98 protein-coding genes, 3 pseudogenes and 1 riboswitch (2 of these 102 running past the window's edge) are annotated in these 113,362 nt (G+C 64.4%); of the genes and pseudogenes, 61 read left to right on the top strand and 40 right to left on the bottom strand.

What is annotated here, in order from left to right; genetic code table 11:
* Both SA190iCDA_RS03895 and SA190iCDA_RS03900 read left to right on the top strand, forming a co-directional pair.
* On the top strand, positions 1-840 hold the 3' portion of the coding sequence (locus SA190iCDA_RS03895; protein ID WP_070885081.1) for an L-carnitine dehydrogenase. The gene continues 126 nt to the left of window position 1, outside the view; the window shows 840 of its 966 coding nt (coding positions 127-966); the start codon falls outside the window, past its left edge; the stop codon is at positions 838-840.
* Between the two features lie 2 nt (positions 841-842).
* Positions 843-1,313 (top strand): thioesterase family protein, encoded by a 471-nt coding sequence (locus SA190iCDA_RS03900; RefSeq protein WP_070885082.1) that lies wholly within the window; start codon positions 843-845, stop codon positions 1,311-1,313.
* A 259-nt stretch (positions 1,314-1,572) separates the two neighbouring features.
* On the opposite strand, the gene SA190iCDA_RS03905 is transcribed toward SA190iCDA_RS03900, so the two are convergent.
* Complete coding sequence (locus SA190iCDA_RS03905; RefSeq protein WP_070885083.1) at positions 1,573-5,571, bottom strand: hypothetical protein; 3,999 nt, start codon at positions 5,569-5,571, stop codon at positions 1,573-1,575.
* A 228-nt stretch (positions 5,572-5,799) separates the two neighbouring features.
* Positions 5,800-7,092, bottom strand: a complete 1,293-nt coding sequence (gene gbcA, locus SA190iCDA_RS03910) for a glycine-betaine demethylase subunit GbcA (RefSeq protein WP_070885084.1) — start codon at positions 7,090-7,092, stop codon at positions 5,800-5,802.
* A gap of 354 nt (positions 7,093-7,446) precedes the next feature.
* On the opposite strand from gbcA, the gene gbcB reads away from it, so the two are divergent.
* Complete coding sequence (gene gbcB, locus SA190iCDA_RS03915; protein ID WP_070885085.1) at positions 7,447-8,547, top strand: glycine-betaine demethylase subunit GbcB; 1,101 nt, start codon at positions 7,447-7,449, stop codon at positions 8,545-8,547.
* 1,206 nt (positions 8,548-9,753) lie between these two features.
* On the opposite strand, the gene SA190iCDA_RS03920 is transcribed toward gbcB, so the two are convergent.
* Complete coding sequence (locus SA190iCDA_RS03920; protein ID WP_070885086.1) at positions 9,754-10,791, bottom strand: threonine aldolase family protein; 1,038 nt, start codon at positions 10,789-10,791, stop codon at positions 9,754-9,756.
* 213 nt (positions 10,792-11,004) lie between these two features.
* Between SA190iCDA_RS03920 and SA190iCDA_RS03925 the strand changes: the two genes are divergently transcribed.
* The 12 genes from SA190iCDA_RS03925 (at position 11,005) to SA190iCDA_RS03980 (ending at position 23,213) form a co-directional block, all read left to right on the top strand.
* Positions 11,005-11,304, top strand: a complete 300-nt coding sequence (locus SA190iCDA_RS03925) for a hypothetical protein (protein WP_070885087.1) — start codon at positions 11,005-11,007, stop codon at positions 11,302-11,304.
* 101 nt (positions 11,305-11,405) lie between these two features.
* On the top strand, positions 11,406-12,134 hold the full coding sequence (locus SA190iCDA_RS03930) for a TraX family protein (protein WP_070885088.1): 729 nt from the start codon (positions 11,406-11,408) through the stop codon (positions 12,132-12,134).
* Positions 12,135-12,307: 173 nt separating this feature from the next.
* Positions 12,308-13,561: a serine hydroxymethyltransferase gene (glyA, locus tag SA190iCDA_RS03935; RefSeq protein ID WP_070885089.1), complete on the top strand. Its 1,254-nt coding sequence runs from the start codon at positions 12,308-12,310 to the stop codon at positions 13,559-13,561.
* A 128-nt stretch (positions 13,562-13,689) separates the two neighbouring features.
* Positions 13,690-14,940 carry a sarcosine oxidase subunit beta family protein gene (locus SA190iCDA_RS03940; protein WP_070885090.1) on the top strand — a complete coding sequence of 417 codons (1,251 nt, stop codon included), beginning with the start codon at positions 13,690-13,692 and terminating at the stop codon, positions 14,938-14,940.
* Between the two features lie 54 nt (positions 14,941-14,994).
* Entirely contained in the window at positions 14,995-15,321 is a 327-nt protein-coding gene (locus tag SA190iCDA_RS03945) for a sarcosine oxidase subunit delta (protein ID WP_070885091.1), read from the top strand.
* Complete coding sequence (locus tag SA190iCDA_RS03950) at positions 15,318-18,350, top strand: sarcosine oxidase subunit alpha (protein ID WP_070885092.1); 3,033 nt, start codon at positions 15,318-15,320, stop codon at positions 18,348-18,350. Before SA190iCDA_RS03945 ends, SA190iCDA_RS03950 begins: the two co-directional genes overlap by 4 nt.
* Before the next feature lie 72 nt (positions 18,351-18,422).
* Positions 18,423-19,052: a sarcosine oxidase subunit gamma gene (locus SA190iCDA_RS03955; protein WP_070885093.1), complete on the top strand. Its 630-nt coding sequence runs from the start codon at positions 18,423-18,425 to the stop codon at positions 19,050-19,052.
* A 237-nt stretch (positions 19,053-19,289) separates the two neighbouring features.
* Entirely contained in the window at positions 19,290-20,147 is an 858-nt protein-coding gene (gene purU, locus SA190iCDA_RS03960) for a formyltetrahydrofolate deformylase (RefSeq protein ID WP_070885094.1), read from the top strand.
* A 219-nt stretch (positions 20,148-20,366) separates the two neighbouring features.
* Complete coding sequence (gene fdhA / locus SA190iCDA_RS03965; RefSeq protein WP_070885095.1) at positions 20,367-21,566, top strand: formaldehyde dehydrogenase, glutathione-independent; 1,200 nt, start codon at positions 20,367-20,369, stop codon at positions 21,564-21,566.
* Positions 21,567-21,698: 132 nt separating this feature from the next.
* Positions 21,699-22,103 (top strand): DUF4878 domain-containing protein, encoded by a 405-nt coding sequence (locus SA190iCDA_RS03970; RefSeq protein WP_070885096.1) that lies wholly within the window; start codon positions 21,699-21,701, stop codon positions 22,101-22,103.
* Entirely contained in the window at positions 22,085-22,714 is a 630-nt protein-coding gene (locus tag SA190iCDA_RS03975) for a YiiX/YebB-like N1pC/P60 family cysteine hydrolase (RefSeq protein ID WP_236101002.1), read from the top strand. The genes SA190iCDA_RS03970 and SA190iCDA_RS03975 overlap by 19 nt, the downstream gene beginning before the upstream one ends.
* A 64-nt stretch (positions 22,715-22,778) precedes the next feature.
* On the top strand, positions 22,779-23,213 hold the full coding sequence (locus tag SA190iCDA_RS03980; protein ID WP_070885097.1) for a VOC family protein: 435 nt from the start codon (positions 22,779-22,781) through the stop codon (positions 23,211-23,213).
* 25 nt (positions 23,214-23,238) lie between these two features.
* Here SA190iCDA_RS03980 and SA190iCDA_RS03985 read toward each other — a convergent pair whose 3' ends face one another.
* The 10 genes from SA190iCDA_RS03985 to ubiE form a co-directional block, all read right to left on the bottom strand.
* On the bottom strand, positions 23,239-24,132 hold the full coding sequence (locus SA190iCDA_RS03985) for an acyltransferase (protein WP_070885098.1): 894 nt from the start codon (positions 24,130-24,132) through the stop codon (positions 23,239-23,241).
* A gap of 360 nt (positions 24,133-24,492) precedes the next feature.
* Positions 24,493-25,200, bottom strand: a complete 708-nt coding sequence (locus SA190iCDA_RS03990) for a 16S rRNA (uracil(1498)-N(3))-methyltransferase (RefSeq protein ID WP_070885099.1) — start codon at positions 25,198-25,200, stop codon at positions 24,493-24,495.
* Entirely contained in the window at positions 25,197-25,988 is a 792-nt protein-coding gene (gene tatC / locus SA190iCDA_RS03995) for a twin-arginine translocase subunit TatC (protein WP_070885100.1), read from the bottom strand. The genes SA190iCDA_RS03990 and tatC overlap by 4 nt, the downstream gene beginning before the upstream one ends.
* Complete coding sequence (gene tatB, locus SA190iCDA_RS04000) at positions 25,985-26,389, bottom strand: Sec-independent protein translocase protein TatB (RefSeq protein ID WP_070885101.1); 405 nt, start codon at positions 26,387-26,389, stop codon at positions 25,985-25,987. Before tatB ends, tatC begins: the two co-directional genes overlap by 4 nt.
* 8 nt (positions 26,390-26,397) lie before the next feature.
* Positions 26,398-26,664, bottom strand: a complete 267-nt coding sequence (locus SA190iCDA_RS04005; protein WP_070885102.1) for a twin-arginine translocase TatA/TatE family subunit — start codon at positions 26,662-26,664, stop codon at positions 26,398-26,400.
* A gap of 24 nt (positions 26,665-26,688) precedes the next feature.
* On the bottom strand, positions 26,689-27,030 hold the full coding sequence (locus SA190iCDA_RS04010) for a phosphoribosyl-ATP diphosphatase (protein ID WP_070885103.1): 342 nt from the start codon (positions 27,028-27,030) through the stop codon (positions 26,689-26,691).
* Complete coding sequence (gene hisI / locus SA190iCDA_RS04015; RefSeq protein WP_070885104.1) at positions 27,023-27,424, bottom strand: phosphoribosyl-AMP cyclohydrolase; 402 nt, start codon at positions 27,422-27,424, stop codon at positions 27,023-27,025. The genes SA190iCDA_RS04010 and hisI overlap by 8 nt, the downstream gene beginning before the upstream one ends.
* 52 nt (positions 27,425-27,476) lie before the next feature.
* Positions 27,477-29,084: a ubiquinone biosynthesis regulatory protein kinase UbiB gene (gene ubiB / locus SA190iCDA_RS04020; protein WP_070885105.1), complete on the bottom strand. Its 1,608-nt coding sequence runs from the start codon at positions 29,082-29,084 to the stop codon at positions 27,477-27,479.
* Positions 29,081-29,698 carry a ubiquinone biosynthesis accessory factor UbiJ gene (locus SA190iCDA_RS04025; protein ID WP_070885106.1) on the bottom strand — a complete coding sequence of 206 codons (618 nt, stop codon included), beginning with the start codon at positions 29,696-29,698 and terminating at the stop codon, positions 29,081-29,083. Before SA190iCDA_RS04025 ends, ubiB begins: the two co-directional genes overlap by 4 nt.
* Positions 29,698-30,468: a bifunctional demethylmenaquinone methyltransferase/2-methoxy-6-polyprenyl-1,4-benzoquinol methylase UbiE gene (ubiE, locus tag SA190iCDA_RS04030; RefSeq protein WP_070885107.1), complete on the bottom strand. Its 771-nt coding sequence runs from the start codon at positions 30,466-30,468 to the stop codon at positions 29,698-29,700. Before ubiE ends, SA190iCDA_RS04025 begins: the two co-directional genes overlap by 1 nt.
* 317 nt (positions 30,469-30,785) lie before the next feature.
* Here ubiE and SA190iCDA_RS04035 point away from each other — a divergent pair, with 317 nt between their 5' ends.
* Positions 30,786-31,064 (top strand): polyhydroxyalkanoic acid system family protein, encoded by a 279-nt coding sequence (locus SA190iCDA_RS04035; protein WP_070885108.1) that lies wholly within the window; start codon positions 30,786-30,788, stop codon positions 31,062-31,064.
* 17 nt (positions 31,065-31,081) lie between these two features.
* Here the strand turns inward: SA190iCDA_RS04035 and SA190iCDA_RS04040 are convergent, their stop codons facing one another.
* Complete coding sequence (locus SA190iCDA_RS04040) at positions 31,082-31,651, bottom strand: hypothetical protein (protein WP_070885109.1); 570 nt, start codon at positions 31,649-31,651, stop codon at positions 31,082-31,084.
* A gap of 123 nt (positions 31,652-31,774) precedes the next feature.
* Between SA190iCDA_RS04040 and SA190iCDA_RS04045 the strand changes: the two genes are divergently transcribed.
* The gene (locus SA190iCDA_RS04045) at positions 31,775-32,821 is read left to right on the top strand and encodes a hypothetical protein (protein ID WP_083329745.1); all 1,047 of its coding nucleotides are present in this window, start codon (positions 31,775-31,777) and stop codon (positions 32,819-32,821) included.
* Entirely contained in the window at positions 32,742-33,191 is a 450-nt protein-coding gene (locus SA190iCDA_RS04050; protein WP_139159457.1) for a hypothetical protein, read from the top strand. The genes SA190iCDA_RS04045 and SA190iCDA_RS04050 overlap by 80 nt, the downstream gene beginning before the upstream one ends.
* A 68-nt stretch (positions 33,192-33,259) precedes the next feature.
* On the opposite strand, the gene SA190iCDA_RS04055 is transcribed toward SA190iCDA_RS04050, so the two are convergent.
* From SA190iCDA_RS04055 to pqqF, 7 genes are all read right to left on the bottom strand, one after another.
* Positions 33,260-35,128, bottom strand: a complete 1,869-nt coding sequence (locus SA190iCDA_RS04055) for an alpha/beta hydrolase family protein (protein ID WP_070885111.1) — start codon at positions 35,126-35,128, stop codon at positions 33,260-33,262.
* Positions 35,094-36,242, bottom strand: coding sequence for a pyrroloquinoline quinone biosynthesis protein PqqE (gene pqqE, locus SA190iCDA_RS04060; protein ID WP_083329746.1), 1,149 nt, complete (start codon positions 36,240-36,242; stop codon positions 35,094-35,096). Before pqqE ends, SA190iCDA_RS04055 begins: the two co-directional genes overlap by 35 nt.
* Positions 36,214-36,489, bottom strand: a complete 276-nt coding sequence (pqqD, locus tag SA190iCDA_RS04065; protein WP_070885113.1) for a pyrroloquinoline quinone biosynthesis peptide chaperone PqqD — start codon at positions 36,487-36,489, stop codon at positions 36,214-36,216. The genes pqqE and pqqD overlap by 29 nt, the downstream gene beginning before the upstream one ends.
* On the bottom strand, positions 36,486-37,241 hold the full coding sequence (gene pqqC / locus SA190iCDA_RS04070; RefSeq protein ID WP_070885114.1) for a pyrroloquinoline-quinone synthase PqqC: 756 nt from the start codon (positions 37,239-37,241) through the stop codon (positions 36,486-36,488). Before pqqC ends, pqqD begins: the two co-directional genes overlap by 4 nt.
* 9 nt (positions 37,242-37,250) lie before the next feature.
* Positions 37,251-38,162 (bottom strand): pyrroloquinoline quinone biosynthesis protein PqqB, encoded by a 912-nt coding sequence (gene pqqB / locus SA190iCDA_RS04075; RefSeq protein ID WP_070885115.1) that lies wholly within the window; start codon positions 38,160-38,162, stop codon positions 37,251-37,253.
* A 64-nt stretch (positions 38,163-38,226) separates the two neighbouring features.
* Positions 38,227-38,298, bottom strand: coding sequence for a pyrroloquinoline quinone precursor peptide PqqA (gene pqqA, locus SA190iCDA_RS04080; RefSeq protein WP_003243383.1), 72 nt, complete (start codon positions 38,296-38,298; stop codon positions 38,227-38,229).
* Positions 38,299-38,487: 189 nt separating this feature from the next.
* The gene (pqqF, locus tag SA190iCDA_RS04085) at positions 38,488-40,815 is read right to left on the bottom strand and encodes a pyrroloquinoline quinone biosynthesis protein PqqF (RefSeq protein WP_070885116.1); all 2,328 of its coding nucleotides are present in this window, start codon (positions 40,813-40,815) and stop codon (positions 38,488-38,490) included.
* A 522-nt stretch (positions 40,816-41,337) separates the two neighbouring features.
* Between pqqF and SA190iCDA_RS04090 the strand changes: the two genes are divergently transcribed.
* The gene (locus SA190iCDA_RS04090; protein WP_070885117.1) at positions 41,338-42,051 is read left to right on the top strand and encodes a carbonic anhydrase family protein; all 714 of its coding nucleotides are present in this window, start codon (positions 41,338-41,340) and stop codon (positions 42,049-42,051) included.
* A gap of 198 nt (positions 42,052-42,249) precedes the next feature.
* Here the strand turns inward: SA190iCDA_RS04090 and SA190iCDA_RS04095 are convergent, their stop codons facing one another.
* The gene (locus SA190iCDA_RS04095) at positions 42,250-42,705 is read right to left on the bottom strand and encodes a TIGR02444 family protein (RefSeq protein ID WP_070885118.1); all 456 of its coding nucleotides are present in this window, start codon (positions 42,703-42,705) and stop codon (positions 42,250-42,252) included.
* Between the two features lie 49 nt (positions 42,706-42,754).
* On the opposite strand from SA190iCDA_RS04095, the gene SA190iCDA_RS04100 reads away from it, so the two are divergent.
* The 4 genes from SA190iCDA_RS04100 (at position 42,755) to SA190iCDA_RS04115 (ending at position 46,464) form a co-directional block, all read left to right on the top strand.
* Entirely contained in the window at positions 42,755-44,668 is a 1,914-nt protein-coding gene (locus SA190iCDA_RS04100) for an ATP-binding cassette domain-containing protein (RefSeq protein WP_070885119.1), read from the top strand.
* Positions 44,669-44,718: 50 nt separating this feature from the next.
* A complete protein-coding gene (locus SA190iCDA_RS04105; RefSeq protein ID WP_139159464.1) occupies positions 44,719-45,252 on the top strand; it encodes a mechanosensitive ion channel family protein in 534 nt (177 codons plus the stop codon).
* Positions 45,253-45,379: 127 nt separating this feature from the next.
* Positions 45,380-46,009: a homoserine/homoserine lactone efflux protein gene (gene rhtB / locus SA190iCDA_RS04110; protein ID WP_070885120.1), complete on the top strand. Its 630-nt coding sequence runs from the start codon at positions 45,380-45,382 to the stop codon at positions 46,007-46,009.
* A gap of 2 nt (positions 46,010-46,011) precedes the next feature.
* A complete protein-coding gene (locus SA190iCDA_RS04115; RefSeq protein ID WP_070885121.1) occupies positions 46,012-46,464 on the top strand; it encodes a YaiI/YqxD family protein in 453 nt (150 codons plus the stop codon).
* 443 nt (positions 46,465-46,907) lie between these two features.
* Here SA190iCDA_RS04115 and elbB read toward each other — a convergent pair whose 3' ends face one another.
* Complete coding sequence (gene elbB / locus SA190iCDA_RS04120; RefSeq protein ID WP_070885122.1) at positions 46,908-47,567, bottom strand: isoprenoid biosynthesis glyoxalase ElbB; 660 nt, start codon at positions 47,565-47,567, stop codon at positions 46,908-46,910.
* A gap of 149 nt (positions 47,568-47,716) precedes the next feature.
* Positions 47,717-48,268 carry a DedA family protein gene (locus SA190iCDA_RS04125; RefSeq protein ID WP_070885123.1) on the bottom strand — a complete coding sequence of 184 codons (552 nt, stop codon included), beginning with the start codon at positions 48,266-48,268 and terminating at the stop codon, positions 47,717-47,719.
* 259 nt (positions 48,269-48,527) lie between these two features.
* On the opposite strand from SA190iCDA_RS04125, the gene hemB reads away from it, so the two are divergent.
* On the top strand, positions 48,528-49,541 hold the full coding sequence (gene hemB / locus SA190iCDA_RS04130) for a porphobilinogen synthase (RefSeq protein WP_070885124.1): 1,014 nt from the start codon (positions 48,528-48,530) through the stop codon (positions 49,539-49,541).
* Positions 49,542-49,559: 18 nt separating this feature from the next.
* Positions 49,560-51,773, top strand: coding sequence for a polyphosphate kinase 1 (ppk1, locus tag SA190iCDA_RS04135; RefSeq protein ID WP_070885125.1), 2,214 nt, complete (start codon positions 49,560-49,562; stop codon positions 51,771-51,773).
* Positions 51,774-51,802: 29 nt separating this feature from the next.
* Here ppk1 and SA190iCDA_RS04140 read toward each other — a convergent pair whose 3' ends face one another.
* Complete coding sequence (locus SA190iCDA_RS04140) at positions 51,803-53,602, bottom strand: acyl-CoA dehydrogenase (protein ID WP_070885126.1); 1,800 nt, start codon at positions 53,600-53,602, stop codon at positions 51,803-51,805.
* 160 nt (positions 53,603-53,762) lie between these two features.
* Here SA190iCDA_RS04140 and SA190iCDA_RS04145 point away from each other — a divergent pair, with 160 nt between their 5' ends.
* Positions 53,763-54,608 (top strand): 23S rRNA (adenine(2030)-N(6))-methyltransferase RlmJ, encoded by an 846-nt coding sequence (locus SA190iCDA_RS04145; protein WP_070885127.1) that lies wholly within the window; start codon positions 53,763-53,765, stop codon positions 54,606-54,608.
* A gap of 53 nt (positions 54,609-54,661) precedes the next feature.
* Here SA190iCDA_RS04145 and SA190iCDA_RS04150 read toward each other — a convergent pair whose 3' ends face one another.
* From SA190iCDA_RS04150 to aceE, 7 genes and pseudogenes are all read right to left on the bottom strand, one after another.
* The gene (locus tag SA190iCDA_RS04150; protein ID WP_070885128.1) at positions 54,662-55,915 is read right to left on the bottom strand and encodes an HD-GYP domain-containing protein; all 1,254 of its coding nucleotides are present in this window, start codon (positions 55,913-55,915) and stop codon (positions 54,662-54,664) included.
* 68 nt (positions 55,916-55,983) lie between these two features.
* Positions 55,984-56,181 carry a putative motility protein gene (locus SA190iCDA_RS04155; protein ID WP_070885129.1) on the bottom strand — a complete coding sequence of 66 codons (198 nt, stop codon included), beginning with the start codon at positions 56,179-56,181 and terminating at the stop codon, positions 55,984-55,986.
* A gap of 16 nt (positions 56,182-56,197) precedes the next feature.
* Positions 56,198-56,851 carry a peptide-methionine (S)-S-oxide reductase MsrA gene (gene msrA / locus SA190iCDA_RS04160; protein WP_070885130.1) on the bottom strand — a complete coding sequence of 218 codons (654 nt, stop codon included), beginning with the start codon at positions 56,849-56,851 and terminating at the stop codon, positions 56,198-56,200.
* A 58-nt stretch (positions 56,852-56,909) separates the two neighbouring features.
* A complete protein-coding gene (locus SA190iCDA_RS04165; RefSeq protein WP_419203882.1) occupies positions 56,910-59,012 on the bottom strand; it encodes an EAL domain-containing protein in 2,103 nt (700 codons plus the stop codon).
* Positions 58,985-59,576: pseudogene (locus tag SA190iCDA_RS23305) on the bottom strand (diguanylate cyclase); the annotation flags it as partial. The gene SA190iCDA_RS04165 and the pseudogene SA190iCDA_RS23305, both read right to left, overlap by 28 nt.
* 311 nt (positions 59,577-59,887) lie before the next feature.
* Positions 59,888-61,852, bottom strand: a complete 1,965-nt coding sequence (aceF, locus tag SA190iCDA_RS04170) for a dihydrolipoyllysine-residue acetyltransferase (protein WP_070885132.1) — start codon at positions 61,850-61,852, stop codon at positions 59,888-59,890.
* A gap of 11 nt (positions 61,853-61,863) precedes the next feature.
* Entirely contained in the window at positions 61,864-64,512 is a 2,649-nt protein-coding gene (gene aceE, locus SA190iCDA_RS04175) for a pyruvate dehydrogenase (acetyl-transferring), homodimeric type (RefSeq protein WP_070885133.1), read from the bottom strand.
* A gap of 267 nt (positions 64,513-64,779) precedes the next feature.
* Here aceE and glnE point away from each other — a divergent pair, with 267 nt between their 5' ends.
* From glnE to SA190iCDA_RS04260, 17 genes and pseudogenes are all read left to right on the top strand, one after another.
* The gene (gene glnE / locus SA190iCDA_RS04180; protein ID WP_070885134.1) at positions 64,780-67,725 is read left to right on the top strand and encodes a bifunctional [glutamate--ammonia ligase]-adenylyl-L-tyrosine phosphorylase/[glutamate--ammonia-ligase] adenylyltransferase; all 2,946 of its coding nucleotides are present in this window, start codon (positions 64,780-64,782) and stop codon (positions 67,723-67,725) included.
* 43 nt (positions 67,726-67,768) lie between these two features.
* Positions 67,769-68,806 (top strand): lipopolysaccharide heptosyltransferase II, encoded by a 1,038-nt coding sequence (gene waaF, locus SA190iCDA_RS04185; protein WP_070885135.1) that lies wholly within the window; start codon positions 67,769-67,771, stop codon positions 68,804-68,806.
* A complete protein-coding gene (waaC, locus tag SA190iCDA_RS04190; RefSeq protein WP_070885136.1) occupies positions 68,807-69,808 on the top strand; it encodes a lipopolysaccharide heptosyltransferase I in 1,002 nt (333 codons plus the stop codon). It begins immediately after the preceding gene.
* A gap of 20 nt (positions 69,809-69,828) precedes the next feature.
* The gene (locus SA190iCDA_RS04195) at positions 69,829-70,950 is read left to right on the top strand and encodes a glycosyltransferase family 4 protein (RefSeq protein ID WP_070885137.1); all 1,122 of its coding nucleotides are present in this window, start codon (positions 69,829-69,831) and stop codon (positions 70,948-70,950) included.
* A gap of 139 nt (positions 70,951-71,089) precedes the next feature.
* Positions 71,090-71,917 (top strand): lipopolysaccharide core heptose(I) kinase RfaP, encoded by an 828-nt coding sequence (gene rfaP, locus SA190iCDA_RS04200; protein WP_070885138.1) that lies wholly within the window; start codon positions 71,090-71,092, stop codon positions 71,915-71,917.
* Positions 71,914-72,651 (top strand): lipopolysaccharide kinase InaA family protein, encoded by a 738-nt coding sequence (locus SA190iCDA_RS04205; protein WP_070885139.1) that lies wholly within the window; start codon positions 71,914-71,916, stop codon positions 72,649-72,651. Before rfaP ends, SA190iCDA_RS04205 begins: the two co-directional genes overlap by 4 nt.
* Complete coding sequence (locus SA190iCDA_RS04210; protein ID WP_070885140.1) at positions 72,648-73,397, top strand: lipopolysaccharide kinase InaA family protein; 750 nt, start codon at positions 72,648-72,650, stop codon at positions 73,395-73,397. The genes SA190iCDA_RS04205 and SA190iCDA_RS04210 overlap by 4 nt, the downstream gene beginning before the upstream one ends.
* Positions 73,394-74,824 (top strand): lipopolysaccharide kinase InaA family protein, encoded by a 1,431-nt coding sequence (locus SA190iCDA_RS04215; RefSeq protein ID WP_070885141.1) that lies wholly within the window; start codon positions 73,394-73,396, stop codon positions 74,822-74,824. Before SA190iCDA_RS04210 ends, SA190iCDA_RS04215 begins: the two co-directional genes overlap by 4 nt.
* A 77-nt stretch (positions 74,825-74,901) precedes the next feature.
* The gene (locus tag SA190iCDA_RS04220; protein ID WP_070885142.1) at positions 74,902-76,677 is read left to right on the top strand and encodes a carbamoyltransferase; all 1,776 of its coding nucleotides are present in this window, start codon (positions 74,902-74,904) and stop codon (positions 76,675-76,677) included.
* Between the two features lie 160 nt (positions 76,678-76,837).
* Positions 76,838-77,023, top strand: coding sequence for a hypothetical protein (locus tag SA190iCDA_RS04225; RefSeq protein ID WP_070885143.1), 186 nt, complete (start codon positions 76,838-76,840; stop codon positions 77,021-77,023).
* A 115-nt stretch (positions 77,024-77,138) separates the two neighbouring features.
* Positions 77,139-78,949 (top strand): annotated as a pseudogene (msbA, locus tag SA190iCDA_RS04230) (lipid A export permease/ATP-binding protein MsbA).
* A 106-nt stretch (positions 78,950-79,055) separates the two neighbouring features.
* Positions 79,056-80,108: a glycosyltransferase family 9 protein gene (locus SA190iCDA_RS04235; protein WP_070885145.1), complete on the top strand. Its 1,053-nt coding sequence runs from the start codon at positions 79,056-79,058 to the stop codon at positions 80,106-80,108.
* Positions 80,105-81,013, top strand: coding sequence for a glycosyltransferase family 2 protein (locus SA190iCDA_RS04240; protein WP_070885146.1), 909 nt, complete (start codon positions 80,105-80,107; stop codon positions 81,011-81,013). The genes SA190iCDA_RS04235 and SA190iCDA_RS04240 overlap by 4 nt, the downstream gene beginning before the upstream one ends.
* Positions 81,010-81,966 (top strand): glycosyltransferase, encoded by a 957-nt coding sequence (locus SA190iCDA_RS04245; protein ID WP_070885147.1) that lies wholly within the window; start codon positions 81,010-81,012, stop codon positions 81,964-81,966. Before SA190iCDA_RS04240 ends, SA190iCDA_RS04245 begins: the two co-directional genes overlap by 4 nt.
* 18 nt (positions 81,967-81,984) lie before the next feature.
* A complete protein-coding gene (locus SA190iCDA_RS04250; RefSeq protein WP_070885148.1) occupies positions 81,985-82,854 on the top strand; it encodes a glycosyltransferase in 870 nt (289 codons plus the stop codon).
* Positions 82,841-83,848 (top strand): glycosyltransferase family 2 protein, encoded by a 1,008-nt coding sequence (locus tag SA190iCDA_RS04255; protein WP_070885149.1) that lies wholly within the window; start codon positions 82,841-82,843, stop codon positions 83,846-83,848. Before SA190iCDA_RS04250 ends, SA190iCDA_RS04255 begins: the two co-directional genes overlap by 14 nt.
* 12 nt (positions 83,849-83,860) lie before the next feature.
* A complete protein-coding gene (locus SA190iCDA_RS04260) occupies positions 83,861-85,036 on the top strand; it encodes an O-antigen ligase family protein (protein WP_070885271.1) in 1,176 nt (391 codons plus the stop codon).
* A 5-nt stretch (positions 85,037-85,041) separates the two neighbouring features.
* Here the strand turns inward: SA190iCDA_RS04260 and SA190iCDA_RS04265 are convergent, their stop codons facing one another.
* Positions 85,042-85,662 carry a lipopolysaccharide kinase InaA family protein gene (locus SA190iCDA_RS04265; protein ID WP_070885150.1) on the bottom strand — a complete coding sequence of 207 codons (621 nt, stop codon included), beginning with the start codon at positions 85,660-85,662 and terminating at the stop codon, positions 85,042-85,044.
* Positions 85,663-85,797: 135 nt separating this feature from the next.
* Between SA190iCDA_RS04265 and SA190iCDA_RS04270 the strand changes: the two are divergent.
* The 4 genes and pseudogenes from SA190iCDA_RS04270 (at position 85,798) to hldE (ending at position 91,247) form a co-directional block, all read left to right on the top strand.
* Positions 85,798-87,421, top strand: a pseudogene (locus tag SA190iCDA_RS04270) (ATP-binding cassette domain-containing protein).
* Positions 87,421-88,317 carry a GNAT family N-acetyltransferase gene (locus SA190iCDA_RS04275; protein WP_070885151.1) on the top strand — a complete coding sequence of 299 codons (897 nt, stop codon included), beginning with the start codon at positions 87,421-87,423 and terminating at the stop codon, positions 88,315-88,317. The pseudogene SA190iCDA_RS04270 and the gene SA190iCDA_RS04275 overlap by 1 nt, the downstream one beginning before the upstream one ends.
* Before the next feature lie 4 nt (positions 88,318-88,321).
* Entirely contained in the window at positions 88,322-89,743 is a 1,422-nt protein-coding gene (locus tag SA190iCDA_RS04280) for a PIG-L deacetylase family protein (RefSeq protein WP_070885152.1), read from the top strand.
* Between the two features lie 82 nt (positions 89,744-89,825).
* Positions 89,826-91,247 (top strand): bifunctional D-glycero-beta-D-manno-heptose-7-phosphate kinase/D-glycero-beta-D-manno-heptose 1-phosphate adenylyltransferase HldE, encoded by a 1,422-nt coding sequence (hldE, locus tag SA190iCDA_RS04285; RefSeq protein ID WP_070885153.1) that lies wholly within the window; start codon positions 89,826-89,828, stop codon positions 91,245-91,247.
* Positions 91,248-91,304: 57 nt separating this feature from the next.
* Here the strand turns inward: hldE and SA190iCDA_RS04290 are convergent, their stop codons facing one another.
* The 4 genes from SA190iCDA_RS04290 to SA190iCDA_RS04305 all read right to left on the bottom strand — a co-directional run bounded on the left by SA190iCDA_RS04290 (position 91,305) and on the right by SA190iCDA_RS04305 (position 94,717).
* Entirely contained in the window at positions 91,305-92,270 is a 966-nt protein-coding gene (locus tag SA190iCDA_RS04290; RefSeq protein WP_070885154.1) for a metal ABC transporter ATPase, read from the bottom strand.
* 69 nt (positions 92,271-92,339) lie between these two features.
* On the bottom strand, positions 92,340-93,176 hold the full coding sequence (locus SA190iCDA_RS04295; RefSeq protein WP_170833929.1) for an aldo/keto reductase: 837 nt from the start codon (positions 93,174-93,176) through the stop codon (positions 92,340-92,342).
* Positions 93,173-94,345 (bottom strand): NAD(P)/FAD-dependent oxidoreductase, encoded by a 1,173-nt coding sequence (locus SA190iCDA_RS04300; protein ID WP_070885156.1) that lies wholly within the window; start codon positions 94,343-94,345, stop codon positions 93,173-93,175. The genes SA190iCDA_RS04295 and SA190iCDA_RS04300 overlap by 4 nt, the downstream gene beginning before the upstream one ends.
* 39 nt (positions 94,346-94,384) lie before the next feature.
* Positions 94,385-94,717 (bottom strand): DMT family transporter, encoded by a 333-nt coding sequence (locus SA190iCDA_RS04305; protein WP_013793240.1) that lies wholly within the window; start codon positions 94,715-94,717, stop codon positions 94,385-94,387.
* Between the two features lie 86 nt (positions 94,718-94,803).
* Here SA190iCDA_RS04305 and SA190iCDA_RS04310 point away from each other — a divergent pair, with 86 nt between their 5' ends.
* Both SA190iCDA_RS04310 and waaA read left to right on the top strand, forming a co-directional pair.
* Positions 94,804-95,691, top strand: a complete 888-nt coding sequence (locus tag SA190iCDA_RS04310) for a LysR family transcriptional regulator (RefSeq protein ID WP_070885157.1) — start codon at positions 94,804-94,806, stop codon at positions 95,689-95,691.
* A gap of 51 nt (positions 95,692-95,742) precedes the next feature.
* Positions 95,743-97,023 (top strand): lipid IV(A) 3-deoxy-D-manno-octulosonic acid transferase, encoded by a 1,281-nt coding sequence (waaA, locus tag SA190iCDA_RS04315; protein ID WP_070885158.1) that lies wholly within the window; start codon positions 95,743-95,745, stop codon positions 97,021-97,023.
* A gap of 148 nt (positions 97,024-97,171) precedes the next feature.
* On the opposite strand, the gene SA190iCDA_RS04320 is transcribed toward waaA, so the two are convergent.
* Positions 97,172-98,605, bottom strand: a complete 1,434-nt coding sequence (locus SA190iCDA_RS04320) for a TolC family outer membrane protein (RefSeq protein WP_070885159.1) — start codon at positions 98,603-98,605, stop codon at positions 97,172-97,174.
* Between the two features lie 129 nt (positions 98,606-98,734).
* Positions 98,735-98,841, top strand: a riboswitch (TPP riboswitch).
* A 309-nt stretch (positions 98,842-99,150) separates the two neighbouring features.
* Between SA190iCDA_RS04320 and thiC the strand changes: the two genes are divergently transcribed.
* Positions 99,151-101,037 (top strand): phosphomethylpyrimidine synthase ThiC, encoded by a 1,887-nt coding sequence (thiC, locus tag SA190iCDA_RS04325; protein WP_070885160.1) that lies wholly within the window; start codon positions 99,151-99,153, stop codon positions 101,035-101,037.
* 259 nt (positions 101,038-101,296) lie between these two features.
* Here the strand turns inward: thiC and SA190iCDA_RS04330 are convergent, their stop codons facing one another.
* On the bottom strand, positions 101,297-102,052 hold the full coding sequence (locus SA190iCDA_RS04330) for an RsiV family protein (protein WP_070885161.1): 756 nt from the start codon (positions 102,050-102,052) through the stop codon (positions 101,297-101,299).
* Between SA190iCDA_RS04330 and SA190iCDA_RS23135 the strand changes: the two genes are divergently transcribed.
* The 10 genes from SA190iCDA_RS23135 (at position 102,051) to SA190iCDA_RS04375 (ending at position 111,557) form a co-directional block, all read left to right on the top strand.
* On the top strand, positions 102,051-102,176 hold the full coding sequence (locus SA190iCDA_RS23135) for a hypothetical protein (RefSeq protein WP_268963872.1): 126 nt from the start codon (positions 102,051-102,053) through the stop codon (positions 102,174-102,176). The genes SA190iCDA_RS04330 and SA190iCDA_RS23135 overlap by 2 nt on opposite strands.
* Before the next feature lie 53 nt (positions 102,177-102,229).
* Positions 102,230-102,847, top strand: a complete 618-nt coding sequence (locus tag SA190iCDA_RS04335) for an NUDIX domain-containing protein (protein WP_070885162.1) — start codon at positions 102,230-102,232, stop codon at positions 102,845-102,847.
* Positions 102,838-103,290 (top strand): DUF1249 domain-containing protein, encoded by a 453-nt coding sequence (locus tag SA190iCDA_RS04340; protein WP_070885163.1) that lies wholly within the window; start codon positions 102,838-102,840, stop codon positions 103,288-103,290. Before SA190iCDA_RS04335 ends, SA190iCDA_RS04340 begins: the two co-directional genes overlap by 10 nt.
* A gap of 114 nt (positions 103,291-103,404) precedes the next feature.
* Entirely contained in the window at positions 103,405-104,223 is an 819-nt protein-coding gene (gene cpdA, locus SA190iCDA_RS04345; RefSeq protein ID WP_070885164.1) for a 3',5'-cyclic-AMP phosphodiesterase, read from the top strand.
* An 86-nt stretch (positions 104,224-104,309) separates the two neighbouring features.
* On the top strand, positions 104,310-104,891 hold the full coding sequence (locus SA190iCDA_RS04350) for a YqiA/YcfP family alpha/beta fold hydrolase (protein ID WP_070885165.1): 582 nt from the start codon (positions 104,310-104,312) through the stop codon (positions 104,889-104,891).
* A 45-nt stretch (positions 104,892-104,936) separates the two neighbouring features.
* Positions 104,937-106,835, top strand: coding sequence for a DNA topoisomerase IV subunit B (gene parE, locus SA190iCDA_RS04355; protein ID WP_070885166.1), 1,899 nt, complete (start codon positions 104,937-104,939; stop codon positions 106,833-106,835).
* Positions 106,835-107,818: an esterase-like activity of phytase family protein gene (locus SA190iCDA_RS04360; protein ID WP_070885167.1), complete on the top strand. Its 984-nt coding sequence runs from the start codon at positions 106,835-106,837 to the stop codon at positions 107,816-107,818. Before parE ends, SA190iCDA_RS04360 begins: the two co-directional genes overlap by 1 nt.
* Positions 107,815-108,339, top strand: a complete 525-nt coding sequence (locus SA190iCDA_RS04365; protein ID WP_070885168.1) for a retropepsin-like aspartic protease family protein — start codon at positions 107,815-107,817, stop codon at positions 108,337-108,339. Before SA190iCDA_RS04360 ends, SA190iCDA_RS04365 begins: the two co-directional genes overlap by 4 nt.
* 7 nt (positions 108,340-108,346) lie before the next feature.
* A complete protein-coding gene (gene parC / locus SA190iCDA_RS04370) occupies positions 108,347-110,596 on the top strand; it encodes a DNA topoisomerase IV subunit A (RefSeq protein WP_070885169.1) in 2,250 nt (749 codons plus the stop codon).
* A gap of 256 nt (positions 110,597-110,852) precedes the next feature.
* Positions 110,853-111,557: a PqiC family protein gene (locus SA190iCDA_RS04375; protein WP_170833926.1), complete on the top strand. Its 705-nt coding sequence runs from the start codon at positions 110,853-110,855 to the stop codon at positions 111,555-111,557.
* Between the two features lie 10 nt (positions 111,558-111,567).
* On the opposite strand, the gene SA190iCDA_RS04380 is transcribed toward SA190iCDA_RS04375, so the two are convergent.
* Positions 111,568-112,509, bottom strand: a complete 942-nt coding sequence (locus SA190iCDA_RS04380; RefSeq protein ID WP_070885171.1) for a LysR family transcriptional regulator — start codon at positions 112,507-112,509, stop codon at positions 111,568-111,570.
* Positions 112,510-112,653: 144 nt separating this feature from the next.
* Between SA190iCDA_RS04380 and SA190iCDA_RS04385 the strand changes: the two genes are divergently transcribed.
* Positions 112,654-113,362, top strand: partial view of an L-serine ammonia-lyase gene (locus SA190iCDA_RS04385; protein WP_070885172.1) — the 5' portion only. Its footprint extends 680 nt past the window's final position; the window shows 709 of its 1,389 coding nt (coding positions 1-709); its start codon is at positions 112,654-112,656; its stop codon lies beyond the right edge, outside the window.

The raw sequence follows: 113,362 nt of genomic DNA on the forward strand, positions 1-113,362 counted from the left end.
GAAGCGGCGCTGCGCACGCGCATCGCCAACGCCTGGCCGGCGCTGGAAAAGCAGGGGCTGGTGCCGGGTGCATCGATGGACCGCCTGCGCTTTTTCGCTGACCTCGACGCCTGCGTGGGCGATGCCGACTTTATCCAGGAGAGTGCGCCCGAGCGGCTCGACCTCAAGCTCGATCTGCACGGGCGGATCAGCGCGGCAGCGCGCCCCGAGGTGATCATCGGCTCCAGCACCTCGGGCCTGCTGCCCAGCGAGTTCTACGCCAACGCGCAGCACCCGCAGCGCTGCGTGGTGGGCCACCCGTTCAACCCGGTGTACCTGCTGCCGCTGGTCGAGGTAGTCGGCGGCGAACGCACGGCGCCCGAGGCGGTGCAGGCGGCCATAAGCATCTACAGCGCACTGGGCATGCGCCCGCTGCACGTGCGCAAGGAAGTGCCGGGCTTTATCGCCGATCGCCTGCTCGAAGCGCTGTGGCGCGAGGCGCTGCATCTGGTCAACGACGGCGTGGCCACCACCGGTGAGATCGACGACGCGATCCGCTTTGGTGCCGGGCTGCGCTGGTCGTTCATGGGCACCTTCATGACCTACACCCTGGCCGGTGGCGACGCCGGCATGCGCCACTTCATGGCCCAGTTCGGCCCGGCCTTGAAGCTGCCCTGGACCTACCTGCAGGCCCCCGAGCTGACCGAGCAACTGATCGACGATGTGGTTGCCGGTACGTCGGTGCAGCAAGGCACGCGTAGCCTCGCCGAACTGGAGCGCTACCGTGACGACTGCCTGCTGGCGGTACTTGGCGCCATCCGTGAAACCAAGGCCCGCCACGGCTTCACCTTCGAGGAATGAGCATGCTGCCCGTCACCTACCAGACCGCGGTGCAGGCCGACTGGGTCGACTACAACGGCCACCTTCGCGATGCCTATTACCTGCTGATCTGCAGCTTCGCCACCGACGGGCTGATGGACCGCATCGGCCTCGACGAGGCGGGCAGGGCACGCAGCGGGCACACGCTCTACACCCTGGAGTGCCACCTGAATTTCCTCGCCGAGGTGAAGCTCGGCGTCGAGGTTAAGGTGCGCACTCAACTGCTTGGCCATGATCGCAAGCGTCTGCATATCCAGCACCTGATCGAGCGCGATGACGATGGACAGATCGTGGCCGAAAGCGAGCAGATGCTGATGAATATCGACACGGCCAGCGGCCGCTCGGCACCGTTCGATGAGCAGGTCGCGCAGCAGGTGCAGCTACTGGCTGTGGCGCAGTTGCACGTACCGCGATCCGTCAATGTCGGGCGCGTCATCGGTTTGCCGGCGATCTAAGAGCCTGTTCACGATCTATCGGCCCCACGTCAGCGTTTTGACTGCAATGTGGCGGAAGCGGCCGCAAGCTGCAAGCCCCAAGCTACAAGCTACAAGTTAGAAGCAGTCCGCAGTGCTTTAGCTTCTTCTTGCAGCTTGAGGCTTGCGGCTTGAAGCTCAATGTCCGCTTCTGTCTTTTTGCAGTCTCTTTAATGTCGCCTAAAAAACTGTGAACAGGTTCTAAGGCGGGCACCTACAGGGGAAGGTGCCCGCTGGTGGTTCAAAAGCGCATCTGGCGCCAGGCCGGCGTATCGTCGTTGGGGTTGTAGGTCAGCTCGCTCTTGTCGGTCTTCTCCAGGCCGATGGCCTTGAGCCAGGTGTCGAGATCGGCGGTGCTGATCTTGCCGTCGCGGCGGTCGTTCTTGCCCAGGTTGTCGAGCTGGTCGAAGAAGCCCGGGTTGTCGAGCAGGAAGCGCGCGGCCTCCTTCTCGGCATCGCTGCCGTCGCCCTTGGAAATTTTATCCAGATCGTCCCTGCTGACGATGGCGTCCTTGCCGTTCCAGGCGTCCCAGCGCTCGCGAATGGTCTCGATGATGCCCTTGTGTTCATCGTAATAGGCGCGCCCGTAATCCTCCTGGTGAGCGCCGACCATCTTCAGCCAGGTGTTGAGATCGTTGGTACTGACCTTGCCATCCTGGCCACCTTTGCCCCATTGGGTATCGAGTTGCTCCCAGAATTCGCTGTTGTTGAGCAGGAACTTCGCGGCTGCTTTCTCCTCTTCGCTGCCGTCGCCCTTGGAAATTTTATCCAGATCGTCCCTGCTGACGATGGCGTCCTTGCCGTTCCAGGCGTCCCAGCGCTCGCGAATGGTGTGGATGACCTCGCGGTTCTCTTCGTAGAACGCCTTGTCGTACTTGGCCATGTGCTTGTCGTCGTCCAGGCGGTTGATGGACGAGCCGCCTTCCTGGGGCGTTTCCTTGAAATGCTCCCATTCGTCTTTCTGGTAGTCGTAGATGCTCTGGCCGGCCGGGGCATCGCGGCCGTCGTATTCGTAGAAGCTGTAGCGGGCATACTCGAGCTTGTCGCCCCAGTCTTCCTGGGTCAGGCCGAGTTCGGCCAGATCCTTGAACCACTGGCCTTCCTTGTCGGTGGCTTTCTGCTTTTTCTCATGGTCGACGAAGATGCCGATAATGCCGCCGATCAGCCCGAGCCCCGCGGTGATCAGGAACAACGGGCCGGTGGCACCGGCCAGGGCACCGATACTGGCGAACAGCCCGGCGGTGCCGATGACGCCGGCGGTGGTGCCCGCCACGCCGCTGATGATCTGCAGGGCACCAGCCGCCTTGCCCAGGTCGCTGTTGTTGGCGATGGCATCCTTGATGGTGAAGCCGCCCATGACGATATCGGCGACGCTGAGGATGTCCGGCGCCACGCCCAATACCTTGGTCAGGGTGCCGCCGATCTTCGCCGCCAGGCCAGGCTTTATCGACGGCGTATCGGCTCCACCCAGGGCGTTGTTGATGGTCTCGGCGTCGACGATGCTCGGCGCCGAGCTGTTGCGCACCGTGTCGTTGAGACGGTCGACGGCATCGTCGATCACCTCGGCGGCCGGCGGCGTGCGGTTGTCGTGCTCGAACATCTGGTTGATCGAGTCGCCATCCAGGCGCAGATCGCCGTCGAACGGATCGTTGGCCCCTGGCACGCTGCGGCCCGACTCTTCGATACGCTCATTGACCACACGCTCGACGGATTCGCGACTGGGCGGTGTGATGTTGCGCTCTTCGAAGTACTCCACCGCATCTTCATAGATGGTCGACACCGCATCGGTGTAGGTGGAGTAGCCCGAGGAAGTTATGGAGGGCGGCAGCGGGCGGTTGGCCGCGTCTTCGAGAAAGTCGGCGAATTCGCGCACCGAGGCATCGTCGGGTACCTGCCCCAGCCCGGCCCCGGCCTGGCGTTCGGCGATGCTCTGGTTGATGGTGTCCTCGGTGATGACCAGGTTCTGCTCGTCGGCGAGCTGATTGAGGCTGTTGTAGCGCGAATAATCGTCGGGTGGATTGCCGCCGGCCCGTTGCACGATGTCATCGAGCAGGGCGCGAGTCGCGGCGTCATCGAGGGGGCCGATACCAGCGGCCTCGGCGGAAAGCCGCACCTGATCGAGTACGCTGCCCCCGCCGCCGCCATTCAGCGAGCCCAGCTCGATCATGCTGTTGGCGCGGCTCTGCGCCGCTTCGGGAATGCCGGAGATGCCCCTGTCGCGCAGGAAGCCTTCGATCTTCTTGCCAAGGGTACCGTTTTCCTTGCCCCAGATTTCCGGCAGGGTCTTGCTCAGGCCCAGCAGTTCGGCGGTGTTGGTCTTGGTGAAGAGATCGAAGATGCCGGTTTTCTCGAATTGCGCGCCGCCACTCAGGAAGGTGATGAAATCCTTGGCGATGGCCAGGCGCTCCAGGGGCTCGTCGGACAGCTGGCCGTTCTTGGCCGAGAGCATGTAGATCGCCCCGCCCAGGGAGCCGAATGCGGAAATGGTGCCGAGCACGCCGTACTGGTTCAGCGTGCCGATGGCCCGGGTGAAGTCGTCCTTGCTGACTTCTGCCGGGATATATTTGGTTTCCAACTCCTTATTGAAGTCGGCCTGGGTGATGGTGCCGTTGTTGAGCTGCTCGGAGAGCTTGGCGAAGTCGGCCATCTTGGTCTTGTCATTGAGCAGCTCGTTGTAGAACTTCTCGATGCTGTCCTGCACCCGGCGCGGAATGTCGGCGGACTTGAGCACGGTCTTGATCAGCGCGCCCATGTCCTTGTAGGCGAGTTCCTTGTACTCGTCGGGAATCGCACCGGGGTCGCCCACCAGGGTATCGATCTCCACCAGGATGCCGTTCTGCTTGAGCGCCGACTCGGCCTGCCGGGCGCGTTCGGGGTCGAGCAACTCCAGGCTCGAGGCCAGCCGGGCGACCTCCGCCTGGCCTTCGCTGGCCAGGCCCTGCGCCTTCATGTCCGCCAGGTACCTGACGAAATCCAGGCTGGTCAGGGTGTTGTAGAGTTGGTCCGCGAGCTTGGTCTTGTCCTCGCCGCTGATCTTTTCGATGGCGCTGTCCAGTTCGGCCTGGTATTCCTTGCCGATCTTGTCCTTCTCGCCGTTGCCGTTGGTGAACATCTCGCTGAGCAGCTCATCCACCGAGTTGCCGTTGAGGATGTCCTGCATGTCTTCGGTGCTGAGGGTTTCGCCATCGCTGTCGAACTGGCGCCAGGTGGTGTTGCCGCCGCGCGGATCCTCGATGTAAGGGGTGATGCGGTGGCCGCTCTCCATCGACGCCTTGGCCTCGATGGCCTTGACCAGCTTGTAGATGTCACTGTCCTTGCCGACCTTGCCGTCGTCGATGAGCTTCTTGTACTTGTCGAGCAGGTTCTTGGTGGCCAGCTCGACCACCGTCATCTCTTCCTTGTCGTCCTTGTTGGCCTTCTCGCCGCTGCTCTGGCCGAGCAGGTCCAGTTTATCGAGGTCGGGCAGGTCGTATTTTTCACGCAGTTTCTGGATCGAGTCGCCGCCCTTGACGTGATCGCTCCACATCCCCGCCACACGGTCATACATCGCCTTGTTTTCGTGCTGGGACACGACGTACTTCTTGCCGTCCTTGGTTTCGAACTGGATGACGCCATTGCCGAATTCCTCCGGGCCACCCCAGACGGCAATATCATGTTCGGCCACATAGGTATCGGCGCCGGCGACCTCGCGCCCGTCGGCGACGCGCTGTTCGAGGGTGTAGCGCGACAGGCCGATCTGCTGCACCTCCAGGAACAGCTCCGGGGTGAGGGCCTTGGACACGGTGACCGTCTCACCGTCCGCGGTGACATAGGTGATCACCTCGGCATCTTCCAGGTTGCCCTGCCATTTGAACTGGGTGTAGTCGCCCCAGTCCTGCACCTCGGTATTGCGGTCGGCGATGACGTGCTCGTCGCCCATCGCCGCGACTACCTGGGCCTTCTGCTCGGGAGCCTGGTTGAGGGCGTGCAGGTTGACCAGGAACTTGTACAGTTCCGGATTCACCGAGCGCTCGACCACCACGCCCTGGCCATCGAGCTCGTAACGGATCTTGCCATCCCTGGGCGCATCGACCCGGGTCTTGTCCACCGGCGGCCACTGTTCGTTATCGGTGGCGGTGCGATCCTGCTTGGGCTTGGTATTGCTCTTGGCCTTCAGGCTAAGGCGCATGATGTTGTCGAAACGCAGACTGTCGGCGCCGCTCTGTTCGTCGGGGCCTTTGCTCAGGGGTTTCACGCTCACGGTAGATTCCTCGCCAAGGGAACGGGTGGCCTACTCGCGTCGCTGGCAATACCGCGTGTGCGTCTGTGGGCCGGGGCGATTCGATTGTTCCGCTTAGTGGCGTGAAATGCTGTGAAACATCCCCTCTACATGGCGAACGGCCAAGAAAAAGCCCCGCAGGCCAGGGCCAGCGGGGCTTAGGGTGTCGGGCGTTCGGCGGCGAATGCTAGCCGTGCCGCCACATGCCACTCACTGGGTCTTCACGTCGCGCAGATAGGGCGCCGGGGCGGCGCCCAGGTTGCTGAGCATGCGCTCGCTGTACCAGTCGATGAAGTTGACCACGCCGAACTCGTAGGTTTTCGAGTAGGGGCCGGGCTGGTAGGCGGTGGAGTTGATGCCACGCTGGTTTTCCTCGGCCAGGCGACGATCCTGGTCGTTGGTGGCGTCCCAGACTTCGCGCAGGCGGGGGACGTCGTAATCCTCGCCTTCCACAGCGTCCTTGCGCACCAGCCACTTGGTGGTGACCATGGTCTCCTGGGCGCTGATCGGCCACACGGTGAACACGATCAGGTGGTCGCCCATGCAGTGGTTCCAGGAGTGGGGCAGGTGCAGGATGCGCATCGAGCCCAGGTCCGGATTCTGGATGCGGCCCATCAGCTTCTTGCAGCCCTGCTTGCCGTCCATGGTCATGGACACGGTGCCCTTGAGCAGCGGCATGCGCACGATACGGTTGCGCAGGCCGAAGCCGGCGTGCAGGTAGGGGATTTTCTCGGCTTCCCACTTGGCGGCGGATTCGGCCACGTGGTCCTTGAACGACTGGGTCGCGCGGGGATCGTTGGTGTCGTCCCACTCCAGCAGGGTGTTGAGCAGTTCCGGGTGCGAACCGTTGCAGTGGTAGCACTCGCGGTTGTTCTCCAGCACCAGCTTCCAGTTGGCCTTTTCCATCAGGGTGGTCTGCACCGCCACCTTGGCGTTCTCCATGTCGTAGGGTTCCATGTAGTGCGCCAGGGTGGCGAGGAACTCGTCGATGGCCGGTGGGTTCTCGGCCAGGGAGATGAAGATGTAGCCGCCGGCGGTCTTGCAGTTCACCGGCTTGAGATTGTAGTCGGCCAGGTTGAAGTCGCTGCCCATCTCGGTGCCGGCGAACAGCAGGCGGCCATCCACTTCGTAGGTCCACTGATGGTAGGGGCAGACCAGCTTGGCGACCTTGCCCTTTTCGCTGGTGCACAGGCGCGAGCCGCGGTGGCGACAGACGTTGTGGAAGGCGTGTACGACGCCCTCGGCGCCGCGGATGACGATGATCGGGTTGTTGCCGATCTGCAGGGTCAGGTAGTTGCCCTTGGCGGGAATCTCGCAGGTCATGCCGGCGATCAGCCACTCCTTGTGGAAGATCTCCTGCATGTCGAGCTGGAACACCCGTTCGTCGTTGTAGAACGGCTGCGGCAGGGAAAAGGTGCGCTCGCGGTTCTGCAGCATCTCGGCGGCGGCGGCGCGGGCCGGTTCCAGCGGGTCGCCAAGGCTCAGCGTAGAGGTGACGGTCATCGGGAAACTCCTCGTGGCGGGCGCGGTGCGGCCGCTATGAATTAGGCTGGTGCGGTTGACGCAAGGTGGCGTCGCCTGGCCCGGATCGCCTGCCGAGTGGCGCATTGCTCAGGGGCTGCGGCGGACGCTCTTATCCTGTTCGGCTTGGGGGCGAGTGTGGAGCCCGGCGCGGGGCGAACCTTATCCATGGGCGACATGGCCGAATCATTTCCCGACTGGGTACGCCAGTGTCTACGGGGCAGGTCGCGGTGAGCATGCCGATGTCGCTGGCAGGTAAATGAGCGCCACAGGCGTTGCGCACAATCGCGGCAAAGAATGGGCCGGTGAGCGGCCTGCGTGCGCGAGAGAACCGACATGTCGAACGACTTCCTCTATCCCGTCACCACCCAGACCTGGAGCAACGGCCGCCATGTGGTGCGCTGCGTCAAGGTCATCCAGGAAACATGGGACGTCCGCACCTTCTGCTTCATGGCCGACCAGCCGGTGCTGTTCTTCTTCAAGCCGGGGCAGTTCGTTACTCTGGAGCTGGAGATCGATGGCCTTCCGGTGATGCGCTCCTACACCATCTCCAGTTCGCCGTCGGTGCCCTACAGCTTTTCCATCACCATCAAGCGGGTGCCGGGGGGCAAGGTCTCCAACTGGCTGCACGACAACCTGAGCGAAGGCCAGGAGCTGGCGGTGCATGGCCCGGTGGGGCTGTTCAACGCCATCGATTTCCCGGCCGACAAGGTGCTGTTTCTCAGCGGCGGTGTGGGCATCACCCCGGTGATGTCGATGGCGCGCTGGTTCTACGACACCAACGCCAACGTCGACATGGTGTTCGTGCACAGCGCCCGTTCGCCAAAGGACATCATCTACCAGCGCGAGCTGGAGCACATGGCCGCGCGAATCAACAACTTCAATCTGCATGTGATCTGCGAGAAGCACGGCCTGGGCGAGTCCTGGTCGGGCTACCGCGGCTACCTCAACCAGCCGATGCTGGAGCTGATGGCGCCGGACTACCTGGAGCGGGAAATCTTCTGCTGCGGACCCACGCCGTACATGAGCGCGGTCAAGCGCCTGCTCGAAGCCAAGGGCTTCGACATGAGCCGTTACCACGAGGAGGCCTTCGGCCCGGTGCCGGCCGACGTGCGCGAGGATGTCAAGGAACTCGCCGAGCTGGCCGCCGACGCCCCCGAGGTACCGGCGGCCGAGCGCAACCAGGTGGTCTTCACCAGCACCGGCAAGAGCATCCAGGTCGGCCCGGGCGAAACCGTGCATGCCGCCGCGGCCAAGCTTGGCCTGCATATCCCCAAGGCGTGCGGCATGGGCATCTGCGGTACCTGCAAGGTGCTCAAGACCGCAGGCGACGTGGATATGGAGCACAACGGCGGGATCACCGACGAAGACGTGGCCGAAGGCTACATTCTGTCCTGCTGCAGCGTGCCGCGTAATGACGTGAGCATCGACTACTGACGTCTGCAGGCGCTGATCGAAATTCGATCAGTTCGCCACGGCGCCCGCCCTTCGGGCGCTGTGGCAGATGCCCAACAGTTTATCCACAACTAAACGCACGATAAGTGTGGGCAACGCCAGCGTCTGCATGTCGATGCCGATCTCTCTGCCGCCCCGGTGCTACGGGATCGAGCAGCCTGCCGCTGGTAGCAGGGTTCGCAGCCGATTCAGGCAGAGTTATACAAGCTATCCACAGTTCTATGCACAGGCGGGTGTGCATTTTTGACGCGGTGATGGCGCCTGGCTTCTACAAACGGCTGTACGATTTATGATCGATGGGCTGAAGGCTGCGAATTTACTGGGTTTCAGCGTTATGGCGACAGCTTTTGCACAGCTTGATCCACGGCGTCTGGGGGAAAGTCCGCGCAGGGTTGTTCAATAGCGCCTTCGAGCACTTATCGATTCATGCTCCAGGCCCAGCCCTATTGGGCCATGATCAATAATTGACCATTACCGTGCGGGGCTCATGAATGCTGGCCTGCAGCGGTGGCTGAACATGTTATGCACAGTTAAGTGCACAGCTTCTGTGTGTAGATACTCGCTAACCGATCGATATCGATCATTTTTTCAGCGCTACGCCATAACCCCCGTACGGCAAGGCCTGCAGCGATATACCTACACCTTATCCACGTCACCATCCCCGCCTTGTGGGGATGGATTTCCACAGGCCTCTTATCGCCGTTTGGGATTGCTGTGGATGGGGCAGCCCTTTATGCGCTGATCACAAAATGATCGCTACGCTGAAGCCCATTGCCTGTAAGGCTTGTAGCGACATATGCACAGCTTGTGAGCACTCCGCTGCACAGCAGTTGTGCGTAAGCCGGCAGCAACCTATTGAAATAGAGCGTTTTTTGTACGAATCCCTAGGGCCTTTGCAGGCTCTGGGCTGCAGCCATATGCCGACAGCTTGTACACAAGCTCGTCCACGTCATCTGGGGATTGGTCCGCTGTTTATCCAAAGTTGGGCCATCGGCTGTCTGTGAATACCCGCAGCAGGGGAAGCTGAAAGGAGGGTGAAATGCTTCTAACGACCGACTTGCAGAGCCAGGCGTCGAGTTATCCACAGGTTGGCGAGCAGGGCAGGGGAGAGGGGCGAGTCGCGGGCGAGGAGTGGATCAGATCGAGACCTGATCCACCGTCGCTCGGTATCTGCCGTACAGGTTGCCGTCAGGACATCACCTGGCGAATATCCGCAGCCAGCTGACGCACCCGGGCTTCGTCGGTGTCCCACGAGCACATGAAGCGTGCGCCGCCGGCACCGATAAAGGTATAGAAGCGCCAGCCGCGGGCGGTGAGGGCGGCGATGGCCGGTTCGGACATCTGCAGGAACACGCCGTTGGCCTCCACCGGGAACATCAGGCTCACGCCCGGTACGTCTTCCACCAGCCTGGCGAGCAGTTGGGCGCAGGCGTTGGCGTGGTTGGCGTAGCGCAGCCAGGCATCGTCCTGCAGGATGCCCACCCAGGGCGCCGACAGGTAACGCATCTTCGAGGCCAGTTGGCCGGCCTGCTTGCAGCGGTAGTCGAAGTCTTCGGCCAGGTCGCGGTTGAAGAACAGGATCGCCTCGCCGACGGCCATGCCGTTCTTGGTGCCGCCAAAGCACAGCACGTCGACGCCGGCCTTCCAGGTCAGCTCGGCCGGGCTGCAGCCGAGAAAGGCGCAGGCGTTGGAGAAGCGCGCGCCGTCCATGTGCAGGTTGAGGCCCAGTTCGTCACAGGTCCGGCTGATCGCCTGGATTTCCTCGGGGCGGTAGACGGTGCCGACTTCGGTGGCCTGGGTCAGGGTGACCACCCGCGGCTTGGGGAAGTGGATGTCCTTGCGCTTGAGGGCGATCTCGCGGATCGAGGCGGGCGTCAGCTTGCCCTGCTCGGTGCGTGCGGTCAGCAACTTGGAGCCGTTGGAGAAGAACTCCGGCGCGCCGCATTCGTCGGTCTCGACGTGGGCGGTCTCCGAGCAGATCACGCTGTGGTAGCTCTGGCACAACGAAGCCAGGGCCAGGGAGTTGGCGGCGGTACCGTTGAAGGCGAAGAACACGTCGCAGTCGGTCTCGAACAGGCTGCGGAAATGGTCGGCGGCGCGGGCCGTCCATTCGTCATCGCCGTAGGCACGCTGGTGGCCCTGGTTGGCCTCGGCCATGGCTTGCCAGGCTTCGGGGCAGATGCCCGAGTAGTTGTCGCTGGCGAATTGCTGGGCGTTGTCGGGCATCGAAAAGTCCTTGTCTGCGTCGCCCTGGTACGGGCGTATGCCGATACTGTATCCCGCCGCACCGGTGCATAGAACTCGCCGGGGCGACATATTGTTCTGTCGACCTGCCACCCTGGCGGCGCCCCATTAATTCTGAACTCGCGGGCGCCGATGGGCTCACAAAACAGAGAGTTCACTCAAGGACTCGCCGATCCCCAGCTACAGGAGCCCACCATGAGCTACCGTCATCTGATCGCACTGTTCGCACCGCTTGCCTTCGCCCTGCCAGCCGTGGCCGCCGAGCAATGGTCGCCGGAAGCCAAGTCGACCTTCGTTCAGGAGTGCGTGAAGGGCGCTCAGTCCGGCCATTCGCAGGAAAAGCTGACCGCCTTCTGTGATTGCGCAGCGACCAAGGTCAGCCAGGAGTTCAGCGAGGCGGAAATGGCCGAGATGAGCAAGCAGGTTCCGCCGGATGCCGCCCTGCAGAAGCGTCTGGTCACGGCCTCGAGCAGCTGCAACGCGAAGCTGCAATAAGTGCCTAAGGGCGGCGCAGTTTCTGCGCCGCCCTCTTTATTTGCGCTGAGTCATTGGCAGTCTCTACCGTGAAACTCAATTTCTCAGCGTGATGCGTGCGCATGCCCCCATTCTCACCTCCACGACTCGGCCGTGATGCCGCCCTCGACCTGATCAAATGGCTGGCGCTGCTGACCATGCTGATCGATCACCTGCGCCATGCCTGGCCGTCGCTGTACTTTCTTTATGTGCCTGGGCGCCTGGCCTTCCCCTTGTTCTGCCTGGCCATCGCCGCCAATGTTGCGCGGCCAAGGGTGGGGGACGTTAGCGGCCTGTCGGTGCGCTATCTGGGCTGGCTGCTGCTGTTCGCGCTGATCTCCGAATGGCCGTACCGGCTGCTTGTGCCGACCGCCGAATCGCTCAACGTGATGCCGACCCTGGTGCTCGGGCTGCTGATCGCCAACGCGCTACAACGCCCCGCCATCCAGGCCCGCTGGCTGGGCGCCGGGGCATTGGCGACTGCAGTGCTAGCCCATGAGTGGCTGATGTTCGGTGTGTTCGGTGCACTGTTGCCGGCAGCCTTCCTGCTGGCCCTGCGGGGGCCCCGTAGCCTGTGGCTGCTGCCGATGGTCTGCTGCCTGGCGGCCAACTACTGGGCGCCGTTCTATGTCGATGCCGCCCGTGGCGATCCCTTCGCCTGGAGCGTGCTCGGCATCTGTCTGTTCGCGCCCCTGGCGGGCCTGCTGCTGGTGCGCCGGCAGCCGCCCTTCGCGGTGCCGCCGGTACGGCGCTGGGCCTACCTGTTCTACCCCGCGCACTTTCTCGTGCTGGTGGCGCTGCGCAGCCTCTGAGCAGCCGCTCAGGCATGGGCAATTGCGACGCCCGGGCATGTCGCAAACGCAATCTCCCGTGGCGTACATAGGCATCTGGCTCGCCAGGGCCAGTCATACCATCGCTGCAACAAGACTCATATCGAGCAACCGAGCCAGATGCGGCGCTGCGAGGCGCCTCGGGGAGAAACGTGATGTTCAGCAAGCAAGATCAGATTCAAGGCTACGATGACGCCCTGCTCAGTGCCATGCAGGCCGAGGAGCGTCGTCAGGAACATCACATCGAGCTGATTGCCTCGGAAAACTACACCAGCAAGCGGGTGATGGAAGCCCAGGGCAGCGGCCTGACCAACAAGTACGCCGAAGGCTACCCAGGCAAGCGCTACTACGGCGGTTGCGAGCATGTGGACAAGGTCGAGGCCCTGGCCATCGAGCGCGCCAAGCAGCTGTTCGGCGCCGACTACGCCAACGTGCAGCCGCACTCCGGCTCTTCCGCCAACTCCGCTGTCTACCTGGCGCTGCTGCAGCCCGGCGACACCATCCTGGGCATGAGCCTGGCCCATGGCGGTCACCTGACCCACGGCGCCAAGGTGTCGTCCTCGGGCAAGCTCTACAACGCCGTGCAGTACGGCATCGACACCGATACCGGGCTGATCGACTACGACGAAGTCGAGCGCCTGGCCGCCCTGCACAAGCCGAAGATGATCGTCGCCGGCTTCTCGGCCTATTCCAAGACCCTGGATTTCCCACGCTTTCGCGCCATCGCCGACAAGGTCGGTGCCTTGCTCTTTGTTGATATGGCGCATGTCGCGGGTCTGGTCGCCGCTGGCCTGTACCCGAACCCGATCCCACTGGCCGACGTGGTCACCACCACCACCCACAAGACCCTGCGCGGGCCCCGTGGCGGGTTGATCCTCGCCAAGGCCAACGAAGAGATCGAGAAGAAGCTCAACGCTGCGGTGTTCCCGGGCGCCCAGGGCGGCCCGCTGATGCACGTGATCGCCGCCAAGGCGGTGTGCTTCAAGGAAGCGCTGGAGCCCGGCTTCAAGGACTACCAGGCCCAGGTGATCAAGAACGCCCAGGCCATGGCCGCGGTGTTCATCGAGCGCGGCTTCGACGTGGTGTCCGGCGGCACCGACAACCACCTGTTCCTGCTCTCGCTGATCAAGCAGGGCATCACCGGCAAGGATGCCGACGCCGCCCTCGGCCGCGCCGGCATCACCGTCAACAAGAACGCGGTGCCCAACGACCCGCAGTCGCCCTTCGTGACCTCCGGGCTGCGCATCGGCACGCCGGCGGTCACCACCCGCGGCTTCAAGGAAGCCCAGTGCCGTGAGCTGGCGGGCTGGATCGCCGACATCCTCGAGCACCTCGGCGACGCCGATGTCGAGGCCCAGGTGGCTGGCCTGGCGGCCGGTCTGTGCGCCGATTACCCGGTCTATCGCTAACGCATCGTTGTCACGTCGGAGCTGCCGCTTTGCTGCCCTAGGACGCAGGAACCCGTCGCCGATCGATGGGTTCCTGCGTCCTGCGGTCTGGGTGCGCGCCTACGGCAAGCAGAATTCAGGAGTCCCTTATGCAGCGCTATTCCGGCTTCGGCCTGTTCAAGCACTCGTTCAGCCACCATGAGAACTGGCAGCGCATGTGGCGCAACCCGACGCCCAAGCCGGTCTATGACGTGATCATCGTCGGCGGTGGCGGCCACGGCCTGGCCACCGCCTATTACCTGGCCAAGGAGTTTGGCGTGAAGAACGTCGCCGTGGTCGAGAAGGGCTGGCTGGGCGGTGGCAACACCGCACGCAATACCACCATCGTGCGTTCCAACTACCTGTGGGACGAGTCGGCGCACCTCTACGAGCACGCGATGAAGCTGTGGGAAGGCCTGTCCCAGGACCTCAACTACAACGTCATGTTCTCCCAGCGCGGCGTGTTCAACCTCGGCCATACCCTGCAGGACATGCGCGACATCGAGCGCCGGGTCAGCGCCAATCGCCTCAACGGTATCGATGGCGAGGTGGTCGATGCCAGGCAGGTGGCGGAGATGATTCCCTACCTGGATTGCTCGAAGAACACCCGTTATCCGGTGCTCGGCGCCTCGCTGCAGCGCCGTGGCGGCGTGGCCCGTCACGATGCCGTGGCCTGGGGCTTCGCCCGCGCGGCCGACGCCCTGGGCGTCGACCTGATCCAGCAGACCGAAGTGATCGGCTTTCGCAAGCAGGACGGCGTGGTGATCGGCGTCGAGACCAACAAGGGTTTCATCGGCGCCAAGCGCGTCGGCGTGGTCGCCGCCGGTAACTCCGGGCACCTGGCCAAGCTCGCCGGCTTCCGCCTGCCGCTGGAATCGCATCCGCTGCAGGCCCTGGTCTCCGAGCCGATCAAGCCGATCATCGACACCGTGATCATGTCCAACGCCGTGCACGGCTACATCAGCCAGTCGGACAAGGGCGACCTGGTCATCGGCGCCGGCATCGACAGCTACAACGGCTACGGCCAGCGCGGTTCCTACCCGACCATCGAACACACCCTGCAGGCCATCGTCGAAATGTTCCCGGTGCTTTCCCGGGTGCGCATGAACCGCCAGTGGGGCGGCATCGTCGACACCACGCCGGACGCCTGCCCGATCATCGCCAAGACGCCGGTCAAGAACCTCTACTTCAACTGCGGCTGGGGCACCGGTGGCTTCAAGGCCACCCCGGGCTCGGGCAACGTGTTCGCCGCCAGCCTGGCCAAGGGCGAGATGCATCCGCTGGCCAAGGCCTTCTCCATCGAGCGCTTCCACAATGGCGCGCTGATCGACGAACACGGCGCAGCCGGCGTGGCCCACTGATTTTGGCGCCCTCTCCCGGCGAGAGGGGACGATGGTTTTCTGGAGGTACCGAGCATGTTGCATATCTTCTGCCCTCACTGTGGCGAACTGCGTTCCGAAGAAGAATTCCACGCCGGCGGCCAGGCGCATATTCCCCGCCCGCTGGACCCCAACGCCTGCACCGATGCGCAGTGGGGCGAGTACCTGTTCTTCCGCGACAACCCGCGCGGCATCCACCACGAGCTGTGGATCCACGCGGCGGGCTGCCGTCAGTACTTCAACGTCACCCGTCATACGGTGAGCTACGAGATTCTCGAAACCTACAAGATCGGCGAGCGCCCCAGCGTCACTGCAGCTTCGCTCGCCGAGAAGAAGGCCGTCGACCAAGGAGTAACGGCATGAGCCAGGTCAATCGTCTTTCCCAGGGTGGCCGCATCGACCGCAGCCAGCCGCTGACCTTCCATTTCAACGGCCAGACCTACCAGGGTTATGCCGGCGACACCCTGGCCGCCGCGCTGCTGGCCAACGGCGTCGACGTGATCGGCCGCAGCTTCAAGTACTCACGCCCGCGCGGCATCGTCGCCGCCGGTGCCGAAGAGCCCAATGCCGTGCTGCAGATCGGCTCCACCGAGGCGGCGCAGATTCCCAACGTGCGCGCCACCCAGCAGGCGCTGTACCAGAACCTGACCGCTACCAGCACCAATGGCTGGCCGAGCGTCAACACCGACCTGATGGGCATTCTCGGCAAGGTCGGCGGCGGCATGATGCCGCCCGGTTTCTACTACAAGACCTTCATGTACCCGCAGAACCTGTGGCTGACCTACGAGAAGTACATCCGCAAGGCCGCCGGTCTCGGTCGCTCGCCGAAGGAAAACGACCCGGACATCTACGATTATCTGAACCAGCACTGCGACGTGCTGGTGGTCGGCTCCGGCCCTGCCGGCCTGGCCGCGGCCCTGGCTGCTGGCCGTAGCGGCGCCCGGGTGATCCTCGCCGACGAGCAGGAAGAGTTCGGTGGCAGCCTGCTCTCCACCCGCGAGATGCTCGACGACAAGCCGGCTGCCGAGTGGGCCGCCAAGGCCATCGCCGAACTCGATGCCATGCCGGAAGTGACCCTGCTGCCGCACGCCACGGTCAACGGTTACCACGACCACAACTTCCTCACCATCCACCAGCGCCTCACCGATCACCTCGGTGAAGTCGCGCCGCCCTTGGTTAACGGAGCGTGCCAGCCGCGCCAGCGCCTGCACCGCGTGCGGGCCGGTCGCGTGGTGCTGGCCACCGGTGCCCACGAGCGGCCGCTGGTGTACGCCAACAACGACGTGCCCGGCAACATGCTGGCCGATGCGGTGTCCACCTATGTGCGCCGTTATGGCGTGGCGCCCGGGCAGAAGCTGGTGCTGTCGACCAACAACGACTACGCCTACCGCGTGGTGCTCGACTGGCTCGACGCCGGTCGCCAGGTGGTGGCCGTGGCCGACGCCCGCAGCAACCCACGCGGCAGCTGGGTCGAGGAAGCGCGCCGGCGTGGTGTGCGTGTGCTCACCGGCAGCGCCGTAGTCGAGGCGCGCGGCAGCAAACGCGTCACCGGTGCGCGCATCTGCGCCATCGACGCCGCCAGGCACAAGGTCACCAGTCCGGGCGAGACCCTCGACTGCGACCTGATCGCCAGCTCCGGCGGCTACAGCCCGGTGGTGCACCTGGCGTCGCACCTCGGTGGTCGCCCGGTCTGGCGTGAAGACATCCTGGCCTTCGTGCCGGGTGAGGGCTTCCAGAAGCGTCATTGTGCCGGTGCCGTGAACGGCGTGTTCGGTATGGGCGACAGCCTCGCCGATGGCTTCGAAGCCGGTGCCAAGGCGGCCGCCGAAGTGGGCTTCCAGCCGGTGACCGGCACCCTGCCAAAGGCCGAGAAGCGCATCGAGGAGGCCACCATCGCGCTGTTCCAGGTGCCCCACGACAAGAACACCGCCCGGGCGCCGAAGCAATTCGTCGACCAACAGAACGATGTCACCGCCGCCGGCATCGAGCTGGCCACCCGCGAGGGCTTCGAGTCGGTCGAGCACGTCAAGCGTTACACCGCCCTGGGCTTCGGCACCGATCAGGGCAAGCTGGGCAACATCAACGGCTTGGCCATCGCCGCCCGATCGCTGGGGATCAGCGTCAGTGAGATGGGCACCACCATGTTCCGCCCGAACTACACGCCCGTTACGTTTGGCGCCATCGCCGGCCGCCACTGCGGCGAGCTGTTCGAGCCCAAGCGCTACACTGCCCTGCACAAATGGCACCTGCAGCAGGGCGCCGAGTTCGAGGACGTTGGCCAGTGGAAACGCCCCTGGTACTTCCCGAAGAACGGCGAAGACCTGCACGCCGCCGTGGCCCGCGAGTGTAAAGCCGTGCGCAACGCGGTGGGCATCCTCGATGCCTCGACCCTGGGCAAGATCGATATTCAGGGCCCGGATGCCCGTGAATTCCTCAACCGCGTCTACACCAACGCCTGGACCAAGCTGGATGTCGGCAAGGCCCGCTACGGCCTGATGTGCAAGGAAGACGGCATGGTCTTCGACGACGGTGTCACCGCCTGCTTGGCCGACAACCATTTCGTCATGACCACCACCACCGGCGGTGCCGGGCGCGTGCTGGAGTGGCTGGAGATCTACCACCAGACCGAATGGCCGGAGCTGAAGGTGTACTTCACCTCGGTCACCGACCACTGGGCGACCATGACCCTGTCCGGCCCCAACAGCCGCAAGCTGCTGGCCGAGGTTACCGATATCGACCTGGACAAGGACGCCTTCCCGTTCATGACCTGGAAGGAAGGCAAGGTCGGCGGCGTACCGGCCCGCGTGTTCCGCATCTCCTTTACCGGTGAGCTGAGCTACGAAGTCAACGTGCAGGCCGACTACGCCCTGGGCGTTCTCGAGCAGATCGCCGAGGCCGGCAAGAAACACGGCCTGACCCCTTACGGCACCGAGACCATGCACGTACTGCGTGCCGAGAAGGGCTTCATCATCGTCGGCCAGGACACCGACGGTTCGGTCACCCCGGACGACCTGGGCATGGGCTGGTGCGTGGGGCGTACCAAACCGTTCTCGTGGATCGGCTGGCGCGGCATGAACCGCGAGGACTGCCTGAAGGAAAACCGCAAGCAGCTGATCGGCCTCAAGCCGGTGGATCCGAACAAGGTGCTGCCCGAAGGTGCGCAACTGGTGTTCGATCCCAAGCAGCCGATTCCGATGACCATGGTCGGCCACGTCACCTCCAGCTACATGAGCGCCGCCATGGGCCATTCCTTCGCCATGGCCCTGGTGCGCGGCGGCCTCAAGCGCATTGGCGAGCGCGTGTTCGCGCCCCTGGTGGATGGCAGCGTGATCGAAGCCGAAATCGTCAGCCCCGTGTTCTATGACCCGAAAGGGGACCGCCAGAATGTCTGACGTCGAGCTGCAAGCCGCAAGCCTCAAGCCGCAAGAATCCGAGGGTGCCCAGGTGAACCAGGCAGGTGAGAAATGAGCGCAGTGAACCTTTACCTACAACGCCCGACCGATATCGCCGGGCAATCGCCGCTGCACCACGCTGGCCTGCACGAGCTGGCCGGCAAGGGCCGCCAGGGCGCCGGGGTGACCCTGCGCGAGAAGAAGCTGCTGGGCCATCTGGTGCTGCGTGGCGATGCCGACGACGCCAACTTCGCCGGCGGCGTGCACAAGGCCCTGGGCCTGGAGCTGCCGGGCGCGCTGATGCTGGTGGCGAGCGGGGACACCTCGCTGCAGTGGCTGGGGCCGGATGAATGGCTGCTGATCGTGCCTGGCGGCAGCGAGTTCGAGGTCGAGGGCAAGCTGCGCGAAGCCCTGGACGGCCAGCATATTTCGGTGGTCAACGTCAGCGGCGGGCAGACCCTGCTGGAGCTCTCCGGGCCGAAGGTGCGCGAGTTGCTGATGAAGTCCAGCAGCTACGACGTGCACCCGAACAACTTCCCGGTTGGCAAGGCGGTGGGCACGGTGTTCGCTAAATCCCAGCTGGTGATTCGCCATACCGGCGAGGACACCTGGGAACTGCTGATCCGCCGCAGCTTCGCCGACTACTTCTGGCTGTGGCTGCAGGACGCCAGCGCCGAGTACGGGCTGGCCGTGGAGGCCTGAGGACATTGGAACCGTAGGGTGGACGACGCTTTTTTCGTCCACCTTGGGATCGCAACGGTGGATGGATGAAGCGTCATCCACCCTACGTGACTAGGCGTCCCCGCCCGTTCCCACAGACCGCCGCTCCTGCTTTAGCTTCAACACTCCCAAAGGCTGCGCACAGGTGCAGCCAACGACGCTCCAGATCGTGCACTGCCGGCCGGCGCATGGGCGCGATCACCATAAGGAATCGCTTGCATGAGCCGTACTCCCGATACCTGGATTCTCACCGCCCACTGCCCGAGCCTGTTGGGCACCGTGGACGTGGTGACCCGCTACCTGTTCGAGCAGGGCTGCTACGTCACCGAGCACCACAGCTTCGATGACCGCCTGGCCAGCCGCTTCTTCATTCGCGTGGAATTCCGCACCCAGGCCGATTTCGACGAGGCGACCTTTCTGGTCGGCCTCGCTGAGCGCACCGCGCCGTTCGACATGCGCACCGAGCTGACCCCGCCGGGCTACCGCGCCAAGGTGGTGATCATGGTGTCCAAGGCCGACCACTGCCTCAACGATCTGCTCTACCGCCAGCGCACCGGCCAGTTGCCGATGGACATCACCGCCATCGTTTCCAACCATCCGGACCTCAAGCCGCTCGCTGACTGGCACGGCATTCCCTACCACCATTTCCCCCTCGACCCCAACGACAAGCCCGCCCAGGAGCGCCGGGTGATGCAGGTGGTCGAGGACACCGGCGCCGAGCTGGTGGTGCTTGCCCGCTACATGCAGGTGCTGTCCGCCGAGCTGTGTCGCAAGCTCGACGGCCGGGCGATCAACATCCACCACTCGCTGCTACCCGGTTTCAAGGGCGCCAAACCCTACCACCAGGCGTACCAGAAGGGCGTCAAGCTGGTCGGCGCCACGGCGCACTTCATCAACAACGACCTGGACGAAGGCCCGATCATTACCCAGGGGGTAGAAAGCGTCGATCATGCGCACTACCCCGAGGATCTGGTAGCAAAAGGGCGCGATATCGAATGCCTGACCCTGGCCCGCGCAGTCGGCTACTTCCTTGAGCGGCGGGTATTTCTCAATGCCAACCGAACCGTAGTCCTCTAACCGGAGACGGTGCCGCACAGAGAACGGCGGCTGTCGGTTTTGCATCCGCGGCCGGGCCATGCGCTAGCTAGTCTGGCTAGACCCAGTCGTGCTGCCGGTATCGTCAGCGCGAGCACTCGGTAGCCGTCCTGCCCTTACCGGCGGGTGCCGAGACAGGCGCTTCAATACTCCATTGCAAGACCTACGCGCCTTGCATCCACAAGAAGAAAGGAGATTCATATGTCTGGTAATCGCGGTGTCGTCTATCTCGGCACAGGCAAGGTCGAAGTCCAGAAGATCGACTATCCGAAGATGCAGGATCCGCGCGGTCGCAAGATCGAGCACGGGGTCATCCTCAAGGTCGTTTCCACCAATATCTGCGGCTCCGACCAGCATATGGTGCGCGGTCGTACCACCGCCCAGGTCGGCCTGGTGCTCGGCCACGAGATCACCGGCGAGGTGATCGAGAAGGGCAGCGATGTCGAGAACCTGAAGATCGGTGATCTGGTGTCCGTACCCTTCAACGTCGCCTGCGGCCGCTGCCGCTCCTGCAAGGAGCAGCACACCGGCGTGTGCCTGACCGTCAACCCGGCGCGTGCCGGCGGCGCCTACGGCTACGTCGACATGGGCGACTGGACCGGCGGCCAGGCCGAGTACGTGCTGGTGCCGTACGCCGACTTCAACCTGCTGAAGTTGCCGAACCGCGACAAGGCCATGGAAAAGATCCGTGACCTGACCTGCCTGTCCGACATCCTGCCGACCGGCTACCACGGCGCCGTCACCGCAGGCGTCGGCCCGGGCAGCACGGTGTATATCGCCGGTGCCGGCCCGGTCGGCCTGGCCGCCGCAGCCTCGGCGCGCCTGCTCGGCGCCGCGGTGGTGATCGTTGGCGACGTCAACCCGGTGCGCCTGGCCCACGCCAAGGCCCAGGGTTTCGAGATCGCCGACCTGTCCAAGGACACCCCGCTGCACGAACAGATCGCCGACCTGCTCGGTGAGCCGGAAGTGGATTGCGCGGTCGATGCCGTAGGTTTCGAAGCCCGCGGCCACGGCCACTCCGGTGCCCAGCAGGAAGCGCCGGCCACGGTGCTCAACTCGCTGATGGGCGTGGTACGGGTCGCCGGCAAGATCGGCATTCCCGGCCTCTACGTCACCGAAGACCCGGGCGCTGTGGACGCGGCGGCGAAGATCGGCAGCCTGAGCATCCGCTTCGGCCTCGGCTGGGCCAAGTCGCACAGCTTCCACACCGGCCAGACCCCGGTAATGAAGTACAACCGCGCCCTGATGCAGGCCATCATGTGGGACCGCATCAACATCGCCGAAGTGGTCGGTGTGCAGGTCATCAGCCTGGACGACGCGCCGCGCGGCTATGGCGAGTTCGATGCCGGCGTGCCGAAGAAATTCGTCATCGACCCCCACAAGACCTTCAGCGCCGCCTGAAGCCCCACCAGGCGGGGCCCTGCGCGGGCCTCGCCGTCTCCCTGACACACTTTGACATGATCGACCACGGCGTTAGACTGGGTGCCCTTTTCCGAGGCGCATGCCGCGTCTCACTGCCTGCAAGGATCGTTCATGGCCGCTCTGTCACGTTTCCTCCTCGTTGCCCTCACCGCTGTACTGCTCGCCGCCTGTTCCTCGAATGACTCGCCCGAGGCAGTCGCGAAATCCTTTATCGAGGCGTCGTTTTCCAACGATGCGGATGGCATGTACAAGCTGATTGCCGTACCGGCCGACGCCGATGACGGTGCCGAGGAAATGGTTCGCGGCAAGTTGAAGATGGCCGTGGCCAAGCGCTCCGAGCAGGCGGCCAAGCTGGGCGGCGTCGATGAGGTCAAGGCTGGCGAAGCCATCTACAACGATGACAAGAGCCAGGCCACCAGCAAGGTCACCATCACCTTCAAGAACGCCGATGTGCCGGCCCAGACCGAGTCGGTTCGCCTGACCAGGGTCGATGATCGGTGGAAGGTTCGCATCTGAGGCGTCGCTCCCGGGTTCTGCTGGCGCTCACCTCCCTGCTGGCGGGGCTGGTTCTGTTCTGCTGGTTGTCCTTGCCCGAGCCCGTCATCACCGGGCCTGACCTGAGCCGGCTACCGGCACTGCAGACGGGGGACTGGCTGTTTCGTCTCGGCCATTCGGCCGACAGCCGTCTGGTGCAGCAGATGGGTGGCGGCGACTATTCGCATATCGGCATGGTGGTTGCCACCGAGCCGCGGGTGCTGGTGGTGCATGCCACCACCGATGATGACCCGCAGCGCCTGAACCAGGTGTTGGTCAGTACGCTTGAAGACTTTCTGCAGCCCGTGCTGGCACGCCACTTCGCGGTCGCGCGGCCCGGGTTTCTGAACGCACGGCAGAAACAGGCGGCCGCCCAGATGCTGGTCGAGGCGATCGGGGCGCCCTTCGTGTTGGAGGTACGTAGCGAGCCGCACCGCTACTGCACCACCCTGCTCGCCGATGCCATCAAGGCCCAGGATCCCGGCTTCGAGCCGGCCTGGACACGGCTCGACAACCCCCTATACCGCGGTGACGTGCTGTTCCCCAGTGCCTTCGCCGACTATCCGGGTGTCACCTGGCTCTACCGCTTCTGATTGGATGGCGCATTATTGCTGGTGGGCCAGCGCAGCAGGCTCAACTCACTTGCAGGAGCAGCCCATGAGTTTCGACCGACGGATTTCCCTGATCACCCTCGGCGTCGCCGATGTACAGGCCAGTGCCGCGTTCTACGAGCGCCTGGGCTGGACGCGCTCGTCCGCTTCCCAGGAGCAGATCGTCTTTATCAAACTCAAGGGCCTCGCCCTGGGGCTGTTCGCCCGTGATGAGCTGGCCAGGGACGCCAACCTGCCCGAAGCCGGGCCGGCAGGCTTTTCCGGCATCACCCTGGCGCACAACCTGGACAGCCCGCAGGCCGTGGATGCCGCCATGGCCCTGGCGGTGGCCGCCGGCGGGCGGCAGGTCAAGGCGCCCGAGAAGGTGTTCTGGGGTGGTTACTCGGGCTACTTCGCCGACCCCGATGGCCATCTCTGGGAGCTGGCGCACAATCCCTTTGCGCCGCTCGATGAGGCCGGCCATATGATCCTCCCGAACTGAGGCGGCAAGCCGGGCTGCACAGGGCTCAGCGCCTGGCTTCCTGCTTCAGCCGGGCGATCAGCGCGTCCTTCTCTTCCCACAGGCCGCTGACCCAGTCCTGCACGTACAGGCGGAAGTCCGGGTCGTTCTGGTAGTCGCCCTGCCACAACGCAGGGGCCAGCGGCCGGGTGCGGATGTCCATGATGACCGCTGGTACCTGGCCGCTGATCAGCTTCCAGAACCCGGGCGGCCGGTCCTCGGCATAGACGATGGTGACGTCGAGAATCGCGTCCAGCTGCTCGCCCAGGGCGGCCAGCACGAAGGCCACGCCGCCCGCCTTGGGCTTGAGCAGGTACTGGTAGGGCGAGCCCTGCTGAGCCTGTTTGGCGGGAGTGAAGCGCGTGCCTTCCAGGTAGTTGACCACGGTGACCGGCAGATCCCGGAATTTCTCGCAGGCGCGGCGGGTGATCTCCAGATCCTGGCCCTTGAGGTGCGGGTACTTTTCCAGCTTGGCCTTGCTGTAGCGCTTCATGAAGGGGTAATCCAGCGCCCAGAACGCCAGGCCGAGAAAGGGCACCCAGATCAGCTGCTGCTTGAGAAAGAACTTGAAGTAGGGCGTCTTGCGGTTGAAGGCCTGCACCAGGGCCGGAATGTCGACCCACGATTGGTGGTTGCTGATGATCAGGTAGGAGGTGTCCTGGCGCAGCTCGGCGTTGCCACGGATATCCCACTGGGTCGGCGTGAGCGCGGCGAAGATACGCTTGCAGTTCTCCGCCCAGGCCTCGGCGATATGCATCACCTGGCGCGAGCAAGCGGCCTTCAGCGCCTTGCCGGGCAGCACGAACTTGCCCAGGGCAATCAGCATCATTGGCCCGATCAGAGCCAGCGTGTTGAGCAGCAGCAGAAGAATGACGGTGATGCCGGTGAGCAGACGGCGCATGACAGCTCCTTGGGGACACGAGGTGTTCATCATAGGCAGACCGCAGGCTGGCGCCAAATCGGTGGGCTGGGCATGGCGTTACCGGAGGCCGTTGAAGCGGACAGTGACCTTCTTATGTGGGAGCGGGCCATGGCCGCGATTTTTTCGCGCGCATGGCGCGCTCCCACAGGGACTGGTCTGTCGGTTACGTAGGGTGGACAACGCTCTTCTTGTCCACCATTGCGATCGTGGAGCGGTGGACGGTTTGTGGGAACAGGCCATGCCCGTGATCTTTCGCGGGCATGGACTAGGCGTCCCCGCCCGCTCTCACAGGAAATGTGCAGTGGCTGCTCCCACAACACACCTGCCTAAACGTGTCGCTTAGAACAACCGGGCAAGCAGCGCCGTGACCGCCGTTTCCACCCGCAGAATCCGTTCGCCCAGCTGCACCGGCTGCAGGCCGGCTTCGGCCAGCTTGTCGACTTCGTAGGGAATCCAGCCGCCCTCCGGGCCGATGGCCAGGGTTACCGGCTGCTCTACGGCGCGCGGGCAGGCCGGGTAGTCGCCGGGGTGGCCGGTCAGGCCGAGGGTGCCGGCCGCCAACTGCGGCAGGCGGTCCTCGACGAAGGGCTTGAAGCGCTTCTCGATGAGCACCTCGGGCAACACCGTATCGCGGGCCTGCTCCAGGCCGAGGATCAACTGTTCACGAATCGCCGCGGGCTCGAGGAAGGGCGTCTGCCAGAAGCTCTTTTCCACCCGGTAGCTGTTGAGCAGCACCAGCCGCGGCACGCCCATGGCGCTGACGCTCTGCAGCACGCGCTTGAGCATCTTCGGGCGCGGCAGGGCCAGCAGCAGGGTGATCGGCAGCTTGGCGGGTGGCGGCTGGTCGAAGGCGACCTGCAGTTCGGCGCCCGACGCATCGAGCTGCAGCAACTGGCCGCGGCCCATCTGGCCGCCAAGGCGGCCGACACGCAGGGTGTCGCCGTTCTCGGCACGGTGCACTTCATTGAGGTGAACGAGGCGCCGGCCACTCAAACGCACCCGGTCGGCGGCGACGAAGTCGCCGTCCTCGAGCAGCAGCAGGTTCATGGCTGGACGCTGGGCGGCTGATCGGCCGGTGCGTCCTGGTCTTCATCGGGTTCGCCACGGCGCGTGCGGATCAGGCTGCCGGCCAGGATGCCGAGCTCGAACAGCAGCCACATCGGCACCGCCAGCAGGGTCTGGGAGAAGATGTCCGGCGGGGTGAGGATCATGCCCACCACGAAGCAGCCGATGATCACGTAGGGGCGGATCTTGCGCAGGTACGCAACGTCGACGATGCCAATCCAGATCAGCAGCACCACGGCCACCGGAATTTCGAACGCCACGCCAAAGGCGAAGAACAGCGTCATCACGAAGTCGAGGTAGCTGGCGATGTCGGTCATCATCGACACGCCTTCGGGCGTCACGCTGGCGAAGAAGTGGAAGATGATCGGGAATACCAGGAAGTAGGCGAAGGCCATGCCAGCGTAGAACAGGATGATGCTGGAGATCAGCAGCGGAATGGCGATGCGCTTCTCGTGCCTGTACAGCCCTGGCGCGATGAAACCCCAGACCTGATGCAGGATCACCGGCATGGCCAGGAACACCGCGACGATCATGGTCAGCTTGAAGGGCGTGAGGAACGGCGAGGCCACGTCCGTGGCGATCATCGTCGCGCCTTCGGGCAGGTACTGGCGCAGCGGTGCCGAGACCAGGGTGTAGATCTTCTGGGCGAAGTAGAACAGGCCGGCGAAGATCAGAAAGATCGCCGCCACACAGCGCAGCAGGCGCGTACGCAACTCGGCGAGATGGGAAACCAGCGGCATTTCCTGGTCGTTGTCGGGCAGTCGACTCATGGTTGCGGCGTCTTGTCCTGGCTGGCGACGGGCGCCGGGGCGGGCGCTGTGGCTGGTGCTGGAGCGGGCTCCAGCGGGGCTTGCGCCGCGGGCTCGGTGGCGGCGGGCGTCTGCATGGCCGGTGGCGGCACGCTGGCCTGGGGCGCGGGCGGCAGGATGTCGTGCCTGACCGCCTGCATCTCGCGCTCCAGCTCGAGGATGCGTTCGTTATGCAGTTGCCGACGAATTTCGTCGGCGCCGATCTCGCGCTCGACTTCTTCCTTGATCGAATTGAAGCTGCGCTTGATGCGCCCGATCCACAGGCCCGCCGTGCGCGCCGCGCCTGGCAGGCGCTCGGGGCCGAGCACCAGCAGGGCAATCAGCCCGACCAGCAGCAGCTCGCTGAAACTGATACCGAACATGCTTTGCCTCAGTCTTTGCGCAGCGGTTCTTCGACCTTGCTGGCCTGGCCTTCAACGGTGTGCGGCTGGTTCAGCGGCGCCTGCTGCTGGTAAGGCTGCTGCGGCTGTTGTGCGTGCGGATCGGCCGGCTTGCCGTCCTCCTCGTTCATCGCCTTGCGGAAACCCTTGATGGTTTCGCCGAGGTCGGAACCCAGGTTCTTGAGTTTCTTGGTGCCGAACACCAGCACCACGACGATCAGAATGACGACCCAGTGTTTCCAGTCGAAAATGCCCATGTTTCGTAGTCCTCGTCAGCGTCGTTATTGAGTGTCGCCGTCGCTGCGCGCGGCTTTTTCCGCGTGCCCCGACAGGCCGAAACGGCGATCCAGTTCATCGAGCACCGCCTGCGGGTGCTGATCCAGCGCGGCCAGCATGACCAGGCTGTGGAACCACAGGTCGGCGGTTTCGTAGATCAGGTCGCTGCAGTCGCCGCTGGTGGCAGCGTCCTTGGCAGCCAGAATGGTTTCCACCGATTCTTCACCGACCTTCTCCAGGATCTTGTTCAGGCCCTTGTGGTACAGGCTGGCCACGTACGAGCTGTCCGGCGCCGCGCCCTTGCGCGACTCCAGCACCTCGGCCAGGCGCTCGAGGGTATCAGTCATGGCGGTGCTCCGGCGAATAGATGGTGTGCGGATCTTTCAGCACCGCATCGACGGTTTTCCAGGCACCGTTCTCGAACACCCGGTAGAAGCAGCTTTCGCGACCGGTGTGGCAGGCGATGCCACCCAGCTGTTCGACCATCAGCACGATCACGTCGGCGTCGCAATCCAGGCGCAGTTCGTGGAGTTTCTGCACATGCCCGGACTCCTCGCCCTTGCGCCACAGCTTGCCGCGCGAACGTGACCAATAGATGGCGCGCCCCTCGCTGGCGGTCAGCGCCAGGGCTTCGCGGTTCATCCAGGCCATCATCAGGATGCGCCCGGTCTGGTGATCCTGGGCAATGGCCGGCACCAGGCCGTTGTCGTCCCACTTGATTGCATCTAACCAGTCGTTCATTGCATTTCCATCTCTATATCGCGCCAAGTGTGCCAGCCGGGGCGCGGGCTGGCTATCGGCGCAGAACCAGGTACAGACCGCTGGCGCCCATCAGCCAGGCCGGCCAGGCGGTGGCGGGTTCGCTCAGGCTGCCCAGGCCAAGGGCCGTCACCACGCTGCCGCCGATCAGCGCTGCGCCTATCAGTCGCACCGTCCAGCCATCGCGTTCGCGCCATGGCGGCGGTGGGTCGTTGGCATGGGGCTGGGCCATGCGCTCGAGCAGGCTGCGGGTCATGTTGGCCAGGTGGGGCAATTGCTCGACCTGGCTTTGCAGGTTGTGCATGACGTTGCGCGGGCTGATGCGCTCGCGCATCCAGCGCTCCAGGAATGGCTGGGCGGTGGTCCACAGGTCCAGGTCGGGGTACAGCTGGCGGCCCAGGCCCTCGATGTTCAGCAGGGTCTTCTGCAAGAGCACCAGCTGTGGCTGGATTTCCATGTTGAAGCGCCGCGCGGTCTGGAACAGGCGCATCAGCAGCAGGCCGAAGGAGATATCCTTCAGCGGCCGCTCGAAGATCGGCTCGCAGACGGTACGGATCGCCGCCTCGAAGTCGTTGACCTGGGTTTCCTGGGGCACCCAGCCCGAGTCGATGTGCAGCTGCGCCACCTTGCGATAGTCGCGCTTGAAGAAGGCCACCAGGTTGCGCGCCAGGTAGTCCTGATCCTCGGGGGTCAGGCTGCCGATGATGCCGCAGTCGATGGCGATGTATTGCGGGTTCCATGGCGTGCGGGTGCTGACGAAGATGTTGCCCGGGTGCATGTCGGCGTGGAAGAAGCTGTGGGTGAACACCTGGGTGAAGAAGATCTCCACGCCGCGCTCGGCCAGCAGCTTCATGTCGGTGCGCTGGTCGGCCAGGGTGGCCATGTCGTTGACCGGAATGCCGTAGATGCGCTCCATCACCAGCACCTTGGGACGGCACCAGTCCCAGTACACCTGGGGCACGTAGAGCAGGCCGGAATCCTCGAAGTTGCGTCGCAGCTGGCTGGCGTTGGCGGCCTCGCGCAAGAGGTCGAGCTCGTCGTAGATGGTTTTTTCGTAATCGCTGACCACGTCCACCGGGTGCAGGCGGCGGGCTTCGGCCGAGGCGCGCTCGGCCAGCTTGGCGAGCAGGAACAGCCAGGCCATGTCAGCCTTGATCACCGGCTTGAGGCCGGGGCGCACCACCTTGACCACTACCTCTTCGCCGCTTTTCAGCTGCGCGGCGTGCACCTGGGCCACCGAGGCCGAGGCCAGTGGCGTGGTGTCGAAGCGGGCGAAGGCCACGCCCACCGGCACGCCGAGCTGCTCTTCGATCAAGGCCAGGGACTTGGCCGGGTCGAACGGCGGTACGCGATCCTGCAGGTGCGCCAGTTCGTCGGCGATATCCGGTGGCAGCAGGTCGCGGCGGGTGGACAGCAGCTGGCCGAACTTGATGAAGATCGGCCCCAGTTCCTCCAGCGCCAGGCGCAGGCTTTCGCCGCGGCTGCGCGACGACTTGCCGCGCGGCACCCAGCGCCACGGCAGCACGTAACGCGGTGCGCGCAGCCAGAAGGGCAGCGGCAGGGCGAACAGCAGGTCATCCAGGCGGTAGCGGATGACCACGTAGAGGATGCGCAACAGACGACGAACGGCAAGCAGCTTCATGCGATGGGCTTATGGCGTTGGGCGAGGCGCTCGATGCGCGCGTCGAGACGGTCGAGGGAAAGTTTCAGGTCATCGAGTTCGGCGAAGCGGGCGTCGGCCTCGCGGCGGCCAACCAGGGTGCGCGATTCTTCGCTGAGGTAATCGGCCAGGCTCAGTTGCAGGCTGTGCAGGTTCTCCCGGGTCCAGCCGGCGCGGCTGCGCAGGTGGCCGGCCAGCAGCGCCGTGGGCACCGGGCCGAGCCAGCGCGACAGCTGGTATTCCCAGTCCAGGTCGAGATCCTGCAGCACGCCGGCCAGCTCCATCAGCGCGCCGCTGTCGCCATCCAGATCCACGTCGGGTGCGTGCAGGACGGCCTGTTTGTCCTTGGCCAGGGCCAGGCGCAGCAGGGCACTGGCCGGCGCACGCAGGGTGCAGTCGACCGCGCCGGCCCACTGGCTGGCCAGGCGCAGGCCCTGGCCGTCGGCGAGAATGAACAGTTGCACGGCCGGCGCCTGGCACTCGACCGCGATTACCCGACCATTGAGCCTGGCCAGGCGCGGCAGGGCGGTACTGTCCAACGCAAGTACGCGGTTGATGCCGCGTTCGACGCCGGCGAGCAGGGCCAGGGTCAGCATCAGGGTTTGATACCGCGGTGCAGGGCGACGATGCCGCCGGTCATGTTGTGATAGGTCACGCGGTCGAAGCCGGCGTCCAGCATCATCGCCTTGAGGGTGTCCTGATCGGGGTGCATGCGGATCGACTCGGCCAGGTAGCGGTAGCTGTCTGCGTCGTTGGTGACCAGCTTGCCCACCAGCGGCATGAAGTTGAACGAATAGGTGTCGTAGACCTTGGACAGTAGGCTGCTCTTCGGCTTGGAGAACTCCAGCACCAGCAGTCGGCCGCCGGGCTTGAGCACACGCAGCATGGAGGCGATGGCCGCGTCCTTGTGGGTGACGTTGCGCAGGCCGAAGGCGATGGTCACGCAGTCGAAGTGGTTGTCCGGGAAGGGCAGCTTCTCGGCGTCGGCCTGCACGAAGGAAATGTTGCCCGACACGCCGCGGTCGAGCAGGCGGTCACGGCCGACCTTGAGCATCGACGCGTTGATGTCGGCCAGCACCACCTCGCCGGTCTCGCCGACGATGCGCGAGAACTGGCGGGCCAGATCGCCCGTGCCGCCAGCGATGTCGAGCACGCGGTTGCCACTGCGCACACCGGACAGCTCGATGGTGAAGCGCTTCCACAGGCGGTGCATGCCGCCGGAAAGCAGGTCGTTCATCAGGTCGTACTTGGCGGCCACCGAATGGAACACCTCGGCGACCTTTTCCGCCTTGCGGCTTTCCGGAACGTCCTGGAAGCCGAAGTGGGTGGTGGGTTCGCTGTTGTCGTTCTTGCGCGGATCGTTCATGTGGCCCTTTTCCTGAAGTCCGGGAGGCGTTGGCGTCTGCTCAGTGTTCGGGCCCTAAGCCCAGCGTGGCGTGACCGTGATCATGAGACAGCGCCGGGCTCGTCTCATCAGTGAGTCAGACAATCGAAAAGGCGAGTTTACCGAGGTAAATAAGCGTTTCCATCGACTTGCTGATTCACGGCCCGTTCAGCCGCTTGTACAGCGCCGAGTGGCGGCATTCTAAACCCAAAAGCCGGGCGCCGGCTGCACGCGTGGTAGTGGGCCGGCGGGCGCTTCTTGTATATTGCCCCGCCCGCGTTTTCAGTCAGGAGAGCCCTATGGCCAGAATCACCGTCGACCGCCCCCACGATCTGGGTATCGAGGCCGCCCGTGGCAAGGCTGAAAAGCTCGCCGAACGTCTGGCCCGCGAGTACGACGTGCGTTACCAGTGGAAGGGCGACACCCTGGAATTCAAACGCAGCGGCGCCGACGGGCGCATCGACGTCAGCGAAGACCGCGTCCACCTGCAGCTCAACCTCGGCCTGCTGCTGTCGGTGCTGAGCGGCAAGATCAAGAGCGAGATCGAGGAAGTGCTGGATCGGGAGCTGGCAGCCTGAGGTAGTAACCGAGGATTTCAGTCTGTTGCCTGTCCATGCATGATCGCAGGACGGGCGACTAAGCCTGAGCGCTCGGGGTGCTTTTTCAGGAAGCTGCGTAATGTTTGTTGCTGTCTGTCCACGATGCAGATGGCAATGTCCGGCGATGGAACTGAGCAACTGCCTAATGCGAGAGGCCCGCAACTTTTGGCGCCATAAAGCGCTGCTGGGCGACTATCGGAGCGGCATCCGTAGACCATCTCCCCGAGATAATTGAGCTGTCCTTTCGTCACGGTAAAGCGCAACGGCTTGGAGTAAGGGCCCATGACGCCGCGACGAGAGCCTAGCGAAGAGACTTCATAGTCCCCCTCCGGCAGCCATGCCGAATAATAGTCCTTCGCACCCCAGCCGAATCGCTGGTCCGTCTCGAGATTATGAAACTCCAGCCAGGTGCCGTAAGGGCCGCTGTTGACCATGGCGCCGACCACCAAACCAGCGTTTTCCTCGGAATACACTTTTGAGTCGAGGCGCATTTCTTCTGGCATGGATGAACATCCGGTCACGAGCCCTGCAACAGAAACGATCAGAAAGCGCCTGATACCCAACATGCTTCATTCTCCATCTATTTATGTAAACCAGTGCGTCCATCGCGCTGACAGAGCTAGACGCTCTGAACGCCTTTCATTAGGCTGAGCGTCCTCGTTACCCCAGCATCAAGGACGATAGATCTCATGGCGGATTCTTTCTCTCTGCGCGCGTTCGCTGCGCTGTTTGCCGTGCCCATTTTAATGACCGGTTGCAGCATCAATGGCAGCTATCCGGATAGTAACGCGTCCGATGCGGCCAAATTGCGCTTCATAAGCAATATGGAAAGCGCCACCTTGAACCTTTTCGACGCCGAGCATTGTGACGGGCGAACCACAGGTCTCCTCAACAACCTGTTTGTGGCCAATACCAAGCGTCGTGTCGACATGCGCGCTGCCCCGCCGGAAGGGGCCAAGGCTTATTTGGAAATTCGCGTTGATCCAGGAAGAGATACGTTGCTGATGACCAATTCGGTCAGTACCGGCAGCGTATGTGGCAGTGCATTTAACTTTACGCCGCAAAGCGGTGCGGAATACGAACTGACGTTCAACCGTAGGGGTAGCCATTGTGTTTCCACGCTTGAACGTCTGGATTATGTCCGAGGAGAGGTCTCCCGTACGGGTGTCATCCTGGTCAACAAGGGCCTGCCCAGTTGCGCGGGTAGCAATGCCTTGTTTCCGAAAGCCCCCGAAGGCGTGCCGGATACGCCTGAGCGCACAGCACTTATGGACCTCATTATCGAGGAAAGCGTCATCGAGAAGATGAAGCCTGCACCCTCGGATCCTATACAGGCGGCTGGCAAGGATGAATTCATCGAGAAAGGCATCGCTGAGCGCAAAGCAAAGATTGACTTCACTCTGCCTGACGCCTACTGGGCCGAGTATCGCAACAGCCTGACGCGATTTGCTCAGGACGTTAATAGACAAAAAGAGCAGGCCCTGCAGCGGTACAAAGAGGGTTATCGGGTGGATCTACGTCAGCTGGATACCGAGACATTGAAAGAGCTGGTTCCTGACAGTGAAACGGCTGACGCGAGCAAGTCGCTCGCACTCAATAACGGGATGCTGCAGTACTACGAGCGTGTTAGTAGGGACCTGCTCAAAGAGGCCCTGCGTGAGCACGTCAATCGGCTTGCTGATCTTGATCGTCGATACGCTGTGTGCGAGCGCTTCGCCAATTGCTGGAAGAATTGAAGTTTTATCTTTTGCGCTCGAGCAGGTACTAGTCGCCATGCGTCTACTGCTACTTATCCCCCTGCTGTGCCTGACCGGCTGCGCCATCACCAATTACCAGGAAGTAGCGCCCGGTGAGTATCGGCTTACGGCTCACGGTAACATTTTCCAATCGAAAGAGACCTTGTTGAAGGCCATCGACAAGAAGGCGAGCAAGCGGTGTGGCGAGCGCGGATACACCCTGGCGGGACAGGGGGCGCTGAGTACCGCGCCGGTGGTGTCTTATTACAACGGCCAGCAGATCAATGCATCGGCAGTTCTGCTGACCGAAACCGCGCGCTGTGGTGGTTCCTCGCAGGCGCCTTCTGCTCCTCCAGCAGCAAGCAAGTAGGCATAGAGCCACGTCAGCTCGGTTGCGCTGACCCCGGTGGGCGCCAGTGCTCTTTAGGTGAAACAGTTTTATTGCTGCTCCAGCACTCGACAGTAGAAGCGCCATTCCGCGTCCAGGGCATGGGCCAGGTTGCTGGCCTGGCGGAAGCCGTGGCGTTCGCCGGGATAGAAATGCGCCTCGGCTTCGATGCCATTGGCTGTCAGGGCGGCGAGCATGGCGCGGGTTTGTTCGGGAACCACCACGGTATCGAGCTCCCCCTGGAAGAAGATCACCGGCACCTCGATACGCTCGGCGTGCAGCAGCGGGGTGCGCTGGCGATAGCGTTCGGCGTCGCGCTGCGGGTCGCCGATCAGCCAGTCGAGGTAGTCGCCTTCGAACTTGTGGGTGACGCGGGCCAGGGCCAGTGGGTCGCTGACCCCATACAGGCTGGCCCCGGCGCGGAACACGCCGCCATGCATCAGCGCGCAGAGGGTGGTGTAGCCGCCTGCGCTGCCACCGCGGATAAAGGCCCTGGCCGGGTCGATCAGCTCGCGCTCGGCCAGGTGCGCGACCACCGCGCAGGCATCCTCGACGTCTACCACGCCCCAATTGTGCTCTAGCGCCTGGCGATATTCCCGGCCGTAGCCGGTGCTGCCGCGGTAATTGAGATCGGCGACGGCGAAGCCGCGCTGGGTCCAGTACTGGATGCGCGGGTCGAACACCGGGTGACAGGCCGAGGTCGGCCCACCGTGGATGAACACCAGCAGCGGCGGCCGGCTTTCGCCCTGTTGCGCGGGGTAGAAGAAGCCGCGGGCCTGGCCGTTGCCGCTGGCGTAATCCAGCGGCTGTGGTTGGCTGATCCGCTCGGGCGGCAGCGGCGAGCGCCCGCCGGCGAGTACCCTGACCTGGCCATCGTCACGACGGATCGCCAGCACGGCGGACGGAGCGAGCGGGTTGGCGGCGATGACGTAGAGGTGCTCGCGATCCACGGCCAGGCTGCGAAAGCGGCTGTAGGCGCTGGCGTAGTGCTGCAGGCTGCCATCCTCCCGGCGCATGCTCAGGCGGCTGTAGCCGTCCTCGAACCAACTGGCCAGGTAGCTTTCCGGGCCAAGGGGTATCCAGCTGCAGGCGCCGAGTTGCCAGGGGGCTCCGGCGTGATCGGCCGCGGCGGCGGGCAGTGCCTGCCAGGCGCCTTCGCGCTCGCCCCAGGGTTGCCAGAAACCGTTGCGGTCGGACAGGCAGTACAGGCGGCCACTGGCGTCGAAGCCGGGCTGCTGAAGGGCCTGCTCCTCGCCCGTGTCGCCCGCCACGCAGCGTACTTCGCCCCAGCTGCCGTCGGCCTGCCGGCGGGCGTGGTAGAGATGCGTAGCCGTCCAGGGTTGGGCTGGTCGCTGCCACTGGATCCAGGCCAGCTGCCGGCCATCTTCGCTGAGCACCGGCGCGGCATAGAAGTCGGCGCCTTCGGCGAGCACGCTGCGGCCGCCTTCGCCTTCGCCTTCGCCTTCGCCTTCGCCTAGGCCGATGGCCACCAGTCGATGCTCGACCCGCCCAGCGGTGTGGCTTTCCTCGACCGCGAGCACCTGCTCGCCGGCCTGCAGCAGATCGCCGTAGCGGCGCTCGCCCTGGGTCAGCGCGCGGGGCATGCCGCCAGCCAGGGGCTGCAGGTAGAGCTGCTGGTCGGCGTCATTGACGAACACCAGGCTGTCGCGGCCCAGGCAGAAGGCGCCGCCGCCGTATTCGTAGACCCGGCTGCGCACGCTGAAGCCGTCCGGGGTCAGGCATTGCGCAGCCGCCCCCCGCCATAACCACAGGCGGCAGCTGCCGTCCGCGGGGTCGAAGGCGTTCCATACCAGGCCGGCGGGGCCTGCCCGCAGCTCGGCGAAGTCGCCGGCGGCGGCTACCGCCTCGGCGGCGCTGAGGGGCTCAGCTCTTGGCGATGAGGCGTGAGTTTCGTTCATTGCGAAAGGCCAGGTCGGTGATGGATTGGCTGGCGTGCTCGGCTTGCGCGCGGGCTGCGAGGATCACGCCGTGACGGTCGGACTTGCTGCACACCGGGTCGGCATTGCTGGCATCGCCGGTGAGCATGAAGGCCTGGCAGCGGCAGCCGCCAAAGTCCTTCTCCTTTTCATCGCAGGAGCGGCACGGCTCGGGCATCCAGGCAAAGCCGCGAAAACGGTTGAAGCCGAACGAGTCGTACCAGATGTGCTGCAGGCTGTGCTCGCGCACATTGGGAAAGGCGATGGGCAGTTGGCGCGCGCCATGGCAGGGCAGGGCGGTGCCGTCCGGGGTAACGGTCAGGAAGATACTGCCCCAGCCGTTCATGCAGGCCTTGGGGCGCTCTTCATAGTAGTCCGGCGTGACGAAGATCAGCTTGCACGGGTTGCCTGCGGCCTTGAGGCGCTCACGGTAGTCGTTGGTGACGCGTTCGGCGCGCTGCAGCTGCTCGCGGGTGGGCAGCAGGCCGGCGCGGTTGAGCTGCGCCCAGCCGTAGAATTGGCAGGTGGCCAGTTCCACGAAGTCCGCTTCGAGGGCAAGGCACAGCTCGATGATACGGTCGGTGCGGTCGATGTTGTGGCGGTGGGTGACGAAGTTCAGCACCATCGGGTAGCCGTGGGCCTTGACCGCGCGGGCCATCTCCAGCTTCTGGGCGAAGGCTTTCTTCGAGCCGGCCAGCAGGTTGTTGACCTGCTCGTCGCTGGCCTGGAAGCTGATCTGGATATGATCCAGGCCGGCCTGTTTGAAGGCGGCGATCTTCTGCTCGGTCAGGCCGATGCCGGAGGTGATCAGGTTGGTGTAGTAGCCGAGCCGGCGTGCTTCGCCGATCAACTCGGCGAGGTCCTGGCGCACCAAGGGCTCGCCACCGGAAAAGCCGATCTGCGCGGCGCCCATTTGCCGCGCCTCGGCCATCACCTTGAACCACTGCGCGGTGCTCAGCTCCTGGCCCTGCCTGGCGAAGTCCAGCGGGTTGGAGCAGTACGGGCACTGCAGCGGGCAGCGGTAGGTAAGTTCGGCGAGCAGCCACAGGGGCAGGCCGACCGGCACCTCAGGCGAGGCTGATCCAGTGCTCGGCACGGGCCACCTCCATGAATTGATCGATGTCGTCGCCGACTTCCGGCGCGTCGGGGAACTGACGTTGCAGCTGCTCGATGATGGCCGCCACGCTGCGCTGGCCGTCGATCAGCCCGCCGATCAGGCCGGCGCTGTCGTTGAGCTTGATCATGCCCTCGGGGTACAGCAGCACATGGCCCTGCTGGGCCGGCTCGTACTGGAAGCGGTAGCCCGGGCGCCAGCTGGGCACGCGGTTGCGGTCGAAACTCATGGGGCGATTCCCTTGTGCCAGACCCGTTCCGGGGTCACGGTGTGATAGGGCGGGCGGTTCAGCTCGTAGGCCATGCTCATGGCATCGAGCATGCTCCACAGGATATCCAGCTTGAACTGGAGGATTTCCAGCATGCGCTGCTGGCCGGCGTGGGTGGTGTAGTGGCGCAGGGTGATGGCCAGGCCATGCTCGACGTCGCGCCGGGCCTGGCCGAGGCGGGTGCGGAAGTACTGGTAGCCGGCCGGGTCGATCCACGGATAGTGCTGCGGCCAGCTGTCCAGGCGCGACTGATGGATCTGCGGGGCGAACAATTCGGTCAGCGAGCTGCTGGCGGCTTCCTGCCAGCTGGCGCGACGGGCGAAGTTGACGTAGGCGTCCACGGCAAAGCGCACGCCGGGCAGCACCAGCTCCTGGGAGCGCAGCTGATCCGGGTCGAGGCCCACCGCCTGGCCCAGGCGCAGCCAGGCCTCGATGCCGCCGTCCTCGCCGGGGGCGCCGTCATGATCGAGCAGGCGCTGGATCCACTCGCGGCGTACCTCGCGATCCGGGCAGTTGGCCAGGATCGCGGCGTCCTTCAGCGGGATGTTGACCTGGTAGTAGAAGCGGTTGGCCACCCAGCCCTGGATCTGCTCGCGGCTCGCACGGCCTTCGTACATCGCCACGTGGTAGGGGTGGTGAATGTGGTAGTAGGCGCCCTTGGCGCGCAGGGCCTGTTCGAATTCGCTGGGGGACATCGCTAGCGCGTCGCTCATGGGGGCTCCTTACAGCTCGATGCTCATGCCGTCATAGGCGACTTCCACGCCGCGGCGCTGGACCTCGGCCCGTTCCGGCGAATCCTCGTCGAGGATCGGATTGGTGTTGTTGATATGGATAAGCACCTTGCGCTGGCGCGGCAAGCCGTCGAGCACCTCGAGCATGCCGCCCGGGCCGTTCTGCGCCAGGTGGCCCATCTCTCGACCCGTGCGGGTGCCGACGCCGCGGCGCTGCATTTCGTCGTCTTCCCACAGCGTGCCGTCGACCAGCAGGCAATCGGCGCCTTGCATCATGCGCAGCAGCTCGTCGTCGACCTGGCCGAGGCCTGGGGCGTAGAACAGCGTGCCGCCGGTACGGGTGTCCTCGACCAGCAGGCCCAGGTTGTCACCGGGGTGCGGGTCGAAGCGGTGCGGCGAATAGGGTGGCGCGGCGCTGCGCAGGGCAAAGGGGGTGAAGCTGAGGTTGGGGCACGCGTCGATCACGAAGCTGCCTTCGAGGGCGATGCGGTTCCATGCCAGCCCGCCGTTCCAGTGGCTGAGCATGTTGAACAGCGGAAAACCGCTGCTCAGATCCTGATGGACCATGTCGGTACACCACACCTGGTGCGGGCAGCCTTCGCGCAGGCTGAGCAGACCGGTGGTGTGATCGATCTGGCTGTCGAGCAGCACGATGGCATCGATACCGGTATCACGCAGCGCACGGGCCGGCTGCATCGGCGCGAAGGCCTGCAGCTGGGCGCGGATATCCGGTGAGGCGTTGCACAGGATCCAGTGCTCGCCGTCATCGGACAGGGCGATCGACGACTGGGTACGCGCGGTGGCGCGCAGGGTGCCATCGCGATAGCCCTTGCAGTTCACGCAGTTGCAGTTCCACTGGGGAAAGCCGCCACCAGCCGCGGAACCGAGAATCTGGATGTACATGGTTACTTCCTGTCCTGAAAACGATGACGCCCCGGCATGCCGGGGCGTCGCATCACTGGGTCGCTCAGCGGTTGGCGAAGTACATGGTGACTTCGAAACCGATGCGCAGGTCAGTGTAAGCAGGCTTGGTCCACATGGCGTTGCTCCTTCCGGTTGGGTGCCGAGACACAGGTCAGGGCATGCAGGCTGGCGCCGCCTGGCCTTGTTCCTTGCGGATCGGGTTGGCGGGCTCCGGCTCCTTATTGGGCGTCATCCGCCCCGGGAGGTTCCACCTGACGAAGGTTGCAGGATCTTGCTGGCGCCTGTGGTCCGAGCAACTGACGGCTCAGGATGCCCGCACCCACGGCCAGCGGTCGGGCGCCGTGGCCTGGTTGGCCAGGCACAGCCAGCCGTGACGGGCATCGATCACCTGATGCAGCAAGGCGTCGAGGTGCTGCTGACCGACCTCGAGGATGGCACCCCGCAGCCGGGGTAATGCCGGTTCCTCGCCAGCCAGCCAGGTCTGCCAGATCCAGTCGGCCACCTCGGCATTGCTCATGGCCGGCTCATCGAACTGCTCGGCCAGTTGCTGGCGGGCCAGCGGGTCGAGACGCACGCCCTCGCCAAGCAGCGTCAGCAGGTGGTCGAGCAGTTCTCCATGGCCGGTGTGCGGGGATTGCACGCCGAACAGCAGCCCGCCATAACCGGCGATCTGGCGGAAGCCGCTGAACACCGCATAGCCGAGCTGCAACTCGACACGCAGTCGCTGGTACACCGGCCCCTGCAGCAGGTGCCCGAGCAGGCGGCCGGTGGCCTGTAGCTCTGGTGGCAGCGGGCAGAACAGCAGCAGCGCGGCTTGCTCGCCGGGCGTGCCCACCGACAGCCAGCGCCGCTCTGCCGGGTACGGTTCACTGTGCAGGGTGTGCGCCTGACCCATGATGCCGTGCAGCGCGGCCCCGAGCGTGCCGTGGCGGGCTTCGTCGAAGCCGATGGCCAGGCCCTGCCGGCGGGCCTGCTGCCAGAGCCCGTCGAGCAGCGCCTGGTCGAGGCTGCAGGCGGGTTGTGGGGTCGCTTCACTGGCCTGCAACGCCCCTGGCAGTGCCTCCAGCAGGGCGCGGATCGGCATCGCGGCGGGCCGTTCTTCGGCCCTGGCGTACCAATCTTCAGGATCCGGGTGGCCCAGCCGCTGCAGGGCTTCACCGCTGGCGCGGATCACCGCATCCGGCGGGCCGCTGATCTGCAACTGCCAATACTCGCCAGCAGCGGTGAAAGCCAGATGCACCGCTGCCTGTTCGGCACGTTCGCGCAAGGTGCCAAGGGCCCGTTCGGCGATCACCTGGAAGTGCTGGCGCAGCGGCGAGCCGATCTGCCAGCGCAGGTAGAGCGCGGCGAATTGTCGGCAGGCCGGCAGGCTGCTGTCGATGACCAGCCCGGCGGGCAGCGGCGCATGGGGCGCGGCCGGCTTGGTCAGTAGCGGCTCGCCCGCCGGCAGGTGCCAGCTGCCGAGGTCGCCCCGCGGCAGATCGTCGAGTAGCGCGTCCAGCGCTTCCAGGCCCTGCCGATCGAGTTCCTGCAGGGGCTGCCCGGCGCTGTCGCGGCGCGCCAGTTGCAGGGCGCTGGCAGCCTGGGCGCAGTGCCGTTGCCGCTGGCCGAAGGCGCTGTTGAGGCGCTGGGGATCCTGCTGGCGGATGAAACCCAGCCAGCCATGCAGCAGGGCCTGCGCCTGGTTCGCGCAGGCCGAGGGCGTCAGGTGCAGCTGGATGTGCCAAAGCAATTGGCCGGCATGGGCATACAGCGGCTGGGACGAGCAGGCCTGCAGCCAGCCGCGCCGCCGCAGCTCGGCCAGCCAGCCGCCCGGTCGGCTGTCACGCAGGAGGCTGAGCAGCAGGTCCAGCGCCTGCAGTGCCCCCACCGGCAGGGCCTCGTGGGCGAACAGCAGGTCGCCGTGGGGCGCGCTGCCCGCGCGCAGGCGCAGCGGGCCGTCGAGCAGGGGCCCAGGCGCACCCCGCGGCTGGCGGCTGCCGGGGGCGAAAAGCGCCACGTGGCGGCGCCCCAGCTGCTCCAGCTCGGCCAGCGATTGGGGCCCGGCGAGGCTCAGGGTGATCTGCCCGGCCTGGTAGAAGCGCTGGTGGTAAGCCTGCAGGGCCTGCTGGAACGCGGCCGCCTGCAGCGGCAGGCTGTAGCGATTGCCGGCCTGGAAGCCACTCAGCGGATGGCGGGGCGAGACCGCCTGCAGCAGGGCGAAGCGCCGTTGTGCTTGCGGGTCCCGTGACCAGGCGATGAACTCGGCGTGGATCACGTCACGCTCGCGGCGCTGGCGCTCGAGGTCCAGTAACGGCGCGGCGAGCATGTCGCACAGTCGCAACAGCGCGCCATCCAGGGCGCCAGGCGGCACCTCGCAGAAGAAATCGGTGTGCCGCTCCGCGGTACTGGCGTTGACCTCACCGCCCAGGCGCTGGACGTGGCGCATCAGGCCGTCTTCCAGCGGGAAGCGTGCGGTGCCGAGGAACAGCAGGTGCTCCAGGAAATGCGCCAGCCCCGGCCAGCGCGCCGGCGCGTCGTGGCTGCCGGCATGGATGCGCAGGGCCGCGGCGCTGCGCTTGAGGTGCGGCGCGTGGCGCAGGTTCAACTGCAGGCCATTGGCGAGGGTGAGGTGGCGGGTGGTGCGGGGCATGGGGTCTCCATTGTCCTGGCCGTCAGCCTAGCAGACCGCCGAAAGCCCATCGGCGTTGCACCTGCTGGGTAGATGTAGACACGGATCTGGCCATGGATTTCGCGAATAAAGCTGATCCGCCCTTTGACGCCTGCGCCCAGCCCTGAACCCGGCCAGAGGGAAAGGGGACGGATGCTGATAAGCCCCCAAAACAGGCTATGAAAAATCAGCTGGATAACCTGAATAAGCCTGCAAGGCATATCCCCAAACACTTCCCACGACCCGTGGCAAGTCACCTGAGCGCCCTTATGAGCAACGTCAGTGCCTGATGCATGGGCACCAGGCTTGGACAGAGCTATGCCCAGCAGGGCTTACACCAAGCATTAGATCAACCCGGGTGGATCGCTGGGCTTTTTTCAGTGTGAGCGCCGAGTGCGCTATGCGGGCTCATTGACTATTGTGTGGTTAGGCTTTCATTGGTTCTGATTTGAATCTTATTTGTCAGTGCGGATGCTCCGCTCGCTTTTTGCCATCGAGAACCCTATGCGCATACCTCTTTCGTTCGCCGTGACTACGTTGGCCATCGTTTGCTCAATGTCGGCGTCTGCCGAGAAAATTGACTATGACAACCAGGAAAAGTGGACACCACCACCCGCCATCGCCCAGTCGCCTGTGGATATTCGTTCCGATATGGCAATCGAGGGCGATCCCGAGGAATCGCAGGAAATCGTCTTACGCAATACCGAAGCAGCCCTCAAGGTGGTTGATAATGGCCATGCCGTTGAGGTGGAAACCAATGGGCCTAATGCAAGGATCCGCGGGCGCCATTTCGAGCTTGCACAGTTCCACTTCCATGCCATGAGTGAGCACACCTTCAATGGGCAGTCGTTTCCGATGGAGGGACATTTTGTGTTCAAGGCCAAGAATGGGCGGCTTGCGGTGATTGGTGTCATGTACCGCGAAGGCGAACCAAACCGCTTGGCTGGTGAGGTTCTCGATGCGCTTGAAGGCGCCCACGGTGGCGAAATCGAAAGGGAGGATATAGCCGTGATGCTCCCCGCGAACAGGAGCTACCACCATTATCTCGGCTCGCTCACCACGCCACCTCTGACTGAAAACGTCGAGTGGTACCTCATGGACACGCCGGTCACTTTGTCGAAGGCGCAGATCGCAAGTTTCAATGCGCGCTATAGCCATAACAACCGTAAGATCCAGCCGCTCAATGGCCGACCGTTGGTGCGTTACGTCCAGCAGTGAGTTGTGCGTCTTGATGAGGCTTTGAAAGCGCTCACGTGGCGATAGCGCTCTGGCGTAAACAAGGGGGCAATTGACGATTGTTTCGTGCTGAGCAAATTGCTCCCTATTGCCGCTGTTTCAGGGTATGGCCAGCGTGGTCGGCCAGTTCGATGAGAGTGCTAAAAGCAATAGAATTCATGGCCATGGCCATCCTTGCCGCTAGCGTGCCGCGTATAAAATGTCGCTCGCACCATGTGCGGTAGTCGTATCACTTGGGGCCAAAGCGTTCAGCCAAGCCCGTGGCTGATCACAACTTGAGACAGGCCAGTCAGTACTCAGGGCCTGCAGGCGCATCATTTGCTGCCGCTCGGCATCCAGCTCCAGCTTTTTCACCTGCTCGCGCAGGCCGGCCAGGGCCGAATCGTGGCTAGCCTCGTTGCGCCAGGCCTGGCGCATTGCACGCAAAGGCTTCACCACTTCGCGTTGCCAGGGCTCGGCGATGCTGCGCAGTTGGGCTTCGCGATGGGGGTCGTGGGCCACACCACGGCTGTCCAGCCACAGCCCGCACAGAACCAGACAGACGTCTGCGCCAGCGGCCTGCAGTTCCAGGCAGGCGGCTTCCACGCCCGGGCGGGCGTAGAGGGTCGTGGCGAAGGTCCACAGGTCAGCGCTCATGCGTGCTCCGAGTATGTGGCGGGGGACTCTGGTAGAATCCGCCGCCATTATGATCCGACTCCAGAATCTTACCCTACAGCGTGGCCCTCAGCGTTTGCTCGAAAACGCCGAGCTGACCCTGCACGCCGGCCACAAGGCCGGTCTGATCGGTGCCAATGGCGCCGGCAAGTCCAGCCTGTTCGCATTGCTGCGCGGCGAGTTGACGCCGGACTCGGGCGATTGTCTGCTGCCCGGTGACTGGCGCATCGCCCATATGCGCCAGGAGGTCGATACCCTCGACCGCCTGGCGGTGGACTACGTGCTCGACGGCGACCACAACCTGCGCCGTGTGCAGGCCGAGCTGGCCGCCGCCGAGCAGGGCCATGACGGCGCGGCCATCGCCCGCCTGCATAGCGAGCTGGACAGCGCCGACGGCTATACCGCCGATGCCCGGGCGCGCAAGCTGCTGGCTGGCCTGGGCTTCGACAACGGGCAGATGGGTCAAAGGGTCGGCGACTTCTCCGGTGGCTGGCGGATGCGCCTGAACCTGGCCCAGGCGCTGATGTGCCCGTCCGATCTGCTGCTGCTCGACGAGCCGACCAACCACCTGGACCTGGATGCGATCCTGTGGCTCGAAGGCTGGCTGCAGAGCTACCCGGGCACCTTGCTGCTGATTTCCCACGACCGCGACTTCCTCGATGCCGTGGTCGATCACGTCGCCCATGTCGAGCAGCGCAAGCTGACCCTCTATCGCGGCGGCTACTCGGCCTTCGAGCGCACCCGCGCCGAACGCCTGGCCCAGCAGCAGCAAGCCTACGAGAAGCAGCAGGCGCAGCGTGCGCACATGGAAAAGTACATCGCCCGCTTCAAGGCCCAGGCCACCAAGGCCCGCCAGGCGCAGAGCCGCATCAAGGCCCTGGAACGTATGGAGGAGCTGAGCGCGGCCCACGTCGATTCGCCCTTCGACTTCGTGTTTCGCGAGGCCGACAAGATCTCCACGCCGCTGCTCAGCCTCAGCGAAGGCCGCCTGGGCTACGGTGACAAGACCATCCTGCAGCAGGTCAAGCTGAGCCTGGTGCCGGGGGCGCGCATCGGCCTGCTCGGCCCCAATGGCGCGGGCAAGTCGACGCTGATCAAGAACCTTTCCGCCGAGCTGCAGCCGCTGGGTGGCAGCCTGACCCGTGGCGAGAACCTGGTGATCGGCTATTTCGCCCAGCACCAGCTCGACGCCTTGGACGACAAGGCCAGCCCGCTCTTGCACCTGCAGCGCATCGCGCCGACCGAGCGCGAGCAGACCCTGCGTGATTTCCTCGGTGGCTTCGACTTCCGCGGCCCGCGCTGCGACGAGCCGGTGGTGAATTTCTCCGGCGGCGAGAAGGCGCGCCTGGCCCTGGCGCTGATCGCCTGGGGCAAGCCCAACCTGCTGCTGCTCGACGAGCCGACCAACCACCTCGACCTGGAAATGCGCCTGGCGCTGACCATGGCCCTGCAGGAGTTCGCCGGCGCCGTGGTGGTGGTCTCCCACGACCGGCACCTGCTCAAGAGCACCACCGACGAATTCCTGCTGGTCGCCGATGGCCGCGTGGCGCCGTTCGACGGCGACCTTGAGGATTACGCCCGCTGGCTGGTCGATTATCGCCAGCGTCAGACTGCGCCGCTCGCCGCTGCGCCCGCTGCAGGTGCCGGCAACGACAAGCGTGGCCAGCGCCAGGCGGCCGCGGCGTTGCGCCAGCAACTGGCGCCGCACAAGAAGGCGGCGGACAAGCTCGAAGCCGAACTCGGTCAGGTGCAGGCCAAGCTTGCGGCGCTGGAAGAGCGCCTGGGTGACAGTGGCCTCTACGAGGCCGCCCGCAAGGACGAGCTGCGCCAGGCCCTGGCCGAACAGGCGCAGCTCAAGGCGCGCGAGGCCGAACTGGAAGAGGGCTGGCTCGAAGCCCTGGAAACCCTCGAAGCATTGCAACGTGAACTGGAGGCCGTGGTTTGAACCTGGAGCTGATCGATTGGGCCTGGCTGGTATCCTGGAGCCAGCCGCTGATGCGCGCCGGCCAGGTGCTGCTGATCCTCATCCTGGCGTGGGTCGCCCAGCGTATCCTCACCCGCGGCATCACCCGCCTGGGCCAGCGCTACCCACAGTTGCCGCCGGAGCTGCTGATGCCGCTGCGGGGCCTGACCCGCTGGCTGATCCTGGGCAGCGCCATCATGCTGGTGCTCGAGCGCCTCGGCGTCTCCGCCCAGGTGCTGTGGGGCGCGCTGACCGGTTTCGTGGCCGTGGCGGCGATCGCCTTCTTCGCGATCTGGAGCGTGCTGTCCAACATGTTCTGCACGTTGCTGATCTTCGCCCTCGGGCCGTTTCGCATCGGCGACTGCGTGGAGGTGCTGGAAAGCGCCGACAAGCCGGGCGTGCGCGGCCGCGTGCTGGCCATCAACCTGTTCTATACCACCCTGGAAGACCTGACCGGCGATGCACCGGGCACCTGGCTGCAGATTCCCAACAGCCTGTTCTTCCAGAAAGCGGTACGCCGCTGGCGCAACGGCGAGCTGCCGACGGCGGGCAAGATCGAATCCTGATCCGAGGCGCCGCGGCTTTGGAAAGCCCTGTACGCCACCTATGAAATAGCCTTCGCGCCCCCTGACGGCATGACGGCAATTGAGGTAGTTTCGACGTTTCGAATAACCCGTCATCGAGGTCACCATCATGGCTCTGGACACCTGGCTCGCTTTCTTCGTCGCCTGCTGGCTGATCAGCCTGTCGCCGGGCGCCGGGGCCATCGCCTCGATGTCGGCGGGGTTGCAATACGGCTTCTGGCGCGGCTACTGGAACGCCCTGGGCCTGCAGCTGGGCCTGGCGCTGCAGATCGCCATCGTCGCGGCAGGTGTCGGCGCGGTGCTGGCCACCTCGGCATTGGCCTTCACCCTGATCAAATGGTTTGGCGTGGTGTACCTGCTGTACCTCGGCTGGTGCCAGTGGCGCGCTCTGCCTGCCGACATGAGCGTCAGCGGCGAGCGCCCCATCGGCCGGCCGCTGAGCCTGGTGCTGCGCGGCTTTCTGGTGAATTTCGGCAACCCCAAGGCCATCGTCTTCATGCTCGCGGTGCTGCCGCAGTTCATCAATCCCCATGCGCCGCTGACCGAGCAGTACCTGGTCATCGGCGTGACCATGGTCACCGTCGACCTGATCGTCATGGCGGGTTACACCGGCCTGGCCGTACGCGTGCTGCGCCTGCTGCGCACACCGCGTCAGCAGCGCATCATGAACCGCAGCTTTGGTGCGCTGTTCGTGGGTGCAGCAGCGCTGCTCGCCACCGTGCGCCGCGCTCCCGTTTGAGCATGCGTGTCTGGATCGATGCCGACGCCTGCCCCCGGCTGGCCCGCGATCAGGTGGTCAAGTTCGCCCTCAAGCGTAACTTCGACGTGGTGCTGGTCGCCGGTCAGGCGGTGGCGCGCCCCAATTTCGCCTGCGTGAAACTGATCGTGGTACCCAGCGGCCCGGATGCGGCCGACGATTACCTGGTGGAGCACGCCGTGCCGGGCGAGCTGGTGATCTGCAGCGACGTGCCGCTGGCAGATCGCCTGGTGAAGAAGGGCGTGGTGGCGCTGGATCCCCGCGGTCGCGAGTTCGACGAGCGCAATATGGGTGAGCGCCTGGCGGTGCGTAACCTGTTCACCGACCTGCGTGAGCAAGGCCACGTCGGCGGTGGACAGGCGACCTATGGCGACAAGGATCGCCAGGCCTTTGCCAACTCCCTGGATCGTCTGCTGACGCGTTTAGCGCGGGGTTGAGGTTTCCCTTATTCACTGACGAGCTTGCGAGCTAGGGCTCTGCAAGGGCTAGGGTCTGTTGACGTTTCACGCACGGCCGCGCCGGAGCCCGTTTTTGCGCGAGGCAAGGCACGAGATGCGAAGTTTGGTGGGCCAAATGAGCCATCGAGTAACGCCGCATCGCGCAAAAACGGGCCCGGCCCTTCGGGTGGGGCCGCCTAGGTTGCGCGAGAAATCTCGCCATGCGTTGTTGGAGGACTTGGCAAGGGAAAACGCGGACGGCTAGTCCATTCCCTGCGTCCTCCGCCTAGCCTGGCGAGATTTCTCGCGGCAACGCGGCTCGCGCTGAAACGTCAACAGACCCTAGGCGCCCCCGCAAAAAAAGGCGAAAAAGCGGCGTGTACTTTTGTACATGAGCATTGCGAACCCGTTCTGACGCCGCAGAGCCGACGCGCAGCTGGTCGTCATTCGTGGGTCAGTTCCAGCACGCGATCGACCAGCTTGTTGATGCCCGAGGCCGCTTCGGCGATGGACTTGGCAAGCATGTAGGCCGGGGTGGTCACCAGCTTGTGCTCGGTGTCTTCGACGATGTCCTCGACGTGGCAGTCCACGTGCTCGGTGCCCATTTGCGTCAGTGCGGCGGCGGTCTCGGCGTCGTTGCCGATGGTGCAGGTCACGCCGGTGCCGAAGATGCGCGCGGCCATGGCCGGGGCGATGCAGATCAGGCCGACCGGCTTGGCGGCGCTGACGAAGGATTGCGCAGCGGCCAGCACGTCAGCCTGCACCTTGCAATCGGCGCCCCTGCCTGCGAAGTCGCAGAGGTTCTTGGCGGCGCCGAAGCCGCCCGGCACGATCAGCGCATCGAAGTCGTCGGCACGCAGTTCGCGCACGTCCTTGATGTTGCCGCGGGCGATGCGCGCCGATTCCACCAGCACGTTGCGGGCGGGCTGCATTTCCTCGCCGTTGAGGTGGTTGATCACGTGGGCCTGGTCGATATCGGGGGCGAAGCACTGCACCTGGACGCCGCGCTGATCGAGGCGCAGCAGGGTGATGACGCTTTCGTGGATCTCCGAGCCGTCGTAGACGCCACAACCGGAAAGAATCACTGCAACTTTCTTGTTCATCGACCAACTCCTGATGAAGGGCGAGCCCCACGTGGCACGGGTGAGCGGGGCGTTCGCCGGGGAAAAACCTGCTTGATGTTATGACTGGCCAGTCAGCCAATTGTTACAGCCTTTTGAACCTGGGGCTGGCTTCAGTCAAGCATCGCGCTTCAGCCTTGGCGCTGTCTACGTCGGTACAACCAGACGCCGAGGCCGATCACCAGCAGGGCGCCGAACAGATAGAACTGCACCTGGTGCAGTTCGCCGAGCAGGCCCTCCAGGGCGCGACCGAGCTTGTAGGCCAGGGTACCGAGCACCATGGCCCAGATCGCCGCACCGATGGCGTCGAGAATCACGTAGCGGCGCCGCGGGTAGCCGGAAATACCGATGGCCAGTGGCATCACCGTGCGCATGCCATAGAAGAAACGAAAGCCCAGCACCCACAGATCCGGGTGGCGGCGCAGGTACACCAGGGCCTTGTCGCTCAGGGCCTGCCACTTGAGCTTGCGCTCGAGAATGCGGCGGCCATGCCGACGGCCCAGATGGAACCACAGCTGGTCGCTGGCATAGGTGCCGAGAAAGGCGAACAGGATCACCAGCTCGATCTGCAGGATGCCGCGCAACGCCAGGTAGGCCGCCAGCAACAGTGACATTTCGCCCTCGAGAAAGGTGCCCAGCGCCAACGCCGGGTAACCGAAGTGCTGCAGCAGATTTTCCAGCATGGGAGATGACCGTCGAAAATGGGGTGGCAAGGCTACGCCGTTCGACAGGCTAAAACAGCATTTGTCGAAATCCTGTGAAATAGCCACGCGCCAGGCTTGCTCCCGGCCGCCGCGGCTTCACGAGCTTTTTACCGCGTGGGATGTGCCTTATGGGCTGCGACGCGCCGTCGCAGTATTCGTTATGGCCGTCATCATATAGTCATAATGGCCGCTTATAACTGTCACACTTCGCCCGCTCGAGCGGGCCCAGGAGTCTGCCGTGAGCTTTACCCCCGCCAACCGCCTGTTCCCTGCCACCCGCCTGCGTCGCAATCGTCGCGACGACTTCTCCCGGCGTCTGGTGCGCGAGAACGTGCTGACCACCAATGATCTGATCCTGCCGGTGTTCGTGCTCGACGGCGAGAATCAGCGCGAGGCGGTCACGTCCATGCCGGGCGTCGAGCGGCTGTCCATCGACCTGCTGCTGCAGGAAGCGGAAAAGTGGGTGGCGCTGGGCATCCCGGCCCTGGCGCTGTTCCCGGTCACCCCCGCGGAAAAGAAAAGCCTCGACGGCAGCGAAGCCTGGAACCCGGACGGTATCGCCCAGCGCGCCACCCGCGCACTGCGGGCGCGCTTCCCCGAGCTGGGGGTGATCACCGATGTGGCGCTGGACCCGTTCACCACCCACGGCCAGGACGGCATCCTCGACGAAGACGGTTACGTACAGAACGACATCACCGTCGATGCGCTGGTCAAGCAGGCACTGTCCCATGCCGAGGCGGGCGCCCAGGTGGTTGCCCCCTCGGACATGATGGATGGGCGCATCCAGGCGATTCGCGAGGCCCTGGAGCTGGCCGATCACGTCAACGTGCGGATCATGGCCTACTCGGCCAAATACGCCAGCGCCTACTACGGCCCGTTCCGCGACGCGGTGGGCTCTTCGCTGAACCTGGGCAAGGCCAACAAGGCCTCCTACCAGATGGACCCGGCCAACAGTGACGAAGCGCTGCACGAGGTGGCCAGCGACCTGGCCGAAGGCGCCGACATGGTCATGGTCAAGCCGGGCATGCCCTATCTGGACATCGTTTCCCGGGTCAAAAGCGAATTCAAGGTGCCGACCTTTGTCTACCAGGTCAGCGGCGAATACGCGATGCACATGGCCGCCATCGAGAATGGCTGGCTGAGCGAGGCGGTGATTCTCGAGTCGCTGACCGCCTGCAAACGAGCGGGTGCCGATGGCATCCTCACCTATTTCGCCGTGCGTGCGGCCGAACTCATACGACAGGGGCAGTAGCCCCTCCAGGGTAATTCAATGAGCAACGAAGGACTCAGTGAGAACGAACAGCTCGATGTGCCGGCCATCAGCCTGCCGGTGATCGACGAAGCGCCGGTGGAAGCAGTCGTGGAAACACCCGTAGTCGAAACCGCGGCAGCACCCGTGGCCGTGCCCAGCCTGGATGACAGCAGCCTGTACATCCATCGCGAACTGTCGCAGCTGCAGTTCAACATCCGCGTGCTGGAACAGGCGCTGGACGAGTCCTACCCGTTGCTCGAACGCCTGAAGTTCCTGCTGATCTTCTCCAGCAACCTCGACGAGTTCTTCGAGATTCGCGTCGCTGGCCTGAAGAAGCAGATCAACTTCGCCCGTGAGCAGGCCGGCGCTGACGGCCTGCAGCCGCATCAGGCACTGTCGCGCATCGCCGATCTGGTGCACGAGCAGGTTGGCCGTCAGTACGCCATCCTCAATGACGTGCTGTTCCCGGAGCTGGCCAAGCACGGTATCAACTTCATCCGTCGCCGTTACTGGACGACCAAGCACAAGGCCTGGGTGCGCCGTTACTTCCGTGACGAGATCGCCCCGATCATCACGCCGATCGGCCTCGACCCGACGCACCCCTTCCCGCTGCTGGTCAACAAGAGCCTGAACTTCATCGTCGAGCTGGAAGGCGTCGACGCCTTCGGTCGCGACTCCGGTCTGGCGGTGATCCCGGCGCCGCGCCTGCTGCCGCGCATCATCAAGGTGCCGGAAGAGGTGGGTGGTCCGGGCGCCAACTATGTTTTCCTGTCGTCGATGATCCATGCCCACGCCGATGACCTGTTCCCCGGCATGAAGGTCAAGGGCTGCTACCAGTTCCGCCTGACCCGTAACGCCGACCTGTCGGTCGACACCGAGGACGTCGAAGACCTGGCGCGCGCCCTGCGTGGCGAGCTGTTCAGCCGCCGCTACGGTGATGCCGTGCGCCTGGAAGTGGTCGACAGCTGCCCGAAGCACCTGACCGACCAGTTGCTCAAGCAGTTCGGCCTGTCGGAGCACGAGCTCTATCAGGTCAATGGCCCGGTCAACCTGACGCGCCTGTTCAGCATCACCGGCCTGGACAGTCACCCGGAACTGCAGCATGCCCCCTTTACCCCGGTGATCCCCAAGCTGCTGCAGAACAGCGAGAACATCTTCAACGTGGTCAGCAAGCAGGACATCCTGTTGCTGCATCCCTTCGAGTCCTTCACCCCGGTGGTGGATCTGCTGCGCCAGGCGGCCAAGGATCCCCACGTGCTGGCGATCAAGCAGACCCTGTACCGCTCGGGCGCCAACTCGGAAATCGTCGACGCGTTGGTGGAAGCCGCGCGCAACGGCAAGGAAGTGACCGCGGTGATCGAGCTGCGTGCACGCTTCGACGAAGAATCCAACCTGGCTCTGGCCAGCCGTCTGCAGGCCGCCGGTGCGGTGGTGATCTACGGCGTGGTCGGCTTCAAGACCCACTCCAAGATGATGCTGATCCTGCGCCGCGAGAATGGCGAAATCCGTCGTTACGCGCACCTCGGTACCGGCAACTACCACGCCGGTAACGCGCGGCTGTACACCGACTACAGCCTGCTGACCGCCGACGTGGCGCTGGGTGAGGACGTCTCCAAGCTGTTCAGCCAGCTGATCGGCATGGGCAAGACCCTGCGCATGAAGAAGCTGCTGCACGCGCCCTTCACCCTGAAGAAGACCCTGCTCGACCTGATCGCCAAGGAGACGGCGAGCGCCGCCGAGGGCAAGCCGGCGCACATCATCGCCAAGTTCAACGCGCTGACCGACGCCAAGATCATCCGCGCCCTGTACAAGGCCAGCCAGACCGGCGTGAAGATCGACCTGGTGGTGCGCGGCATGTGCTGCCTGCGCCCGGGCATTCCCGGGGTGTCGCACAATATCCAGGTGCGCTCGATCATCGGCCGTTTCCTGGAGCACACCCGCGTCTACTACTTCCTCAACGGCGGTGACGAGCTGATCTACCTGTCCAGTGCCGACTGGATGGAGCGCAACCTCGACAAGCGGGTGGAGACCTGCTTCCCGGTGGAGGGCAAGAAGCTCATCACCCGGGTCAAGAAGGAACTGGAGGCCTACCTCACCGACAACACCCACGCCTGGGTACTGCAGCCCGATGGCCGCTACCTGCGGCTGTCGCCAACCGGCAACCAGAACTCGCGCAGCGCGCAAGCCAGCCTGTTGGAGAAGCTCAGCGCACCGGTGATCACCGCGCGCTGATCGCAGCCTGCAAGGGCCCGTTTTTCATTTCAGAACCAGGCGTCCTGCATCGCCCGACAGGTATCGTCGCGGCGCGCCAGGATATCCAGGTCGTGGTGGCAACCGGGCACTTCCCTGAGCAGGAAGTAGCGCGCGGTCTGCAGCTTGCCGTCGTAGAAGTCGGCATCGGCGCCGTTGCCGGCCAGCCGCCCCTGTTCGGCGCGCAGCGCCTGTTCCAGCCAGCGCCAGCCGAGTACCAGGTGGCCGAAGGCCTTGAGGTACAGCGCCGAGTCGGCGAGGGCCGTGTTGACGTGGCCCTGCTGCAGATCGCCGAGCAGGCCGAGGGTCACCTCGGACACCCGAGCCAGCAGGGCCTGCAAGGGCTGGCGCAGGGCGTCCAGTTCGCTGAATGGCTCGGCGCGCTGGCAGGTGTCGTTGATCCGCTGACGCAGCGCCTGCAGCGCCGCGCCGCCGTGCTGGCCGACCTTGCGGCCCAGCAGGTCGAGGGACTGGATACCGTGGGTGCCCTCGTGGATCGGGTTGAGGCGGTTGTCGCGGTAGTACTGCTCCACGGGGTGATCGCGGGTGTAGCCGTGGCCGCCGAGAATCTGGATCGCCAGGGCATTGGCCTGCAGGCAGTACTCGGACGGCCAGGACTTGGCGATGGGGGTCAGCAGGTCGAGCAGCTGGGCGGCCTGCTCGCGCTGGCCGGCGTCTTCCAGGGTCTGGCTGTCGTCGACCAGACGGGCGCAATACAGCACCAGGTCGAAGCCGCCCTCCACGTAGGCTTTCTGGGTCAGCAGCATGCGCCGCACGTCGGCGTGCTCGATGATCGCCACCTGGCCGCCGGCCTGCTTGGCGTCGGGCAGCCGCCCCTGGGGTCGCTGGCGGGCGTAGTCGAGCGAGTACAGGTAGCCGGCATAGCCGAGCATCACCGCGCCCATGCCCACGCCGATGCGCGCCTCGTTCATCATCTGGAACATGTAGGACAGCCCGGCATGGGGCTTGCCGACCAGATAGCCTACGCAATTGCCCTGATCGCCGAAGTTCAGTGCCGTGGAGGTGGTGCCCCGCCAGCCCATCTTGTGGAACAGGCCGGCCAGGGTCACGTCGTTGCGGGCGCCGAGGCTGCCGTCTTCTTCGACCATGAACTTCGGCACGATAAACAGCGAAATGCCCTTCACCCCGGCCGGTGCATCGGGCAGGCGAGCCAGCACCAGGTGGACGATGTTCTCGCTGAGGTCGTGATCGCCGCCGGAGATGAAGATCTTGTTGCCCTTGAGGCGGTAGCTGCCATCGCCTGCCGGCTCGGCGCGGGTGCGGATATCGGCGAGGGAGGAGCCGGCGTGGGGCTCGGTCAGCGCCATGGTGCCGAAGAAGCGCCCGTCGATGATCGGCTGCAGAAAACGGCGCTTCTGCGCTTCATCACCAAAGGCCTCGATCAGGTTGGCGGCAGCCATGCTCAGCAACGGGTAGGACGCCGTGGCGATGTTGGCAGCCTGGAAATGCGCGAAGCAGGCCTGGGACAAGAGGTTGGGCAGCTGCATGCCGCCCAGCTCGAAGTCTCGCGTGGCGTTGAGGAAGCCGGCCTCGTTGAAGGCCTGCAACGCCGGTTTGACCTCGGCGATCAGTCTGGCGCCGCCGTCGACGTATTGCGGCTCGTGCTCGTCGTTCTTGCGGTTGTGCGGGGCGAACAGGTTTTCGGCGATGCTGCGCGCCGTGCCCAGGGCGGCGTCAAAGGTTTCCCGGTTGTGCTCGCTGAAGCGCGGGCGCTGGCTGAGTACCTCGGCGTCGAGCACTTCGTAGAGTTCGAATGCCAGGTTGCGGGCGCTGAGCAGGGTATCGGACATGGTGGTTCTCCGCTGGAATGAGGCCAGTCTAGGGGCCGGCCCAGATGCCGCCAGCATCATCGAAACCGGTGATACCCGGGGAGAAGTCGAACGGCGTCGGGCAGGCGCTGCACCAGGCGCCCAGGCCGGCTACAATTCGCCTCCTGCTCAGGAGTCGATGATGAACTACCGCCATGCCTTCCACGCCGGCAACCACGCCGATGTGCTCAAACACCTGGTGCTGTGCCGCCTGTTCGCGCTGTTGGCGCGCAAGGACGCGCCCTACGCCTACCTGGATAGCCATGCCGGCGTTGGCCTGTACGACCTGGCAGGCGACCAGGCCAGCCGCACCGGTGAGTGGCGCGAAGGTATCGGTCGCGTGTGGGAGGCTGCTGATGCGCCCGAGCCGCTGCTCGATTACCTGGAAGTGATTCGCGCCATGAACCCCGATGGCGTGCTGCGCCATTACCCGGGTTCGCCCGAATTGGCCCGCCTGCAGACCCGCGAGCAGGATCGCCTGCACCTGAACGAGAAACACCCGGACGACGGCCAGGCGCTCAAGGAAAACATGGCCGGCGACCGCCGCGTGGCCGTGCACCTGGGCGAGGGCTGGCACCTGCCGCGCGCCCTGTTGCCGACCCGCGAGAAGCGCGCGGTGCTGCTGATCGACCCGCCGTTCGAGAAGGCCGATGAGCTGGAGCGCTGCGTCACCGCGCTCAACGAAGCCATCGGACGCATGCGTCAGACCATCGTGGCAGTCTGGTACCCGATCAAGGACGAACGCCAGCTCAAGCGTTTCTACCGGGATATGGAAAAGAGCGCGGCGCCGAAACTGCTGCGCGCCGAGCTCTTCGTCCATCCGGCCGACGACGCCGGGCGCCTCAACGGCTCGGGCCTGCTGATCAGCAATCCACCATGGGGCTTGGAAGAAGAACTGCGCGAACTGCTGCCCTGGTTGGCCGAGCGCCTGGCGCAAAGCCACGGCAGCTGGCGGCTCGACTGGCTGATCGCCGAGCAGCAGGCATAGGGCTAGGGTCTGTTCCCGTTTCAGCGCGAGCCGCGTTGCAGCGAGAACAGACCCTAGCGGCGTCGTGGATCGACGTAGTAGGTCAGCTGCTGGCGCGGGTTGAGGTATTCGAGGGCCTCGGGCGGTAACTGCGAGGGACGAATGCTCGCTGCGATGGCCAGCTTCGACTCGGCCTCCAGATTGACGATCAACGCCTCCTCCTTGGGCACGGCCGGATCGTAGATGATCAGGGTCGGTTTCAGGGGCAGCGTCGGGTGCATGCCCAGCACCAGCGCGTAGCGCTCGTCCTCGAGCTGCACCAGGCTGCCGGGCGGGTAAACGCCCATGCAGCGGATAAAGGCTTTCAGGGCGACATCGTCGAAGCGCACCCGATACTGCGGCAGGAACATCCGCGCCAGCGCTTCGTGGGGGCTCAGCGCCACCCGCGGGTCGAGCGGATTGCACAGGTTGTCGAAGTGGTTGGCGATGCACACGATCCGGCTCAAACGGCCGATGGACGCCTCTCGCAACTGCTGTGGATAACCGCTGCCGTCACAGTGCTCATGGTGCTCATGGATGATGCGCAGCACATCGTCGTCGAGCATCAGCTTCTCGCCCATGCGCTTGCCGTACAGCGTGTGCATTTCCAGCAATTGCTGCTCGGCGCGGGTCAGCGGTGGAGGTTTGAGCAGCACCTTGCTGGGCATCTCCAGCTTGCCGATGTCGTGCAACAGGGCACCCATGCCGAGCATGTGGCTGGCCTCGGCATCCAGGCCCAGCTGGCGGCCGAGCATCATCGACAGCACGGTGACGTTCAGCGAATGCACATAGGCGTCTTCGGCGGCCTTGCCGGTGATGCTGTGCAGGGCGACGCCGTCCTCGCCGAGCATGGTGGCTACCAGTTCATTGACCAGTGCGCCGGCCTGCTTGACCGATTCTTCCGGCTGGTTGCGCAGGCTCTGGTTGAGGGTCTTGACCCGCTGGCTGGCCTGGATGAAGGCGCGATCGACTTCGGACAGGCGCTTGCGCAGCACGCTGAGCTGCTTGACCCGTGTCTGCCGTGCCTGCTCCTGAGGATCGGGCGGCGGTGGCGGGGCGGCGGGCGCCGGCACCGGCGTTTCAGCCAGGGTCAGTGGCTCGCAGTCGCTGCGCGCCGGGTCATAGCGCAGGCGCTTGAGGCCCAGAGTACGCAGCTGCTTGAGCTGGCCTTCGTCCTTGATCTTGAAGTTGCTGAAGGCGAACGAGTGCTCCCACCAGCTCAGGTCCAGATGAACATAGAGGCCGATACAGAGTTGATTGGGGGAGATGTAAGGCAGGTTGGCGGGCATGCCGTGCTCGTGTTAGCTGGCTAATTGCCCACAGTTTAGCCGGCAGTCGAGGTGATGGCAGCAGTTCTTCAAGCCATCACGTCGATGCTGTTACCCAGGTTTGGCGGATTGGCGGGAGCGCTGACCGGTGCAGCGACCTGTACCAGGCCGCTGATGCTGGCGCTCTGTAGCTCAAGTGTCTTGCGCAGCAGCAGGAGCGACATCTGCGCGGAAATCTGCGCCGATGCCTGACTCGATAGCTGGCTGGCAATGCTGCTCAGCTCCACGTCCGTCTGCTCCTATTCAGGATTGAGGTGGCAGGCATACACCCGTACCGCCCAGGCCGCAATAACCTTCCGGGTTCTTGGCCAAGTATTGCTGATGATAAGCCTCAGCATAGTAGAAGGTCGGCGCCGGCGCGATCTCCGTGGTGATCTCGCCGAGGCCGGCCTTGCGCAGCTCCTCCTGGAACTGCTCCTGGCTGTGCCTGGCGGCGGCGAGTTGCTGCTCGTCAAGGCAGTAGATGGCCGAGCGATACTGGCTGCCGATGTCGTTGCCCTGGCGCATGCCCTGGGTCGGGTTGTGCACTTCCCAGAACACCTTGAGCAAGTCTTCGTAGCGGGTCAGCTTGGGATCGAATACCACCAGCACGACCTCAGCGTGACCGGTCAGGCCTGAACAGGTCTCCTCGTAGGTCGGGTTCGGCGTATGGCCGCCGGCGTAACCCACCGCCGTGGTCCAGACGCCCGGCTGCTGCCAGAAACGCCGCTCGGCGCCCCAGAAGCAGCCGAGGCCGAACAGGGCGCTCTGCAGGCCGGCGGGGAAAGGGCCCTGCAGCGGGTTGCCGTTGACGAAGTGGGCGTCGGGTACCGAGATCGGCGTTTCGCGGCCAGGCAAGGCCTGCTCGGCGCTGGGCAGTTCGAGTTTGTGGGCGAGGATTTCCGAGCGTAGGGCCATGCTGACTGTTCTCCGAATCGTTGTGCTGGGGTAGACCGCGGTGGCTGACGGAGGTTGGTTACCGTCTGGCGGCCGGGCGTCGCGAGTAGCGCTTGAGACTTTCTACCAGATCGCGGCCCGGAATGGGGCGATCGAATAGATAGCCCTGACCGATATCGCAGTGCTGACGGCGCAGGAACCCCAGCTGCGCGTGCGTCTCGACACCTTCGGCGACGACCTTGAGCTTGAGGTTGTGGGCCATGGCGATCACCGCGGAGGTGATCTCCATGTCGTCCTCGCTCTCGGGGATGTCCTTGATGAAGCTGCGATCGATCTTGATCACGTCGATGGGGAATTTCTTCAGGTAGCTGAGCGACGAGTAGCCGGTGCCGAAGTCGTCCATGGCCAGGGTCAGGCCCAGTTGCTTGAGGGCATTGAGCTGGCTGCGGGTGCCGTCGGTAGCCTCCAGCAGCAGCCCTTCGGTCAGTTCCAGCTCGAGCAGGTTCGGCGGCAGCTGTTCTTCTTCGAGAATCGCGGCGATCGAGCCGACCAGATCCGGGTCGCTGAACTGTTTGGGCGACAGGTTGATGGCCACCTGGAGGTTGCCGAGCCCGACGGCGGTGAGTTGCTTGCTCATGCGGCACGCCTGGCGCACCACCCATTTGCCGATCGGCACGATGAGCCCGGTTTCCTCAGCCACGCTGATGAACTGGTCCGGGCGGATCATGCCTTTTTCCGGGTGCTGCCAGCGCAGCAGCGCTTCCATGCCCAGCAACTGGCCGGTCTTCAGGCACAGTTTGGGTTGGTAGAACACCTCGAGCTCGTTCTGCGTCAGGGCACGGCGCAGGTTGTTCTCGACGAACAGCTTGTAGTTGGCTTCCTCGTTCAGCGCATCGGTGAACACCTGCATCTGGTGCTTGCCGTTGGCCTTGGCCTTGTGCAGTGCGAGGCCGGCATGCTTCATCAGGGTCTGCGGGTCGGCGCCATGTTCGGGCGAGCAGGCCAGGCCCACGGAGCCGCTGATGATGATCAGCTGGTTGTCGACGAACAGCGGCTTGTCGAGGGTTTCCAGCACCTGCTGGGCGATCAGTTGGCCACGCTGGCTCTCGCAGTTGTCGAGCAGGATGGCGAATTCGTTGCTGGCGAAGCGCGCCAGGGTGCCTTCGCCGCTGAAGCTGTTGCGCAGGCGTTTGGCGAGGCTGACCAGCAGCTTGTCGCCAGTCTGGTGGCCGAGGGTGTCGTTGATGCGCTTGAAATTGTCGATGTCCACCAGCAGCAGGCTGACCGGTGCGGTACCGCTGCTGAAGCGCTTTTCCAGCGCGCGGATGAAGGCGTAGCGGTTGCCCAGGCCGGTGAGGTTGTCGCTGTAGGCCAGGCGTTCGATGCGCTGTTGGGACTGCTTGGTCTCGGTGATGTCTTCGTAGATGCCGATGTAGTGGGTCAGGGTGCCGTCGTCGGCATGCACCTTGGAGATCGAGAACTGGCTCCAGTAGGGCTCGAGGTTCTTGCGCCGGCTCTTGAACTCGCCCTGCCAGCTGTTCTGCTCGGCGAGCCCGGATTCACTGTCGAACAGCAGTTCGCTGAGATTCTCCAGGGCCGGCAGCTCGGCCAGCTGACGGCCCTGCACCTCGTCGGCGCTGTACTGGGTGATGGCCGTGAAGCTGGGGTTCACGTATTCCACCATGCCGTCACGGTTGAGCAGAATGAAGGCGCTGGCGCTCTGCTCGACGGCGCGCTGGAACAGATACAGGGCGCTGGTGGCGTTGCGCCGCTCATGATTGCTCAGCACGTTGGCGTACTGGTCGGCCAGCTCGCCGGCAAAGGCGACTTCGTCCGCCTGCCAGGCCCGCGGGCCGCCGGTGTGTTCAAGGCAGAGCACGGCGACCAGCTCACCGCCGACACGAATGCTGGCGTCAAGCATGGCCGATACCGACTTCGGCCGCAGGTAGTCGTCGAGCAATTCACGGGTGCGCGAGTCGTTCTCGGCGTCGTGAGCGTCCAGCGCACGGCCCTCCTTGAGGGCGCGCAGGTAATTCGGGTAGCGCCGGCCGTCGATCGGCTGCGGCATCTGGTGCTGCCCCTGCTCCTGGAGGTAGAGCGCCACAGGTTCGAGGGTATCGCCGTTGACCTGCCAGATACCGGCGCGCGATACGCCATAGATCTCGCAGGCGCTGCGGGTGATCAGTTCGGCGGCTTCACGGCAGGGGTCATTGCCCTGATAGCGCTGGCTGGCCAGGCGCACGATGAGCTGCTGCTGGGCGAAGGCGCGCGTCTGGTGCTGCTGCAGCTCGGCCTGGCTGCGCTGCAGGTCCTCCAGCGCCTCCTGCTGGTGGGCTGGCGAGTCCGCCGCTTCGTCACTGGTGATCATCAGGTAGCCGCGCAGCAGGGCGCGGCCGCGCTGCTTGAAGGGCTCACCCAGCTCCATCAGCTGCAACGGGCCGTGCGGCGTATGCAGGGTATAGCGCACCAGGTAACGGGAGTTTTCCGCGAGCTGCTGCTGGATGGCATCGTGCAGTCGGTAGCGCGCTTCCGGTTCCATCAGGCTGGCGTAGGGCGTTTCGACGAGATTGCAGAGGTCGCTGGGTGGGATGCCGAACTGCCTCTCGCAGCTCGCATCGATAAACAGCAGCAGCCAGTTCGCCTCGTTCATCCGCTCGAAACGCATCATGCCGAGCCGCGAGGGCACGGGCAATTGCGTCACGACCTCGGCCATGGCACGGCCTGCGGTATCGGGATGGCTCTTCATCGAATGGCTTTATCCATCGGCTGGCACAGCTTATTGACCGGCCACATCACTATAGCGCTAACAAGGGGATTACCGTATCTGCTCCCGCCACCATGGGGCGATAGTGGTTGGCCTAGGTTGCACCATGGTGTGACGGCTGACAAGAAGTCTAATGGCATTGTGATGTCTTTATTTTAACTACCTGATTTGAAACGGATATTGCACGCAGTAAAAGGCATATGAACGGCCCGTTTGGCAACATGAATGGGCAAAAAAAACCCCGCCGGATCGGGCGGGGTCGAGGATACGAGCGTGGCGCTCGAAATAGGTGCTTACAGCAGCATGGTGCGGATGTCGGTCAGCACATCGCCCAGGCGCTTGGTGAAGCGGGCAGCAGCTGCACCATTGATCACCCGATGATCGTAGGACAGCGACAGCGGCAGCATCAGCTTGGGCTGGAAGGCCTTGCCATCCCAGACCGGCTGGATGGTCGCCTTGCTGACCCCGAGGATCGCCACTTCCGGCGCGTTGACGATCGGCGTGAAGCCGGTGCCGCCAATGTGGCCGAGGCTGGAGATGGTGAAGCAGGCGCCCTGCATGTCGTCAGCCGACAGCTTCTTGTTGCGGGCCTTGTCAGCCAGTGCAGCGGCTTCGGCAGCCAGCTGCAGCAGGCTCTTCTGGTCGACGTTCTTGATCACCGGCACCAGCAGGCCGTCCGGTGTGTCGACGGCGAAGCCGATGTGCACGTATTTCTTGCGGATCACTGCCTTGCCGCTCGGTGCCAGGGAACTGTTGAAGTCCGGCAGCTCCTTGAGCAGGTAGGCACAGGCCTTGAGCAGCAATGGCAACACGGTCAGCTTGACGCCCGCCTTCTCGGCGACGGCTTTCTGGGCGACGCGGAAGGCTTCCAGCTCGGTGATGTCGGCCGAGTCGAACTGGGTCACGTGCGGCACGTTCAGCCAGCTGCGGTGCAGGTTGGCGGCGCCGACCTGCATCAGGCGGGTCATCGGCACTTCTTCGACTTCACCGAACTTGCTGAAGTCGACGGTCGGGATCGGCGGAATGCCGGCGCCGCCATTCGCGCCCGCGGCGGCGGCAGGAGCCGACTTGGCCTTCTGCAGTTCGGCCTTGACGTACGCCTGCACGTCTTCCTTGAGGATTCGACCTTTCGGGCCACTGCCAGGCACCGAACTCAGCTCGACACCGAACTCGCGGGCCAGCTGACGCACCGCCGGGCCGGCGTGCACCTTGCTGCCGTCGCGGCTTGGCGCGGCAGCCGGAGCGGCCTGGGGTGTGGCCTTGGCCGGTGCGCTGCCTTGCACGTTGGCGGGCTTGGCCTGCTCCGGGTTAGCGGCGGGGGCCTGGGCGGCGGCGGCCGGTTTGGCGGCAGCCCCCTGGACCTTGAGGGTCAGGATCAGGTCGCCGGTCTTGGCCTGGTCGCCGACCTTGATGGCGATGCTTTCGATCACGCCGGCCTTGGGCGCGGGGATCTCCATGCTGGCCTTGGCCGATTCCAGGGTGATCAGGGACTGCTCGGCTGCCACGCTGTCGCCTTCCTTGACCAGCATCTCGATGACGCTGGCAGCGTCGGCGCCAATGTCCGGGATACGCACTTCTTCAGTGCTCTCACCGGCCGGTTCTTCGGCTGCCGCAGCGGCCGGCGCTTCGGCCTGAGCCGGGGCGGCTGCCGGGGCTGGCGCGCTGGCGGCCTGCCCCTGGGCGCCCGCAGCACCCTTGAGCACCAGGATCAGGTCGCCGGTGCCGACTTCGTCACCGACCTTGACCGACACGCTCTCCACCACGCCGGCTGCCGGCGAGGGGATTTCCATGCTGGCCTTGTCGGACTCGAGGGTGATCAGCGACTGGTCGACTTCGATGCTGTCGCCCGGCTTGACCGCCACTTCGATGATGCTGGCCTTGGCGCTGGAGCCGATGTCCGGCACCTTGACTTCCTGAGGCCCGGCACTGCCGGCCGACTGAGCCTGGGGCTCGGCGGCTGGCTGCTCGGCAGCGGCAGGTGCTGCCTGCTCCTGCTTCTGCTCGGCAGGGGCGGCTTCAGCGTCGCCTTCCACGTCCAGTTCGAGCAGCTCGTCACCTTCTTTCAGGGTATCGCCGAGCTTGACCTTCAGGCTCTTGACCACGCCGGCCTTGGGGGCCGGGATTTCCATGCTGGCCTTGTCTGACTCCAAGGTCAGCAGGCTCTGGTCGGCTTCGATGCGGTCGCCGACCTTGACGAACAGCTCGATGATCTCACCTTCACCGCCGCCGATGTCGGGTACGCGAATCAATTCACTCACAATGCGTCTCCTCAGCAGTCCAGTGGGTTGCGTTTTTCGGGGTCGATACCGAACTTGACGATGGCCTCGGCCACCACCTTGCGCTCGATTTCACCGCGATCGGCCAGCGCTTCGAGCGCGGCCAGGGCGACCCAGCGGCGGTCCACTTCGAAGAAGTCGCGCAGCTTGCGACGGCTGTCGCTGCGGCCGTAACCATCGGTACCCAGGACCTTGTATTCCTTGACCGGTACCCACTGGCGAATCTGCTCGGCGAACAGCTTCATGTAGTCGGTGCTGGCCACGACCGGACCCTTGCGGCCGCTCAGGCACTGCTCGACGTAGCTCTGCTTGGGCTCGTCGCCCGGGTGGAGGCGGTTGCTGCGCTCTACGGCCAGGCCGTTGCGACGCAGTTCGTTGAAGCTGGTGACGCTCCATACATCGGCAGCGACGTTGTAGTCGTTGCGCAGGATCTTCGCCGCTTCGCGAACTTCGTTGAGGATGGTGCCGCAGCCCAGCAGTTGCACGTGGTGGGCGGCTTCCTTCTGGTCCTCTTCGAGCAGGTACATACCCTTGATGATGCCGTCTTCGACACCTTCGGGCATGGCCGGCTGCTGGTAGTTCTCGTTCATCACGGTGATGTAGTAATAAACGTTTTCCTGCAGGGTCATCATCCGGTGCGTGCCTTCGCGCATGATCACCGCCAGCTCGTAGGCGTAGGTGGGGTCATAGCTGCGCACGTTGGGGATGGTGCTGGCGAGGATGTGGCTGTGGCCGTCCTCGTGCTGCAGGCCTTCACCGTTCAGGGTGGTGCGGCCGGAGGTGCCGCCCAGCAGGAAGCCGCGGGTCTGGCCGTCGCCGGCTGCCCAGGCCAGGTCACCGATACGCTGGAAGCCGAACATCGAATAGAAGATGTAGACCGGCAGCATCGGCGTGTTGTAGTTGCTGTAGGCGGTACCGGCGGCGATGAACGAGGAGAACGCACCGGCCTCGTTGAGGCCTTCCTGGAGGATCTGGCCGTCCTTCTCTTCGCGGTAGTACATCACCTGGTCGCGGTCGACCGGCTCGTACAGCTGACCGACCGGGGAATAGATACCCAGCTGGCGGAACATGCCTTCCATGCCGAAGGTACGCGCCTCGTCAGCGAGGATCGGCACGATGCGCTTGCCCAGCTCCTTGTCCTTGACCATCGAGGCGAGGATGCGCCCGAACGCCATGGTGGTGGAGATTTCACGGTCACCCGAGCCGTCCAGAACGGCCTTGAGGGTTTCCAGCGGCGGCGTCGGGATGCTGATGCTGCCGCGGTTGCGCTGCGGCAGGTGGCCGCCGAGTTTCTCGCGGCACTTGCGCAGGTATTTCATTTCCGCGCTGTCTTCGGCCGGGCGGTAGAAGGGCAGTTCTTCCAGCTGCGAATCATTGAGCGGAATGTCGAAGCGATCGCGGAATTTCTTCAGCGACTCGATATCGACCTTCTTGGTGTTGTGCGCGGTGTTCTTCGCCTCGCCGGCACCGGTGCCATAACCCTTGATGGTCTTGGCCAGGATGACGGTGGGCTGACCCTTGTGGTTGACCGCCTGGTGGTAGGCCGCATAGACCTTGTACGGGTCGTGGCCGCCACGGTTGAGGTTGAAGATTTCCTCGTCCGACAGCTTCTCGACGCGCTTGAGCAGTTCCGGGTCGTGACCAAAGAAGTGCTTGCGCACGTAGGCGCCGTCCTTGGCCTTGTAGTTCTGGTACTCGCCGTCGATCGCCTGGTCCATACGACGCTGCATGCGGCCGTCTTCGTCCTGGGCGAACAGTGGATCCCACATGCGGCCCCAGATTACCTTGTTGACGTTCCAGTTGGCGCCGCGGAACACGCCTTCGAGTTCCTGGATGATCTTGCTGTTGCCGCGAACCGGGCCGTCGAGGCGCTGCAGGTTGCAGTTGATGACGAAGATCAGGTTGTCGAGGTTCTCGCGGCCGGCCAGGGAAATGGCGCCCAGGGTTTCCGGCTCGTCGGTCTCGCCGTCGCCGATGAAGCACCACACCTTCTGCTTGCCAGCCGGGATGAAGCCGCGGTTTTCCAGGTACTTCATGAAGCGTGCCTGGTAGATTGCGGTGATCGGACCCAGGCCCATGGAAACGGTCGGGAACTGCCAGAAGTCCGGCATCAGGTGCGGGTGCGGGTACGACGAGAGGCCGCCACCGTCCACTTCCTGGCGGAACTTGAGCATCTGCTCTTCGCTCAGGCGGCCTTCCAGGAAGGCGCGGGCGTAGATACCGGGCGATGCGTGGCCCTGGTAGTAGATCAGGTCGCCGCCGTGTTCTTCGGTCGGGGCCTTGAAGAAGTAGTTGAAGCCGATGTCGTAGAGGGTCGCGCTGGAGGCGAAGGTGGAGATGTGACCACCCAGGTCCGGGTCCTGCATGTTGGCGCGCATCACCATGGCCAGGGCGTTCCAGCGAACGATCGAGCGGATGCGGCGTTCCATGAACAGGTCGCCCGGCATGCGTGCTTCGCGCGTGACCGGAATGGTGTTGCGGTAGGGCGTGGTGATCGAATAGGGCAACTGCGTGCCGCTACGAGTGGCCAACTCACCCAGGCGCGTCATCAGATAGTGGGCACGGTCTTCGCCTTCCTTGTCGAGGACGGATTCCAGTGCGTCCAGCCATTCCTGGGTTTCGATTGGATCGAGGTCTTGCATGGCTTGCTCCAGAGCGGAAAGGCTTCCAGAATCGGAAACCAGATGCGTGGCCGGCTTTTTGAGCGGGCACATTAATTCTTGGATGTACCGGTTGGGTAGATCCGGCTTCCTGTAGTTTTACTACATTTCGTCGGCGATTTCAGCTCTCTCGATCAATCCAGTCGTGGCAAAACTACAATCAAATCAGGCGAGAGCCAGAAACGGCGAGCCTTCGCAGGGCCTGCGCCGGTTTCCACCAGGCTCACAGCCCGCCGAAAAGGATAGACCATGAGCTTGCCCGCGCTCGTCTCTTTGCCTGCCGCGCTTCACCCCATCGCCCAGCGTGCCGAGCAGTCCCTCGCCCAGGCGTTCGCGACCTTGTCCAATAAGGCTGCCACCGATTTTGCCGCCTGGCCGGCGCAGCGCAAGGAGCACCTGCAGCGGGTCACGGCCGCCAGTGACTTCGTCACCCAGCAGGGCCTGCGCGATCCGCAGATGCTGCTCGAGCTGGCCGGCAGTGGCGAGCTGGAGCGGCGTCTGGCCGGCGGTGAGTTGCGTCGGCAGCTGGCCGAGCAACTGAGCGAATGTGCCGACGAGAATGCCCTGGCCCGTAGCCTGCGGCGCTTTCGCAACCGTCAGCAGCTGCGCATCATCTGGCGCGACGTCAGCCGCCAGGCGGATCTGGTGGAAACCTGCCGCGACCTCTCCGATCTGGCCGACGCGTGTATCGACCAGGCCTATCACTGGCTCTACCCCCGGTATTGCGAGCAGTTCGGCACGCCGGTCGGGCGTCGCAGTGGCGAGCCGCAGCACATGGTGATCCTCGGCATGGGCAAGCTCGGTGCCCATGAATTGAACCTGTCGTCGGATATCGACCTGATCTTCGGTTACCCGGAGGGCGGTGAGACCCAGGGGGTCAAGCGTGCGCTGGATAACCAGGAATTCTTCATTCGCCTGGGCCAAAAGCTGATCAAGGCGCTGGACGCCATCACCGTCGATGGTTTCGTGTTTCGCACCGATATGCGCCTGCGCCCCTATGGCTCGTCCGGCGCGCTGGTGTTCAGCTTCAACGCGCTGGAGCAGTACTACCAGGACCAGGGGCGCGACTGGGAGCGCTACGCGATGATCAAGGCGCGGGTGGTCGGCGGTGACCAGCAGGCAGGCGCGCAGCTGCTGGAGATGTTGCGCCCTTTCGTCTACCGCCGTTACCTGGATTTTTCCGCCATCGACGCGCTGCGCACCATGAAGCAGCTGATCCAGCAGGAAGTGCGCCGCAAGGGCATGGCCGAGAACATCAAGCTCGGTTCCGGCGGCATCCGTGAGGTGGAGTTCATTGCCCAGGCCTTCCAGCTGATCCACGGCGGGCGTGACCTCAGCCTGCAGCAGCGCTCGTTGCTCAAGGTGCTGCACACCCTCAAGGATCAGGGTTACCTGCCTGCTCAAGCGGTCGACGAGCTGCTCGCCGGCTACGCCTTCCTGCGTTACACCGAGCATGCCCTGCAGGCCATCGACGACCGGCAGACGCAGATGCTGCCGGATAACGATCGGGATCGCGCCCGGGTGGCCTTCATGCTCGGCTTCGATAGCTGGGATGCCTTCCATGAACGGTTGATGCACTGGCGCGGCCGGGTCGACTGGCATTTCCGCCAGGTCATCGCCGACCCCGACGAGGATCAGGACGGCGACGAGGAGGCCATGGTCGGCGCCGAATGGTTGCCGCTGTGGAACGACGACCAGGATGAAGAGGCGGCCTGTCGCCAACTGGCCGAGGCCGGTTTCCTCGATGCGAAGGCCGCCTGGCAGCGGCTGGTGGGGCTGCGCAACGGCAACCAGGTTCGGGCCATGCAACGTATCGGCCGTGAGCGGCTGGATGCTTTCATTCCGCGACTGCTGGCCGCCACCGTCGAGCAGGAAACGCCGGATCTGGTGCTGGAACGGGTGCTGCCGCTGATCGAGGCGGTCGCGCGCCGCTCCGCCTATCTGGTGCTGCTCACGGAAAACCCCGGGGCCTTGCAGCGCCTGCTGACGCTGTGCGCCGCCAGCCCGTGGATCGCCGAGCAGATCAGTCGCTTCCCGCTGCTGCTCGACGAATTGCTCAACGAAGGGCGCCTGTTCAGTCCACCCCAGGCACCGGAATTGGCCGCCGAGCTGCAGGAGCGCCTGACGCGCATTCCCGAGGAGGATCTGGAGCAGCAGATGGAGGCGCTGCGCCACTTCAAGCTGGCCCACGGCCTGCGCGTGGCCGCCTCGGAAATCGCCGGCAGCCTGCCGCTGATGAAGGTCAGCGACTACCTGACCTGGCTGGCCGAAGCCATTCTCGACCAGGTACTGGCCCTGGCCTGGCGGCAGATGGTCAGCCGCCACGGCACACCCCTGCGCGCCAATGGCAGCCCCTGTGCGCCGGATTTCATCATCGTCGGCTACGGTAAGGTCGGGGGTATCGAGCTGGGCCACGGCTCCGATCTGGATCTGGTGTTCATCCACGACGGCGACCCCCAGGCCGAGACCGATGGCGCCAAGCCCATCGACGGTGCGCAATTCTTCACCCGTCTGGGGCAGCGCATCATTCACCTGCTGACCGCACAAACCAACTCCGGCCAGCTCTACGAGGTCGATATGCGCCTGCGGCCGTCGGGCGCTGCAGGCCTGCTGGTCAGCTCCCTGGGCGCGTTCCGCCGTTACCAGGAGGGCGAGGCCTGGACCTGGGAGCATCAGGCCCTGGTACGCGCCCGGGTGCTGGTCGGCTGCGAGCGGGTGGCCAGCGCATTCGCCGAGGTACGTACCGCGGTGCTGGCCCGTGAGCGTGATCAGGCCAAGCTGCAAGCCGAGGTCAGCGAGATGCGCGCCAAGATGCGCGACAACCTGGGCAGCCGTGTCACGGCGGCCGGTACGGCGGAAAATGCCTTCAGCGCGGCCTCGCCCTTCGACCTCAAGCAGGATGCCGGAGGTATCGTCGATATCGAATTTATGGTGCAATACGCGGCCCTGGCGTGGTCGAAGCAGCACCCGGCGCTGCTCGAATTTACCGACAACATCCGCATTCTGGAAGGCCTGGATCGCCTCGGTCTGCTCCGCGATGGCGAGGCGACCCTGCTGCAGGACGCCTACAAGGCCTATCGCTCGGCAGCCCATCGGCAGGCCTTGCAGAAGCAGCCCGGGGTCGTGGGCGGCGACCAGTTTCACGAGCACCGGCGCAATGTGATGCGCATCTGGCGTGAACTGGGCCTGAGTTGATGGCTGCCGTTTGCCATCGGGCTTCTCTAGCGAAACTGAGCTTATGAATATTCTGATCATCGGCCCTTCGTGGGTAGGCGACATGGTGATGGCGCAGACATTGTTCCAGTGTCTGAAACTGCGTCATCCGGAATGCGCCATCGACGTGCTGGCCCCGGACTGGAGCCGGCCGATCCTCGAGCGCATGCCCGAAGTGCGTCAGGCGCTGAGCTTTCCCCTCGGCCATGGCGTGCTGGAACTGGCCACGCGGCGGCGCATCGGCAAGTCCCTGGCGGGCCGTTACGATCAGGCGATCCTGCTGCCCAACTCCATGAAGTCGGCGCTGGTGCCGTTCTTCGCCGGAGTCCCGCTGCGTACCGGCTGGAAAGGCGAGATGCGCTACGGCCTGCTCAATGACGTGCGCAAGCTGGACAAGGATCGCTACCCGCTGATGATCGAGCGCTTCATGGCCCTGGCCTATCCGGCGGGTGCCGAGTTGCCGCAGCCCTATCCGCGCCCGTCCCTGCGTATCGACCCCGCGACCCGTGAGGCGGCGCTGGCGCATTTCGGCCTTGCGCTGGATCGCCCAGTCCTGGCCCTGTGCCCCGGCGCCGAGTTCGGCGAGGCCAAGCGCTGGCCCAGCGAGCATTACGCCAAGGTCGCCGAGGCGAAGATCCGTGAAGGCTGGCAGGTCTGGCTGTTCGGCTCGAAAAAGGATCATCCGGTGGGCGAGGATATCCGTTCGCGGCTGATTCCCGGCCTGCGCGAGGAGGCGGTCAACCTGTCCGGCGAGACCAGCCTGGCCCAGGCCATCGACCTGTTGTCCTGCGCCGCCTCGGTGGTGTCCAACGATTCCGGGCTGATGCACGTGGCCGCTGCGCTCAATCGCCCGCTTGTGGCGGTCTACGGTTCGACCTCGCCGCAATTCACCCCGCCGCTGGCCGATCAGGTGGAAATCATCCGCCTGGGCATCGAGTGCAGCCCCTGTTTCGAGCGCACCTGCCGCTTCGGCCATTACAACTGCCTGGTGCAGCTCCAGCCAGGGGTTGCCGTCGACGCCCTGCAGCGGCTGGCCGGCGAGCCAGTCGAGGTCATGCCCTGAATGCGCGTGCTGGTGATCAAGACCTCATCGCTGGGCGACGTGATTCATACCCTGCCAGCCCTCACCGATGCGGCCCGGGCGATTCCCGGCATCCGTTTCGACTGGGTGGTGGAAGAAGGCTTCGCCGAGATTCCGGCCTGGCATCCGGCGGTGTCCCAGGTGATTCCGGTGGCCATCCGCCGCTGGCGCAAGCAACCGTTGAAAACCCTGGTCAGTGGCGAGTGGTCGCGCTTCAAGCAGCGCCTGCGCGAAAGTCACTACGACCTGGTGATCGACGCCCAGGGGTTGTTCAAGAGCGCCTGGCTGACCCGCTACGTCAAGGCGCCGGTGGCCGGGCTGGACAGCAAATCCGCCCGCGAGCCGATTGCCGCGCGCTTCTATGATCGCCCGTACAGCGTGCCGCGGGCCCAGCACGCGCTGGAGCGCACCCGCCAGTTGTTCGGCCAGGCGCTGGGCTACAGCGTGCCCGCCGGTCTGGGCGATTACGGGTTGAACCGCGCCCAGCTTGCAGATCCGGCCGCGAGCCCTTATCTAGTGTTCCTGCATGGCACCACCTGGGCCAGCAAGCACTGGCCCGAGGCCTACTGGCGCGAGCTGGCCGAGCAGGTCGCCGAGCAGGGTTGGGCGATTCGCCTGCCCTGGGGCAACGAAGCCGAGAAGGCTCGCGCCGAACGCATCGCCGAGGGCATCGAAAACGCCGCCGTGCTGCCTAGGCTCAACCTGGCAGGCGTGGCCAAGGTGCTCGCCGGTGCCCAGGCCTGCGTGGCCGTGGATACCGGGCTGGGCCACCTGGCGGCGGCGCTGGACGTGCCGACCGTGTCGCTGTACGGCCCGACCCTGCCCGGCCGGGTCGGCGCCTACGGGCACTCCCAGGTGCACCTGTGCGCCAGTGGCCCGGATGCCGGCAAGGGTGACCGCGACAAGCCCTGTTTCGATGACCTGAAACCGCAGCGGGTGTTCACCGAATTACATGCCCTGCTGCTGGATCTGGGGCTGGACTGATGCAAGCGAGCGGAGGGCCGATGCGCCTGGCTTTTATCCTCTACAAGTACTTCCCCTACGGCGGGCTGCAGCGCGACTTCATGCGCATCGCCCTGGAGTGCCAGCAGCGCGGCCACAACATCCGCGTCTACACGCCGATCTGGGAAGGCGAGGTGCCGGAGGGCTTCGAGGTGGTGGTGGTACCGGTCAAGGCGCTGTTCAACCATCACCGCAACGAGAAGCTCACCGCCTGGGTGCAGGCCGACCTGCGCGAGCGCCCGGTCGACCGGGTGATCGGCTTCAACAAGATGCCGGGGCTGGATGTGTACTACGCCGCCGATGGCTGCTTCGAAGACAAGGCGCAGACCCTGCGCAACCCGCTGTACCGTCGCTGGGGCCGCTACAAGCATTTTGCCGAATACGAACGGGCGGTGTTCGCGCCGGAGTCGAACACCGAGATCCTGATGATCTCCGAGGTGCAGCAGCCATTGTTCGTCAAGCATTACGGCACGCCGGGCGAGCGCTTCCACCTGCTGCCGCCGGGCATCGCCCTGGACCGTCGCGCACCGGCCAATGCCGCCGAGATCCGCGCCGAGTTCCGCCGCAAGTTCGCCCTGGCCGACAACGACCTGCTGCTGGTGCAGATCGGTTCGGGCTTCAAGACCAAGGGGCTGGATCGCAGCCTCAAGGCCCTGGCCGCTCTGCCGCCGGCGTTGAAAAAGCGCACCCAGCTGATGGTGATCGGCCAGGACGATCCCAAGCCCTTCCTGTTGCAGGTCAAGGCGCTCGGCCTGAGCGACCAGGTGCAGATTCTCAAGGGGCGCAGTGACATTCCGCGCTTTCTGCTCGGCGCCGACCTGTTGATTCACCCGGCCTATAACGAGAACACCGGCACCGTGCTGCTCGAGGCGCTGGTCGCCGGCCTGCCGGTGCTGGTCACCGATGTCTGCGGCTACGCCCATTACATCAGCGATGCCGACGCCGGCCGCGTGGTGCCCAGCCCGTTCGAGCAGTCCACCCTGAACCACATGCTGGCCGAGATGCTGGCCGACCAGGCCGCGCGTGAGGCCTGGCAGCGCAATGGCCTGGCCTACGCCGACACGGCCGATCTGTACAGCATGCCGCAACGGGCCGCGGATGTGATTCTGGCGGCGCAGGCCTGATGCTCATCCTTCAGGGTCTGGCTCGCTCCGGTGGCACGGGGCAGGACTTATGCCTGCGTGTGGCAGCGCATTGCGCCGCGGCTGGCAATGCGCTGCATGACAACGATCTGCCGGCATGCCGGCTTCTGCGAGAGGCGCTATGCAGCTGATTCTTGCTGAACCATTCAAGTCCCTATGGGCCGGCAAGGATGCCTTCAGAGAAGTCGAGGGCCTGCAAGGGCAGGTCTACCGCGAGCTCGAGGCGCGGCGTACGCTGCGCACCGAGGTGGCCGGCAGGGGCTATTTCGTGAAGATTCACCGCGGGGTCGGCTGGGGCGAGATCGTCAAGAACCTGGTCACGGCTCGCCTGCCGGTGCTGGGCGCGGGGCAGGAGTGGAAGGCCATCCAGCGTCTGCACGAGGCGGGTGTGTCGACCATGACCGCAGTGGCCTACGGTGAGCGCGGTGGCAATCCGGCGCAGCAGCATTCGTTCATCATCACCGAAGAGCTGGCGCCGACCACCGACCTCGAGCAGCTGACGATGGGCTGGGCCGATCAGCCGCCGGCGCCGACCTTGAAGTGGGCGTTGATTCGCCGGGTCGCGCAGATGACCGGGGGCATGCATGCCGCCGGCGTGAACCACCGCGACTGCTATATCTGCCACTTTATGCTGCACACCGACACGCCCTTCGACGCCGAGGATTTCCGCCTGTCGGTGATCGATCTGCATCGCGCGCAGGTGCGCCAAGGCGTGCCGAAGCGCTGGCGCGACAAGGACCTGGCCGGGCTGTATTTCTCGGCATTGGGCATTGGCCTGACCCGGCGCGATCTGCTGCGCTTTCTCAAGGCGTATTTCGGCGTCGTCGACAGCCGCCCGCTACGCCAGATCCTGCAGGACGAGGCGGCGTTGCTGCGCTGGCTGCAGGGCAAGGCTGGCCGGCTGCGCGCGCGCTATACGCGCAAGTATGAAACGGGAGGTGCAGCATGAGTCAGTGGCGTGTCACCGCCTTGGCCACGCCCGAGGCGGCCCGGGCATTCGCGTCCCTGGATGCGGTCTTTGCCCTGCAGGGCGAGCCCATTACCCACGACCCGTTGTCGGATGTGATTCGCGTGGAGTTCGGCGGGCTGCGCTACTACGTCAAGCGCTACCACGGTGCGGGCAAGGGCGCGCGGCGTTTCGTTGGCCGGCCGCGGGTCAAGGCCGAGTGGCAGAACCTCAAGCATTTCGCGACCTGGGGCATCCCCACCGCGCCCATCGCCGCCTACGGGCTGGAGCGCAAGGGCGCGGCCTTTCACCGGGGCGCGCTGATTACCCAGGAGTTGGTCGATACCACGGACATGTGGCGACTCGCCTCCTCGGGCGATGCGCGCCTGCGTGACCGGGCCTGGGTCGAGGATGTCAGCTGTCAGCTGGCTCGCGCTACGCGCATTCTTCATGACCACCATTTCGCCCACAACGACCTGAAGTGGCGCAACCTGCTGGTCGATGAGCACCGCCGTCTGTACTTCATCGACTGCCCGACCGGCGCCTTCTGGCGGGGGCCGTTTCTGCGGCGGCGCATCGTCAAGGACCTCGCCTGTCTGGACAAGGTGGCCAAATACCACCTGTCGCGCACCCAGCGCCTGCGTTTCTATCTGCAGTACCGGCGCCGCGAGCGGCTCAACGACAGTGACAAGCAGCGCATCGGCCAGATCGTACGCTTTTTCGAGGGCAGGGAATGAAGGACTTCATCGACAGCGATGATCAAGCGCTGCTCGAACGTCGTGGCCTGGCCAGTTTCGAGGCGCTCTGGGCGCTCGAACTGCATGCGGTCGACGAACCCAACAAGGCGCCGCGCGGCGGCTGGAGCACGGTCTACCGGCTCGACCTGGAAGGCCATGGCTATTACCTCAAGCGCCAGAGCAATTACCTGACCCATAGCCTGGAGCGGCCCTGGGGCGAGCCGACCCTGGCACGGGAGTTTCGCAACATTCGCCGCTATCGGCGCCTGGGTATCCCGGCCATGAGCGCCGCGTTCTACGCCGAGCGGCGCATCGCTGGTGAGCGCCGAGCCGTGTTGCTGACCCATGCCCTGGATGGCTGGCGGGATCTGGACAGCTGGCTGCCCGAGTGGCGTCAGCTCGCCGCCGAGCAGCGCCAGGCGATCGTCAGCGCCTGCGGTCGTCTGGCCCGCCGGGTGCATGAACAGGGCCAGGTGCATGGCTGTTTCTACCCCAAGCATATCTTTCTGCAACCACGAGACGAGGGGTTCGCCGCGCAACTGATCGATCTGGAAAAGACCCGGCCGCTGTTTCTCGGCAAGCGTGACAGGGTCAAGGATCTCGAGCCGTTGCTGCGTCGCACCAATCCCTGGAATGAAGCGGATCACCTGGGTTTCCTGACTGCCTATCTGGGTGGCGGACAGCAGGTGGATCACTGGTCGCAGCGTCTTACGGCGCGCTTGAAGGACAAGGCCCAACGCCCATGAAACTGGCTTCTCTGACCCAGGTGGGGCGTAGCCCCGCATTGCCGCTGCTGATCGAGGTGCCGACAGGCCAGCCGCTCGAGCTGTGCAGCCTGCTGCGGGTACTGCCCGGCCAGCGTTATGTCGGCCAGGCCCAATGGCAGGGGCGTACGGTGCTGGCCAAGTTGCTGGTGGGCGGCAAGGCCGAGCGGCATTTCGCGCGGGAGCTGCAAGGTGTCCAGCTGCTGGCGGCCCAGGGGCTGTGTACGCCGTTGCTGCTCGAGCAGGGTGTGGCGGCCGGCCAAGGCGGCTGGCTGTTGTTCGAGTTTCTGGACGGCGCGCGCAGCCTGGCCGATGACTGGCAGGCCGTCGCTGACGAGGCCTGGTTGAGCGATGCGCAGCAGCAGGTGCTGGGCGAGGCGCTGGGGGTTATCGGCCAGTTGCATCGTCGTGGGCTGTGGCAGGAAGACCTGCACCTGGACAATCTGCTGCGCCACGACGGTCGTCTGCACCTGATCGATGGCGGCGGCATTCGTGCCGAGACGCCCGGTCAGCCGCTGTCGCGCGACAGGGTGCTGGCCAACCTGGGGCTGTTCTTCGCGCAGTTTCCCGGGGCCATCGACAGCTTTGTCGAGGAGCTGCTGGTGCATTACCTGCTGGTCAATGGCGAGCACGCGCTGCCGCTGGAGGCACTGCTCAAGGCGGTGGCCAGGGCGCGAGCAACGCGCCTGCAGGCGTACATGGCCAAGATCGAGCGCGAGTGCACGGCCTTTCGCGTCTGGCGCGGGCCGTCGCGCCTGCAGGTGGTGAGGCGCGAGGAGGACGTGGCGCTGGCGCCCGTCCTGGCCGACCCCGACGCGGCGATTGCCGCCGGCGAGCCGCTCAAGCTGGGCGGCTCCTCGACCGTCGCCCGCATCGAGCAGGCTGGCCGGCAATTGGTCATCAAGCGTTACAACATCAAGGGCTTTGGCCACTGGCTGCGACGCTTCTGGCGCCCGAGCCGCGCCTGGCACAGCTGGTGCGAGGGGAATCGTCTGGATTTCCTCGGGATCGCCACACCCACGCCGCTGGCCGTGCTCGAGCGGCGTACCCTGTGGTTGCGCCGCCAGGCCTATCTGATTACCGAACACACGCCGGGTATGGATATAATCGCCCGTTTCGCGCCCTGCGGGACGGACGGATTGCCGCCCGAAGCGGATTTGCAGGCGCTGGAGGCCTTGTTCGCTGCCCTGCTGCGCGAGCGCATCAGCCATGGCGACTGCAAGGGTAACAATATCCTCTGGCAGGACGGCCGCTGGGCGCTGATCGACCTGGATGCCATGCAGTACCATGGCCGGGCCAGCAGCTTCAAGGCCGCCTATGCACGTGACCGTGCGCGCCTGCTGCGCAACTGGTCAGCCGACAGCGCCTTGTACCTTGAGCTCGACCGGCGCTTGCCAACACTTATTTGAGCCCTCCGAACGAGGGCTCAGCGAAATCAAACCGTATCGGTTGTCGAGTCAGACAGCCGCGTTAAGAGGCTTTATCCGTGGCATTGACGATTCTTGGCCTGTCCGGCGCCCTCAGTCATGACCCTTCCGCGGCGTTGTACATCGATGGCAAGTTGATTGCCGCGGCGGAAGAAGAGCGCTTCGTGCGTGACAAGCACGCGAAGAATCGCATGCCCTACGAGTCGGCCAAGTTCTGCCTGGAGCAGGCCGGTATCAAGCCCTCCGATGTCGACGTGGTAGCGATTCCCTTCGCGCCCATCAGCCTGTTCGGCAAGGCGCGCTGGCACTACGCCAAGCGCTACTGGTACGCGCCGGATCGCGCCCTCGACGCCATCCTCATGGGGAACCGCCGTTACAAGCGTTATCGCAAGAAGATCGTCTGGTGCCTGGAACAGCTGGGTTTCGACGCCAAAAAGGTCAAGATCGAACCGGTCGAGCATCACCTGGCCCACGCCGCCAGTGCCTATCACTGCTCGGGCTTCACCGAGAAGACCGCTATCCTCGGGATCGATGGCAAGGGTGAGTACGCCACCACCTTCTTCGGGTATGGCGAGAACGGCCGCATCCACAAGATCAAGGAGTTCTTTGACCCGGACTCCCTGGGCGGCCTGTATGGCGCGGTGACCGAGTTCCTCGGTTTCGAGATGCTCGACGGCGAGTTCAAGGTCATGGGCATGGCGCCCTACGGCGATGCCAGCAAGTACGATTTTTCCCGCCTGGCCAAGTTCGAGAACGGCGAGCTGGTGATCAACACCGACTACGCCAACGTCATCGGCCTGCGCCGCCACAAGGAAAAGGGCAAGGGCTACTACTTCTCGCCCAAGCTGATCGACTGGCTGGGGCCCAAGCGTGAAGGCGATATCGCCGACGATCCCTACATCCACTACGCCGCCAGCATGCAGGCGCTGTTCGAGAAGCTGGCGCTGGAGATGATGGATTACTACCTGGGCGACATCATCCGCGAAACCGGCAAGATCGCCTTTGCTGGGGGCTGCGCGCTGAACGTCAAGCTCAACCAGAAGATCATTGCCCGCCCCGAGGTCAAGGAGCTGTTCGTGCAGCCCGCCTCCGGCGACGCCGGCACTTCCGTTGGTGCCGCGGCTTACGTTTCCCACAAGCGCGGCGTGCCGGTGGAGAAGATGGAACACGTCTACCTCGGCCCGGCCTACTCCAACGAAGACGTCATCGCCGCCTGCGCCCGCCACCCGAACGCACCGAAATGGCAGAAGATCGACGACATGCCGCAGCGCATCGCGCAGATCATGGTCGATGGCAACCCGGTAGCCTGGTTCCAGGGCCGCATGGAATTCGGTCCGCGCGCCCTGGGCGGTCGTTCGATCATCGGTTGCCCGAGCATCCCCGGCGTGGCCGACCGCATCAACGAACAGATCAAGTTCCGCGAGCGCTGGAGACCCTTCTGCCCGTCGATGCTCGACACCGTCGCCGAGCAGATGCTCAAGGTCGACCACCCGAGCCCGTTCATGACCTTCACTTTCGAAGTCAACGAGGAATGGAAGGAGCGGGTCAGCGAAGTCGTCCACGAAGACGGCACCTCCCGCGCCCAGGTCCTCAAGCGCGAGTACAACCCGCGCTGGTACGACCTGATGCTGGAGCTGGAAAAGCTCACCGGCAACGGCGTGTCCCTGAACACCTCGCTGAACCGCCGTGGCGAACCGATGATCTGCTCGCCGACCGACGCCCTGAACATGTTCTTCGGCTCGGACCTGCAGTACCTGATCATGGAGGACATTCTGGTGGTCAAGGACGGCGTTGCTGCACCGAACAGTGATCTGTCCGGCAGCGTGGAGTCTTAGGGTTGGCTGGCAGCCAGGCAAGGTTGAAGACGCTGCTGTTCAACGACACGTCTTCGGAGGGGCACCACGGCTGCCATTTGGTGATGCAGGCCTACCTGTTGGATTTCGAGCGGGCGGTGAGTTCAGTCGTGAAGCAGGCATCGACGACTTCAAGAAGATTATGCTGCGCCTGCGTGATCTGGGGTTGAGTGACAGCGTGCTCGAAGCGCTCGCCGCACGCTGCGCCTCAGCAACCGATTCGCCTGTGCTCGATGCCCAGGCGATGCTGGCCGAGCTGCAAGGGTTGAATGTGGTGCGTAAACCCACACGTTGGCGACCGCCGCAGCAGCTGCAAGGCTCACTCTGAGCGGCGAGCCCGGCAGTCCGGCGTTTGCGTTGTGCGGTTCGTCGGTTTTCAGGCGCATTTGGTTGCGTGGTGCCTGATGGTACAATCGCCGGCTTAATCCTAGAGCCAGCATCTTATGCCTGATTCAAGCGCCAAATCGCCTTCGATCTCCAGCTTCAAGTTGTACATGCGGCTGTTGAGCTACATGAGGCGCTACTGGTTCATGTTCGGCGTCAGCATGATCGGTTACATCATCTTCGCCTCGACCCAGCCAATGCTCGCCGGGCTGCTCAAGTATTTCGTCGACGGCCTTGCTTCCCCGAAGCGGGCATGGTCGAGCTGCCGCTGCTGGGCAGTATGCAACTGCTCTACGGCGTGCCGCTGGCGTTGTTGCTGATCACCATCTGGCAAGGGTTGGGCTCCTTTCTCGGCGGTTATTACCTTGCCCGGGTATCGCTTGGGTTGGTGCAGGATTTGCGTATTGCGCTTTTCAACAACCTGCTGACACTGCCCAACCGTTACTTTGACAATCACTCCACCGGCTACCTGATTTCCCGCATCACCTACAACGTCGGTTCGGTTACTGGCGCGGCGACGGATGCCTTGAAGGTCATGGTGCGCGAAGGCCTGACGGTAGTTTTCCTGTTCGGCTATCTGCTGTGGATGAACTGGAAACTGACCATGGTGATGGTGGCGATCCTGCCGCTCATTGCACTGATGGTTAAAAGTGCGAGCAAGAAATTCCGCAGCCAGAGTCGCAAGATTCAGAGCGCCATGGGCGAGTTGACCCATGTTTCTTCCGAGACCATTCAGAACTACCGTGTGGTGCGCAGTTTCGGTGGCGAGCGTTACGAGCGTGAGCGCTTCTACGAGGCGAGCGAGGACAGCACCCGCAAGCAGCTGCGCATGACCCGCACCAGTGCGATCTATACACCCAGCCTGCAGCTGCTGAATTACGCCGCCATGGCGTTCCTGATGTTCCTGGTGCTGTTCCTGCGCGGCGACGCCAGTGTCGGTGATCTGGTGGCGTATATCACCGCCGCAGGGCTTCTGCCCAAGCCGATTCGCCAGCTCTCGGAGGTCAGCTCGACCATCCAAAAGGGGCTTGCCGGTGCCGAAAGCATCTTCGAGCAACTGGACGAAGCGCCTGAGCCGGATCAGGGCACGGTCGAGAAAGAGCGGGTCAGTGGAGCTCTCGATGTCAAAAATCTGAGCTTCGTCTACCCGGGCACTGAAAAAACCGTCCTGCAGGACATCAGTTTTAGCGTGGAACCGGGGCAGATGGTGGCGTTGGTCGGTCGTTCAGGTAGCGGCAAGTCGACTCTGGCCAATCTGATTCCGCGTTTCTATCAGCATGATCAGGGGCAGATTCTGCTCGATGGCACGTCGATAGAAGACTATCGCGTCGAGAACCTAAGAAAACATATTGCCCTGGTCACGCAGCAGGTTTCCCTGTTCAACGACTCCGTCATCAACAATATTGCCTATGGCGATCTCCGGAGTCTGCCTCGCGAGGCGGTCGAGCAGGCCGCCGAGGCTGCTTATGCCCGCGAATTCATCGATCTGCTTGCGCAGGGTTTCGACACCAAGGTGGGGGAGGATGGCGTCATGCTGTCGGGCGGCCAGCGTCAGCGTCTGGCGATCGCGCGGGCGTTGCTCAAAAGTGCGCCTGTGCTGATTCTCGATGAGGCGACCTCGGCGCTGGATACCGAGTCCGAGCGTTATATTCAGGCCGCTCTCGACAAGGTCATGGAGGGGCGCACCACGCTGGTCATTGCGCATCGGTTGTCGACCATCGAGAAGGCCGATCTGATCCTGGTCATGGATCAGGGACGCATCGTCGAGCGAGGTACCCACGAGTCACTGCTTGCGCAGAACGGTTACTACGCCCGCCTTCATGCCATGGGCCTCGAGGAAAAGGATGAACCCAGTCCAAGCCCTGACTAAAGGGCGGACGTCGAAGCGACAACGACACGGCGTTCCGAATGAGCGGATGTGCTCGAAAGTTTGCAGTACTTGATCACGGACGATATTGAATTATGCGGGAGTTTTGATGGCCGAGGTTTTAACGCACGCTGATACCCATCTATCGGTGGTGTCGGCTGATTGTCGGATCGCATTGGTGCCTTCCATGGGCTTAGGGGATGGATGCGTATACCTGGTGCTGGCTGCCAACCTGGCGCGCGCTGGTTATCGGGTGACGGTGCTGAGCAATCACTTCGGCCCCCTCAACGACTGGTTGCCGCTATTCGAGACCCGGCCGCTGCCGTTGCCCGCGGACACATTCGCGGCGCTCGGTGGTTTCGATCTGGTTATCTCAGACATGGGCAGCATGCTGACCCGCTATACTGAGGCGGCCGAGGAGTTGGCCAAGCGTTATGTCTTCGTCGGCACACTGAAAGTCGACTCACGATTCGTGCAGGATTCGGCGGTCGATACCCTGGCGCGACTGCCATCGGAAAAGGCTCGCCTTCTGGCTCCTCTGGCTGCAGCCGCCGGGCCGCTGCGTTGCCTGCCGGACGACAGCGTCAGTATGGTCGAGCAGGCGGTTGCCTTCTGTCGTATGCGCTTGGGGCTGAGCGATGCCAGTAGCGATATCGGCCTGCAGATGCCTTCCACGCTCCAGCATCGCCGCCATGCTCGGCGTGTGATGCTCCACCCGCTTTCATACAACGTGAAGAAAAACTGGCCCCATAAAAAGTATCTGCGCCTGGCCCGGCGCCTAAGGCGGGAAGGGTTCGAGCCTCAGTTTGTGTTATCACCGAAGGAGCGAGCGGCGTGGGCGCAGCGCTTCGAGCCGGAGTTCGCCGTTCCGCAGTTTGCCAATGCCCGGGAGCTAGCGGCTCATCTGTATGAGTCAGGTTATGTGATCGGCAATGACTCCGGAGTCGGACATTTGGCCTCCGCTCTCGGCGTGCCTGTGCTGACTCTTTATCGCAAACGGCGCGACGGCTTCTGCTGGCGCCCGGGATGGGGTGACAACGAAGTAGTACGGCCGCTCATCTCGCTGGGCTCGATCAAACGCGCCTGGATGGTCTTTCTCGGGGTGTCGCGTGCGGAGAGGGCCTTCAAGCGGCTGGTCGCTCGCTGTGAGGCGGCTCAATGAGTGCCGGCATTCTACTCTCGGTCATTATCCCCAGTTATAACTATGCTGGCGTGTTGTCGCGTGCCGTCGACTCGGTGCTGCTTCAGGCGACCCCCGAAGTTGAACTATGGGTGGTGGACGATGGCTCCAGCGACGACACACCGGCGGTATTCGTTAGTCTGAGTCAGCGTCATGGTGCCGCCTTCCAGGGCGTGCGCCAGGACAACGCCGGCCCTTCTGCGGCTCGTAACAAGGGGGTGCAACTGGCGCGTGGGCGTCATGTGCTGCTGCTTGACGCCGACGACGAGCTGGCGCCCGGGGTGCTGCCAGGCCTTTGTAAACGCCTGCGCGCCCAGCCCGAGGTGGATCTGTGGCTGGCCGGGCACGTGGCTGTGCAGCCCGATGGCCGCGAGCGCGAGCATCCCGCCAGTGCCGTTCCTGCCGACGTCTTGCCGCGCTTGCGGTACTACCTGCTGGACAAGCGTATAGCCCTTAGTCACGGCGCCTGCCTGTTCCGCCGCGAGTTGCTGCTGCAGCGGCCCTATCCCGAGTTTCTGCGGCACAGCGAGGACATCCCGGTGTTTGCCTACTGCCTGAGCCAGCCTCGAGTTGCGCTCCTTGACCTGATGCTGGCGCGCATCCACAAGCATCCCGACAGCCTGCGGCATAACGCCGAGGCGGCACGCCGCGTCGGCTTGGCCCTTGTGGACGAGGTCTTCCGTCAACTGCCTGCCGACCTGCAAACACTTAAGCCCGCATACTGCGCCCAGCGGTGCCTGTCGCTGTTCCGTACCTGCCTGTTAGCCGGCGACCGCGACCACGCGCGTGGCTACTACCGCGAAGCGCTGCGTACGGATTGGCGGATGGCGTTGAAGTGGCCTTACGTTCGCAAGGCCATCCGTCTGTGGTTGAGCCGAACCCCATGAAGGTGTTGGTGCTCAGCAGTGCGGGGCGCGAGCCGGACCTGTCCTGTGTCCATGAACGGCTTGGACAACTAGTCGACCTCGATTTGCGCATTCTCGACAAGTCCGAGCAACGCCGCCTGCGCCGCTATCTCCACGGTCTCGACCTAGGGCGTTATGACCGCGTGCTGCTGGACCTTCACTTCAAGAACATTTGCCGCCAGACCGCCTTTTTGCGACAAATCCCCGGACTGTTGGTCTACGAGGAAGACGCCTGCCAGAATTACCTGGCCGCATCCCGTTGGCGCGGGTGCTTCAGTCGCTTCTATCGCGCCCTCCCCAACGCCCGAATCGTGGTGACCGGCGCCAGTGTCGCCGAGCGCCTGCGCGGCGAGGGGTTCAACGTCCATTTCCTCGCCAAGGGCTACGATCCGCGCGCCGTCTACTGCGAGGCGGTTGCGCGGGATATTGAGCTGGGTTTCGTCGGGCGTACCGCCAGCGCCGCTTATGGCGGGCGCAAGGAGTTGCTGGAACGGCTGGCAGCGCAAGAGCCGCTACAGTTGCTGCGCACCGCGCCGGGCCAGCCCTATCGCGAGATGCTCAACCGCATCCGCTATTTCGTCAGCGCCGATGTCGGGCTCGGCGAGTACATGGCCAAGAACTTCGAGGCGATGGCCTGCGGCTGCGTGCTCCTCGCCTGGCGCCAGGGGCGCGAGGAGGCGGCCATCGGCCTGCAGGATGGCGTCCATCTGCTGCTGTATTCCGACCTTGACGAGTTGCGCGGGCACCTCGCCAGGTTGCGTGGCGATTCAGTGCTGGCCGAGGCGATAGCCGACCAGGGGCGTCGCTTCGTCGAGGCGCATATGAGCCATAAGCATCTGGCCGAGCAGTTGTTCGGCGTGTTGCAGCAGACCTGGCCCGAGGTAGGCAAAACCTCCGTCTGGCAGGCTTTGCGCGCGCGCTTCAATTTCCTTTGAGTGGCCACAATGACGTCCATGAGTGATTCCTCGCAGCCGCTGGTCAGCGTGATCATCGCCTCCTACAACCATGCGCCCTATATCGAGGCGAGTATCGAGAGCGTGCTGCAGCAGAGCTATCCGAACATAGAACTGTTGGTAGTGGATGACGGCTCTCGCGACGACAGCGTGGCGCGCATCCAGGCGCTGCAGAAGCTGCATGGCTTCGACTTTCGTGTGCAGATCAACAAGGGCCTTTCGCGCACCTTGAACGAGACCATCGAGCGAGCCAGGGGCAGCCTGATTGCCCCCTTCGGCTCCGACGACATCATGCTCCCTGAGCGTATAGCCACCCAGGTGGCCTACATGTCCGGCAAGCCCGAAGTGGGAATTTGCGCAGGCGCTATCCAGATCATCGACACCGACGGAAAGCCCAGCGCTAAGCCGCGCGCGCTGCCGTTGCGGCGGCTGGATTTCGAAGATGTGTTTATGGACCGCAAGCCGGGCGCGCCGGCTCCCACCTTGCTATTTCGCCGCGAGGCGCTGGAGCGGGTCGGCGGCTTCGAGCCCGATGTACGTCTCGAGGATCTGATGATCGAGCTGAAGATCACCCATGCCGGCTATTTCATCGACATTCTCGACGAGCCCCTGGCGCTCTATCGGGTACACGATAGCAACACCTACAAGAATTACCGCTTCATGGTCGATAACGTGCTGAAGACCTATGCCCGTTTCAGCGGCCACCCGGCCTACCCTCAGGTCTGCGCACGTTTTCGCAGCTCGATGCTGCTCAAGTGCGCGCGCAGCGATCGCGCTCTGGCTTGGGCCCTATTACGCGAGATTCCGCCGCGCTTCTGGCGCTGGAAAACGTTACGTGGCCTGGCGCGGATGCTCCATGGACGCGGCTGACAGGGGGCAGAGAAGGGCACCGAAGGTTTCGGTGGTCATTCCAAGCTACAACTACGCGTGCTTCTTGGGGCAGGCAATTGCCAGTCTGCAGGCGCAATCTTGGGCGGACTGGGAGGCGATAATCGTCGACGACGGCTCGACGGACGATACGGAAAGAGTCGCGGCGCAACTACTGGGCGAGGACTCGAGGATCGTCTACGTTCGCCAGCCGAACGGTGGCACATCTGCGGCAAAAAATACCGGAATCCGCCATGCCAGTGGCGAGTACCTGATGTTCCTCGACGCCGACGATCTGCTCACGACGAATAAGCTGGCAGCTCATATCGGGCATTTCCAGAACAACCCTCATATCGATATTTCATACTCACGTTTTCGCTATTTCCTGGATGGCCACGAGAGCTGTCTGTTTACCAAGCTCGATCTCTCCTCCGAGCAGGAGTGGGCAGTGGCGATTGATGGCCGACACGATGTCGCGCTTCCGGTGTTCCTTAGGGGCAACAACATGGCCATTCACGCAGCAATGGTGCGCAAGTCCATGATCGACCGGGTGGGCGACTTCGACACCGAGATGCGTGCGCTTGAGGATTGGGATTACTGGTTGCGCTGCATCCTGCGTGGCGCCCACTTGGCATTTTTGGATAATCCGCAGGTGTTAGCGCTGACCCGGGTACATAAAAACAGCGCCACCCAGACGCTGGATTTTTCCGACTACAAACTTAGGGTTTACGAAAAGGTTCGCCAGGAGGCGCTGGGGTTGCGCGGGGAAGGCGAGGAGCGCTTACAGGCGCTGCTAGATAAGGAGCTGCAACGGCTGGAGCGGCGGGAGCGAAAGCGCCTGCTCAAAACTCAGCGCAGAGCTCTGCAGGCGCGCATCCGCGGCGCTGGGCTGCTGGATTTTCGTGAGTTGTCGCTTATCGCCGAACAGTACGGCCGAATTAATTGCCTCGCGGTGTATCTGCGGGTGTTGCTCAAGTCCTTGTCCGAATGGCGGTGATGTTTGTTTTTCATGAGTAGAGAGCGTCTGGGCAACAGGCTTGCCTGGCTGACCGTCCTCGGTCTGGCTTGCTTCCTGTGCGGGCCATGGCTGTTACCCAGCAATTCCTATTACCACCGGCTGATCATCCTGTTGCTCTGGGGGCCAGCGTTTGTTCATTTTCTTGTCCTGAGAAAACAGTACCCGCCAGTCCCCGGGACGTTCGTCTGGCTGTATCTGGCGCTGTCCCTCTGGTACTGGCTCGTCGTGGCGCTGACGCTCGAAGGGCAGGATGACCTTCGCGAACTCAAGTTGCCTTTCTATATCGCTTTTAGCTTGCTGGGCGTTATGGTCTGCGCCTTGCACCTGAAGGCACGCTTTGCCGACTTCCTGCTGCTGTGCGGCCTGCTCGGAGGGCTAGGGGCTGGCTGGTCATGGATCGACTTCTACTGGGTTGAGGGCCATCGCTATGGCGAGCGGGTGGTGTCGATGGGGCTGTGGCGGGTCATTATTCCAGCGGCACAAGCCTGCGGCGCACTGGTGATCCTGACCGCCATGCTGGGGCTGACGGGTAAGCGCAAGCCGTGGGAGCTTTGCGCGGTCCTGCTGGCCTTGTCCTGCTATGGTTTGTTCTTGTATTTCAACCAGAGTCGCTGGGTCTGGCTGTGTCTGGCGATGGCCTTCGTCGGCGGCAGTATTCTCTCTCGCCATCGCGCCTTGTATGTGATGGCCCTGGTCTCTATCGCGCTGCTGGTTATCGTGCTCTTGCTCAAACCCTCGTTCCTGTTAAACCGGGGTTTGTCGTACCGACCCGAGCTATGGTCGGAAGGGTTCAATCTGCTGCTCTCGAACTGGGAGCATGGCTTGGGCTTCGAGGAGTACTGGGTCAAGGCCGCTACGCTTAACTTCAGCTCCCGCCATCCGCACAACATGTTCCTCGACGTTGGTATCCGTTTCGGGCTGCCGGGCTTGCTGCTGTGGGCGGGGCTCTGGCTATGGGCCGGATGGCGAGCGTTCAGAGCGCGTCACACCGCCCATGGCGGTGCGCTCGTCACCCTTTGGTTATACTCGGGTCTGGTGGTGCTAACGGACGGTACGGCACCTTGGGTGAAGCCTGAGCCGATCTGGTTCGTGACGTGGTTGCCTATCGCGTTGGCGCTGGCGAGCAATCTGCGGGCCAGCTCTGCCGAGCAGTCTCCGGCGCCCTAGCGCCATTAGCGTGTGGCGTCGGCCACGAGCTGTTGCTCGTATGCCTGCAGCAGGAGCTGCCAGGGAAAGTCTTCGATGTGGTTGCGCCTCAGGTAGCCTCTGAGGTGTTCCAGGTTGCGTCGCGCCAACCGGCTGCTCAGCGGCCCGCGCTTGAAGCGCATGTCCAGGAAGTCGATCAGGCCGAAGCCGCCTTCGGGCAGTTGCAGGATATTGCCCAAGTGCAGCGAGCGGAAGTAGATGCCCCGCCGGTGTAAACGGTAGATGAATTGGGCCAGGGCCGGTAGCAGGGCGTCGAACTCCTTGCGTTGCTCGCGGTACAGCTGGTCCAGCGAACGCCCAGTCAAGGGCGAATAGAGGCAGGCGCTGATCGCGTGGTCGCGATCGAGCCACAGGCATTCGCTGATCTTGGGGGTTGCGATCTGGCACCCGCCCAATCGCTCGGCGTTGCTGGCGAAGCGCTGCGCAGCAGGGCGTAGGCGAGCAAACCACAGGCGACGGCGCGGCCGGAAGATCTTCAGCAGGCGCCCATCCGGCTGGCGCAGTACCTTGGGGCCCCGACCGTCCTGCTCTAGCACCGCGCCCTGCTCGAGCCACTGCTGTAATTCGTTCGCTGGTATAATCCGCATCAACTTTCTCTGAATATTTTGGGATCGAGAGTGGCCAATTCTAACCGGCAATCGGATCTTCGCATCTATCTGCGGTTGCTGCGGTTGCTGCGGTTGCTGCGGTTGCTGCGGTTGCTGCGGTATGTCAGGCCGTATATGGGTGTTTTCCTGTTCAGTATTATGGGTTTTTTGATCTTCGCTGCGACCCAGCCGATGCTGGGCGACATCCTCAAGTACTTCGTCTACGGCCTATCGAATCCCGGGGCTAGCTTTTTCGCTGGCGTCTCTTATCTGTCGGAGATTCCCTTTCTCGTCCACCTGAAACTGCTGCAAACGGTGCCGCTGCTAATCGTGTTGATCGCACTATGGCAAGGCATTGGCTCGTATTTAGGTAATTATTTCCTGGCCAAGGTTTCGCTGGGGTTGGTGCATGATCTGCGCGTGGCGCTGTTCGGCAAGCTCCTCGTTCTGCCCAATCGATATTTCGACAATCACAATTCCGGGCACCTGATTTCGCGTATCACCGTAACCATGGTCACCGGTGCGGCCACTGATGCGATCAAGGTAGTGATTCGTGAAGGTATGACGGTGGTAGATCTAGGTAGCTATGGGCGACGTGACTCATGTCGCATCCGAGACCATTCAGGGATACCGCGTCGTGCTTAGTTTTGGTGGCGAGCCTTACGAGTTGGAGCGTTTTTGGTCTGCCTCCAACGACAACACCCTCAAACAGTTACGTATGACCAAGACAGGAGCCGTCTATACGCCAATGCTGCAATTGGTAATCTTTAGCTCCATGGCGATACTCATGTTCCTGTTCATGCGCGGCGATGCTTCTGCGGGCGACCTGGTGGCCTATATCACTCTGGCCGGTTTGTTGCCTAAGCCTATTCGTCAGTTATCCGAGGTGAGCTCTACCATACAAAAGGGGTTGGCTGGTGCCGAGGGTATCTTTCAACAGCTCGATGAGATGCCGGAGGTTGATCGCGGAATGCAGGAACGCGAGCGCGTCAGAGGGCGTCTGGAGGTGCGCGACTTGAGTTTCAGCTATCCGGGGTCGGAAAAGCCGGTACTGCTATACGTCTCGTTCATCGCCGAGCCAGGGCAGATCGTAGCGCTGGTCGGCCGTTCCGGTGGTAGCAAATCGACCCTGGCGAATCTGATTCCGCGTTTCTATCACCATGAGCAGGGAACTATTTTGCTCGATGGGCTGGATGTCGAGGGATACACCTTGCGCAACCTGCGTCGTCATATTGCCTTGGTCACCCAGCACTTCACTCTGTTCAACGACACGGTGCGCAACAACATTGCCTACGGCGATCTGACTGGTGCTCCACGGGAAGCAGTACAGCAGGCCGCCCGCAATGCCTATGCCGCCGAGTTCATTGAGAAGATGCCGCAGGGTTACAACACCTTATTCGGTGAGAACGGAGTGTTACTCTCTGGCGGTCAGCGCCAGCGCTTGGCCATCGCCCGCGCATTGCTCAAGGATGCACTGCTGCTGACTCTCGACGAGGCCACCTCCGCGCTGGACACCGAGTCCGAGCGGCATATCCAGGCCGCGTTGGATCGGGTGACGCAGGGCTGCACCACCTTAGTAATCGCTCGCCGCCTGACCACCAACGAGAAGGCTGACCTGATTCTGGTAATGGACCAAGGGCAGGTCGTGGAGCTTGGTAGTTATGCCGAGTTGCTGGGGCAAAACGAATACTACACGCGCTTGCACGCGAGGCAGTTCGACGAGGGGGGCGAAATCGTCGCCACCCAGCAGGGCCTCTGATGCTGAGTCACCTGCGAAGCTGGCGCGAGCGTGGCTGGGTACCCATCGCTGTTGACGATTACGCCGCGGCCTGGGCCCGTTTTGGTGGCAGCGTCATCACCCATCCACAGGTCGTTCAGCGGTTGGCCGGGTTGGCCGGAATTCCGGTGCGCTATTTGGGCCACTTCATCGATGGCGAACTCAAAGCTGCCATACCGACCTGGGGGCGCCACCTAGCGTTGTCACGCGATGTGCTCAAGCGTCAGGGGCGAGGCGACTTTTTCGATCTGGGCAATGCCGAGGTGATATTGCCGGTCGCCCCAAGAACCATGGCTCCGGTTCGCCAGCGCATGCGTTATGTGACTACCCTGCATGAAGGCGGGGTATCGACACTGCGCAAACAGCGGGAAGAGTTGGCCCTGGCGCGCCAGCCGGAGGAATACGGCAAGAAATTCCGCTACAACCAGCGGCGCGAGTTGCGAATTCTGGAAGGGGCGGGGGGTGAAATCCTGCCGGTTTCGGGCCTGTCGCCCGATGCCCTGGCTGCCATCTACACGGAACTGTTCGAAAAAAGATGGGGCTTCGATGTTCCCGGCAAACAGCATCTTTGCGAAGTGTTCGAAGCACTGAAGGATTTTCTCTGGGGCAATTATCTGCAGCTCGACGGCAAACCCGTAGCCGTTCAGGTTCTGTACAGGGTCGAATCGCCAGACTGGATCAGCATCGAATATATCAACGGTGGAGTCGATCCAGCCTCTCGTGATTTCAGCCCCGGCAGTGTGCTCACCTTTATCAATACCCAGTCCGCATGGGAAGATGCGCGCCTGCGAGGAAAGCCGCTGCGCTACTCGTTCGGCAGAGCGGATGTTGAATACAAGGATCGTTGGTGTAATCGCCAGCCTGTTTTTCGGGTGTAAGTGAATGGAAGCACGCAAGCAGCAGTTGGTACGCCGGCATCGGCGTAACAAGCGCATTCTTATGGTCGTGGCACTGCCGATTTTGGTGGCGCTTGACTGGTTCGGTTCGTGGGGAACGGCGCCGGTCGTCCTGGTGCTGGCCTGGATCGCCCACGAAGCCTGGTTTTCCGATCACCTTTTCTACTCGCCCCGTGACGACTACCGGCACGCCTTTGCGCCAGAGAGCCTCAGCCTCTCGGTGCTGCTCGACCGTGGCGGGCAAATGTCCCCACACGCGGGCTCGTGGCCTGAGAGTGCCGACACGCTGGTACTGGCCGTGCATATTCGCAGCAGTTGGCTGGGTCGCTGTCTCGACCCTCATGTGCTAATCGGCGAGGGCGAGGATCTTGATCGACAGGATTTCGAACGGGGCGTCGACGGTGTGCGCTTTCTCAACCTTTCGGGATTGCTGCCATTGCTGCGCAGTGGGCAATTGAAGCTGCGCGGGCGCTTCTGCAAACTGGGGCGCGAGGTAACCCTGTATTGCTTCAGTAACCCGGATTACTCGCGCCGTCGCGTAATGGTGCTCGCGCCCCATGCAGACGATGCCGAATTGGCTGCCTTTGGGCTTTACAGCCGCAGTAGCGAGGTGTCCATTGTTACCTTGACCCAAGGTGAGATCGAGGCCGACTTCTACCGCCGTCTTGGCCTCAGCGACGCCGCTGCCGCTCGCCTGAAGGGACGCTTGCGCAGCTGGAGCAGTCAGACGGTACCCCTGTGGGGTGGGGTCGAGCCCAGCCGTTGCGTGCAGCTTGGCTATTACTGCATGCAACTGCGGCAGATGGAGGCAGAGCCGGCCGTGGCGTTTGCCTCGCGTGAGTCTGGTGACTCGGATATCCGCAGCGTTCGACGTTTCAATGCGTTAGAACTACCGGGCGACGTGGATGGCGCGCCGACCTGGAACAACCTGATCGCCGATCTCGCCGCGCTGTTGCAGCATTTCAAGCCTGAGGTCGTTGTGCTTCCACACCCCGAGCTCGATCCGCATCCTGACCATAATCAGACGGGCCGCGCGTTGCGCCAGGCCATCGGGCAATCTGGCTGGCAGCCCGAGGTGCAACTGCTGTACGCCAACCACCTGGCCGACAATGACCGCTGGCCCATGGGCCCCGCGGGCAATGGTGTGGCATTACCGCCGTGCATCGAGTCCTTGCCGGCCGACAAGCTGTGGTGCCTGCACCTCGACGACCATGTCTTGCTCGACAAGAGCCAGGCGCTGGCGATGCAGCACGATCTGCAAACGCCGCTACCCTTCAAGAAGCGTATGCGGCGTTTCATTCAATGGTGCCTGGCAGCACGTCGCTGGCCGCAAGCCGGTGAAGACGAGTTTTTCCGCAAGGCCGTGCGGCGCCATGAGCTGTTCTGGGTGCGCCCGTTCGATCGCTGAGCGCTGCCAGAGTGCCTGCCGGCGGTGTGCAATAGCTGATGTGCTATTCTCCGCGACGATTTTGCAATTCCGGAGTTTCCGCATGAAGTTATCCATGCCCCGTTTCGATCAGGCGCCCGTTTTGGTGGTGGGCGATGTCATGCTCGATCGGTATTGGCACGGCGCTACCTCGCGTATATCGCCCGAGGCTCCGGTGCCGGTGGTCAAGGTCGAGCAGATCGAGGATCGCCCTGGTGGCGCGGCCAATGTCGCGCTGAATATCGCGGCGCTGGGCGCGCCTGCGGTGCTGGTGGGCGTTACCGGTGAAGACGAGGCTGCACAGAGTTTGCAGCAGAGTCTGGAAGCCATCGGCGTGAAGACCTATTTCCAGCGCATCGAAGACCAGCCGACCATCGTCAAGCTGCGGGTCATGAGTCGTCACCAGCAGTTGCTGCGCATGGATTTCGAAGAGCCGTTCCACACCGATGCCGAGGCCCTGGCACGGCAGGTCGAGCAGTTGCTCGATCAGGTCAAGGTGCTGGTGCTGTCCGATTACGGCAAAGGGGCCCTGCAGAACCATCAGGTGCTGATCAAGGCGGCCCGGGCCCGCGGTATTCCGGTGCTGGCCGACCCGAAGGGCAAGGATTTCTCCATCTACCGTGGCGCCAGCCTGATCACCCCGAACCTCAGTGAGTTCGAGCTGATCGTCGGCCGTTGCGAGGACGAAGCCGAGCTGGTCAGCCGCGGTGCCCGCCTGATGCGCGAGCTCGACCTGGGCGCGTTGCTGGTCACCCGTGGCGAGCATGGCATGACGCTGCTGCGGCCGGATCACGCGCCGCTGCACCTGCCGGCGCGTGCGCGCGAGGTATTCGACGTGACCGGCGCGGGGGATACGGTGATCTCCACGCTGGCCGCCTCCATCGCCGCGGGCGAGGATCTGCCCCAGGCCGTGGCCTTGGCCAACCTGGCGGCCGGGATCGTGGTGGGCAAGCTGGGCACGGCAGCCATCAGCACGCCGGAGCTGCGCCGTGCCGTGCAGCGCGAAGAGGGCTCGGAGCGCGGGGTGCTGAGCCTGGAGCAATTGCTGCTGGCCACCGAGGATGCCCGTGCCCATGGCGAGAAGATCGTCTTCACCAATGGCTGCTTCGACATCCTGCATGCCGGCCACGTGACCTACCTCGAGCAGGCGCGTGCCCAGGGCGACCGCTTGATCGTGGCGATCAATGACGACGCTTCGGTGAGCCGCCTCAAGGGCCCGGGCCGGCCGATCAATGCCGTGGACCGCCGCATGGCGGTTCTGGCCGGTCTCGGCGCCGTGGATTGGGTGGTGAGCTTCAGCGAGGACACCCCCGAGCGGCTGCTCAAGCAGGTGCAGCCCGATGTGCTGGTCAAGGGCGGTGATTACGGCATCGACCAGGTGGTCGGCGCCGACATCGTGCTGGCCTACGGCGGCGAGGTGCGGGTGCTGGGGCTGGTCGAGAACAGCTCGACCACGGCCATCGTCGAGAAGATTCGCAGTCGCTGATGGCGTAAACAGAGCCCCGCCACCTGGCGGGGTTGTGCTTTTAGGCGTGGGCCGCGATCAGACCGCAGTCGCCGTATCCAGGCGAACCTGCGGCGCGGGTGCCGGGGCGCTGCTGAACACGGTACCCTCGGGTTTTTCGGCTTTCGGGGTCAGGTTCTGCAGCGCCAGCCAGTCCTTCCAGCGAATGCGTTCATCGCGTACCAGCCAACCGTCCTGGGCGGCGAAGCTTTCTGCCAGCCACAGGCCGCGGGTGCTGGCCGATACCAGCTGGCCCTGGCGCAGGGTCAGCAGCTCGGCGCTGGGGCGGCCCCCGTCGAGCGGAATCAGGTAAAGGTCCGGGCGGCTGTGGTCCAGACGTGCGATCAGCTTGCCGTTCTCCAGGTATTCGTCGACATGCAGCAGGCTGGGCTGCTTGGCTTCCTTCGGCAAGTCCAGGCACAGATCGTAGACCAGCTGCAGCGAGGCGGTGGGCACATGCACGTAGGCTCGTGGACGCTCCAGCAAGGTCAGGTTGCCGCACTGCACCGGGCGCGCTGCGCCCGACAGCGGGCTGAGTCGAAAATGGATGTTTTCCCGGTACCTGAGCGCACCCTCGTAGGGCGCCGGTAGCCAGGTGTCGCCGAAGCGGCCGTACAGCCAGCCCTCGCTGGTTTCCAGCAGGCACTCTTCGGCCACTTCCTGGATGGCGGTCAACAGCGGCAGGTTGAGTTCGTGAGCCGGCACGTAGCCGGAGATCAGCTTGAGCACCACGTCGCCGCGGTCGTGGCGACGCTGGCGCACCAGCAGCCAGTACTCGCGGCCTTGCCAGTTCAGGGTCAGGCGTACCGAGACGCCCAGGTTGGCCAGCTCCACGGCGAAGCGCTGGCTGTCGGGAAGTTCGACGGGCTTGCGGCGTTCGAGCATCTCGCTGAAGTTCAGCGGGCGGCCCAGGCTCTGGTAGGCGATGCCGTCAGGCGTTGCCTCGACATAAAGCGGCAGGGTCTTGAAGGTGGCGGGGTCCTTGCGGGAAATGATGCGCGGCATGTCGGCTCCTTCTTGCGTCGGGGTCGGCCGCCTGGGCGGCGTTAACGGCGTGCGCGGCACGCCTGTACATCACTCTGCTGATCCTGTGCTACCAGGTTTAGTGCCGGCAATAACCTCGGCCGCCACGGCCACGTTGTGCGCCAGGTGCAGCGGGTTGATGGTGCCGACGATGGCGCTGCCCACGCCGGGATGCGCGAAGATCAGCTCGAAGCTGGCCCGTACCGGGTCGACACCGCTGTCCAGGCAGACGTGGCCGCTGGCCAGGGCCTTCTTGATCAGCACGCCTTTGCCGTGGCTGGCAGCATAGTCCAATACCGGACGTTCCTGCTGCTCGCCCAGGTTGTAGGTGACCATGGCGCAGTCGCCGCGCTCGAGGGCCAGCAGGCCGCCTTCGAGCGTCTTGCCGGAGAAGCCGAAGCCGCGGATCAGCCCGGCCTGCTTGAGCTCGGCCAGGGTGTCGTAGACGCCTTCGTCGCGCAGAATCGCCAGGTCGTCACCGTTGGAATGCACCAGCACCAGATCGATATAGTCCGTTTCCAGACGTTTCAGACTGCGTTCCACCGAGCGCCGGGTGTGCGCAGCGGAAAAGTCGAAATGCGACAGGCCGTTGTCGAACTCCTCGCCGACCTTGCTGACGATTACCCAGTCGTGACGCTGGCCGCGCAGCAGCGGGCCGAGGCGCTGTTCGCTGCTGCCGTAAGCGGGTGCGGTGTCGAGCAGGTTGATGCCCAGCTCCCGCGCCAGGCCGAGCAGCTGCAGGGCCTGCTGGTCATCGGGAATGGTAAAGCCGCTGGGGTATTTGACGCCCTGGTCGCGACCCAGCTTGACCGTGCCCAGGCCCAGAGGCGAGACGCTCAGGCCCGTGGAGCCTAGCGGGCGATGCAGCTGGTGCAGATCACGCATCAGAACGCCGCCTCCCACGCGGTACGGCCGATGACCGGGCGTGGCAGTTCGGGCACGGCCGCGTGAGTCGCCGGACGAATGCCGTCGCGTTCGAGATGGCTCAGCACGCGATCGGCGAAGTCCGGCGCCAGGGCCAGCTTGGTCGGCCAGCCGACCAGCAGGGCGCCCTGGTCACTGAGAAAGGCATTGTCGGGGCGCACCAGGCCACTTTGCGCGGGCTCCGCACGCTCGACGCGCAAGGTCGCCCACCGGGCTGTAGACAAGTCGATCCAGGGCAGCAGCTGGGTGAGCTCCTTGCGCGCCGCCTCGATCTGCGCCGCTTCGTCGCGGGCCACGCCATCGGCTTCGGCCAGGTCGCCGCCCAGGTACCAGACCCATTCACCGTCGGCGCTCGGGTGGCTGGTCACGGTGATGCGCGGCTTGGGGCCGCCACCCAGGCAGTGGGCGTACAGCGGTTTCAGGCTCGGGCCCTTGACCATCACCATATGCAGCGGGCGCAGCTGCTGGTTGGGTTGGGCGACCTCGAGGCTGGCCAGCAGGTCGGCGTTGCCGCGGCCGGCGCTGAGCACGATGCGCTGGGCGCGGATCTCGCGACCGTCGACGCGCAGGCCGACCAGTTGGCCGTTTTCGTGCAGCGCCTGGATGTCATCGGCGGCCAGCAGGTTGTCGCCAGCGAGTTCGGCCAGACGCGCGATCAGGCTGGGTACGTCCACTACCAGTTCGGCCAGGCGGTACACCTTGCCCCTGAATTTCGGGTGCTGCAGCGCCGGCGGCAGTTGCTCGCCCTTGACCTGATCGACGCGGCCGCGCACCGCCTTGCTGGCGAAGAAGCTGGTCAGGTTGCCGGCCAGGGTGCCCGGCGACCACAGGTAATGGGCATCGGAGAGCAAGCGCACACCGGACAAATCTAGTTCGCCGTTGCCATCCAGCGCCTCGCGCCAGCGCCGCGGCATGTCGGCGATGGCTTCCGAGGCGCCGCTCAGGGCGCCATGCAGCGCATATTTGGCGCCGCCGTGGATGATGCCCTGGGATTTGACGCTCTGACCGCCGCCCAGGCTTTCGCGCTCCACCAGCAGCGTGGCGTAGCCCTTGGCGCGCAGGCGCGCATTCAGCCACAGGCCGGCAACACCGCCGCCGACGATCAGGACGTCTGTGCTCAGAGTTTGGGACATGCAGGCGCCTCGCAGAAAAACAGGTGCGCAGTATAACGCTCAGTGACCGGTGACGCGGGAGAACAGCTGGATCACCACCACGCCGCTGACGATCAGGCCCATGCCCAGCACGGCCGGCAGGTCGGGCTTCTGGTCGTAGACGAACATCGCCGCGATGCTGACCAGCACGATGCCCAGTCCCGCCCAGATGGCGTAGGCGATGCCCACGGGAATGGTGCGAACCACCAGGATCAGCATCCAGAACGCGATGCTGTAGCCGGCAATCACCAGCAACAGCGGCAGGGGTTTGTTGAGCCCGTCGACAGCCTTCATGGAGGTGGTGGCGACGACTTCGGCGGCAATCGCCAACGCGAGATAGAGATAACCATTCATCGGCAGCACTCCTCTAAACAGGCTTTCAATTTTACCGGCCCTGGCCGTTAGGTAAATTGATTACCTATCTGTATGGGAGATAGGTAGTGCGCTGGAATCTTGAGCAGTTGGAAGTCTTCGTGGCGGTGGCCGAGGGCCATTCTTTTTCTGCCGTGGCGCGGCGGCTCGGGCGCGTGCAGTCGGCGGTCAGCACTGCAGTGGCAACGCTGGAAGATGACCTCGGCGTGCGTCTTTTCGAGCGCAGCAGCGGTCGCCAGCCACGGTTGACGGACGCCGGTCTGGCGCTACTGGAAGAGGCCCGCGAGCTGCTGCGCCAGTGCGAGCGGCTGGAGGGACGGGCGCTTGGCCTGGCCCAGGGCGAAGAAGCCTGCCTGCGGCTCGCCCAGGACGAAGCCCTGCCGCTGCCCCCCGTGCTCGACAGCCTCGAGGCGCTGGCGCGGGCCTTTCCAGGTGTGGAAGTGCAGATGACCAGCGGCGGGCAGGGCGTGGTGGCGCGCCAGCTTATCGAACGGCGGGCCGACCTTGGCCTGTTGTTCCACCACGAAGGCATGCCGGCGGAGCTCGAGCGCCGGCGCCTGGGCATGGTGGAAATGGTCATGGTCTGTGGCGCCGGCCATCCATTGGCCCAGGCCGGCCCGGTCGGGCGCCGTGAGCTGGCGCGCCATCGGCAACTGCTGATCACCCTGCAGGACACCCAGTACCCGGGCAACGAACGGATCAGCCCGGCGGCCTGGCATGCGGACAGCTTCTATTCGATGGCCGAGCTGCTGATGCGCAACCTGGGCTGGGCCTGCCTGCCGCGGCATGTGGCCCAGTACCCGACCTACCAGGGCCATCTGGTGGAGCTGCGCAGCGACTGGATCGCGCCGCCGCTGCCGCTGGAACTGGTGTTTCGCCGCGATGAAGCGCTGGGGCCTGCCGCCCAATGGTTGGCCGGCTCGCTGGCCGAGCGCTTGCAGGTGCTCAAGGCGTGAGGGCGTGGCGCGACTTGTGCTGCCCCGCCCGCATCCCTAAGCTTCGCCGCCATGAACCGACATCTCTATAGCCTGCTGTTTCACCTTTGCCTGCCGCTGATCGGCCTGCGCCTGGCCTGGCGTGCCTGGCGGGCGCCGGCCTATACCCAGCGCGTTGGCGAGCGCTTCGCCTTGTTGCCGCCTCTGCGCCCCGGCGGCATCTGGGTGCATGCCGTGTCGGTGGGTGAAAGCATCGCCGCTGCACCGCTGGTGCGCGAGCTGCTGGCGCGCTATCCGGATTTGCCGATCACCCTGACCTGCATGACGCCCACCGGCTCCGAACGCATCCGCGCGCTGTTTCCCGAGGTGCAGTTCGCCGGGCGGGTGCAGCATTGCTACCTGCCCTATGACCTGCCCTGGGCCGCGGCGCGCTTCCTCAAGCAGGTGCGGCCGAAGCTGGCGGTGATCATGGAGACCGAGCTGTGGCCCAACTACATCCACCAGTGCGCCCGTCGCGGCATTCCGGTGGCGTTGGCCAATGGGCGCTTGTCCGCGCGCTCGGCCAGAGGTTATGGGCGTTTCGCCAAGCTCACCGCGCCGATGCTCGCTGAATTGAACCTGCTCGCGGTGCAGACGCAGGTCGAAGCCGAGCGCTTTATCGGCCTTGGTGCGCGCCCCGAAGCCGTTGAAGTGACCGGTTCGATCAAGTTCGACCAGCAGGTGGATGCCGAGGTGTCGGCTCGCGCCTCTGCGCTGCGTGAGCAGTGGCAGGCGCGCCAACGGCCGGTGTGGATTGCTGCCAGCACCCGCGAGGGCGAGGATGCGCTGGTGATCCAGGCGCACCGGCGATTGCTCGCCAGCCAGCCGGATGCCTTGCTGATTCTGGTGCCGCGCCACCTGGAGCGTTTCGACACGGCCGCGGTGCAGTTACGTGAAGCGGGCCTGGGTTACGTGCGGCGCTCCTCGGGCGAGGCGGTTGGCCCCGACGTGCGGGTGCTGCTTGGCGACAGCATGGGCGAGCTGATGTTTCTCTACGCCCTGGCTGATATCGCCTTCGTCGGCGGCAGCCTGGTCGAGACCGGTGGCCACAACCCACTGGAGCCTGTCGCGCTGGGCCTGCCGGTGCTCATGGGGCCGCACCGTTTCAATTTCCTGGAGATCACCGCGCAGTTGCTCGAGCACGGCGCGCTTTGCGAGGTGACGGATGCCCAGGCGCTGGGCGATCAGGTGGCGGTGCTGCTGAGCGAGCCGGCGCGGGCGGCCGCCATGCGCGATGCCGGGCTGGCGGTGCTCAAGGCCAACCAGGGGGCGCTGAAGCGCCTGCTGGATGGGTTGGCAAGGTTGGTCGCTTAAGCCTACTCGTCTAATTCACAAGCCTGCAGCTAAGCGGTGTATGTGGTGATTGGTTTGCTGCTGTGGGAGCGGGCCATGCCAGCGAATTCGCGCATGGCGCGCTCCCACGATTGGCGACTTAACGAGTGCCTCTGTATTCCTCGTCCGCTTACTCACCCTGCAGCTTCGCTTCGCCAGCCTTGGCCAGGTCGGTGGGCAGGAAGTCGCGGTCCGGGTTGTAGTCCGGTTTCAGGTAGGCGCCCAGCGCCTCCAGATCGGCCGGGCTGAGGGTGCCGGCGGCCTGCTTCAGGCGCAGGTTGTTGAGGATGTAGTCGTAGCGCGCGTCGTTGTAGTTGCGCACCGCGCTGTACAGCTGGCGCTGGGCATCGAGCACGTCGACGATATTGCGGGTGCCGACCTGATAGCCGATTTCCGTGGCTTGCAGCGCGCTCTGGTTGGAGATGATCGACTGGCGGCGTGCCTGCACGGTTTCTACATCGGTATTCACCGCCCGGTACAGGTTGCGGGTGTTCTGCACCACCTCACGGCGCAGGCCTTCGCGGCGTTGCTCGGACTGGCTGAGGCGCTGGTAGGCCTCGCGCGCCTGGGAACTGGTCAGGCCGCCGCTGTATAGCGGGATGTTCAGCTCCAGGCCGATGCTGCGTTGCGATACGTCGCTGCCGTAGACCGGCTCGGTGGGCCGGCCCGAATTGGTGAAGCCCAGGTTGTCGTTGTCGCCGCGCTGGTAGCTGGCCACCGCGTCCAGGGTCGGTGCATGGCCGGCCTTGCGCTGGCGCAGGGTTTGCTCGGCGGCATTCACCGCGAAGTTGCTGGCCTGCAGGTTGAGGTTCTGGGCCGCCGCGGTGTTGACCCAGGCGGTGGCGTCATTGGGCATCGGGGTGAGAATCGGCAGGCTGTGCTGGATGCCCTCGATGCTGCGGTATTCGCGGTTGGTCAGGGTGATCAGCGCCTCGAAGGCATCGTCGACCTGGCGCTGGGCGGTGATGCGATTGGCCCGTGCACTGTCGAAGCCGGCCTGGGCCTGCAGCACGTCGGTCTTGTCCGACAGGCCGACATCGAAGCGCTTGTTGGCCTGGTCGAGCTGACGGTTGAAAGCCGCTTCCTCGGCCTTGGTCGAGGCCAGGTTGTCCTGGGCGCGCAATACCGAGAAGTAGGCTTCGGCGCTCTGCAGGATCAGGTTCTGCTCGGTGGCCGACAGCTCCAGCGCCGCCTGCTCGCTGACCGCCTCGGCCGCCTGCAGCTGGAACCAGCGGTCGGCACGGAACAATGGCTGGCTGAGGTTGGCTTGGTACAGGGTGCCGCTGCGTGACAGGGTAGCGGGCGGCTTTTCCAGGGCGGTGCGCGTGTCCTGCACCTGGGCGCCGGCGCTGAGATTCGGCAGCAGGCCGGCGCGGGCCTGGGGCACGCCCTCGCGGCGCGCCTGGTAGTCGGCCCGGGCGGCGGCCAGGTCGGCATTGTTGGCAGCGGCTTCCTGGTACACCGACATCAGGTCGGTACGCACCGATAGCGGCGCGGGTTCTGCCCAGGCCGTGGCGGTTGAAGTGGCGGTCACGGCAACGGCCAGGGAGAGTCTGCGCAGCATGTCGATGGATCCTAGAGGGGCAGTAGCAGGCGAGACTAAGCCCGGCCACCGGGGTGGTCAAGGCGCGACGCAGGCGACCAGCGGGTCTGCTTCGCATTGCCGCCACCGGAGGCTGCCAGTAGACTGGCCAGGTTCTTGTCGGGGTGCCTCGAATCGGAGGCTGAGATCGGAAAGTTCCGGATCCCGTTGAACCTGATCAGGTTAAGGCCTGCGTAGGGAACAAGAGGTATCCACCTCTACAGATCGTTTAAAAACGTAGGCGAGGCAGCCAGCGCAAGGCAAAAAAGTGGCGAAAAAGCGGAGTGTACGAGTAGTACATGAGCATTTTGAGCCGGTTTTTAACGCCGCGATGGCAACGCAGATAGTTTTCAGCGACCTGCATGGTGGATTCCCCCACACCACACTCGTGGTGTGCCCGCGCCCTGGCTGTTTGATCATGCCGGCGCTCTTCAAGACTCCTGCATGCTCGAATAGTCTCGGCTCGGCGTTGCTTCATCGCGTGCATCCATCAGGTTCTCCCCGACATTCAGCCGAGGAGCCAGCCGATGAGCAGCAAACAACAACAGCAGAACCTCAGTGAGTCCGCCCAGGTCGACCAGCAGTCGATCCAGCCCTTCCCCCGTTCCCAGAAAATCTACGTGCAGGGCACACGAGCGGACATTCGCGTGCCGATGCGCGAGATCAGCCTGGATGTCACACCGACCGACTTTGGTGGCGAGATCAATGCCCCGGTCACCGTCTACGATACCTCCGGTCCCTACACCGACCCGAGCGTGACCATCGACGTGCGCAAGGGCCTGGCCGATGTGCGCAGCGCCTGGATCGAGGATCGTGGCGACACCGAGCGCCTGGGCGGCCTGTCCTCCGAATTCGGCCAGCGCCGCCTGGCCGATGAGGAACTGACCAGGATGCGCTTCGCCCATGTGCGCAACCCGCGCCGCGCCAAGGCCGGCAAGAACGTCAGCCAGATGCACTACGCGCGTCAGGGCATCATCACCCCGGAGATGGAATACGTCGCCATCCGCGAGAACATGAAGCTCGCCGAGCACCGCGCGGCCGGTCTGCTCGACGCACAGCACGGCGGCAACAGCTTCGGCGCCAGCATTCCCAGGGAAATCACCCCGGAGTTCGTACGCCAGGAAGTCGCCCGTGGCCGCGCCATCATCCCAGCCAACATCAACCACACCGAGCTGGAGCCGATGATCATCGGCCGCAACTTCCTGGTGAAGATCAACGGCAATATCGGCAACTCGGCGCTGGGCTCGAGCATCGAGGAAGAAGTCGCCAAGCTGACCTGGGGCATCCGCTGGGGCTCGGACACGGTGATGGATCTGTCCACCGGCAAGCACATCCACGAAACCCGCGAGTGGATCATCCGCAACTCGCCGGTGCCGATCGGCACGGTGCCGATCTACCAGGCGCTGGAGAAGGTGGGCGGCGTGGCCGAAGACCTGACCTGGGAGCTGTTCCGCGACACCCTGATCGAACAGGCCGAGCAGGGCGTGGACTACTTCACCATCCATGCCGGCGTGCTGCTGCGCTATGTACCGCTGACCGCCAAGCGGGTCACCGGCATCGTCAGCCGTGGCGGCTCGATCATGGCCAAGTGGTGCCTGGCCCATCACCAGGAGAACTTCCTCTACACCCACTTCGAAGACATCTGCGAAATCATGAAGGCCTACGACGTGTCCTTCTCCCTGGGCGATGGCCTGCGGCCCGGCTCCATTGCCGACGCCAACGACGCCGCCCAGTTCGGTGAGCTGGAAACCCTCGGCGAGCTGACCAAGATCGCCTGGAAACACGACGTGCAGTGCATGATCGAAGGCCCCGGCCACGTGCCCATGCAGCTGATCAAGGAGAACATGGACAAGCAGCTCGAATGCTGCGACGAGGCGCCGTTCTACACCCTCGGTCCGCTGACCACCGATATCGCGCCGGGCTACGACCACATCACCAGCGGCATCGGCGCGGCGATGATCGGCTGGTTCGGCTGCGCCATGCTCTGCTACGTCACCCCCAAGGAGCACCTGGGCCTGCCCAACAAGGATGACGTCAAGACCGGCATCATTACCTACAAGATCGCCGCCCATGCCGCGGATCTCGCCAAGGGGCATCCCGGCGCGCAGATCCGCGACAACGCACTAAGCAAGGCGCGTTTCGAGTTCCGTTGGGAAGACCAGTTCAACCTGGGCCTGGACCCGGATACCGCCCGTAGCTTCCACGACGAGACGCTGCCGAAGGATTCGGCCAAGGTCGCCCACTTCTGCTCGATGTGCGGGCCGAAGTTCTGCTCGATGAAGATCACCCAGGAGGTACGCGAGTACGCCAAGGAGAACGGGCTATCGGACGAGAGCAAGGCGGTCGAGGCGGGCTTCAAGGAGCAGGCCGAGCGCTTCAGGGAGGAGGGCTCGGTGATTTACCGGCAGGTCTAAGAACCTGTTGAGAGTTTTTCAGCCCGGGTCCGTCGATTTTGGCGACTAAGTGGCGCAAGCGGCCGCAAGCTGCAAGCCCCAAGCTACAAGTTAGAAGCAGTCCGCAGTGCTCTAGCTTCTTCTTGCAGCTTGAGGCTTGCGGCTTGAAGCTCAATGTCCGCTTCTGCCTTGTAGCAGCCGCTTCATAAAGATCGTGAACAGGTTCCAAGCCTCAGCCGCAAGCGCGACGGGTATCGCGCTTGCGGCTGCTATCCATCTTTTAGCGCGCGGCGCCAGGCATATACGTCGGACGCAGGATACCCTGCAGCTGGTTGTAGGGAATGAGGATTTCCGGGTGGCCGTCGGAGTAGGGCGCCAGGCGCGCGACGTCGTACTTGAGCATCACTGCATCGGGGTTCAGGGCGATATTGGCAGTGCGCTCGAACGGCCAGGTCTTGCGGTACTCCACATCGTTGCCGTGGCCCTGGGCGATCAGCCAGGCCTGGTGGGCGCGCTGAGCGATCTGCCAGAAGGCCGCTTCCTCGCCCGGCACCAGCATGTCCTGCAGGCTCAGCACCTCGTTCTGCCCACGGTCGTAGTTGAGGTAGGTGCGCCCGGGCACGCCGTGGGCGCCACCGATGAAGTGGTAGCTGGACAGCTCGATCACCACCAGTTGGTCATGCTGGCTGAGGACCTTGGCCTGCAGGTAGCTGACCCAGCCCGGCTTGCCGTTGGCGAGAAAGTCGCGTTCGTGTTCGGCCAGCGACGATGGCCGGGCGCCAGTGGCAGCCTTCACCAGGTCGAGCAGGGTGGCTTCGATGCGTGCATTGAGCTCGGGTTGGCCGCTCACGTGCTGCAGTTCCACGTTGACCAGCGGGCAATCCTGGGCGCTGCAATCGGCCGGCTTGTGCTCCCATTTTTCGTGGGTGGTGGCCACGCCTGCTGGCGCGTCGGATGGGGACAGGCTCTGGCAGGCGCCAAGCAAGAGGGCGAGGCTGAAAAGGGCACCGAGACGGGCAACGCTGGAGATCTTCATGCAGAAAAAAGCCATTGGCAGAGGACGGGCGTTCGACTGCCTGACGGCAGGGGAGTTCGCGATTATTCGCCAATGCGTGCGGATCGGCCAGGCTTTCGCGGCGTCGCTTGCGGGAGAGCCTTGACAGCCCCTAGGATGGGCTCAATGTGTGCAGATGAACGAACGAGAGACCAGCAGATGACCGAAACCTTCAACCCCGGCCCGGATGCGGTGGAAATCATCGAGCGTGAGGAATGCTTCCGCGGCTTCTACCGACTGGATCGTTTTCACCTGCGCCACCGACAGTTCTCCGGCGAGATGGGCCCGGTGCTGCGTCGCGAGCTGTTCATTCGCCACGATGCCGTGTGCGTGCTGCCCTACGACGCGGTGACCGACACCGTGGTGCTGATCGAGCAGTTCCGCGTCGGCGCCATGCACAAGGCCACCAACCCCTGGCTGGTGGAACTGGTGGCCGGGCTGATCGACAAGAACGAGGAGCCGGACGAAGTGGCGCTGCGCGAGGCCGAGGAAGAGGCCGGGCTGACGCTCACCTCGCTGTGGCCGATCACCCGCTATTTCCCTTCGCCAGGCGGTTCCGACGAGTTCGTCCATCTGTTCCTCGGCCGCTGCAGCAGCGCCGGCGTGGGCGGTGTACACGGCCTGGAAGAAGAGGGCGAAGACATCCGCGTGCAGGTGTGGCCCTTCGAGGACGCCCTGCAGGCGGTCAAGGATGGCAAGATCAACAACGCGGCGAGCATCATCGCCCTGCAGTGGCTGGCGCTCAATCGCGCCGAGGTCAGGGGGCTATGGGGTTGAACCTGCTGCGCGAGCGCTACCGGGTCGACTTGATCGAGCTGCAGGCGGCTTGCGAAGCCAATTATGCGCGGCTGATGCGTTTGCTGCCCGGCATGCGTGAGGCACAGAGTGCACGGCGTGTCGCCCTCAGTCAGGGCGAGCGGCAGCTCGGCGTGCTGGCGCTGGAAGTGGTGGAAAGCTGCCCCTATACCTCCACGGTGCAGGTGCGCCAGGAGCACAGCCTGCCCTGGTTGCCGGTGCCACAGCTGGAAGTGCGCGTCTACCACGACGCGCGCATGGCCGAGGTCACCGGTGCCCAGAGCGCCCGGCGCTTCCGTGGCATCTACCCCTATCCCAACGCCGCCATGCACCAGCCGGACGAGAAAACCCAGCTCAACCTGTTTCTCGGCGAATGGCTGAGCCATTGCCTGGCCTGCGGACACGAAACCGAACCGTTGCTATGATTGATGGCCTTTGGCCATGAAAATGCGTCGGATTTCTGTGAACCAGTGCTTGTTTTCGGGTTTACCGGCTCGCTTGCCGCTTCCATAATTCGCTCTCACTCAAGGAGAAGCACCTTGGCGCGTGCGCTTGTTCCCCCCCCAGCCGATTCTTCGGTGCTGCTGGTGCAGCTCACCGACAGCCATCTGTTCGCCGATGCGGACGGCAGGCTGCTGGGCATGGACACCGCCGACAGCCTGGGGCGGGTGGTCGAGCAGGTGCTCAAGGAGCAGCCGGCCATCGATCTGATTCTGGCCACCGGTGACCTGTCCCAGGATGGCAGTGCGGCCTCCTACGCGCGCTTCGTCGAATTGAGCGCGGCGATCGACGCGCCGGCCCGCTGGATTCCCGGCAACCATGACGACATCCCCACCATGCAGGCCGCCTGCGTCGGCACAGACCTGCTCGAGCCGGTGGTCGACTTGGGCAACTGGCGCATCACCCTGCTCGATTCGTCCATCCCCGGCGCCGTGCCGGGCTATCTTCAGGAGTCCCAGCTGCTGCTCCTCGAGCGGGCCCTGAGCGAAGCGCCGGATCGCCATCATCTGATCTGCCTGCACCATCACCCGGTGGATATCGACTGCCAGTGGATGGCGCCGATCGGCCTGCGTAATCCGGATGCCCTGTTCGCGCTGCTGCAGCGCTTTCCCCAGGTGCGCGCCGTGCTCTGGGGTCATGTGCACCAGAGCATCGACACCCAGCGCGGTGACCTGCGGTTGCTGGCTTCTCCCTCTACCTGCGTGCAGTTCACCCCGGGCAGCGAGGATTTCCAGGCCGACAGCGCGGCGCCGGGCTACCGCTGGCTGCGCCTGCACGATGATGGTCGTCTGGACACCGGCGTTTCGCGGGTCGAGGGCTTCGTCTTCGAGCCCGACTACAGCATTGGCGGCTACTGAGGCCCGGTGCGCGAATGGCGTATTGAGACCAAGGGCTGCGACGGCAGCGCTTGCAGCCTGGCGGCTGGCGCTAGTAGCCTCCCGTTATGAGCAATAGCATTCTTTATATCCACGGCCTCAACAGCTCGCCGGCCTCCACCAAGGCCAGCCAGCTGACGGCTGCCATGACCGCGCGGGGCCTGCAGGCACAGCTGCGGGTGCCGGCCCTGCATCACCATCCGCGCCAGGCGATCGCCCAGCTCGAGGCGCTGATCGCCGAGCTTGGGCGCCCCACGCTGGTCGGCAGCTCGCTGGGCGGCTACTATGCGACCCACCTGGCCGAACGGCATGGGCTCAAGGCACTGCTGATCAACCCGGCGGTGCGGCCCCACGAGCTGTTCGACGGCTACCTGGGCACGCAGACCAACCTTTACAGCGGCGAAACCTGGGAACTGACCGAGGATCATGTGACGGCCCTGGCCGAGCTGGCTGTCGAGCCGCCCACGGACCCGGCGCGTTATCAGGTGTGGCTGCAGACCGGCGACGAGACCCTCGACTACCGGCGCGCCCAGGCTTATTACCGACACTGCGCCCTACGCATCGAAGCGGGCGGCGACCACGGTTTCCAGGGTTTCGCCGAGCGCCTGCCGATGTTGTTCGCCTTTGCCGGCATTGCGCCCGCCAGCTGAGTGGCCGCAGCCAATCCCCGATCAATCAGAGCATTGCACAGACCCATGGCCCAGCAAAACGCCTACAACGCCGATGCCATCGAAGTTCTTTCCGGCCTCGACCCGGTGCGCAAGCGCCCGGGGATGTACACCGACACCACGCGCCCCAACCACCTGGCCCAGGAAGTCATCGACAACAGTGTCGACGAGGCCCTGGCTGGCCACGCGAAGTCCATCCAGGTAATCCTCCACGAGGACAATTCCCTGGAAGTGATCGACGACGGTCGCGGTATGCCGGTGGATATTCACCCCGAAGAAGGTGTGCCCGGCGTCGAGCTGATCCTTACCAAACTGCACGCCGGCGGCAAGTTCAGCAACAAGAACTACCAGTTTTCCGGCGGCCTGCACGGCGTCGGTATCTCGGTGGTCAACGCCTTGTCGACCCGCGTGCAAGTGCGCGTCAAGCGCGACGGCAGCGAGTATTCCATGGCCTTCGCCGACGGCTTCAAGGCCAGCGACCTGGAAGTGATCGGCACCGTGGGCAAGCGCAACACCGGTACCAGCGTGCATTTCTGGCCGGACGCCAAGTATTTCGATTCCCACAAGTTCTCGGTCAGCCGCCTCAAGCACGTGCTCAAGGCCAAGGCCGTGCTGTGCCCGGGCCTGGCAGCGAGCTTCCATGACAAGGCCAGCAACGAGAAGGTCGAGTGGCTGTACGAAGACGGCCTGCGCTCCTACCTGGTCGATGCGGTCAGCGAGTTCGAGCGCCTGCCCAATGAGCCGTTCTGCGGCAGCCTGGCCGGCAACAAGGAAGCCGTGGACTGGGCATTGCTGTGGCTGCCCGAAGGCGGCGATGCGGTGCAGGAAAGCTACGTCAACCTGATCCCCACCGCCCAGGGCGGCACCCACGTCAACGGCCTGCGCCAGGGCCTGCTTGACGCCATGCGCGAGTTCTGCGAATTCCGTAACCTGCTGCCGCGCGGCGTCAAGCTGGCGCCCGAGGACGTCTGGGAGCGCATCGCTTTCGTGCTGTCGATGAAGATGCAGGACGCCCAGTTTTCCGGGCAGACCAAGGAGCGCCTGTCGTCCCGTGAGGCCTCGGCCTTCGTCTCCGGGGTGGTCAAGGATGCCTTCAGCCTGTGGCTCAACGCCCACCCGAAGTTCGGCCAACAGCTCGCCGAGCTGGCGATCAGCAATGCCAGCCGCCGCCTCAAGGCGGGCAAGAAGGTCGAGCGCAAGAAGATCACCCAGGGCCCGGCGCTGCCCGGCAAGCTGGCCGACTGCGCGGGCCAGAACCCGCTGCGCTGCGAGCTGTTCCTGGTCGAGGGTGACTCAGCCGGCGGCAGCGCCAAGCAGGCGCGGGACAAGGAATTCCAGGCGATCATGCCGCTGCGCGGCAAGATCCTCAACACCTGGGAAGTGGACGGCGGCGAGGTGCTGGCCAGCCAGGAGGTACACGACATTGCCGTGGCCATCGGCATCGACCCCGGCTCCAGTGACCTGGCGCAGCTGCGCTACGGCAAGATCTGCATCCTCGCCGATGCCGACTCCGACGGCCTGCATATCGCCACGCTGCTCTGCGCGCTGTTCGTGCGCCACTTCCGGCCGCTGGTCGACGCCGGCCATGTCTATGTGGCCATGCCGCCGCTGTACCGCATCGACCTGGGCAAGGACATCTACTACGCCCTCGACGAGGCCGAACGCGACGGCATTCTCGATCGCCTGGTCGCCGAGAAGAAGCGCGGCAAGCCCCAGGTCACCCGCTTCAAGGGCCTGGGTGAGATGAACCCGCCGCAGCTGCGCGAAACCACCATGGATCCCAACACCCGGCGCCTGGTGCAACTGACCCTCGAGGATTTCGAGGGTACCCGCGAGGTGATGGACATGTTGCTGGCCAAGAAGCGCGCCGGCGACCGTAAATCCTGGCTGGAGTCCAAAGGCAACCTGGCCGAGGTGCTGCTCTGATGCGCCAGCTGTTCGGCGCCGTGCTGTTCGCAGCCGTGACGCCGGTGTTGGCCGACACGCCGCTCGAAGAACTCAAGCTGGCCAGCGAACACCCGGTAGCCGGCATGGAGGCTGGCAACCTGTCTGGCCTGGCCTGGTGCGGTGACGCGCTGTGGGCAGTGTCCGACCGCGAGGATGATCGCCTGTATCGCCTCGATTCGTCGGCCAGCGTCTGGCAGGCCGAGGCCGAGCGTTTCGTGGCGCCGCCGGCACCGGACATGCCGTTGCCCTGGGGGCTGCGCATGCGCTCGTGGGTCTCCGGGCTGGTGCGCGGTGGCCATCTGGATTTCGAAGGCATTTCCTGCGATGCCAAGGGCAACCGCTATTTGGTCAGCGAAACCCGCGCGGCGGTGCTGCAGGTGCCGCCGGCCGCCGATGCGCAGTGGCTGAACCTGCCCGAAGGCATGGTGCGCCAGGCGCGGGCCAGCGGCATGCTGCTGCATTTCAATTCGCTGTTCGAGGGCATCGCCGTCGATCCGGCCGGCGAACGCCTGTGGTTGGCAGCGGAAAAGGAGCGGCGCGGGTTGGTGGTGCTCCACAACCGCGGTTCAACCTGGCGCTGCGAGGGGGGGTGCGTGCTGCTCAACGAGGGCGGCGAGGAGGCCTCACCCGAGGCGCTGGGCGGCCGGTCTGCACCGGTGGACTTCTCCGACCTGGCCTTCTTCGAGGAAAAGCTCTACACCCTGGAACGTCAGGCCCATCGCATCTGCCGGCGCACGCCAGCCAGCGGCGAGGTCGAGCGGTGTTGGTCGTTCGCGGCCGAAGCGCTGACCGATGAGCGCCGCTATCCCATGCACTACGGCGTTGCCGAGGCCCTGTCGATGGACGCCGAAGGCGCCTGGATCGGCCTCGACAACGGTGGCCACGCCCGTGGCGATGGCGAGCAGCGCCCGCTGGTCTGGCGCTTCGCCGCGCCAAGCGGCGGCTGGGGGGCTGCGCAGTGAGCGAGCAGCCCGCAGGCCGCCGTGCCGGCCGGGTGATGCTGGTGCTCGCCTGGGGCGCCGGCCTGCTGCTGGCCACGCATTTTTTCGGTAACTGGGAGGATGCCAAGCAGCATCCCAATCGCCAGCCGCAATCGGTACATGGTGATGATTACGTCGAAGTGCGCCTGGCCAGCAGTCCCGGCGGGCATTATCGGGTCGACGGGCGGATCAATGGCGAGGCGGTGAGCTTTCTGCTCGACACCGGCGCCACCCAGGTCGCCATCCCCAGCCAGGTCGCCCGCGACCTGGGCCTGCAGGCCGGCGCGCCGGTGCAGATCCGCACCGCCAACGGCATCGCCACGGCGCACCGCACGCGCCTGGAGCGCTTGCAGCTCGGCGATATCGTCCTGCATGACGTGTCCGCACTCATCGCTCCGGGCATGGATGGCGACGAAATCCTGCTGGGCATGAGCGCCTTGAAACACCTTGAATTCAGTCAGCGCGACGGCACCCTGATGCTGCGCCAATCAACCTTGCAATGAGGCACGCATGAGCGAAACCCTCGATCTGAGCCTGGACGGCGTCGAACGCCGTTCCCTTGCCGATTTCACCGAGCAGGCTTATCTCAACTACTCCATGTACGTGATCATGGACCGCGCGCTGCCGCATATCGGCGACGGCCTCAAGCCCGTGCAACGGCGCATCGTCTATGCGATGAGCGAGCTGGGCCTGGACGCCGACGCCAAGCACAAGAAGTCGGCGCGTACCGTCGGCGACGTGCTCGGCAAGTTCCATCCCCACGGCGACAGCGCCTGCTACGAGGCCATGGTGCTGATGGCGCAGCCGTTCAGCTACCGCTACACCCTGGTCGACGGCCAGGGCAACTGGGGTGCACCTGACGATCCCAAGTCGTTCGCCGCCATGCGTTACACCGAGGCGCGCCTGTCGCGCTATTCCGAAGTGCTGCTGGGCGAGCTGGGCCAGGGCACCGTGGACTGGGTGCCGAACTTCGACGGCACCCTGAACGAGCCGGCGACCCTGCCGGCGCGGCTTCCCAACCTCTTGTTGAATGGCACCACCGGCATCGCCGTGGGCATGGCCACCGACGTGCCGCCGCACAACCTGCGCGAAGTCGCCGCCGCCTGCGTGCGCCTGATCGACGAGCCCAATGCCACGGTCGAGCAGCTGTGCGAGCACGTGCAGGGCCCGGATTACCCGACCGAGGCGGAAGTCATCACCCCGCGAGCCGACCTGCTGAAGATCTACGAAACCGGCCGCGGCTCGGTGCGCATGCGCGCCGTGTACAGCGTCGAGGACGGCGACATCGTGGTCACCGCGTTGCCGCACCAGGTGTCCGGCTCCAAGGTGCTGGAACAGATCGCCAGCCAGATGCAGGCCAAGAAGCTGCCGATGGTCGCCGACCTGCGCGACGAGTCGGACCACGAGAACCCGTGCCGCATCGTCATCATCCCGCGCTCCAACCGTGTCGATGCCGACGAGCTAATGACCCACCTGTTCGCCACCACCGATCTGGAGTCCAGCTACCGGGTCAACACCAACGTCATCGGCCTGGACGGTAAACCCCAGGTCAAGAACCTGCGCCAGATGCTGCGCGAGTGGCTGGAGTACCGGGTCGGTACCGTGCGCCGCCGCCTGCAGTTCCGCCTGGACAAGGTCGAGAAGCGCCTGCACCTGTTGGAAGGCCTGCTGGTCGCCTTCCTCAACCTCGACGAAGTGATCCACATCATCCGCACTGAGGAGCATCCGAAGGCGCGTCTGATCGAGCGCTTCGCGCTGAGCGAGATCCAGGCCGACTACATCCTCGACACCCGCCTGCGTCAGCTGGCGCGTCTGGAGGAGATGAAGCTGCGCAGCGAGCAGGACGAACTGCTCAAGGAACGCGACAAGCTGCTGGCCCTGCTGGGCAGCGAGGCCAAGCTGAAGAAGCTGGTGCGCAAGGAAATCCTCGAAGATGCCGAAAAATACGGCGACGATCGCCGTTCGCCGATCGTCGCCCGTGCCGAGGCCCGCGCGCTGTCGGAAACCGAGCTGATGCCCACCGAACCGGTGACTGTGGTGATTTCCGAGAAAGGCTGGGTGCGCTGCGCCAAGGGTCACGACATCGATGCCACGGGCCTGTCCTACAAGGCCGGCGACGGCTTCAAGGCCGCCGCACCCGGGCGCTCCAACCAGTACGCGGTATTTATCGACTCCACCGGGCGCAGCTATTCGCTGGCCGCTCACAGCCTGCCCTCGGCGCGCGGCCAGGGCGAGCCGCTGACCGGTCGTCTGACGCCACCGCCGGGTGCCTCCTTCGAGTGCGTACTGCTGCCCGATGATGAGGCGCTGTACGTGATCGCCTCCGATGCCGGCTACGGCTTCGTGGTCAAGGGCGAGGACCTGCAGGCCAAGAACAAGGCCGGCAAGGCACTGCTCAGCCTGCCCAATGGCGCGCGCGTGGTGGCCCCGCGGCCCCTCGCCAACCGCGAGGAAGACTGGCTGGCCGCGGTGACCACCGAAGGCCGCCTGCTGCTGTTCAAGGTCGCCGACCTGCCGCAGCTGGGCAAGGGCAAGGGTAACAAGATCATCGGCATTCCCGGTGATCGCGTGGCCAGCCGCGAGGAGTACCTCACCGACCTGGCCGTACTGCCGGCGGGCGCCACCCTTGTGTTGCAGGCTGGCAAGCGTACTCTGTCCCTGAAGGCCGATGACCTCGAACACTACAAGGGCGAGCGCGGCCGCCGCGGCAACAAATTGCCGCGTGGCTTCCAGCGCGTGGATGCCCTGCTGGTCGAGTAGGGCGGCTGGCCAATGGCCTGGGGCTGGAGTTAACGGGCGGTTTATCGGATGATACCGCCCCTCATGTGCTCGCCGAATGGTGAGCCATTTGCCATCGTTATGGTCGTGCGTCGGGTGGCAGACGCCTTGCATATGCACAGGGATTATCAGTTCCCCGCTGGCTATTGGCCGGCGCGGTGATTTATCTATTTTTTGTTATTGGCTTTTTCACCTGTAGCCACGATCGCTGGCCCTGTTGCCAGCCGGAAGACATTTGATGATTGCTAAGCGGCTTCCTCTCACCCTGCTTTTCGCCGGTCTGCTGATGCTGACCGGTTGCTCGCACCTGATGCCCGTATCCCTCTACCAGCTCGACGGTGGCCCGACGGCCAGCAAGACCGCGGACAAGGATGGCATGAGCGTATTGCTGGGCCCGATCACCGTGGCCGATTACCTGCAGCGCGAAACCCTGCTGCAACGCCAGGATGACGGCAGCCTGAGCCCCGCCCTGACCTCGCGCTGGGCCGGCAGCCTGGCCACCGACCTGGATCGCCAGGTGCTGCGCCAGCTGTCCAACCGAATCAACAGCCAGCGCCTGGTGCTGGCCTCGGACAATCCCAACTACAAGGCCCAGGTGCAGGTGCTGCTGTCCATCTCCCGCCTGGATTCCGGCCCGCGCCAGCCGGCCGTGCTCGAAGGCCAGTGGCGCCTGGTTGGCCGTGACGGACAGTTGCTCGACACCCGCCTGGTGCACCTGGAAGAGAAGCACAAGGGGCCGGTCGCCGATCAGGTCCGCGCCCAGAGCGCCGTGGTGCAGCAGTTGGTCGAGCAATTGGCCGCCGCGGTGAAGAGCCATGCCAACACGCCGATCGCCGCCGAGGAACCGCGGCGCAAGGCGCCGGTGCCGGCCGCACGGCAGGAGCCACCGAAGATGCCGGTGGCCGAACCGATTCGCATCGACGCCGAGGTCTTCCGCTTCTGATGCCGACGGGTCAGGCCAGGCCTGATCCGCTTTCGGGGTCTTCTCGCTGGTAGCCCTCCAGCACGCCCGCCGTGCGTACCGCCTCGTCGAGAAACACCGTGACGGCCGGGTGCTTGCGCTCGCCCTTGCGGTAGGCGAGGAAGATCTTGCGCTGGATGGCCGGGGCCAGGCGCACGGCGGTGACGCCTTCTACGGGCCGCAGCAGACGCAGGCCCGAAACCACCGAAATCGAATTGCCCGAGGCGACCATCGCCGCGACCATCTCGAAGCCCGCGCAGTGGGCATTGATACGTGGCGTGAAGCCCGAGCGGCGGCACAGGTTGGTGATGAATTCGCCGAACGAGCTGTTGGTGGAATCCAGTGCCCAGGCTTCGTCCTGCAGGTCGGCGATGGTCAGCGTGACGCGCGAAGCCAGTGGATGCGTGACGGGCAGCAGCACGTGCAGGCGGTCCTCGGTCAGCGGAATCAGTTCGTAGTGCTCCTGGCGCGCCTTGCTGGCGCCGGCCAGGTCATCGACCACCGCCACGTCGATCTGCCAGGCGCTCAGCGCACTGAGGCTTTCCTGGGGCTCCAGGTCGGCGACCACCACCTCCAGGCGCGGGTAGGCCTGGCGCAGGTTGTGCACGATGGGCGCGACCAGCGCCACGGCGATCGACGGGAACGCCGCGACGCGCAGCTCACCGGCGATCTCGCTGCGCATCTGCGCCAGCTCCGAGCGTGCCTCGTCGAGAATCACCAGAATCCGTTCCACATGGGCCACCAGCCGGGTGCCCGCCGGCGTCAGTGCCACGCCACGCCCACGCCGCTCGATCAATGCCACATCGGCCTCGCGCTCCAGTTGCGCGACCTGCTGGGACACCGCGGAGGGGGTCAGGTGCAGGAACTCGGCGGTCGCCGCCATGGTGCCGCAGCGGGCCAGTTCGCGCAGGGTGCGCAGGCGAATCAGATCCATGCTGAAGGCTCGATAGGTAAGATATGCTAATCAATACAGTAAGAATAAATCAGTATACATAACGTAATTCGGCTTTTAGATTTTTCTCACCGACGGTGCCTGACCGTGCACCCCGTCCCAACCTTACAGAAGAAAAATATCGCCATGGCCGTCAGCGTATTCGACCTGTTCAAAGTGGGCATTGGCCCATCGAGTTCCCACACCGTTGGCCCGATGCGTGCGGCCGCCCTGTTCACCCATGCCCTGGAGAACCAGGGGCACATGGCGGGCGTGGTGCGCGTGGTCGCCGAGCTGTACGGCTCGCTGGGCGCCACCGGCAAGGGGCACGGCAGCGACAAGGCGGTACTGCTGGGGCTCAGCGGCCATGAGCCGGATACCGTGGATGTAGAGCAGGTTGCCGGCTATATCGACGCCATTCGCACCGACAAGCGTATCGTGCTGCCGGGCGGGCACGCGGTGCCTTTCAACGAAAAGACCGACCTGAAGATGATCCGCAAGGCGCTGCCGTTGCACGCCAACGGCCTGCGTTTCGCGGCTTTCGATGCCGCCGGCATTCAGCTGCACGAGGCCACTTACTACTCGGTGGGTGGCGGTTTCGTGGTCAGCGAGGCGGTGCTCGCCGATGGTTCCAAGCACAAGGTGATCGCCCCGGACGCGACCGCGCTGCCGTTGCCGTTTCGCACCGGTGCCGATCTGCTGCGCCTGAGCCGCGAATACGGCGTGGGCATTGCCGAGATCATGCGTCGCAACGAACGCCACTGGCGTACCGACGAGGAAATCGACAAGGGCCTGTTGGCGATCTGGAAGGTGATGCAGGGCTGCGTCGAGCGCGGTTGCCGTACCGAGGGCATTC

The organism is Pseudomonas argentinensis (assembly GCF_001839655.2).
Taxonomy (GTDB): Bacteria; Pseudomonadota; Gammaproteobacteria; order Pseudomonadales; family Pseudomonadaceae; genus Aquipseudomonas; species Aquipseudomonas argentinensis_B.

Excerpts from the sequence above, each read along its gene's own strand:
- SA190iCDA_RS03900 (WP_070885082.1), top strand. The coding sequence starts at position 843 with ATGCTGCCCGTCACCTACCAGACCGCGGTGCAGGCCGACTGGGTCGAC.
- gbcA (WP_070885084.1), bottom strand. The coding sequence starts at position 7,092 with ATGACCGTCACCTCTACGCTGAGCCTTGGCGACCCGCTGGAACCGGCC.
- gbcB (WP_070885085.1), top strand. The coding sequence starts at position 7,447 with ATGTCGAACGACTTCCTCTATCCCGTCACCACCCAGACCTGGAGCAAC.
- SA190iCDA_RS03920 (WP_070885086.1), bottom strand. The coding sequence starts at position 10,791 with ATGCCCGACAACGCCCAGCAATTCGCCAGCGACAACTACTCGGGCATC.
- SA190iCDA_RS03925 (WP_070885087.1), top strand. The coding sequence starts at position 11,005 with ATGAGCTACCGTCATCTGATCGCACTGTTCGCACCGCTTGCCTTCGCC.
- SA190iCDA_RS03930 (WP_070885088.1), top strand. The coding sequence starts at position 11,406 with ATGCCCCCATTCTCACCTCCACGACTCGGCCGTGATGCCGCCCTCGAC.
- glyA (WP_070885089.1), top strand. The coding sequence starts at position 12,308 with ATGTTCAGCAAGCAAGATCAGATTCAAGGCTACGATGACGCCCTGCTC.
- SA190iCDA_RS03940 (WP_070885090.1), top strand. The coding sequence starts at position 13,690 with ATGCAGCGCTATTCCGGCTTCGGCCTGTTCAAGCACTCGTTCAGCCAC.
- SA190iCDA_RS03945 (WP_070885091.1), top strand. The coding sequence starts at position 14,995 with ATGTTGCATATCTTCTGCCCTCACTGTGGCGAACTGCGTTCCGAAGAA.
- SA190iCDA_RS03950 (WP_070885092.1), top strand. The coding sequence starts at position 15,318 with ATGAGCCAGGTCAATCGTCTTTCCCAGGGTGGCCGCATCGACCGCAGC.
- SA190iCDA_RS03955 (WP_070885093.1), top strand. The coding sequence starts at position 18,423 with ATGAGCGCAGTGAACCTTTACCTACAACGCCCGACCGATATCGCCGGG.
- purU (WP_070885094.1), top strand. The coding sequence starts at position 19,290 with ATGAGCCGTACTCCCGATACCTGGATTCTCACCGCCCACTGCCCGAGC.
- fdhA (WP_070885095.1), top strand. The coding sequence starts at position 20,367 with ATGTCTGGTAATCGCGGTGTCGTCTATCTCGGCACAGGCAAGGTCGAA.
- SA190iCDA_RS03970 (WP_070885096.1), top strand. The coding sequence starts at position 21,699 with ATGGCCGCTCTGTCACGTTTCCTCCTCGTTGCCCTCACCGCTGTACTG.
- SA190iCDA_RS03980 (WP_070885097.1), top strand. The coding sequence starts at position 22,779 with ATGAGTTTCGACCGACGGATTTCCCTGATCACCCTCGGCGTCGCCGAT.
- SA190iCDA_RS03985 (WP_070885098.1), bottom strand. The coding sequence starts at position 24,132 with ATGCGCCGTCTGCTCACCGGCATCACCGTCATTCTTCTGCTGCTGCTC.
- SA190iCDA_RS03990 (WP_070885099.1), bottom strand. The coding sequence starts at position 25,200 with ATGAACCTGCTGCTGCTCGAGGACGGCGACTTCGTCGCCGCCGACCGG.
- tatC (WP_070885100.1), bottom strand. The coding sequence starts at position 25,988 with ATGAGTCGACTGCCCGACAACGACCAGGAAATGCCGCTGGTTTCCCAT.
- tatB (WP_070885101.1), bottom strand. The coding sequence starts at position 26,389 with ATGTTCGGTATCAGTTTCAGCGAGCTGCTGCTGGTCGGGCTGATTGCC.
- SA190iCDA_RS04005 (WP_070885102.1), bottom strand. The coding sequence starts at position 26,664 with ATGGGCATTTTCGACTGGAAACACTGGGTCGTCATTCTGATCGTCGTG.
- SA190iCDA_RS04010 (WP_070885103.1), bottom strand. The coding sequence starts at position 27,030 with ATGACTGATACCCTCGAGCGCCTGGCCGAGGTGCTGGAGTCGCGCAAG.
- hisI (WP_070885104.1), bottom strand. The coding sequence starts at position 27,424 with ATGAACGACTGGTTAGATGCAATCAAGTGGGACGACAACGGCCTGGTG.
- ubiB (WP_070885105.1), bottom strand. The coding sequence starts at position 29,084 with ATGAAGCTGCTTGCCGTTCGTCGTCTGTTGCGCATCCTCTACGTGGTC.
- SA190iCDA_RS04025 (WP_070885106.1), bottom strand. The coding sequence starts at position 29,698 with ATGCTGACCCTGGCCCTGCTCGCCGGCGTCGAACGCGGCATCAACCGC.
- ubiE (WP_070885107.1), bottom strand. The coding sequence starts at position 30,468 with ATGAACGATCCGCGCAAGAACGACAACAGCGAACCCACCACCCACTTC.
- SA190iCDA_RS04035 (WP_070885108.1), top strand. The coding sequence starts at position 30,786 with ATGGCCAGAATCACCGTCGACCGCCCCCACGATCTGGGTATCGAGGCC.
- SA190iCDA_RS04040 (WP_070885109.1), bottom strand. The coding sequence starts at position 31,651 with ATGTTGGGTATCAGGCGCTTTCTGATCGTTTCTGTTGCAGGGCTCGTG.
- SA190iCDA_RS04045 (WP_083329745.1), top strand. The coding sequence starts at position 31,775 with ATGGCGGATTCTTTCTCTCTGCGCGCGTTCGCTGCGCTGTTTGCCGTG.
- SA190iCDA_RS04055 (WP_070885111.1), bottom strand. The coding sequence starts at position 35,128 with ATGAACGAAACTCACGCCTCATCGCCAAGAGCTGAGCCCCTCAGCGCC.
- pqqD (WP_070885113.1), bottom strand. The coding sequence starts at position 36,489 with ATGAGTTTCGACCGCAACCGCGTGCCCAGCTGGCGCCCGGGCTACCGC.
- pqqC (WP_070885114.1), bottom strand. The coding sequence starts at position 37,241 with ATGAGCGACGCGCTAGCGATGTCCCCCAGCGAATTCGAACAGGCCCTG.
- pqqB (WP_070885115.1), bottom strand. The coding sequence starts at position 38,162 with ATGTACATCCAGATTCTCGGTTCCGCGGCTGGTGGCGGCTTTCCCCAG.
- pqqF (WP_070885116.1), bottom strand. The coding sequence starts at position 40,815 with ATGCCCCGCACCACCCGCCACCTCACCCTCGCCAATGGCCTGCAGTTG.
- SA190iCDA_RS04090 (WP_070885117.1), top strand. The coding sequence starts at position 41,338 with ATGCGCATACCTCTTTCGTTCGCCGTGACTACGTTGGCCATCGTTTGC.
- SA190iCDA_RS04095 (WP_070885118.1), bottom strand. The coding sequence starts at position 42,705 with ATGAGCGCTGACCTGTGGACCTTCGCCACGACCCTCTACGCCCGCCCG.
- SA190iCDA_RS04100 (WP_070885119.1), top strand. The coding sequence starts at position 42,755 with ATGATCCGACTCCAGAATCTTACCCTACAGCGTGGCCCTCAGCGTTTG.
- SA190iCDA_RS04105 (WP_139159464.1), top strand. The coding sequence starts at position 44,719 with ATGCGCGCCGGCCAGGTGCTGCTGATCCTCATCCTGGCGTGGGTCGCC.
- rhtB (WP_070885120.1), top strand. The coding sequence starts at position 45,380 with ATGGCTCTGGACACCTGGCTCGCTTTCTTCGTCGCCTGCTGGCTGATC.
- SA190iCDA_RS04115 (WP_070885121.1), top strand. The coding sequence starts at position 46,012 with ATGCGTGTCTGGATCGATGCCGACGCCTGCCCCCGGCTGGCCCGCGAT.
- elbB (WP_070885122.1), bottom strand. The coding sequence starts at position 47,567 with ATGAACAAGAAAGTTGCAGTGATTCTTTCCGGTTGTGGCGTCTACGAC.
- SA190iCDA_RS04125 (WP_070885123.1), bottom strand. The coding sequence starts at position 48,268 with ATGCTGGAAAATCTGCTGCAGCACTTCGGTTACCCGGCGTTGGCGCTG.
- ppk1 (WP_070885125.1), top strand. The coding sequence starts at position 49,560 with ATGAGCAACGAAGGACTCAGTGAGAACGAACAGCTCGATGTGCCGGCC.
- SA190iCDA_RS04140 (WP_070885126.1), bottom strand. The coding sequence starts at position 53,602 with ATGTCCGATACCCTGCTCAGCGCCCGCAACCTGGCATTCGAACTCTAC.
- SA190iCDA_RS04145 (WP_070885127.1), top strand. The coding sequence starts at position 53,763 with ATGAACTACCGCCATGCCTTCCACGCCGGCAACCACGCCGATGTGCTC.
- SA190iCDA_RS04150 (WP_070885128.1), bottom strand. The coding sequence starts at position 55,915 with ATGCCCGCCAACCTGCCTTACATCTCCCCCAATCAACTCTGTATCGGC.
- msrA (WP_070885130.1), bottom strand. The coding sequence starts at position 56,851 with ATGGCCCTACGCTCGGAAATCCTCGCCCACAAACTCGAACTGCCCAGC.
- aceE (WP_070885133.1), bottom strand. The coding sequence starts at position 64,512 with ATGCAAGACCTCGATCCAATCGAAACCCAGGAATGGCTGGACGCACTG.
- glnE (WP_070885134.1), top strand. The coding sequence starts at position 64,780 with ATGAGCTTGCCCGCGCTCGTCTCTTTGCCTGCCGCGCTTCACCCCATC.
- waaF (WP_070885135.1), top strand. The coding sequence starts at position 67,769 with ATGAATATTCTGATCATCGGCCCTTCGTGGGTAGGCGACATGGTGATG.
- waaC (WP_070885136.1), top strand. The coding sequence starts at position 68,807 with ATGCGCGTGCTGGTGATCAAGACCTCATCGCTGGGCGACGTGATTCAT.
- SA190iCDA_RS04195 (WP_070885137.1), top strand. The coding sequence starts at position 69,829 with ATGCGCCTGGCTTTTATCCTCTACAAGTACTTCCCCTACGGCGGGCTG.
- rfaP (WP_070885138.1), top strand. The coding sequence starts at position 71,090 with ATGCAGCTGATTCTTGCTGAACCATTCAAGTCCCTATGGGCCGGCAAG.
- SA190iCDA_RS04205 (WP_070885139.1), top strand. The coding sequence starts at position 71,914 with ATGAGTCAGTGGCGTGTCACCGCCTTGGCCACGCCCGAGGCGGCCCGG.
- SA190iCDA_RS04210 (WP_070885140.1), top strand. The coding sequence starts at position 72,648 with ATGAAGGACTTCATCGACAGCGATGATCAAGCGCTGCTCGAACGTCGT.
- SA190iCDA_RS04215 (WP_070885141.1), top strand. The coding sequence starts at position 73,394 with ATGAAACTGGCTTCTCTGACCCAGGTGGGGCGTAGCCCCGCATTGCCG.
- SA190iCDA_RS04225 (WP_070885143.1), top strand. The coding sequence starts at position 76,838 with ATGCTGCGCCTGCGTGATCTGGGGTTGAGTGACAGCGTGCTCGAAGCG.
- SA190iCDA_RS04235 (WP_070885145.1), top strand. The coding sequence starts at position 79,056 with ATGGCCGAGGTTTTAACGCACGCTGATACCCATCTATCGGTGGTGTCG.
- SA190iCDA_RS04240 (WP_070885146.1), top strand. The coding sequence starts at position 80,105 with ATGAGTGCCGGCATTCTACTCTCGGTCATTATCCCCAGTTATAACTAT.
- SA190iCDA_RS04245 (WP_070885147.1), top strand. The coding sequence starts at position 81,010 with ATGAAGGTGTTGGTGCTCAGCAGTGCGGGGCGCGAGCCGGACCTGTCC.
- SA190iCDA_RS04250 (WP_070885148.1), top strand. The coding sequence starts at position 81,985 with ATGAGTGATTCCTCGCAGCCGCTGGTCAGCGTGATCATCGCCTCCTAC.
- SA190iCDA_RS04255 (WP_070885149.1), top strand. The coding sequence starts at position 82,841 with ATGGACGCGGCTGACAGGGGGCAGAGAAGGGCACCGAAGGTTTCGGTG.
- SA190iCDA_RS04260 (WP_070885271.1), top strand. The coding sequence starts at position 83,861 with ATGAGTAGAGAGCGTCTGGGCAACAGGCTTGCCTGGCTGACCGTCCTC.
- SA190iCDA_RS04265 (WP_070885150.1), bottom strand. The coding sequence starts at position 85,662 with ATGCGGATTATACCAGCGAACGAATTACAGCAGTGGCTCGAGCAGGGC.
- SA190iCDA_RS04275 (WP_070885151.1), top strand. The coding sequence starts at position 87,421 with ATGCTGAGTCACCTGCGAAGCTGGCGCGAGCGTGGCTGGGTACCCATC.
- SA190iCDA_RS04280 (WP_070885152.1), top strand. The coding sequence starts at position 88,322 with ATGGAAGCACGCAAGCAGCAGTTGGTACGCCGGCATCGGCGTAACAAG.
- hldE (WP_070885153.1), top strand. The coding sequence starts at position 89,826 with ATGAAGTTATCCATGCCCCGTTTCGATCAGGCGCCCGTTTTGGTGGTG.
- SA190iCDA_RS04290 (WP_070885154.1), bottom strand. The coding sequence starts at position 92,270 with ATGCCGCGCATCATTTCCCGCAAGGACCCCGCCACCTTCAAGACCCTG.
- SA190iCDA_RS04300 (WP_070885156.1), bottom strand. The coding sequence starts at position 94,345 with ATGTCCCAAACTCTGAGCACAGACGTCCTGATCGTCGGCGGCGGTGTT.
- SA190iCDA_RS04305 (WP_013793240.1), bottom strand. The coding sequence starts at position 94,717 with ATGAATGGTTATCTCTATCTCGCGTTGGCGATTGCCGCCGAAGTCGTC.
- waaA (WP_070885158.1), top strand. The coding sequence starts at position 95,743 with ATGAACCGACATCTCTATAGCCTGCTGTTTCACCTTTGCCTGCCGCTG.
- SA190iCDA_RS04320 (WP_070885159.1), bottom strand. The coding sequence starts at position 98,605 with ATGCTGCGCAGACTCTCCCTGGCCGTTGCCGTGACCGCCACTTCAACC.
- thiC (WP_070885160.1), top strand. The coding sequence starts at position 99,151 with ATGAGCAGCAAACAACAACAGCAGAACCTCAGTGAGTCCGCCCAGGTC.
- SA190iCDA_RS23135 (WP_268963872.1), top strand. The coding sequence starts at position 102,051 with ATGCAGAAAAAAGCCATTGGCAGAGGACGGGCGTTCGACTGCCTGACG.
- SA190iCDA_RS04330 (WP_070885161.1), bottom strand. The coding sequence starts at position 102,052 with ATGAAGATCTCCAGCGTTGCCCGTCTCGGTGCCCTTTTCAGCCTCGCC.
- SA190iCDA_RS04335 (WP_070885162.1), top strand. The coding sequence starts at position 102,230 with ATGACCGAAACCTTCAACCCCGGCCCGGATGCGGTGGAAATCATCGAG.
- SA190iCDA_RS04340 (WP_070885163.1), top strand. The coding sequence starts at position 102,838 with ATGGGGTTGAACCTGCTGCGCGAGCGCTACCGGGTCGACTTGATCGAG.
- SA190iCDA_RS04350 (WP_070885165.1), top strand. The coding sequence starts at position 104,310 with ATGAGCAATAGCATTCTTTATATCCACGGCCTCAACAGCTCGCCGGCC.
- parE (WP_070885166.1), top strand. The coding sequence starts at position 104,937 with ATGGCCCAGCAAAACGCCTACAACGCCGATGCCATCGAAGTTCTTTCC.
- SA190iCDA_RS04360 (WP_070885167.1), top strand. The coding sequence starts at position 106,835 with ATGCGCCAGCTGTTCGGCGCCGTGCTGTTCGCAGCCGTGACGCCGGTG.
- parC (WP_070885169.1), top strand. The coding sequence starts at position 108,347 with ATGAGCGAAACCCTCGATCTGAGCCTGGACGGCGTCGAACGCCGTTCC.
- SA190iCDA_RS04375 (WP_170833926.1), top strand. The coding sequence starts at position 110,853 with ATGATTGCTAAGCGGCTTCCTCTCACCCTGCTTTTCGCCGGTCTGCTG.
- SA190iCDA_RS04380 (WP_070885171.1), bottom strand. The coding sequence starts at position 112,509 with ATGGATCTGATTCGCCTGCGCACCCTGCGCGAACTGGCCCGCTGCGGC.